Annotated in this window: 113 protein-coding genes, 1 other RNA gene, 1 pseudogene and 1 riboswitch (1 of these 116 running past the window's edge); of the genes and pseudogenes, 69 read left to right on the top strand and 46 right to left on the bottom strand. The window is 73.1% G+C overall.

Features of this window, described 5'->3' with window-relative positions; genetic code table 11:
• On the top strand, nt 1-441 hold the 3' portion of the coding sequence (locus ACFZCD_RS14650; protein ID WP_391830593.1) for a ClpP family protease. The gene continues 168 nt to the left of window position 1, outside the view; only the last 441 of its 609 coding nucleotides appear in the window; the start codon falls outside the window, past its left edge; its stop codon occupies nt 439-441.
• A 66-nt stretch (nt 442-507) separates the two neighbouring features.
• Here the strand turns inward: ACFZCD_RS14650 and ACFZCD_RS14645 are convergent, their stop codons facing one another.
• The gene (locus tag ACFZCD_RS14645; RefSeq protein WP_391830591.1) at nt 508-927 is read right to left on the bottom strand and encodes a helix-turn-helix domain-containing protein; all 420 of its coding nucleotides are present in this window, start codon (nt 925-927) and stop codon (nt 508-510) included.
• A gap of 311 nt (nt 928-1,238) precedes the next feature.
• Here ACFZCD_RS14645 and ACFZCD_RS14640 point away from each other — a divergent pair, with 311 nt between their 5' ends.
• The gene (locus ACFZCD_RS14640) at nt 1,239-1,874 is read left to right on the top strand and encodes a hypothetical protein (RefSeq protein WP_391830589.1); all 636 of its coding nucleotides are present in this window, start codon (nt 1,239-1,241) and stop codon (nt 1,872-1,874) included.
• Nucleotides 1,875-1,956: 82 nt separating this feature from the next.
• Nucleotides 1,957-3,294 carry an MFS transporter gene (locus ACFZCD_RS14635; protein WP_391830587.1) on the top strand — a complete coding sequence of 446 codons (1,338 nt, stop codon included), beginning with the start codon at nt 1,957-1,959 and terminating at the stop codon, nt 3,292-3,294.
• A 155-nt stretch (nt 3,295-3,449) separates the two neighbouring features.
• Here ACFZCD_RS14635 and ACFZCD_RS14630 read toward each other — a convergent pair whose 3' ends face one another.
• Nucleotides 3,450-3,698 carry a hypothetical protein gene (locus ACFZCD_RS14630; protein ID WP_391830585.1) on the bottom strand — a complete coding sequence of 83 codons (249 nt, stop codon included), beginning with the start codon at nt 3,696-3,698 and terminating at the stop codon, nt 3,450-3,452.
• 68 nt (nt 3,699-3,766) lie between these two features.
• Between ACFZCD_RS14630 and map the strand changes: the two genes are divergently transcribed.
• Both map and ACFZCD_RS14620 read left to right on the top strand, forming a co-directional pair.
• Entirely contained in the window at nt 3,767-4,624 is an 858-nt protein-coding gene (gene map / locus ACFZCD_RS14625; protein ID WP_391830583.1) for a type I methionyl aminopeptidase, read from the top strand.
• 148 nt (nt 4,625-4,772) lie between these two features.
• Complete coding sequence (locus ACFZCD_RS14620) at nt 4,773-5,435, top strand: heme oxygenase (biliverdin-producing) (protein ID WP_391830581.1); 663 nt, start codon at nt 4,773-4,775, stop codon at nt 5,433-5,435.
• Here the strand turns inward: ACFZCD_RS14620 and ACFZCD_RS14615 are convergent.
• The 4 genes from ACFZCD_RS14615 to ACFZCD_RS14600 form a co-directional block, all read right to left on the bottom strand.
• Nucleotides 5,432-9,946 carry a hypothetical protein gene (locus ACFZCD_RS14615; RefSeq protein WP_391830579.1) on the bottom strand — a complete coding sequence of 1,505 codons (4,515 nt, stop codon included), beginning with the start codon at nt 9,944-9,946 and terminating at the stop codon, nt 5,432-5,434. The two genes, ACFZCD_RS14620 and ACFZCD_RS14615, sit on opposite strands and share 4 nt — an antisense overlap.
• Nucleotides 9,947-9,952: 6 nt before the next feature.
• Nucleotides 9,953-10,354 (bottom strand): hypothetical protein, encoded by a 402-nt coding sequence (locus tag ACFZCD_RS14610; RefSeq protein ID WP_391830577.1) that lies wholly within the window; start codon nt 10,352-10,354, stop codon nt 9,953-9,955.
• Between the two features lie 168 nt (nt 10,355-10,522).
• Nucleotides 10,523-12,277 (bottom strand): HtaA domain-containing protein, encoded by a 1,755-nt coding sequence (locus ACFZCD_RS14605; protein WP_391830575.1) that lies wholly within the window; start codon nt 12,275-12,277, stop codon nt 10,523-10,525.
• Nucleotides 12,278-12,349: 72 nt separating this feature from the next.
• On the bottom strand, nt 12,350-13,768 hold the full coding sequence (locus ACFZCD_RS14600) for an HtaA domain-containing protein (RefSeq protein ID WP_391831303.1): 1,419 nt from the start codon (nt 13,766-13,768) through the stop codon (nt 12,350-12,352).
• Nucleotides 13,769-13,901: 133 nt separating this feature from the next.
• Here ACFZCD_RS14600 and ACFZCD_RS14595 point away from each other — a divergent pair, with 133 nt between their 5' ends.
• The 7 genes from ACFZCD_RS14595 (at nt 13,902) to ACFZCD_RS14565 (ending at nt 21,441) form a co-directional block, all read left to right on the top strand.
• Nucleotides 13,902-14,954: a hemin ABC transporter substrate-binding protein gene (locus ACFZCD_RS14595; protein WP_391830573.1), complete on the top strand. Its 1,053-nt coding sequence runs from the start codon at nt 13,902-13,904 to the stop codon at nt 14,952-14,954.
• Between the two features lies 1 nt (nt 14,955).
• Entirely contained in the window at nt 14,956-16,053 is a 1,098-nt protein-coding gene (locus tag ACFZCD_RS14590; RefSeq protein ID WP_391830571.1) for a FecCD family ABC transporter permease, read from the top strand.
• Nucleotides 16,044-16,898: a heme ABC transporter ATP-binding protein gene (locus ACFZCD_RS14585; RefSeq protein ID WP_391830569.1), complete on the top strand. Its 855-nt coding sequence runs from the start codon at nt 16,044-16,046 to the stop codon at nt 16,896-16,898. Before ACFZCD_RS14590 ends, ACFZCD_RS14585 begins: the two co-directional genes overlap by 10 nt.
• Nucleotides 16,899-17,051: 153 nt before the next feature.
• On the top strand, nt 17,052-18,185 hold the full coding sequence (gene efeO, locus ACFZCD_RS14580) for an iron uptake system protein EfeO (protein WP_391830567.1): 1,134 nt from the start codon (nt 17,052-17,054) through the stop codon (nt 18,183-18,185).
• A 49-nt stretch (nt 18,186-18,234) separates the two neighbouring features.
• Nucleotides 18,235-19,563, top strand: a complete 1,329-nt coding sequence (gene efeB / locus ACFZCD_RS14575; protein WP_391831301.1) for an iron uptake transporter deferrochelatase/peroxidase subunit — start codon at nt 18,235-18,237, stop codon at nt 19,561-19,563.
• A gap of 47 nt (nt 19,564-19,610) precedes the next feature.
• Entirely contained in the window at nt 19,611-20,579 is a 969-nt protein-coding gene (gene efeU / locus ACFZCD_RS14570) for an iron uptake transporter permease EfeU (protein WP_391830565.1), read from the top strand.
• Complete coding sequence (locus ACFZCD_RS14565; protein WP_391831299.1) at nt 20,530-21,441, top strand: hypothetical protein; 912 nt, start codon at nt 20,530-20,532, stop codon at nt 21,439-21,441. The genes efeU and ACFZCD_RS14565 overlap by 50 nt, the downstream gene beginning before the upstream one ends.
• A 108-nt stretch (nt 21,442-21,549) precedes the next feature.
• Here ACFZCD_RS14565 and ACFZCD_RS14560 read toward each other — a convergent pair whose 3' ends face one another.
• Nucleotides 21,550-22,272: a bifunctional DNA primase/polymerase gene (locus ACFZCD_RS14560; protein ID WP_391830563.1), complete on the bottom strand. Its 723-nt coding sequence runs from the start codon at nt 22,270-22,272 to the stop codon at nt 21,550-21,552.
• Nucleotides 22,273-22,443: 171 nt separating this feature from the next.
• Nucleotides 22,444-23,055 (bottom strand): TetR/AcrR family transcriptional regulator, encoded by a 612-nt coding sequence (locus ACFZCD_RS14555; RefSeq protein ID WP_391830561.1) that lies wholly within the window; start codon nt 23,053-23,055, stop codon nt 22,444-22,446.
• A 117-nt stretch (nt 23,056-23,172) separates the two neighbouring features.
• Between ACFZCD_RS14555 and ACFZCD_RS14550 the strand changes: the two genes are divergently transcribed.
• Both ACFZCD_RS14550 and ddaH read left to right on the top strand, forming a co-directional pair.
• Complete coding sequence (locus tag ACFZCD_RS14550; RefSeq protein ID WP_391830559.1) at nt 23,173-23,355, top strand: DUF6243 family protein; 183 nt, start codon at nt 23,173-23,175, stop codon at nt 23,353-23,355.
• Nucleotides 23,356-23,469: 114 nt separating this feature from the next.
• Nucleotides 23,470-24,300, top strand: coding sequence for a dimethylargininase (gene ddaH / locus ACFZCD_RS14545; RefSeq protein ID WP_391830557.1), 831 nt, complete (start codon nt 23,470-23,472; stop codon nt 24,298-24,300).
• A gap of 60 nt (nt 24,301-24,360) precedes the next feature.
• Here the strand turns inward: ddaH and ACFZCD_RS14540 are convergent, their stop codons facing one another.
• The 3 genes from ACFZCD_RS14540 to ACFZCD_RS14530 form a co-directional block, all read right to left on the bottom strand.
• Complete coding sequence (locus tag ACFZCD_RS14540; RefSeq protein WP_391830555.1) at nt 24,361-25,413, bottom strand: small ribosomal subunit Rsm22 family protein; 1,053 nt, start codon at nt 25,411-25,413, stop codon at nt 24,361-24,363.
• Between the two features lie 67 nt (nt 25,414-25,480).
• Nucleotides 25,481-26,779 (bottom strand): multidrug effflux MFS transporter, encoded by a 1,299-nt coding sequence (locus ACFZCD_RS14535; protein ID WP_391830553.1) that lies wholly within the window; start codon nt 26,777-26,779, stop codon nt 25,481-25,483.
• Between the two features lie 119 nt (nt 26,780-26,898).
• The gene (locus ACFZCD_RS14530; RefSeq protein WP_391830551.1) at nt 26,899-28,377 is read right to left on the bottom strand and encodes an alkaline phosphatase D family protein; all 1,479 of its coding nucleotides are present in this window, start codon (nt 28,375-28,377) and stop codon (nt 26,899-26,901) included.
• 170 nt (nt 28,378-28,547) lie between these two features.
• Here ACFZCD_RS14530 and ACFZCD_RS14525 point away from each other — a divergent pair, with 170 nt between their 5' ends.
• Both ACFZCD_RS14525 and ACFZCD_RS14520 read left to right on the top strand, forming a co-directional pair.
• Nucleotides 28,548-28,967: a hypothetical protein gene (locus ACFZCD_RS14525; RefSeq protein WP_391830549.1), complete on the top strand. Its 420-nt coding sequence runs from the start codon at nt 28,548-28,550 to the stop codon at nt 28,965-28,967.
• Nucleotides 28,946-29,275 (top strand): winged helix-turn-helix domain-containing protein, encoded by a 330-nt coding sequence (locus ACFZCD_RS14520; RefSeq protein WP_391830547.1) that lies wholly within the window; start codon nt 28,946-28,948, stop codon nt 29,273-29,275. Before ACFZCD_RS14525 ends, ACFZCD_RS14520 begins: the two co-directional genes overlap by 22 nt.
• Before the next feature lie 58 nt (nt 29,276-29,333).
• Here ACFZCD_RS14520 and eda read toward each other — a convergent pair whose 3' ends face one another.
• The 3 genes from eda to ACFZCD_RS14505 form a co-directional block, all read right to left on the bottom strand.
• Nucleotides 29,334-29,969, bottom strand: a complete 636-nt coding sequence (eda, locus tag ACFZCD_RS14515) for a bifunctional 4-hydroxy-2-oxoglutarate aldolase/2-dehydro-3-deoxy-phosphogluconate aldolase (protein ID WP_391830545.1) — start codon at nt 29,967-29,969, stop codon at nt 29,334-29,336.
• 75 nt (nt 29,970-30,044) lie between these two features.
• Entirely contained in the window at nt 30,045-30,851 is an 807-nt protein-coding gene (gene yaaA / locus ACFZCD_RS14510) for a peroxide stress protein YaaA (RefSeq protein WP_391831297.1), read from the bottom strand.
• Between the two features lie 83 nt (nt 30,852-30,934).
• Nucleotides 30,935-31,528, bottom strand: a complete 594-nt coding sequence (locus ACFZCD_RS14505; protein WP_391830543.1) for a hypothetical protein — start codon at nt 31,526-31,528, stop codon at nt 30,935-30,937.
• 165 nt (nt 31,529-31,693) lie between these two features.
• Between ACFZCD_RS14505 and rnpB the strand changes: the two genes are divergently transcribed.
• Nucleotides 31,694-32,096, top strand: an RNA gene (gene rnpB / locus ACFZCD_RS14500) — RNase P RNA component class A.
• A gap of 308 nt (nt 32,097-32,404) precedes the next feature.
• Nucleotides 32,405-33,763 carry a glycosyltransferase gene (locus ACFZCD_RS14495; protein WP_391830541.1) on the top strand — a complete coding sequence of 453 codons (1,359 nt, stop codon included), beginning with the start codon at nt 32,405-32,407 and terminating at the stop codon, nt 33,761-33,763.
• A 94-nt stretch (nt 33,764-33,857) separates the two neighbouring features.
• On the opposite strand, the gene ACFZCD_RS14490 is transcribed toward ACFZCD_RS14495, so the two are convergent.
• The 3 genes from ACFZCD_RS14490 to ACFZCD_RS14480 form a co-directional block, all read right to left on the bottom strand.
• A complete protein-coding gene (locus ACFZCD_RS14490) occupies nt 33,858-34,463 on the bottom strand; it encodes a hypothetical protein (RefSeq protein ID WP_391830539.1) in 606 nt (201 codons plus the stop codon).
• Between the two features lie 183 nt (nt 34,464-34,646).
• Nucleotides 34,647-35,252, bottom strand: coding sequence for a response regulator (locus ACFZCD_RS14485; RefSeq protein WP_391830537.1), 606 nt, complete (start codon nt 35,250-35,252; stop codon nt 34,647-34,649).
• A complete protein-coding gene (locus tag ACFZCD_RS14480; RefSeq protein ID WP_391830535.1) occupies nt 35,249-36,496 on the bottom strand; it encodes a sensor histidine kinase in 1,248 nt (415 codons plus the stop codon). Before ACFZCD_RS14480 ends, ACFZCD_RS14485 begins: the two co-directional genes overlap by 4 nt.
• 135 nt (nt 36,497-36,631) lie before the next feature.
• Here ACFZCD_RS14480 and ACFZCD_RS14475 point away from each other — a divergent pair, with 135 nt between their 5' ends.
• The 3 genes from ACFZCD_RS14475 to ACFZCD_RS14465 all read left to right on the top strand — a co-directional run bounded on the left by ACFZCD_RS14475 (nt 36,632) and on the right by ACFZCD_RS14465 (nt 39,645).
• On the top strand, nt 36,632-37,495 hold the full coding sequence (locus tag ACFZCD_RS14475) for a MaoC/PaaZ C-terminal domain-containing protein (RefSeq protein ID WP_391830533.1): 864 nt from the start codon (nt 36,632-36,634) through the stop codon (nt 37,493-37,495).
• Nucleotides 37,496-37,579: 84 nt separating this feature from the next.
• Nucleotides 37,580-38,674 carry a zinc-binding dehydrogenase gene (locus ACFZCD_RS14470; protein ID WP_391830531.1) on the top strand — a complete coding sequence of 365 codons (1,095 nt, stop codon included), beginning with the start codon at nt 37,580-37,582 and terminating at the stop codon, nt 38,672-38,674.
• Between the two features lie 29 nt (nt 38,675-38,703).
• Nucleotides 38,704-39,645 carry a 3-oxoacyl-ACP reductase gene (locus ACFZCD_RS14465; protein WP_391830529.1) on the top strand — a complete coding sequence of 314 codons (942 nt, stop codon included), beginning with the start codon at nt 38,704-38,706 and terminating at the stop codon, nt 39,643-39,645.
• Nucleotides 39,646-39,784: 139 nt separating this feature from the next.
• Here ACFZCD_RS14465 and ACFZCD_RS14460 read toward each other — a convergent pair whose 3' ends face one another.
• Entirely contained in the window at nt 39,785-39,943 is a 159-nt protein-coding gene (locus tag ACFZCD_RS14460; protein ID WP_391830527.1) for a hypothetical protein, read from the bottom strand.
• A gap of 297 nt (nt 39,944-40,240) precedes the next feature.
• Nucleotides 40,241-42,820: a hypothetical protein gene (locus tag ACFZCD_RS14455; RefSeq protein WP_391830525.1), complete on the bottom strand. Its 2,580-nt coding sequence runs from the start codon at nt 42,818-42,820 to the stop codon at nt 40,241-40,243.
• A 352-nt stretch (nt 42,821-43,172) separates the two neighbouring features.
• Between ACFZCD_RS14455 and ACFZCD_RS14450 the strand changes: the two genes are divergently transcribed.
• The 3 genes from ACFZCD_RS14450 to ACFZCD_RS14440 are packed head-to-tail and all read left to right on the top strand — an operon-like array spanning nt 43,173 to nt 45,956.
• Nucleotides 43,173-44,012: a Nif3-like dinuclear metal center hexameric protein gene (locus tag ACFZCD_RS14450; protein ID WP_391830523.1), complete on the top strand. Its 840-nt coding sequence runs from the start codon at nt 43,173-43,175 to the stop codon at nt 44,010-44,012.
• A gap of 13 nt (nt 44,013-44,025) precedes the next feature.
• Complete coding sequence (locus ACFZCD_RS14445) at nt 44,026-44,769, top strand: zinc ribbon domain-containing protein (RefSeq protein WP_391831296.1); 744 nt, start codon at nt 44,026-44,028, stop codon at nt 44,767-44,769.
• A gap of 5 nt (nt 44,770-44,774) precedes the next feature.
• Nucleotides 44,775-45,956 (top strand): bifunctional RNase H/acid phosphatase, encoded by a 1,182-nt coding sequence (locus ACFZCD_RS14440; RefSeq protein ID WP_391830521.1) that lies wholly within the window; start codon nt 44,775-44,777, stop codon nt 45,954-45,956.
• A 204-nt stretch (nt 45,957-46,160) separates the two neighbouring features.
• Here ACFZCD_RS14440 and ACFZCD_RS14435 read toward each other — a convergent pair whose 3' ends face one another.
• Together ACFZCD_RS14435 and ACFZCD_RS14430 are read right to left on the bottom strand one after the other, a co-directional pair.
• Nucleotides 46,161-46,604: a hypothetical protein gene (locus ACFZCD_RS14435; protein ID WP_391830519.1), complete on the bottom strand. Its 444-nt coding sequence runs from the start codon at nt 46,602-46,604 to the stop codon at nt 46,161-46,163.
• Between the two features lie 90 nt (nt 46,605-46,694).
• Nucleotides 46,695-47,255 (bottom strand): superoxide dismutase family protein, encoded by a 561-nt coding sequence (locus tag ACFZCD_RS14430; RefSeq protein WP_391830517.1) that lies wholly within the window; start codon nt 47,253-47,255, stop codon nt 46,695-46,697.
• Between the two features lie 133 nt (nt 47,256-47,388).
• Between ACFZCD_RS14430 and ACFZCD_RS14425 the strand changes: the two genes are divergently transcribed.
• The 4 genes from ACFZCD_RS14425 to ACFZCD_RS14410 all read left to right on the top strand — a co-directional run bounded on the left by ACFZCD_RS14425 (nt 47,389) and on the right by ACFZCD_RS14410 (nt 51,482).
• Nucleotides 47,389-48,027, top strand: coding sequence for a class I SAM-dependent methyltransferase (locus ACFZCD_RS14425; protein WP_391830515.1), 639 nt, complete (start codon nt 47,389-47,391; stop codon nt 48,025-48,027).
• 38 nt (nt 48,028-48,065) lie between these two features.
• Nucleotides 48,066-49,103 (top strand): N-acetylmuramoyl-L-alanine amidase, encoded by a 1,038-nt coding sequence (locus ACFZCD_RS14420; RefSeq protein WP_391830513.1) that lies wholly within the window; start codon nt 48,066-48,068, stop codon nt 49,101-49,103.
• Between the two features lie 185 nt (nt 49,104-49,288).
• Entirely contained in the window at nt 49,289-50,134 is an 846-nt protein-coding gene (locus tag ACFZCD_RS14415; protein WP_391831294.1) for a hypothetical protein, read from the top strand.
• Between the two features lie 337 nt (nt 50,135-50,471).
• On the top strand, nt 50,472-51,482 hold the full coding sequence (locus ACFZCD_RS14410) for an LLM class F420-dependent oxidoreductase (protein WP_391830511.1): 1,011 nt from the start codon (nt 50,472-50,474) through the stop codon (nt 51,480-51,482).
• Between the two features lie 79 nt (nt 51,483-51,561).
• Here ACFZCD_RS14410 and ACFZCD_RS14405 read toward each other — a convergent pair whose 3' ends face one another.
• From ACFZCD_RS14405 to ACFZCD_RS14385, 5 genes are all read right to left on the bottom strand, one after another.
• A complete protein-coding gene (locus ACFZCD_RS14405) occupies nt 51,562-52,977 on the bottom strand; it encodes a M1 family metallopeptidase (protein ID WP_391830509.1) in 1,416 nt (471 codons plus the stop codon).
• A 128-nt stretch (nt 52,978-53,105) separates the two neighbouring features.
• The gene (locus tag ACFZCD_RS14400) at nt 53,106-53,921 is read right to left on the bottom strand and encodes a maleylpyruvate isomerase family mycothiol-dependent enzyme (RefSeq protein ID WP_391830507.1); all 816 of its coding nucleotides are present in this window, start codon (nt 53,919-53,921) and stop codon (nt 53,106-53,108) included.
• A gap of 119 nt (nt 53,922-54,040) precedes the next feature.
• Nucleotides 54,041-55,123 carry a prenyltransferase gene (locus ACFZCD_RS14395; RefSeq protein ID WP_391830506.1) on the bottom strand — a complete coding sequence of 361 codons (1,083 nt, stop codon included), beginning with the start codon at nt 55,121-55,123 and terminating at the stop codon, nt 54,041-54,043.
• Nucleotides 55,120-55,857: a class I SAM-dependent methyltransferase gene (locus ACFZCD_RS14390; protein WP_391830504.1), complete on the bottom strand. Its 738-nt coding sequence runs from the start codon at nt 55,855-55,857 to the stop codon at nt 55,120-55,122. Before ACFZCD_RS14390 ends, ACFZCD_RS14395 begins: the two co-directional genes overlap by 4 nt.
• 337 nt (nt 55,858-56,194) lie before the next feature.
• Nucleotides 56,195-57,571 (bottom strand): glycosyltransferase family 4 protein, encoded by a 1,377-nt coding sequence (locus ACFZCD_RS14385; RefSeq protein WP_391830502.1) that lies wholly within the window; start codon nt 57,569-57,571, stop codon nt 56,195-56,197.
• Nucleotides 57,572-57,792: 221 nt separating this feature from the next.
• Between ACFZCD_RS14385 and ACFZCD_RS14380 the strand changes: the two genes are divergently transcribed.
• Together ACFZCD_RS14380 and ACFZCD_RS14375 are read left to right on the top strand one after the other, a co-directional pair.
• On the top strand, nt 57,793-58,431 hold the full coding sequence (locus tag ACFZCD_RS14380) for a TetR family transcriptional regulator (protein ID WP_391830500.1): 639 nt from the start codon (nt 57,793-57,795) through the stop codon (nt 58,429-58,431).
• Nucleotides 58,432-58,623: 192 nt separating this feature from the next.
• Complete coding sequence (locus ACFZCD_RS14375; RefSeq protein WP_391830498.1) at nt 58,624-59,271, top strand: LuxR C-terminal-related transcriptional regulator; 648 nt, start codon at nt 58,624-58,626, stop codon at nt 59,269-59,271.
• Nucleotides 59,272-59,559: 288 nt separating this feature from the next.
• Here ACFZCD_RS14375 and ACFZCD_RS14370 read toward each other — a convergent pair.
• From ACFZCD_RS14370 to ACFZCD_RS14345, 6 genes and pseudogenes are all read right to left on the bottom strand, one after another.
• Nucleotides 59,560-60,141, bottom strand: a pseudogene (locus ACFZCD_RS14370) (ATP-binding cassette domain-containing protein); the annotation flags it as partial.
• Nucleotides 60,142-61,163: 1,022 nt separating this feature from the next.
• Nucleotides 61,164-62,939: an ABC transporter ATP-binding protein gene (locus tag ACFZCD_RS14365; RefSeq protein ID WP_391830496.1), complete on the bottom strand. Its 1,776-nt coding sequence runs from the start codon at nt 62,937-62,939 to the stop codon at nt 61,164-61,166.
• A 116-nt stretch (nt 62,940-63,055) separates the two neighbouring features.
• On the bottom strand, nt 63,056-63,178 hold the full coding sequence (locus ACFZCD_RS14360; RefSeq protein ID WP_391830494.1) for a SapB/AmfS family lanthipeptide: 123 nt from the start codon (nt 63,176-63,178) through the stop codon (nt 63,056-63,058).
• A 61-nt stretch (nt 63,179-63,239) separates the two neighbouring features.
• The gene (gene lanKC / locus ACFZCD_RS14355; RefSeq protein ID WP_391830492.1) at nt 63,240-66,086 is read right to left on the bottom strand and encodes a class III lanthionine synthetase LanKC; all 2,847 of its coding nucleotides are present in this window, start codon (nt 66,084-66,086) and stop codon (nt 63,240-63,242) included.
• Nucleotides 66,087-66,229: 143 nt separating this feature from the next.
• Nucleotides 66,230-66,409: a ferredoxin gene (locus tag ACFZCD_RS14350; RefSeq protein ID WP_391831292.1), complete on the bottom strand. Its 180-nt coding sequence runs from the start codon at nt 66,407-66,409 to the stop codon at nt 66,230-66,232.
• A gap of 128 nt (nt 66,410-66,537) precedes the next feature.
• Nucleotides 66,538-67,947 (bottom strand): aldehyde dehydrogenase, encoded by a 1,410-nt coding sequence (locus ACFZCD_RS14345; RefSeq protein ID WP_391831290.1) that lies wholly within the window; start codon nt 67,945-67,947, stop codon nt 66,538-66,540.
• 338 nt (nt 67,948-68,285) lie between these two features.
• A riboswitch (cobalamin riboswitch) is annotated at nt 68,286-68,428 on the top strand.
• 153 nt (nt 68,429-68,581) lie between these two features.
• Here ACFZCD_RS14345 and ACFZCD_RS14340 point away from each other — a divergent pair.
• From ACFZCD_RS14340 to ACFZCD_RS14310, 7 genes are all read left to right on the top strand, one after another.
• The gene (locus ACFZCD_RS14340; RefSeq protein ID WP_391830490.1) at nt 68,582-69,883 is read left to right on the top strand and encodes a prenyltransferase/squalene oxidase repeat-containing protein; all 1,302 of its coding nucleotides are present in this window, start codon (nt 68,582-68,584) and stop codon (nt 69,881-69,883) included.
• A gap of 122 nt (nt 69,884-70,005) precedes the next feature.
• On the top strand, nt 70,006-70,644 hold the full coding sequence (locus tag ACFZCD_RS14335) for an SCO2322 family protein (protein WP_391831288.1): 639 nt from the start codon (nt 70,006-70,008) through the stop codon (nt 70,642-70,644).
• A gap of 8 nt (nt 70,645-70,652) precedes the next feature.
• Nucleotides 70,653-72,023 (top strand): energy-coupling factor transporter transmembrane protein EcfT, encoded by a 1,371-nt coding sequence (locus ACFZCD_RS14330; protein ID WP_391830488.1) that lies wholly within the window; start codon nt 70,653-70,655, stop codon nt 72,021-72,023.
• A complete protein-coding gene (locus ACFZCD_RS14325) occupies nt 72,020-73,768 on the top strand; it encodes an ABC transporter ATP-binding protein (protein ID WP_391830486.1) in 1,749 nt (582 codons plus the stop codon). The genes ACFZCD_RS14330 and ACFZCD_RS14325 overlap by 4 nt, the downstream gene beginning before the upstream one ends.
• Nucleotides 73,765-74,622 (top strand): ECF transporter S component, encoded by an 858-nt coding sequence (locus tag ACFZCD_RS14320; RefSeq protein WP_391830484.1) that lies wholly within the window; start codon nt 73,765-73,767, stop codon nt 74,620-74,622. Before ACFZCD_RS14325 ends, ACFZCD_RS14320 begins: the two co-directional genes overlap by 4 nt.
• A 92-nt stretch (nt 74,623-74,714) precedes the next feature.
• On the top strand, nt 74,715-75,083 hold the full coding sequence (locus ACFZCD_RS14315) for a YciI family protein (RefSeq protein ID WP_391830482.1): 369 nt from the start codon (nt 74,715-74,717) through the stop codon (nt 75,081-75,083).
• A 10-nt stretch (nt 75,084-75,093) separates the two neighbouring features.
• On the top strand, nt 75,094-76,275 hold the full coding sequence (locus tag ACFZCD_RS14310) for an RNA polymerase sigma factor (RefSeq protein WP_391830480.1): 1,182 nt from the start codon (nt 75,094-75,096) through the stop codon (nt 76,273-76,275).
• Nucleotides 76,276-76,302: 27 nt separating this feature from the next.
• Here ACFZCD_RS14310 and ACFZCD_RS14305 read toward each other — a convergent pair whose 3' ends face one another.
• The 3 genes from ACFZCD_RS14305 to ACFZCD_RS14295 form a co-directional block, all read right to left on the bottom strand.
• The gene (locus tag ACFZCD_RS14305) at nt 76,303-76,845 is read right to left on the bottom strand and encodes a GNAT family N-acetyltransferase (RefSeq protein ID WP_391830478.1); all 543 of its coding nucleotides are present in this window, start codon (nt 76,843-76,845) and stop codon (nt 76,303-76,305) included.
• Nucleotides 76,846-76,886: 41 nt separating this feature from the next.
• Nucleotides 76,887-77,234 carry a hypothetical protein gene (locus ACFZCD_RS14300; protein WP_391830476.1) on the bottom strand — a complete coding sequence of 116 codons (348 nt, stop codon included), beginning with the start codon at nt 77,232-77,234 and terminating at the stop codon, nt 76,887-76,889.
• A gap of 129 nt (nt 77,235-77,363) precedes the next feature.
• Complete coding sequence (locus ACFZCD_RS14295) at nt 77,364-78,143, bottom strand: GntR family transcriptional regulator (protein WP_391830474.1); 780 nt, start codon at nt 78,141-78,143, stop codon at nt 77,364-77,366.
• Between the two features lie 16 nt (nt 78,144-78,159).
• On the opposite strand from ACFZCD_RS14295, the gene ACFZCD_RS14290 reads away from it, so the two are divergent.
• Together ACFZCD_RS14290 and ACFZCD_RS14285 are read left to right on the top strand one after the other, a co-directional pair.
• Entirely contained in the window at nt 78,160-78,624 is a 465-nt protein-coding gene (locus ACFZCD_RS14290; RefSeq protein ID WP_391831286.1) for an NUDIX hydrolase, read from the top strand.
• A gap of 103 nt (nt 78,625-78,727) precedes the next feature.
• Nucleotides 78,728-79,036 (top strand): putative quinol monooxygenase, encoded by a 309-nt coding sequence (locus ACFZCD_RS14285; protein ID WP_391830472.1) that lies wholly within the window; start codon nt 78,728-78,730, stop codon nt 79,034-79,036.
• Between the two features lie 91 nt (nt 79,037-79,127).
• On the opposite strand, the gene ACFZCD_RS14280 is transcribed toward ACFZCD_RS14285, so the two are convergent.
• Nucleotides 79,128-80,297 (bottom strand): steroid 3-ketoacyl-CoA thiolase, encoded by a 1,170-nt coding sequence (locus ACFZCD_RS14280; RefSeq protein WP_391830470.1) that lies wholly within the window; start codon nt 80,295-80,297, stop codon nt 79,128-79,130.
• 251 nt (nt 80,298-80,548) lie between these two features.
• Here ACFZCD_RS14280 and ACFZCD_RS14275 point away from each other — a divergent pair, with 251 nt between their 5' ends.
• From ACFZCD_RS14275 to ACFZCD_RS14260, 4 genes are all read left to right on the top strand, one after another.
• Nucleotides 80,549-81,817: a cytochrome P450 gene (locus ACFZCD_RS14275; RefSeq protein ID WP_391830468.1), complete on the top strand. Its 1,269-nt coding sequence runs from the start codon at nt 80,549-80,551 to the stop codon at nt 81,815-81,817.
• Nucleotides 81,818-82,058: 241 nt separating this feature from the next.
• On the top strand, nt 82,059-82,679 hold the full coding sequence (locus ACFZCD_RS14270) for a DUF6230 family protein (RefSeq protein ID WP_391830466.1): 621 nt from the start codon (nt 82,059-82,061) through the stop codon (nt 82,677-82,679).
• A 1-nt stretch (nt 82,680) separates the two neighbouring features.
• Entirely contained in the window at nt 82,681-83,193 is a 513-nt protein-coding gene (locus tag ACFZCD_RS14265) for a DUF6114 domain-containing protein (RefSeq protein ID WP_391830464.1), read from the top strand.
• On the top strand, nt 83,190-83,882 hold the full coding sequence (locus ACFZCD_RS14260; protein ID WP_391830463.1) for a hypothetical protein: 693 nt from the start codon (nt 83,190-83,192) through the stop codon (nt 83,880-83,882). Before ACFZCD_RS14265 ends, ACFZCD_RS14260 begins: the two co-directional genes overlap by 4 nt.
• Here ACFZCD_RS14260 and ACFZCD_RS14255 read toward each other — a convergent pair.
• Nucleotides 83,866-85,920, bottom strand: coding sequence for a bifunctional glycosyltransferase 87/phosphatase PAP2 family protein (locus ACFZCD_RS14255; RefSeq protein WP_391830461.1), 2,055 nt, complete (start codon nt 85,918-85,920; stop codon nt 83,866-83,868). The genes ACFZCD_RS14260 and ACFZCD_RS14255 overlap by 17 nt on opposite strands.
• Nucleotides 85,921-86,110: 190 nt before the next feature.
• Complete coding sequence (locus tag ACFZCD_RS14250) at nt 86,111-88,207, bottom strand: DHA2 family efflux MFS transporter permease subunit (protein ID WP_391830459.1); 2,097 nt, start codon at nt 88,205-88,207, stop codon at nt 86,111-86,113.
• A 236-nt stretch (nt 88,208-88,443) separates the two neighbouring features.
• Here ACFZCD_RS14250 and ACFZCD_RS14245 point away from each other — a divergent pair, with 236 nt between their 5' ends.
• The gene (locus ACFZCD_RS14245; RefSeq protein ID WP_391830457.1) at nt 88,444-89,124 is read left to right on the top strand and encodes an HAD-IA family hydrolase; all 681 of its coding nucleotides are present in this window, start codon (nt 88,444-88,446) and stop codon (nt 89,122-89,124) included.
• Nucleotides 89,125-89,134: 10 nt separating this feature from the next.
• Here ACFZCD_RS14245 and ACFZCD_RS14240 read toward each other — a convergent pair whose 3' ends face one another.
• Both ACFZCD_RS14240 and ACFZCD_RS14235 read right to left on the bottom strand, forming a co-directional pair.
• Complete coding sequence (locus ACFZCD_RS14240; RefSeq protein ID WP_391830455.1) at nt 89,135-89,716, bottom strand: TMEM165/GDT1 family protein; 582 nt, start codon at nt 89,714-89,716, stop codon at nt 89,135-89,137.
• 214 nt (nt 89,717-89,930) lie between these two features.
• Nucleotides 89,931-90,752, bottom strand: a complete 822-nt coding sequence (locus ACFZCD_RS14235) for an ABC transporter permease (protein ID WP_391830453.1) — start codon at nt 90,750-90,752, stop codon at nt 89,931-89,933.
• A gap of 239 nt (nt 90,753-90,991) precedes the next feature.
• Here ACFZCD_RS14235 and ACFZCD_RS14230 point away from each other — a divergent pair, with 239 nt between their 5' ends.
• The 3 genes from ACFZCD_RS14230 (at nt 90,992) to ACFZCD_RS14220 (ending at nt 93,059) form a co-directional block, all read left to right on the top strand.
• Nucleotides 90,992-91,648 (top strand): HNH endonuclease family protein, encoded by a 657-nt coding sequence (locus ACFZCD_RS14230; protein ID WP_391831284.1) that lies wholly within the window; start codon nt 90,992-90,994, stop codon nt 91,646-91,648.
• Nucleotides 91,649-91,832: 184 nt separating this feature from the next.
• Nucleotides 91,833-92,312, top strand: coding sequence for a DoxX family protein (locus tag ACFZCD_RS14225; RefSeq protein ID WP_391830451.1), 480 nt, complete (start codon nt 91,833-91,835; stop codon nt 92,310-92,312).
• A 129-nt stretch (nt 92,313-92,441) separates the two neighbouring features.
• Nucleotides 92,442-93,059, top strand: a complete 618-nt coding sequence (locus ACFZCD_RS14220) for a DedA family protein (protein ID WP_391830449.1) — start codon at nt 92,442-92,444, stop codon at nt 93,057-93,059.
• A 163-nt stretch (nt 93,060-93,222) separates the two neighbouring features.
• Here the strand turns inward: ACFZCD_RS14220 and ACFZCD_RS14215 are convergent, their stop codons facing one another.
• Together ACFZCD_RS14215 and snpA are read right to left on the bottom strand one after the other, a co-directional pair.
• Nucleotides 93,223-93,750, bottom strand: coding sequence for a DUF1990 family protein (locus ACFZCD_RS14215; RefSeq protein ID WP_391830447.1), 528 nt, complete (start codon nt 93,748-93,750; stop codon nt 93,223-93,225).
• Nucleotides 93,751-93,853: 103 nt separating this feature from the next.
• Nucleotides 93,854-94,522, bottom strand: coding sequence for a snapalysin (gene snpA / locus ACFZCD_RS14210; protein ID WP_391830445.1), 669 nt, complete (start codon nt 94,520-94,522; stop codon nt 93,854-93,856).
• Nucleotides 94,523-94,729: 207 nt separating this feature from the next.
• Between snpA and ACFZCD_RS14205 the strand changes: the two genes are divergently transcribed.
• From ACFZCD_RS14205 to ACFZCD_RS14190, 4 genes are all read left to right on the top strand, one after another.
• The gene (locus tag ACFZCD_RS14205; protein ID WP_391830443.1) at nt 94,730-95,689 is read left to right on the top strand and encodes a LysR family transcriptional regulator; all 960 of its coding nucleotides are present in this window, start codon (nt 94,730-94,732) and stop codon (nt 95,687-95,689) included.
• 75 nt (nt 95,690-95,764) lie between these two features.
• Entirely contained in the window at nt 95,765-96,157 is a 393-nt protein-coding gene (locus ACFZCD_RS14200; RefSeq protein ID WP_391830441.1) for a carboxymuconolactone decarboxylase family protein, read from the top strand.
• Nucleotides 96,158-96,160: 3 nt separating this feature from the next.
• Complete coding sequence (locus ACFZCD_RS14195) at nt 96,161-96,382, top strand: hypothetical protein (protein ID WP_391830439.1); 222 nt, start codon at nt 96,161-96,163, stop codon at nt 96,380-96,382.
• A 201-nt stretch (nt 96,383-96,583) separates the two neighbouring features.
• Nucleotides 96,584-97,231, top strand: coding sequence for an HAD family hydrolase (locus ACFZCD_RS14190; RefSeq protein WP_391831283.1), 648 nt, complete (start codon nt 96,584-96,586; stop codon nt 97,229-97,231).
• On the opposite strand, the gene ACFZCD_RS14185 is transcribed toward ACFZCD_RS14190, so the two are convergent.
• From ACFZCD_RS14185 to ACFZCD_RS14170, 4 genes are all read right to left on the bottom strand, one after another.
• Nucleotides 97,228-98,067: a DUF1932 domain-containing protein gene (locus tag ACFZCD_RS14185; protein WP_391830437.1), complete on the bottom strand. Its 840-nt coding sequence runs from the start codon at nt 98,065-98,067 to the stop codon at nt 97,228-97,230. The two genes, ACFZCD_RS14190 and ACFZCD_RS14185, sit on opposite strands and share 4 nt — an antisense overlap.
• Nucleotides 98,064-98,648 (bottom strand): guanylate kinase, encoded by a 585-nt coding sequence (locus ACFZCD_RS14180; RefSeq protein WP_391830436.1) that lies wholly within the window; start codon nt 98,646-98,648, stop codon nt 98,064-98,066. Before ACFZCD_RS14180 ends, ACFZCD_RS14185 begins: the two co-directional genes overlap by 4 nt.
• A complete protein-coding gene (locus ACFZCD_RS14175) occupies nt 98,648-99,655 on the bottom strand; it encodes an AAA family ATPase (RefSeq protein ID WP_391830434.1) in 1,008 nt (335 codons plus the stop codon). The genes ACFZCD_RS14180 and ACFZCD_RS14175 overlap by 1 nt, the downstream gene beginning before the upstream one ends.
• A 248-nt stretch (nt 99,656-99,903) precedes the next feature.
• Nucleotides 99,904-100,263, bottom strand: coding sequence for a GntR family transcriptional regulator (locus tag ACFZCD_RS14170; protein ID WP_391830432.1), 360 nt, complete (start codon nt 100,261-100,263; stop codon nt 99,904-99,906).
• A gap of 534 nt (nt 100,264-100,797) precedes the next feature.
• Here ACFZCD_RS14170 and ACFZCD_RS14165 point away from each other — a divergent pair.
• From ACFZCD_RS14165 to ssb, 18 genes are all read left to right on the top strand, one after another.
• Nucleotides 100,798-101,067 carry a DUF6284 family protein gene (locus tag ACFZCD_RS14165; protein WP_391830430.1) on the top strand — a complete coding sequence of 90 codons (270 nt, stop codon included), beginning with the start codon at nt 100,798-100,800 and terminating at the stop codon, nt 101,065-101,067.
• Nucleotides 101,067-101,726, top strand: a complete 660-nt coding sequence (locus ACFZCD_RS14160) for a GGDEF domain-containing protein (protein WP_391830428.1) — start codon at nt 101,067-101,069, stop codon at nt 101,724-101,726. Before ACFZCD_RS14165 ends, ACFZCD_RS14160 begins: the two co-directional genes overlap by 1 nt.
• The gene (locus tag ACFZCD_RS14155) at nt 101,723-101,932 is read left to right on the top strand and encodes a hypothetical protein (RefSeq protein WP_391830427.1); all 210 of its coding nucleotides are present in this window, start codon (nt 101,723-101,725) and stop codon (nt 101,930-101,932) included. Before ACFZCD_RS14160 ends, ACFZCD_RS14155 begins: the two co-directional genes overlap by 4 nt.
• Nucleotides 101,929-102,267, top strand: coding sequence for a hypothetical protein (locus tag ACFZCD_RS14150; RefSeq protein ID WP_391830425.1), 339 nt, complete (start codon nt 101,929-101,931; stop codon nt 102,265-102,267). Before ACFZCD_RS14155 ends, ACFZCD_RS14150 begins: the two co-directional genes overlap by 4 nt.
• Nucleotides 102,264-103,274 (top strand): DUF2637 domain-containing protein, encoded by a 1,011-nt coding sequence (locus ACFZCD_RS14145; RefSeq protein WP_391830423.1) that lies wholly within the window; start codon nt 102,264-102,266, stop codon nt 103,272-103,274. The genes ACFZCD_RS14150 and ACFZCD_RS14145 overlap by 4 nt, the downstream gene beginning before the upstream one ends.
• On the top strand, nt 103,271-103,513 hold the full coding sequence (locus tag ACFZCD_RS14140) for a hypothetical protein (RefSeq protein WP_391830421.1): 243 nt from the start codon (nt 103,271-103,273) through the stop codon (nt 103,511-103,513). The genes ACFZCD_RS14145 and ACFZCD_RS14140 overlap by 4 nt, the downstream gene beginning before the upstream one ends.
• Complete coding sequence (locus ACFZCD_RS14135; protein ID WP_391830419.1) at nt 103,513-103,899, top strand: RRQRL motif-containing zinc-binding protein; 387 nt, start codon at nt 103,513-103,515, stop codon at nt 103,897-103,899. The genes ACFZCD_RS14140 and ACFZCD_RS14135 overlap by 1 nt, the downstream gene beginning before the upstream one ends.
• 25 nt (nt 103,900-103,924) lie before the next feature.
• A complete protein-coding gene (locus ACFZCD_RS14130) occupies nt 103,925-104,176 on the top strand; it encodes a hypothetical protein (protein ID WP_391830417.1) in 252 nt (83 codons plus the stop codon).
• A complete protein-coding gene (locus ACFZCD_RS14125) occupies nt 104,176-104,484 on the top strand; it encodes a hypothetical protein (RefSeq protein WP_391830416.1) in 309 nt (102 codons plus the stop codon). The genes ACFZCD_RS14130 and ACFZCD_RS14125 overlap by 1 nt, the downstream gene beginning before the upstream one ends.
• A gap of 154 nt (nt 104,485-104,638) precedes the next feature.
• A complete protein-coding gene (locus ACFZCD_RS14120) occupies nt 104,639-105,175 on the top strand; it encodes a hypothetical protein (RefSeq protein ID WP_391830415.1) in 537 nt (178 codons plus the stop codon).
• A gap of 92 nt (nt 105,176-105,267) precedes the next feature.
• A complete protein-coding gene (locus ACFZCD_RS14115) occupies nt 105,268-107,448 on the top strand; it encodes a cell division protein FtsK (RefSeq protein WP_391830414.1) in 2,181 nt (726 codons plus the stop codon).
• A gap of 141 nt (nt 107,449-107,589) precedes the next feature.
• Nucleotides 107,590-107,874, top strand: coding sequence for a hypothetical protein (locus ACFZCD_RS14110; protein WP_391830412.1), 285 nt, complete (start codon nt 107,590-107,592; stop codon nt 107,872-107,874).
• A 4-nt stretch (nt 107,875-107,878) separates the two neighbouring features.
• Nucleotides 107,879-108,067: a hypothetical protein gene (locus tag ACFZCD_RS14105; protein WP_391830410.1), complete on the top strand. Its 189-nt coding sequence runs from the start codon at nt 107,879-107,881 to the stop codon at nt 108,065-108,067.
• A 17-nt stretch (nt 108,068-108,084) separates the two neighbouring features.
• On the top strand, nt 108,085-108,309 hold the full coding sequence (locus ACFZCD_RS14100; protein WP_391830408.1) for a hypothetical protein: 225 nt from the start codon (nt 108,085-108,087) through the stop codon (nt 108,307-108,309).
• Nucleotides 108,306-108,563, top strand: coding sequence for a hypothetical protein (locus ACFZCD_RS14095; protein ID WP_391830406.1), 258 nt, complete (start codon nt 108,306-108,308; stop codon nt 108,561-108,563). The genes ACFZCD_RS14100 and ACFZCD_RS14095 overlap by 4 nt, the downstream gene beginning before the upstream one ends.
• Before the next feature lie 10 nt (nt 108,564-108,573).
• Nucleotides 108,574-108,873, top strand: coding sequence for a hypothetical protein (locus ACFZCD_RS14090; protein WP_391830404.1), 300 nt, complete (start codon nt 108,574-108,576; stop codon nt 108,871-108,873).
• Between the two features lie 25 nt (nt 108,874-108,898).
• Entirely contained in the window at nt 108,899-109,189 is a 291-nt protein-coding gene (locus ACFZCD_RS14085) for a hypothetical protein (RefSeq protein ID WP_391830402.1), read from the top strand.
• A gap of 21 nt (nt 109,190-109,210) precedes the next feature.
• Entirely contained in the window at nt 109,211-109,651 is a 441-nt protein-coding gene (gene ssb / locus ACFZCD_RS14080) for a single-stranded DNA-binding protein (RefSeq protein ID WP_391830400.1), read from the top strand.
• Nucleotides 109,652-109,745 lie beyond the last annotated feature (94 nt).

Here is a 109,745-nt window from a genome sequence, read left to right as displayed (position 1 = left end):
GCCCCGGAGAGCGAGATCGCCCTCTACATCAACTCGCCGGGCGGGTCCTTCACTTCCCTCATGGCCATCTACGACACGATGACGTTCGTCCGCGCCCCGATCTCGACGTTCTGCGTCGGGCAGGCCGCCTCGACCGCGGCCGTGCTCCTGGCCGGAGGCGACCCGGGACGGCGCTTCGTCCTCGAACACGCGCGGATCCTGCTCGGGCAGCCCGCGAGCGGCGGCCGGCAGGGCACCGTCTCGGACCTCACCCTCCAGGCCCAGGAGATGCTCCGGATCCGCTCCGAGGTCGAAGAGGTCCTCTCCCGGCACACGGGCCATGACGTCGCGTCCCTCCGCAGGGACATGGACCGCGACAAGGTCTTCACCGCCCGCGAGGCCGTCGCGTACGGCCTCGCCGACGAGGTCCTCAGCCGCAGGATGCTGACGGCTGCGGCCTGAGGGCCGGGCCCCGAGGCCTGCGACGGGGCAGGCGGCCGCGCTACGGGGGTGGGCGGCCGCTCGCCGTCAGGCCGCGAGGCGGACTTCGGCCTGCTGCCGGGGGCTGACGTGTCCGGCCGACCGCGCGGTCCGTACGGGTTGCACAGGCTGGACGGGCTGGACGGGCTGCTGTACGCGCGTACGGGCGGCCAGGCGGATGAGCTCCTCCTGTACCAGGGCGAGGAGTTCGGCCAAACCGAGACCGAGCGCCCGGGACGCTGCGGCGAGCACTTCGGACGACGCTTCCTTGCGCCCCCGCTCCACCTCGGACAGGTACGGCATCGAGATCCGCCCCGCGTCGGCCACTTCCTTGAGCGTCCGCTTCTGGGCCAGCCGCTCACGGCGCAACACGTCCCCCACGACGTCCCGCCAGAGGGGCTCCTTGGCGGGGCGCAGGGAAACAACACGGGCAGCGGCGGCGGCTGGCTTCAAGGCTCGGCTGGTCACTCCCTCAGCGTAGAAGCGCACCGCCGGAAGGACACCGGTACAGGGGAGTTGAACGTTCTGCCGCTCGCGAAATCGTGCGGGGGGGGGGAGGGCAGGGGAAGGGCGAGGTGGGCGGATAAGGGGCGTTGGGGGGCTGGTCGGTCGGCCGACCGCCCGTTTCGTGAGGGCTGAGGTCAAGACAGCCTGGCAGCCGACCCACAGATCCGCACCACAAACCCAACGCACTCCCACCACCCCCCACCCACCCATACAGGTGAGAACCCCCGTAACTCCCCCTCCCGCGCGTCCCCCTTGCGGAAGACTCCGGGCGTATGGATGCCGTACGGGTCGCCTTGTTGCGGGAAGTGCTCGCCGGGACCGAGTGGCTGCAGGACACGCGCCGGTTCGCCGGGGCGTTGCGGGCATCGGTGGCCCGGCGGCACGGCGGGCTGCTGCTGGTGGGGACCGAGAGGTACGAGCCGTGGCATCTGGCGGCGCATCTGGACGACGAGGCCGCCTGGTCGGGACTGCCGGAGCTGTCGCCCACCCTCGTCCGGCACCGGGTCCCGCCCGGGGTGCCCGCGCACTTGTCTGTAGGGCTCGGCCGGCTGGAGGCGGCGCGCCGGGGCGAGACCCTGCTCGTGGTGACCGCGGACGAGCCCGGGGACGGCCTGCTGGAGCGGGTGTACGACGCCCGGCGGGGCGGGGCGACCGTGCTGTCGCTGGACGGCGCGCCCACGGAGGCCGGTGCCGAGATGCGGGCGCTCGCCCACGACCGGCTCACCGTCCCCCCGCCCGCGCCGTGTTCGACGAGGACGGAGCTCGACCTCGACACCGTGCAGCACCTGGTCAGCGCGGCCGCCGGGGAGAACGGGGTGCCCGCGCCGCGCGGCGGGCGGCGGCGGTTCCGGGACCGGCTGGCCCGGCTCGCCGACCAGCTGGCGGCGCCACCACCGCCCCGCTGGTAGCCGCCCCCTCGCCCCCGCCGGCAGTCCGCGCCCTCGAAAAACCGTTTGCTCACAATCCGCCGGGTACGGACCATGGTCTCCCGTGACCGCGCAAGACCCTCCTCCCTCCCAGCCCTCCCAGCCCCCCGGGCCCCTCCGGCGGCTCCGCGCCCTGCTGCCCGACCTGGCGCCCTGGCGCTCCTCCCGCGACTTCCGCCGCATGTGGGTGGCCGGTCTCGTCACCGTCTTCGGTACGTTCCTGACGTTCATCGCCGTGCCGCTGCAGCTCAAGGAGCTGACCGGCTCGGCGCTCGCCGTCGGCGCGGTCGGGGCCGTCGAGCTGGTCCCGCTGGTGGTCTTCGGGCTGTACGGCGGCGCGCTCGCCGACGCGCTCGACCGGCGCAAGCTGATCCTTTGGACGGAGGCCGGCCTCGGCGTCCTCTCCGCCCTCCTGCTCCTCAACACGCTCCTGCCGCACCCCATGATCTGGCCGCTGTACGTGGTGGCCGCGCTGGTCAGCGCCCTGAGCGGGCTGCAGCGGCCGGCGCTGCAGGCGATCGTGCCGCGCGTCGTCGCGCACGACCAGCTGCCCGCGGCGATCGCGCTGAACTCCATGCGCTGGCAGATCGGCGCCATCGCCGGCCCGTCCCTCGCCGGCGTGATCATCGCCTTCGCGGGCCTGCAGTGGGCGTACGCGCTGGACGTCGCCTCGTACGCGGTCTCCGCCGCGCTGCTGCTCGGGCTGGCCCCCTCCCCCGCCTCGGAGGAGGCCGACAAGCCGTCCCTGCGCGGCATCCTGGAGGGCGCGCGGTACGCCTGGAGCCGCAAGGAGCTGCTCGGCACGTACGTGATCGACATGGCGGCGATGCTGTTCGCCTTCCCGACCGCGGTCTTCCCGTTCCTCGCCGACGATCTGGGCGCGCCCTGGGCGCTGGGCCTGATGTACGCGGCGGGTGCCGTGGGCTCCCTGGCGGTGAGCCTGACCAGCGGGTGGGTGTCGCGGGTGCACCGGCACGGCCGGATGGTGGTCTACGCGGCGCTGGGCTGGGGAGCGGCGATGGCCGTCGCGGGCTGGCTGGGCAACGTGTGGCTGGTGCTGCTGTTCCTGGCGGTGGCGGGCGGCTGCGACATGGTGAGCGGCCTGTTCCGGTCGGCGATCTGGGACCAGACGATCCCGGACGCGCTGCGGGGGCGGCTGGCCGGCATCGAGATGCTCTCGTACTCGATCGGGCCGCAGCTGGGCCAGGTCCGGGCGGGCGGCATGGCGTCCCTGACGGGCGTGCGGGCCTCCGTGTGGGCCGGCGGGCTGGCGTGCGTGGCGTCGGTGGGGCTGCTGGCCGTATCGCTGCCGAAGCTGATGTCGTACGACCAGCGGACGGACGAGCATGCGGTTCGTATGCGCCGGCTGAAGGCGGCGGAGGCAGTGGCTGAGGCGGCTTAGGCACCGCCGGGCACGCCCGTGGGGGCCAAGCGCCGTCGCGGCGGGAGTGAAAGGCGAGGCCTTGCGGCCCCACTGCGTTTCCTGCCGCAGGCAAGGAATACCCGCCGCGACGGCGATCAGCCCCCACCGGGGAGCCCGGCGGTGCCGGACCGCCCTCAGCCCGCCTTCGGGCCGCCGTCACCGTCGCCGCCGTCGGCGACGTCGTCGTTCCAGCGCGGGTCCGTCCGCCATTCCTCGTTCCGCTCGCGCGCCGTCTCCATCGCGTGCCCGGCTTCCTGGCGCGTGCCGTACGGGCCCAGCCGGTCCGCGGCGCGGCACTCGGGGCCCTCCTCGACCCTGCCGTGCTTCAGGCAGTAGTACCACTCGCCCGGTTTGCCTTCCGGGCGCTTCTTGAACAGTGCCATCGGGACCTCCCTCACATCCGTCCTCTCGCCCACATGCTCCCCGATGCGCCCTGGCTACACTCGCTGACATGTCTGGCCAGTCGCTTCTCACGCCGGGGACCCTGTCCCCCACTCGTCCCGTTCCCGCTTCCATCCCGCGGCCCGAGTACGTAGGGAAGGCGGCTCCGACCCCCTACTCCGGCCCGGAGGTCCAGGACGAGGAGACGATCGAGCGGATGCGCGTCGCGGGCCGCATCGCCGCGCGGGCGATGGAGGAGGCGGCCAAGGCGATCGCTCCGGGCGTGACCACGGACGAGCTGGACCGGATCGCGCACGAGTACATGTGCGACCACGGCGCCTACCCGTCGACGCTCGGGTACCGCGGCTTCCCGAAGTCGCTGTGCGCCTCTATTAACGAGGTCATCTGCCACGGCATCCCGGACTCGACGGTGCTGCGCGACGGCGACATCGTGAACCTGGACGTGACGGCGTACATCGGGGGCGTCCACGGCGACAACAACGCCACCTACCTCTGCGGTGACGTGGACGAGGAGTCGCGCCTGCTCGTCGAGCGGACGCGCGAGGCCCTCAACCGGGCGATCAAGGCGGTCAAGCCGGGCCGCCGGATCAACATCATCGGCCGGGTCATCGAGTCGTACGCCAAGCGCTTCGGCTACGGCGTCGTCCGTGACTTCACGGGCCACGGCATCAACTCGTCCTTCCACTCCGGTCTGATCGTCCCCCACTACGACAGCCCGCACCACGACACCCTGATCCAGCCCGGCATGACGTTCACGATCGAGCCGATGCTGACGCTCGGCACGTACGAGTACGACATGTGGGAGGACGGCTGGACGGTCGTCACCAAGGACCGGAAGCGGACGGCGCAGTTCGAGCACACGCTCGTCGTGACGGACACGGGTGCGGAGATCCTCACGCTGCCGTAGCGGGTCGTCCACAACCGCTGCGGGGCGGGTCTGCGGGCGCTAACGTTTTTACCGACGGGACGTCGGGAAGCCGTTGACTTAGGTAAGCCTAAGCAGAAGGATGGCTTCCCGACGCCACGCTCGTCCCCTCGGTCACCGGAGGTCCGCCTTGGACGTGCCCGCCAGCCCGCCGTTCTCCACGCTCATCCGCACCGCCTCGCACGAGCAGCACACGCAGGCGGAGAACTCCACGTTCATGAGCGACATGCTCGGCGGCCGCCTCGGCGTCGACGCCTACCGCCGCTACACGGAACAGCTCTGGTTCGTCTACCGCGCCCTGGAGGCGTCCTCCGCGGCCCTCGCCGGCGACCCCGTGGCCGGCCCCTTCATCCGCCCCGAGCTGGCCCGCACCGCCGAGCTGGAGCGCGACCTGGCCCACCTGGGCGGCCCGGACTGGCGCGGCGGCCTCGCTGCGCTGCCCGCGACGGCGGAGTACGCGGCCCGGATCGAGGAGTGCGCGCGCCGCTGGCCCGCGGGCTACGTCGCCCACCACTACACGCGCTATCTGGGCGACCTCTCCGGCGGCCAGATCATCCGCGGCACCGCCGAGAAGACGTGGGGCTTCGCCCGCAAGGGCGACGGCGTCCGCTTCTACGTCTTCGAGGCCATAGCCAACCCGGCCGCCTTCAAGCGCGAGTACCGCGAGCTGCTGGACGCCCTGCCGGTGGACGACCTGGAGAAGCAGCGCGTGGTGGACGAGTGCAAGCGCGCGTTCGCGCTGAACACGGCGGTGTTCCAGGATCTGGGGCGGGAGTTCCCGCTCACCGCCTAGCAGGAACGCTGGTGGGCCACGTCGGAGAAGAGGTTCTTCCAGTCCTCCCGGGGGACGCTCGACGCGTCGGTGCGGCACAGCTGCGCGTAGAGGCGGTCGGTGTCGGGGTGCAGGAGGAAGGTCAGCGCGCCCGCGCCGGGGACGGCCTTCTCGGACGTGACCGCGATGAGGGGCAGGCGGTCCGGGAAGAGCTCGACGCGGCTCGCCTCCGGCAGTGCGGCGAAGTAGGGCGTGCGCCAGTCCCCGCCGGGCCCGATGTCCCAGATCCGGTGCGAGCTCTTGCCCGTACCGCCCGTCAGGATCCGGCTGTGGTCCGGGCCCTGGTAGATCTCGGTGTTCCCCTGGTCCAGGGGCATGGTGCGGGTCTTCCGCGGATGCCGGAAGTCCTTCACGTCCCAGAACTGCAGACTGGTGTCCCGGTCGATGGCCGCCAGCACGTCGCCGCCGACCCCGTAATAGCCGCTGAAGCCGAGCGGGAGCAGACCGCCGCGCTGCGGCCGGCCGGGGTCGGACAGGTCCCACAGCGCCCACTTCCGGCCGGGCTCCTCCACCAGCATGAGGGGCCGGGTGCCGGGGGAGCCGAAGCCGAGCCTCCCGTCGGACTTGAGGCCCGTGACGATCCCCGCCTTCCGGGGGCGGCCGGGGTCGGAGACGTCCCAGAGCTGCAGGTTCCCCTTCCCCTCCCGGGTCCCGATGAGCCGGTCGGTCAGGAACCAGATGCTCGCCGTGAAGTCCCTCGTGCTGCCCTCGAACACCGACCGCCGCACCGGCGTGCGCGGCGTGCTCACGTCCCACAGCTCGATGCGGTGGTCGAACGTCCGCCCGAGGGCCAGCAGCCGGCCGCCGGGGCTGAAGCCGAGGTTCACGTCCGGGGCCTTGAGGGGGATGTCACCGCCCTGGACCGGATCTCCGGGCCCGCTCATGTCCCAGAGCCGGAAGAGATGGTCCTTGGTGTCCGGGCTGTACCGGTGGGCGAGGAGGACGGACGTACCGGGCAGGAAGTTGCGGACCTCCCAGGGCCGGGGAACGGTGAACTTCAGCCGGGGCCGTTCCCACCGCCTGACGTCCCACACCCGAAGCGTCACCTCCGGTCCCTTCCCCCGCTCCTCCGTGACCATGAGGCTCCCGTCGTGGCTGACCGGGCTGGTCCCGGTGTCGACGAAGGGCAGGGCCCCGACGGCCGCCGGGGCGGGCGGCCGCCGCGGCCACAGCCGTACCGTGCCGTTCTCCCCGCCCGCGGCGAGGTACGCACCGCCGGGATCCCAGGCGAGGGCACGGGTGGGAGTGCTCACCGGCAGACGGCTCTCTTGCGTACCGCTGTCGAGGAGTGCTGCGTCCTTGTCCCCGACGTGCCGCAGGAACAGTTCGGTCGGGTCCGTCACGGCGCTCCGTTCGCCCTCCCACACCAGAGTGGCGCCGTCCTTGCTGAAGCCCAGGACGGGAAGGTCGTCGAACTTCCAGTACGTGAAGCTGTCCTTGGCCGGTGCGAAGGACTTCAGCCGTGCGCCTCCCTCGACCGTCCACCCCGCGAGGGCGCTCTTCCGGCTCGCACCGGCAAGCACTTCCAGCCGCGGATGGAACGCGACCCGCGTCGCCGTGCCGGTCGTCACCGTGTCCTTCAGGGCGGGCCGGGCCGGATCCCGCACGTCCCACAGCCCGATCGCGCCCGTACCGCCGCTCCCGTCCTCCGCGCCCAGGGTGCCGCTGCTCACGGCCAGCAGCCGGCCGTCGTGGTGGAACGCGACGGACACCACGTCCTGTGGGGCGACCGTGCGGTCGGTGCGCAGTTCAGGGCGGGCGGGGTCGGCGAGGTCCCAGAGCAGGAGCCGGCCCTTCTCCAGGCCCGCCGCCAGCGTCCTGCCGTCGGGGCCGAACTCCAGTGAGGACGGCGCCCCGCCGGGTGCTGCACGCGCGGCGAGGCGGCGCGGGCGCTGCGGGTCGGCGGTGTCCCATACGGCGAACCCGCCGGCCGTCTGGGCGGCCAGCAGGCGCGTACGGGGGTGGAAGGCGATGGCTGCTGCGGAGCCGAGGTTCAGGGCGGCCGCCTTCTTCGGGGCGGTCGGGCGGCTCACGTCCCACAGCTGCACCCGGCCGCCGGGCTGGCTCGTCACCAGCACCTTGCCGTCCCCGCTGTACGCCACGTGGAGCACGGGTTCGCCCGTCCCCTTGAGGTCCACGGGCACCCGGGACATCTGCGCCGCGTAGAGACTGGACCGGCTCTCGGGGGTGCTCGCCAGGCGGTAGGAGGCGAGGCTGAGCCGGTAGGCCGTCAGCGGGTCGCGTTCGCGCAGCTCGCCGGCCTTGGCCGCCAGCTGCTTGGAGAGCAGCACCGACTCCCGGTCCTCGGCCCGGTGCTGCGCGCCCCGCGCCAGGACGGCGAGCGTGGACGCGAGGACCGCCAGGACGACGACGATCGCGAGCCCCGCCCGCCGGAAGCGCTTCCGGCGCCGCTCGGCGCGCCCGCTCGCCGCCAGGAAGTCCCGTTCCACCGGGCGCATCGGCAGGTGCTCGCGCCCGTCGCCGGCCGTCAGGGAGCGGGCCGCCGCCAGGTGCTTGCCCGCGTACAGGCCGCTGGCCGGGCGCCCGGCCTCGGCCCAGGCGTCGGCGGCGTCGCCCAGCCTGCGCCGCACCAGCAGCCCGTCGAGGTCCTCGTTGATCCAGTCGCGGAGCCGGGGCCATGCGTGGAGCAGCGAGTCGTGGCACAGCTGGGCTTCGCCGTCATCGTCGACGACGACCAGGCGGGCGTCGGTGAGGCGTTTCAGCAGCGCCTCGTGGTCGCCGAGTTCGCCGGTGCGGACCCGGCGCCGTACGGCCCTGCCGTCGCCGTCCACCAGCCGGACCATGCGCAGCAGCACGTCCCGCAGGGCGCGGCGGCCGTCGGCGTCGAGGGAGTCGTGGATGTGCTCGGCGGCGGTGCCGACGGAGGTGCGGATGCCGCCGGTGGCCTGGTAGCCGGCGAAGGTCAGCCGGTTGCCGGCGCGGCGGGCCCAGGTCTCCTGCAGCGCGTGGGCGAGGAACGGCAGGGCGGTGGTCCCGTGCGCGCCGGCGTCCTCGTCCTTCAGCTCGCGCAGCAGGTGGTCGGCCAGGCCGTCCTCGAGCCCCAGCCCGGCATGCGCGGCCGGCTTCTCGATGGCGTCGCGCAGTTCGTCGCCGGCCATCGGGGACACGGGGAACTGCCCGTTCCGTACGAGGCGGGCGAGCCTGGGGTCGCGCAGGCAGTGGCCGAAGTAGTCGGCGCGCAGGCCGAGGACGACGCGGGGGCCGGGGGCCGGTTCCGCGCCGGTGAGGGCGCGGATGAACAGCTCGCGCTCCTCGGCGTCCTCGCAGTGCGTGAAGATCTCTTCGAGCTGGTCGACGATCAGGACGCCGGGCGGCCTCCTGCCGTCCGCCGACCGTCCGAACCGGCCCGCACCCAGGTCCCGTTCGACGTCGCCGAAGGGCCGGCCCGTGGCGTCCGCCCAGGCCGCCGTGAGCGTACGGAAGGGCCGGGCGCCGGGCGCGGGCACGAGCAGCACGGCGCCGTGTCCCTCCCCGTCCAGCCTCGCCCCCAGGCCGGCCCGCAGCAGCGAGGACTTGCCGACTCCGGAGGGGCCCACGAGGACCACGGGGCCGGAGGGTCCGGCGGCCGTCACCCGGTCCACCAGGGCCAGGGTGAGCTTCTCGCGGCCGAAGAAGACGTCGTGCTGCTCGGGCAGGAAGGGCCGCATGCCGGGGTACGGGCACGCGCCCTCGGACGGCGGCTCCGCGCCGGGCGGGGCCGCGGGCGCGTAGCGGGGGTTGGGGGCGACGACCAGGTCGCCGATCCGGCCCTCGCTGCCGGAGTGGGGCCGGGCGGGCGCGCCCTGGAGGCGGCGGTCGAGGTGGCGGTAGAGGTCGGCGAGCGTGAACCGCTTCGGGCCGCCCGCGTCGCCCTCCCGCAGCAGGCGCAGGAGTTCGCCGCTGAACAGCGTGTGCTCTTCGCCCTCCGGGGCGAAGGCCGCGGCGTAGTGCGTCGCCGAGGCGAGGAGGAAGCTGCCGCGGGGACGGGCCGAGACGTACGGGTCGCGGCGCGGCCCCTGCCGGACGGCCTCCGCGAGCCCGGAGAAGCAGCAGTCCAGGATCACCACGGGGCGGGCGGAGGACTCGCCGAGCAGGTTCCGGATCTCGGCGTACGGGACGGCGTCGGCGGTGTCCTGCGCGGAGTCGGTGGCCGCGGTGGCGAGATAGAGCTGCTCGGCCGGGCCGAGGAGGCCGTGGCCGACGAAGCAGAAGAGGACGACACCGCCCTCCGCCCGGTCGGTGACGGCCCTCATGGCGGACAGGACGGCCGACGGCCCGGACGGGTCGGTGATCAGGGTGACGCGGTCGCCGGCCATGCCGCACTCCGAGCGGAGCGCCTCGGCGAGGGCGGTGGCGGAACGGGCGGCGCTCGGCAGACCGGTGAGCCGGGCCCCCGCGGGATGCCGGCCCGTACCCACCACGAGGGCGTGGCAGTCGGGACCCGTCAGGTCCCTTCCGGACCCCTCGTCCACGGGAGGTCAGGACCCGTCCGCCGGCGGCTGACCCTGCCGGAGGGCCTCGGCCAGGCGCTGGGCCAGCTCGCCGCTGTCCCGGGCGTTCAGATCGCGCACGTTCTCCGTGGTGACGGTGACCTGCGCGCCGTCGGGCAGCGTGATCGTGACGGTCTGGTTGCCGCGGCGGTTCTGCAGCCAGGCGACGACCGCGGCCGACAGCGCGACCGTCACCCCGCCCGGCGCGAGCACGAGCGTGAGGAGCTCGGACACCGCGCCCATGGTGCCGGGCGCGGGCTCCGGGGCGGGCTCCTGCCTGACGTGCGCCCGCAACTCCGGATGACGTTGCAGCCACCGGCGGAGATCGTTCGCCGCGCCGCCGGGGCCGGGACCGCTGCCCGGGCTGCTCACTGCCAGCGTTGCCTTCACTGGGCCCTCACTGCCCTTCACGTGCCTCACGTCACTAGCGGGACCACGAGGCTACACCGCAACGGGGTACGGCAGAACGGCAGTTCGGTCACGGTTGTTTCCGTGGGTGGCGGCGTCCCCTGCCGGGGCCGGTGAAGGCAGGGGACGCCGGTCTGCGGGGCGCGGGGGTCAGCCCTGCGTGGTGCCGCGGCCGCGGCGGCGGACGGCGAAGACGGCCCCGCTGCCCGCAAGCACGAGGGCGCCTGCGGCGCCGAGGAGGGGGGCGGTGGGGGTGTTGGCACCGGTGCTGGCGAGGGAGGTGTTGGTGGCCTCGGTCCCGGAGCCGCCGGTGGTTGCGGCGCCGGTGGTGCTGCCGGTACCGCCGGTCGTACCGGCACCACCGGTGGTGGCTCCCGTGCTGGTCTCACAGGCAACGCCGTCGCCGTCGGTGTCGAGCTGGGCGGAGTACCCGTCGTCGCCCTTGCGCAACGGGGCCTTGCCGGCAGCCGTGGCCTCCGCGCAGTTCGCGAAAACGGTCCCCGCCGGGGGCTCAGGGAGCTTGGCCCCTGCCTTCGTGGCGACGGCGACGGTCACGGGGTCGAGGGAAGACCCCTTCTTGAAGTTCGGGTACTGCTTGCCGTCACGGGCGAACGCCACCGCGCCCTTTTCGGTCAGCTTCGCCTTCACCGCCGGCAGAGTAACGATGCCGTCCTTGGCCTTGAGCGCCTCCGGAACCGTCAGCTCTGCGATCGGCTCGTTCTTGACCTGGGGACCGTTCTTGTTGGCGACATCCGCGAAGAGGGTTCCGGTGGTGCCGGAGGCTTCGACCCTGAGGTTGCTGAGCTTGATGTCCAACAGACCCTCGTGGCCCGTGAAATGCACCTGCCCCTTGAAGGCGGCGACCAGCGTGGAGGTGGTGGCGTCGAACTTCCCCTCACCCTTGGGGAAGCGGAATCCGGCGCCCGTCTTCACGGCACCTTCGGAGACGTCGATCTTCCCCTTGGCGCCTCCGGTGATGTAGTCACGGAAGTACTTCTGCAGACCCCAGTTGAGGGTGCCGTCGTTGAGGGTGCCGTCGGGCTGCTGGGTACCGGAGCCCGACGTGTCCCCGGCCGCGCCACCGGAGTTCTGCCCGGTCGTGCCAGTGGAGCCCGCCGACGCACCGGCGGAGCTGCCTCCGGACGTCGCCGTGCCGCCCGTGCTGCCGGTGCTGCCCGCCCCGCCTGCCGCACCGCCGGAGTTGCCTCCCGTTCCCTGCCCGCCAGTCGTCGGTTCCGGAGCAGCCTTCGCTGCCGTGGCCGACACGGTCACCGGCGCGATGGAATCACCCTTGTGGAAGCCCGCTGACGGCACACTGTCGCGCGCGAAGGCCTTTTCGCCCTCTGCAGTCACCTTCGCGGGTATTTCCTTGTAGTTCAGCGCGCCACCGCCGTTGCCGAGCACCGGCTTCGCTCCCAGGTCCAGGTCCGCGAGGGGAACGTCCTGCTGGGTCGTGCCGTTGATCGTCACATCGGCGACGAGGCTGCCCGTCTTGCCGTCGCTCTTGGCGTCCGACGTGACCTTCAGGTCGGAGAGCTTGATGTCGAGCAGCCACTGACCCTTCTTCTCGTGCGCGAGGAAGTGCACGCTGCCCTTGAAAGTGGTGGAAAGGACGTTCTTGGCCGCATCGTACGAGCCCGCGCCGTCGACGAACGTGAAGGGGCCGTTGTCCTTGTCCTGCTTGGCGCCTTCGGCGACCTCTATCTTCCCGTCGCCGGCGACATAGTCGCGAAAGATGTTCTCCACTCCCCAGACGAGCGTGCCGTCCTTCAGGCTGTACTTCGGCGCCCCGCCGGTGGTGGTCTGCGGAGTGTCCGCCGCGAACGCAGGGACGGCCAGCGCAGTAGCGCCCAGCACAGTCGCCGTAGCAAGCGCGGCAAGCGCCCGGCGGGAGGTGACGGTCATCGTCGGTGGTCTCCTTAGCTAGAGCAAGAGAAGAAAGAGCGCGCCGCAGTCGGCGCGGAGCCGTAAGCGGTTTCAGCCGGCGGCAGCCCGGCGGCGGCGTAGGGCGACGAGGGCGGCCGCGGCCACCACGACGCCCACGGCACCCGCGACTACCGGAAGCACCGGGAAGGACGAGTCGGATGAGGCAGCGGTTGCACTTTTTGCGGCCACCTTACGGCCGGAATCCGCCTTTTGACCCGTCGTCGGATCAGCTTCGGCAGGCGCCGACGCCTTGCCGAGGTCCGGCAGGGGCGGAAGCTTCGCTTCCGAGCTCAAGGGGACAGCGAGGGAGACCGGGTCCATCGTCTCCCCCTTGCGGTACATGCCGGCGAACGCCTCCGCGCCTTCCGCCGTGAGCTCGGCCGGGGCTTCGGCAGCCGCGGCGAGGCCGTCCTTCTCCTTCAGGGCGGAGGCGTCGAAGGTGATGAGCGGAACAGACCGGTGAGGCTCGCCGCCACCGCTCGTGACGTCCGCCGAGAGCGTGCCCCTGCCGTCCTTCGCCCTCACCTTGACCCCGCTGAGCGCCAGGTCGAGGTGGTTGCCGGTGAAGCGGACCGTGCCGGTGAACGCCGCGTCGAGGGTGTGCCCCGCCGCGTCGTACGTGCCCCTCCCTGCTGGGAAGCGGAACAGCGCGCCGCCGTCCTGGGCGCCGTCGCTCAGCTTCCATGACCCCTGGGCGACGGGCCCCGTCACGTATTCGCGGAAGGTGCGGCGCACGCCCCAGTCGACGGCGGCGCCGGTGAACTCGCCCTTGGGGGCGTCCTTTTTCTCGGGCTGTTCGGGAGCCCTCGGCCCGGGCGACGGCCCCGCCGCTGCCAGCACGTCCGCCGACAGCGCCACCGGATCCAGCGCCGTACCCGCCGCGTAGTAGCCCGCGAACGCCTCCGCGCCCTCAGCCGTGAGCGTCGCGGGGACGTCGGTCAGCGTCACGGCCGTCCCCGCGCCGCGCATGTTCACGCCCTTCAGGTCGAGCGCGGCCAGCGGCACCCGCGACGCCCGCGTGACGGCTCCCGTGCCCTTGGCCTTGCCGACCATGTCGGCGTAGAGCGTGCCGCCGGTGCCGGAGATGCGGACGGCGGGGCGGCTGAGCGTGAGGTCGAGCTCGTACGAGCCGTCGGACTTCTTGTGGCCCGTGAAGTGCACGCCGCCCGAGAAGCCGGCCTCGAAGGCTCCGCTGCCCGCGTCGTAGCTGCCCTTGGCGGAGTGGAAGCGGAACCGGCTGCCGCCGATGGTGGCGGCACCGCCCTGCAGGTCCCAGCGTCCCTGGGCGATGGGACCGGTGACGTAGCTCTGGAAGGAGGACTTCACGCCCCAGTCCAGGCGGCCGCCGGAGACCGTCCTTGCCGAGCCGGAGTCCCCGTCGGCACGGGCGACGGGCCCCGGCACCAACCCCGCCAGCACCGCCGCCAGCAGGGCGACGACAGAGGCTCGGGCAGGTCTGGGCGGCGGCAGCATCGAGAGGCCCCTTCCGGGCGGGACAGCAGACATCGCTGGACATCGCGCTATGGCAACTTAGGTAAGGCTAACCTAAGCTACGTCCCATCAGGTCGGAAACCCCCGGCCGGAGCGAAAGGCAGACAGAACCGTGCTTCAACGGCAGTCGGCGGGCACCGCGATACGTACCCCACGTCGCACCGGCATACGCGCCGCACTGCTCACTTGGCTCACTTTGCTCGCCCTGGCCCTCACCGGCTGCGGCTCCTCAGGCAGTTCGAGCAGCTCAGGCGCGTCCGCGGCAGGGGCCAAGGCCCCGGCAGCCGACCGCATCGAGCCACTCCCCGGGACGCCGAAGGCCCAACTCCCCGCCACCGTACGGTCGGCCGACGGCCGTGACGTCACCGTCCGCAGCACGGACCGGATCGTTCCGCTCACCGGTGCGCTGTCCGAGGTCGTCTTCAGCCTCGGCCTCGGCGACCGGGTCGTCGCCCGCGACGTCACGGCCACCTTCGAGCAGGCGGCGAAGCTGCCCGTCGTCACCCGCGCCCACGACGTCTCCGCCGAGAGCGTGCTCTCGCTCAAGCCCACGCTGGTGCTCGCCGAGACCACAACCGGGCCCGCCGAGGCCGTCGAGCAGATCCGCGCCGCCGGGGTGCCCCTCGTCGTCCTCGACCCGGCCCGGAAGCTCGCCGACATCGCGCCCCGCATCGGCAAGGTCGCCGCCGCCCTCGGCGTCGGCACGGCCGGGGACGAGCTCAACCGCCGCACGCAGCAGCGGCTGGAGAAGGCCGCCCGGGCCGTCCCGCACGGCAGCGGCAAGAAGCCCCGCGTCGCCTTCCTCTACCTGCGCGGCACGGCCTCCGTCTACCTCCTAGGCGGGCCCGGGTCCGGCGCGGACTCGCTCATCGAGGCCGCGGGCGGGGTGGACGCGGGCAAGGAGTCGGGACTGAAGAAGGACTTCACGCCGCTCACGAGCGAGGCCCTCGCCAAGGCCGCGCCGGACGTCATCCTCGTCATGAGCAAGGGCCTCGCCTCCGTCGGCGGCGTGGACGGACTCGTCAAGATCCCCGGCGTCGGGCAGACACCGGCCGGCCTGGACCGCCGCGTCGCCTCCGTGGACGACGGCGTCCTGCTGAACTTCGGCCCGCGCACGGACACGGTCCTCGCCTCCCTCGTCGAGCAGATCCACGGCGGGAAGTGACGTGAGCCTCCTGCGCACCAGCACCACGGACTCCTCCGCACCCGTAGCCGGTCCACCGCCGCCCGCCCGGCACCGCCGCACCACCTCCCTCCTCACCGCCTGCCTGACCGCGGCCCTGCTCCTCGCCTGCCTGTTCTCCGCCGGGCTCGGCGCGTACGACATCCCGCTCGGCGACGTCGTGAGCTCCCTGCTGCACCGGGCGGGGCTCGGCGGGGAGGAGCTGGAGCGGGTCCCCGAGAGCGTGCTGTGGGACGTACGGCTGCCCCGCGTCGCCCTGGCCCTCCTCGTGGGGGCGTCGCTCGGCTGCGCGGGCGCGCTGATGCAGGGCGTGTTCGGCAATCCGCTCGCCGAACCCGGGGTCATCGGCATCTCGATGGGCTCGGCGGTCGGGGCGGTCGCCGCGATCTCCCTGGGGCTGCGCTTCGCCGGCAACTGGACCGTGACGGCCTGCGCGTTCGCCGCCGGGCTCGTGACCGTCCTGCTGGTGTACGCGCTCTCGCGCGCGGGCGGCCGTACGGAAGTGGTCACGCTCATCCTCACCGGCATCGCGGTGAACGCGTTCGGCGGCGCGCTCGTCGGCCTCGGCATCTTCCTCGCCGACAACGCCCAGGTCACCCAGATCACGTTCTGGCAGCTCGGGTCGCTCGCGCAGGCGAGCTGGCCGAAGGTGCTCGCCGTCCTGCCGTGCGCGCTCGCGGGGCTGGCCGTCGCGCCGCTGTACGGGCGGAAGCTGGACCTCCTCGCGCTGGGCGAGCGGCCCGCGCGCCACCTGGGGGTGGACGTGGAGCGGTTGCGGCTGGTGCTGGTCCTGGTGGTCGCGCTGCTGACGGCGGCCGCGGTGGCCGTGGCGGGGGTCATCACGTTCGTGGGCCTGCTGGTGCCGCACCTGCTGCGGATGGCCGCGGGGCCCGGTCACCGCTTCCTCGTGCCGGGGAGTGCGCTCGGCGGGGCGCTGGTCCTCGTCGTGACGGACCTCGCGGCCCGCACGGCGGCCCAGCCGGCGGAGCTGCCGCTGGGCGTCCTGACGGCGCTCTTCGGCAGCCCGTTCTTCTTCTGGCTGCTGCGCAGGACCCGGCGGAAGCAGGGGGGATGGGCGTGATCAGAGCGCTGTTCGGGAACCGCAACCGCCGGCTCCCCTCCCCCTCCCCCCACGGCACCGTTCTCGCCGAGGCCCGTTCCCTCTCCGTGCGCCTCGGCGGCCGTACCGTCCTCGACGGCGTCGGCCTGGGCGTCGCCGCCGGCGAGGTGCTCGCCCTCGTCGGGCCCAACGGCGCCGGCAAGTCCACGCTCCTCGCCGCCCTCGCGCACGACCTGCCCGCCGCCTCCGGCGAGGTGCGGATCGACGGCGAGCCCGCCGCTTCCTGGTCGGCCGCCGAACTGGCCCTGCGCCGGGCCGTCCTGCCGCAGTCGGCCGGGCTGTCGTTCCCGTTCACGGTCGAGGAGGTCGTCCGGATGGGCCGCGCGCCCTGGGCCGGGACCCCCGCCGAGGACGAGGACGACGCGGCCGTGCGGGAGGCCATGGCCGCCGCCGAGGTGACCGGATTCGCGCCCCGGCCGTTCGCCGCGCTCTCGGGCGGCGAACGGGCGAGGGTCGCGCTGGCCCGCGTCCTCGCGCAGCGCACCGCCCTCCTGCTGCTCGACGAGCCGACCGCCGCGCTGGACCTGCGCCATCAGGAGCTGGTGCTGCGGATCTGCCGCGAACGGGCGGCCGCGGGGGACGCGGTGGTGGTCGTCCTGCACGACCTCGGGCTCGCGGGCGCCTACGCGGACCGGATCGCGGTCCTGCACCGGGGGCGGGTCGCGGCGGAGGGCCCGCCGGCCCGGGTGCTCGAAGCGGAGTTGCTCACTCGTGTCTATTTGCAGCCGGTCGACGTCATTGATCATCCGCGCACCGGTGAACCTTTGGTGGTTCCGAGGCGGGCGGTACGAGATTTTGCCTCGTGAGAGCAGAATCACGCACCGTTCCGGGAACAGGGTAGGCAAGCCTCAGATAAGTTAGGGCGGCCTTATTCGGACAGCCGGTTTTCGGCCATGCCGTTTATGGCCCGTACATCCCGTCCGTCCTGTCCGTCCTCTCCGAGCACGCCTGGAGCCCTTATGCGCGCCTTCCGCTCCTCCGCCATAGCCGCCGTCGCCGCGGCCGCGGCCCTGACCGCCGTGTCCGGCTGCGCCGAGAAGTCGGACAGCAAGGACTCGGACACGATCAAGGTGACCGCCTCCGACGACAAGTGCGAGGTCTCGAAGACCTCGTTCCCCGCCGGTCACGTGAAGTTCGGCATCGAGAACACGGGCTCCAAGGTCACCGAGGTGTACGTGTACGCCGCGGGCGACCGGATCGTGACGGAGCGGGAGAACATCGGCCCGAAGACCAAGGCCGAGATCACCGCGACGATCAAGAAGCCGGGCGACTACGAAATAGCCTGCAAGCCCGGGATGAAGGGCGACGGCATCCGCCAGAAGATCACGGTGACCGGCGGCGGCAAGGCGGAGAAGGCGAACCCGGAGCTGGACAAGGCGGTCGCCGAGTACCGCAAGTACGTCCAGCAGCAGGCCGACGAGACGATCCCCGCGGCGCAGAAGTTCGCCGACGCGGTCAAGAGCGGCGACGTGGACGAGGCGAAGAAGCTCTACGCCGTCTCCCGCACCGGCTGGGAGCGCACCGAGCCGGTCGCGGAGTCCTTCGGTGACATCGACCCGAAGGTCGACGTCCGCGAGGACGGCCTGGAGAAGGACCAGAAGTGGACCGGCTGGCACAAGCTGGAGAAGTCGCTCTGGGACGAGAAGAAGATCGACGAGGACGACAAGAAGCTGGCCGACCAGCTGATGACGGACCTCAAGGACTGGCAGAAGCGCGTCGGCACCGCCGAGATCACCCCGACCAGCATGGCCAACGGCGCCAAGGAGCTGCTCGACGAGGTGGCGACCGGCAAGGTCACCGGTGAGGAGGAGCGCTACAGCCACACCGACCTCCCCGACTTCCAGGCCAACGTCGAGGGCGCCGAGAAGTCCTACGAGCTGCTGAAGCCCGTCGCCGCCAAGAACGACGCCGCGCTCGTCACGGAGCTCGACAAGCAGTTCGCCGACCTGAAGAAGCTGCTCGGCGAGTACCGCGACGGTGACGCCTTCAAGGCCTACGACACCGTCGGCAAGGACGACCGCAAGAAGCTCTCCGACGGCGTGAACGCCCTCGCGGAGCCCCTGTCCAAGCTCGCCGGCGCCGTCGCGAAGTAACGGGGGACTTCCGGTGACGGACAACACGAAGGCCAGCAGCACCAGCAGCATGAGCAACACGAACAGCAGCACCGGCAGCGACGGCGCGAGCACCTCGGCCACCGCAGACTCCACGGAGGCCGGGCGGGCCGCGCAGGCATCTGCGAAGCCCTCCCGCCGCTCCGTCCTCGGCTGGGGCGGCGCGGGCCTCGCGCTCGGCGCCGTGGCCGCCGGCGGCACCGCCGCCGCGCTGCGCCTCGGCGAGGACACCGCCCCGGCCGCCTCGGCCGGCGACGCCGTGCCGTTCCTCGGCGAGCACCAGGCGGGCATCGCCACCCCCGTCCAGGACCGGCTGCACTTCGCCGCCTTCGACGTGACGACGACCGACCGCGCCGCACTGGTGAAGCTGCTGCAGGAGTGGACGGCCGCCGCCGCGCGGATGACCGCGGGCCACGAGGTCGGCGAGGGCGCCGTCCAGGACGACGACGAGCTGCCGCCGGACGACACCGGCGAGGCCCTCGGCCTCAAGCCGTCCCGGCTGACCCTCACCTTCGGCATCGGCCCCGGCCTGTTCGAGAAGGACGGCAAGGACCGCTTCGGCATCAAGGACCGCCGCCCGAAGGCCCTGATCGACCTTCCGGCCTTCCCCGGCGACAACCTCGACGCGGCCCGCAGCGGCGGCGACCTGTGCGTCCAGGCCTGCGCCGACGACCCGCAGGTCGCGGTGCACGCGATCCGCAACCTGGCCCGCATCGGCATGGGCCGGGTCGCGATCCGCTGGTCGCAGCTCGGCTTCGGCAAGACGTCCTCGACGACGCCGGACGCCCAGACCCCGCGCAACATGATGGGCTTCAAGGACGGCACCCGGAACATCGCGGGCACCGAGACCGGCCGCCTCGACCGGCACGTGTGGGTCGGCGAGAAGGACGGCCCGGACTGGATGGTCGGCGGCTCGTACCTCGTCGCCCGCCGCATCCGCATGCACATCGAGACCTGGGACCGCACCTCGCTCAAGGAGCAGGAGGACGTCTTCGGCCGCGACAAGGCCGAGGGCGCCCCGGTGGGCAGGGAGCGCGAGCGCGACGAGCCGCTGCTGAAGGCCATGAAGCCCGACGCGCACGTCCGTCTCGCCCACCCCGACAGCAACAACGGCATCACGATCCTGCGCCGCGGCTACTCCTTCACGGACGGCACCGACGGGCTGGGCCGGCTCGACGCCGGGCTGTTCTTCATCGCGTACCAGAAGGACGTCCGGGACGGCTTCGTGCCGCTGCAGACGAACCTGGCGCGCAACGACGCGCTCAACGAGTACATCCAGCACGTGGGTTCGGCGATCTTCGCCGTGCCGCCGGGCGTCCGGGACAAGGGCGACTGGTGGGGCAAGTCCCTCTTCGCGTGACCGCCCTCCCCTCCTGAACCGTCCGTCCCTCCTGAGAGGAGTGCCGCATGTTCGGCAACTACCTGATCGGCCTGCGCGAGGGCCTGGAGGCCAGCCTGGTCGTCTGCATCCTCGTCGCCTACCTGGTCAAGACCCGGCGCCGGGACGCCCTGCGCCCGGTCTGGGCCGGCATCGCCGCCGCCGTGCTGCTGAGCATGGGCTTCGGCGCGCTGCTGCAGTACGGCTCGCAGACCATGACCTTCGAGGCGCAGGAGATGCTCGGCGGCTCGCTGTCGGTCATCGCCGTGGGCCTGGTGACCTGGATGGTCTTCTGGATGCGGCGCACGGCGCGGCACCTGAAGAAGGAGCTGCACGGCAAGCTGGACGCGGCGCTCGCGATGGGCACGACCGCGCTCGTCGTCACCGCCTTCCTGGCCGTGGGCCGGGAGGGCCTGGAGACCGCGCTGTTCATCTGGACGGCCGTGCAGGCCACCGACGACGGCGTCCGGCCGCTGGTCGGCGCGGTGCTCGGGCTGCTCACGGCCGTGCTGCTGGGCTGGCTGTTCTACCGCGGCGCGCTGAAGATCAACCTGGCGAAGTTCTTCACGTGGACCGGCGGCATGCTGATCGTGGTCGCGGCGGGCGTGCTCGCCTACGGCTTCCACGACCTGCAGGAGGCCGGCGCGCTGCCGGGCCTGGGCAGCAAGGCCTTCGACATCAGCGAGCAGATCCCGGCCGACAGCTGGTACGGCACCCTGCTCAAGGGCGTCTTCAACTTCCAGCCGGACCCGACGTGGCTGCAGGTGGCGGTGTGGGCGCTGTATCTGGTACCCACCCTCCTGGTGTTCTTCGCCCCCGGTAGGGTGGCGCCGAACCGAGCAGCCACCAAGGAGTCGAAGCCCGATGAGACGACGGCGGGCCGGCAGACCGCGCACGACGCAGGCGGCCGTGACGGCGGCGCTGCTGCTGCTGACGGCGACCGGGTGCATGACGGTGCACGGCGAACGGGAGATCATCCCGTCGGTGGGCAGGGCTGAGGCCGCCAAGGTCCTCAAGACCTTCACCGACGGCTACAACGAGGGCTACCGCAAGCTCGACCCGGACGTGATCGCCCGGGTCGAGACCGGTGCCCTGGCCGAGATAGGCAAGGCCGACCTGGCGGCGCAGCGCGTCCAGACGCCCGGCGGCAACCCGAAGTACCCCTCCCTCGTCCTGGACGACGCCCGCTTCACCATCCCCGCGCAGGCCGGGTGGCCGAAGTTCTTCCTCGCCGACACCCGCAGCAACCGCGACGGCAACCGCTGGCTCGTGGTGTTCACGCGGTACGGGGTGAAGGAGCCGTGGAAGGCGGCGTACCTGTCGATCGTCAATCCGGGCAAGGTGCCGAAGTTCGCGACCGGCAAGAACGGTTACGCGGAGGCCGTCCCCGCGGCCAAGGGCAAGGACACCGGTCTGATGACGGACCCCGGCAAGGTGAGCGCCGCCTACGCCGACTTCCTGCGCACCGGCCAGGGCCGGTCCTTCGCGCCGGGGCCGCGCACGACGGAGCTGCGGGCCGAGCGCGACAAGGTGCGGCGGACGGCCACCTTCTGGACCGAGTTCATCGACACCCCCGAGGGGGCTCCCGGCTTCCCCGCCCCGGCGCTGCGCACCGAGGACGGCGGCGCGCTGGTGTTCTTCACCGCGCACCACCGGGAGAAGCGGACGATGGCCCAGGGGCTGCGGCCCGCGGTGACCGACCCGCGGACGCAGGCGCTGCTGAAGGGCGACCTCAAGCGCTCGGTGACGTACACGCGGGTCTCGGAGGCGGCGGTCGAGGTGCCGCCGCGGGGTGCGGACGGCGGGCAGATCGTCTTCCTCAACCGGATCGACACGATGACGGCCGCGCAGGGCGAATAGCGGGGCGCATGGCGGGGCCGGCAACAGGGCGATGAGCCGGGGCGACGCGTAGGACGGCGAGCAGGGCCGGCGGCCGGGCGTACAGCGGCCCTCCGCGCGGTGGGGGTCTCAGCGGCCGATGGGCCAGGCCGCCTCGTGGTCGGGGCGGCCGCCCGCGTACTGGGCGCAGGCGTCCGTGAGCGCCTCCAGGAGCGTCAGCGGGTCGGGCAGCGGGCGCTCGGGGCCCTGGAGCCAGGCGACGCCGGCGTCCTCCGGCAGCCGTGAGGGGGGCAGGAGCACATAGCTTCCGCGGCAGTGCCAGCGCAGGCCCGGATGCTCGTCCATCGTCTCCGGATGGCAGTCGAGCTCGCAGGGCCACCACTCGTCCTCGTCGTCCGGGGTGCCGCGGGTGGCGGTGAAGAAGAGCATGCGGTCCGGGGCGACGGTGGCCACGGGGCCGGTCTCGACGCCGGCCTTCCGCAGCCGCTCCAGGGCCTGCCGGCCGGCCTCCGCGGGCACGTCCAGGACGTCGTGGGCGATGCCGGTGGCGGTGACGAAATTGGCCTCGGGCTGGCCGCGCAGCCACGCCGTGACCTTCTCGGCGTCGGTGGTGGCGAGGGTCTGCCAGGCGAAGGAGACGGGGTGGCGGCCGGGGGTGGGACAGCCGATGCGCTCACAGGAACAGCCGTACCCGGACGGGTGGGCGGCCGGGGCCAGCGGGAAGCCTGCGGCCGCCGCGGCCAGGAGCAGTTCCTCTCGGGCGGCCTCCGAGGCCGCGCCCGTGCCCGTACCGCCGCCCGCTCCGCTCCTGGGGCGGCGCAGCCACTGGGAGAACCTGCTCTTGCGTTCCATCTATCCCCTCACTTCGACCGCGGTCTCCGGTCAATGCTGCCACCATCCTGCGCCTGGTGTGACCGTCGGACGTATCCAGGGGGTGTGAGACCGGCCGCTCGTGCGGGCGGGGCCGGCCGCCGGCGCGCCGCCCCGGCGGCTCCCTCGGACGGGTGACGGGCCGGGAGGGGGTCAGGGGTGCCGCGGGGCCATGCCGCGCAGGGCCAGGTCGACGACGGTGTCGGCGTACGCGTGGGTGAGCGGCAGGGTGCGGGTCTGCCAGCGGTGGAAGAGCGGGCCGACCAGCAGTTCCAGGGCGATGCGGAGGTCGGCGCCGGGGTCGACCTGGCCCGCCTCCTGGGCGGCGCGCAGCCGCCGGACGTAGGCCTGGAGCTGGGGTTCGAGGACCTTCTCGGTGAGGGCGCGGCCGAGCTCGGGGTCGTTGGCGGTCTCGGCGGTCAGCGCGCGGGTGGGGACGTCGAGGCGCTGGTCGTTGAGGTCGTCGACGGTGGCCCGCAGCACGGTCTTCAGGTCGGCGGCGATGTCACCGGTGTCGGGGAGCTCGATGGAAGCGGGGTCGACTCCCTCGGGGACACAGGCCTCGAAGAGCACGGCGGCCTTGGAGGGCCACCAGCGGTAGATGGTCTGCTTGCCGACGCCGGCGCGGGCGGCGATGGCCTCGATGGTGAGCTTCGCGAAACCGGTCTCGCCGACGAGCTCCAGGGCGGCGTCGAGGATCGCGCGGCGGGAGCGCTCGCTGCGGCGGGAGGCGTCGGGGGTCTTGGGGGCCGGGGCATCGGTCATGGCGGCATCCTAACGACGCATCCAACGAGACGTATCGTCTTGACAAGACGATACGTCTCGTTCACTATGAGGAACACAGCGAGACGGAGCGTCTCGCCCAGTGAAGGGAGAACCCCCATGAGCCGAAGCGGTGCGGGCAGCATGCTCGGAGTCGGCGGCACCCGCAGCAACCTCTCCCGCGACGCCCTGCGCGGCGGCGGCCGGGGCGGGCGCGCCGGCGGTGGTGCCGACGCGGCGGCACGTAAGCGGGAACTGCTGCGGAAGTTGCGGGAAGGACGAAGCGGAACCACCGGCGCGTGAGTGAGCCAGCGCTAAACCACCCGTACGGTTCATGCGCCAAAGCCCGTGGAGCGTGGACGATTTGGGCACGCACGACGATCCGTGCGTGTCCAACTCCACCGTGAGGAGCACTCCTTGCGTAGTACAGCCCCACGCGCGGCCACTCCGCGGCGCTATCTGATGTGCCCGCCCGCCCACTTCAGGGTCACCTACTCCATCAACCCCTGGATGGATCCGGGCAAGCCGGTCGACATCCCCCTCGCCCTGGCGCAGTGGGAGGACCTCAGGGACCGCTACCTCTCCCTCGGGCACACCGTCGAGGAACTGGAGCCCCGGCCCGGGCTGCCGGACATGGTCTTCGCCGCCAACGGCGCGACCGTCGTCGACGGCCGGGTGCTCGGCGCGCGCTTCGCCCACCCCGAGCGGGCCGCGGAGGCCGCGGTCCACGTCGCCTGGTTCCGCTCGCGGGGCTACGCCGACGTGCTCGAACCCGAACACATCAACGAGGGCGAGGGCGACTTCGCCGTCACCGCGTCCTGGCTGCTCGCCGGGCGCGGCTTCCGCAGCAGCCCCCTCTCCCACCCCGAGGCGCAGGAGTTCTTCGGCCGGCCGGTGATCGGCCTCGACCTCGTCGACCCCCGCTACTACCACCTCGACACGGCGCTGTGCGTGCTCGACGACACCACGGACGGCGAGATCATGTACTACCCCGGCGCGTTCTCGCCCGGCAGCCGGGCCGTGCTGAGACGGCTGTTCCCCGACGCCCTGATCGCGAGCGAGGAGGACGCGGCGGCGCTGGGCCTCAACGCCGTCTCGGACGGCCGGCACGTGCTGCTGCCACAGGCGGCGGTCGGTCTCTTCGAGCCGCTGCGGGCCCGGGGCTACGAGCCCATCGGAATGGACCTCGGCGAGCTCCTCAAGGGCGGCGGCAGCGTGAAGTGCTGCACGCAGGAGCTGCGGGGGTAGCGCCCCTCGGGGGCGCGGGCCGGGTGCGAGGTGCGGTTCCGCCGCACGGGCGCGCTCGGCTCACGCCCCGGCCGGAGGCCACTCGTCGCCCCAGTCCGCGTCCCGCGCCGCCTTGTAGGCGTCGCCGTGCCGCTTCGTCACCGTCTCCCGGGCCAGGCCGTCCGCGGTCGTGCACAGGTCGAGGAGGACCTGGCCCTTGCGGATCTGCGGCTTGCGCACGATGCGCGCGGGCACGGGGGCCTCGGCGGCCCCCGGCAGATCCCCCCGCACCGCCGCCACGTACGAGAACTTCTCGTCCTCGTAGGCCAGGGAGCCGCCCTTGACCTGCCGGTGCAGCGAGGAGCGGCTCACCCGGGCCGAGAAGTGGCACCAGTCGGAGCCCGGCTCTATGGGGCACGCCGCGCTGTGCGGGCACGGTGCCACGACGCGGAAGCCGGCCGCGATCAGCCGGTCCCGGGCCTCGATGATCCGCAGGTAGCCGTCGGGCGTGCCGGGCTCGACGATCACGACCGCCTGCGCGGCGCGGGCGGCCTCGGCCACGACGGCGCTGCGGGCGGCGTCGGTCAGCTCCTTCAGCACGTACGAGACGGTGACCAGACCGGCGCCGTCCGGGATGCTCAGGCCGGCGCCGATCGTCTGCCGCTGCCACCGCGCCCCGCGCAGGGCCGGGGAGGAGGCGGTACGGGCCAGCTCGGCGCCGAGCGCGAGGGCGGGGGCCGCCCAGTCCAGGACGGTCGTCTCCCGGCCCCCGGCCCCGTCGGCGCCGTCGGCGTCCTCTTCGTCCTCCCAGGCGGACGCCACCGCCCACGTGGCGGCGCCCGTGCCGCCGCCGACGTCCACGTGCGAGGCGGGGACGAACGACGGCAGCCGGTCGCGGAACGCCTCCAGGGCGGAGCGGACGGCCTCGAACGTCGCCGGCATCCGGTAGGCGGCGTACGCGGCCACGTCGGAGCGGTCGCGCAGTACAGGGGCGTCGGTGGGAGTCAGTCCCCGGTAGTTGGCGATCAGCCGCTCGACGGCCTGCGCGGCCTGGCGCGGCGGCAGACCGTCGAGGAGACCGGCGAGCGCGGTGCGGAGGTCCTCGCCGGACCGGGGGGAATGGGGGGCGTGCATTCGACGGATTCTATGCGGGCGGGCACGGGGCGGCCCTGCGTGCCGGACCGTGCCTGTCGCCGGTGGCTCAGCCGCGCCGCTGCCACGGGCGGCACAAGCCCAGGAAGCACGCCGCCGCCGCGAGCGCGCACACCAGCTGCACGGTCGCCATCGGCACGGCCGTGCCCTCCCCCGCGATGCCCACCAGCGGCGAGGCCAGCGCGCCCAGCAGGAACGTGGAGGTGCCGAGCAGGGCGGAGGCGGAGCCCGCGGCGTCGCGCGAGCGCATCAGTGCCTGGGCGTTGGTGTTGGGCATCGCCAGGCCCATCGCGGACATCAGGACGAACAGCCCGCCCGCGACCGGCGCGAGGCCCGCCTTGCCGAAGACCCCGGAGGCCATGAGCAGCAGGGCCACGGCGGCCAGCGCGATCACCGCGAGGCCGACGGAGAGGGCCTTGTCGAGGCTCACCCGGCCGACCAGCAGCTTGCCGTTGATCTGGCCGACCAGCACGAGGCCGACGGAGTTGAGGCCGAAGAGGAGGCTGAAGGTCTGCGGGGAGGCCCCGTAGATGTCCTGGACGACGAACGGCGACGCGGAGATGTAGGCGAAGAGCGCGGCGAAGGCGAAGCCGCCCGCGAGCATGTAGCCGGTGAAGACGCGGTCCGCGAGCAGGGCGCCCATGGCGCGCAGGGCCGCGCCGAGGCCGCCAGCCTGGCGCTTCTCCGGCGGCAGGGTCTCGTGCAGGAAGCGCCAGACGACGAGGGTGAGCAGCAGGCCGACGGCGGTGAGGACGACGAAGACGCCGCGCCAGTCGGTCAGGCGCAGGATCTGGCCGCCGATGAGCGGTGCGACGACGGGGGCCACGCCGGAGATCAGCATGAGCGTGGAGAAGAAGCGGGCCATGGCCACGCCGTCGTAGAGGTCGCGCACGACGGCACGGGCGATGACGATGCCGGCCGCGCCGGCGAGGCCCTGGACGAGGCGGCAGCCGATCAGCAGCCCGGCGGTGGGGGCGAGGGCGCAGGCCGCGGTGGCCAGGACGTAGACGACCATGCCGGCGAGGAGCGGGCGGCGGCGCCCCCACTTGTCGCTCATGGGGCCGACGACGAGCTGGCCGAGCGCCATGCCCATGAGGCAGGCGGTGAGGGTGAGCTGGACGGTGGCGGCGGGGCTGTGCAGGGCGCCGGTGACCTCCGGGAGGGCCGGGAGGTACATGTCCATGGAGAGCGGTGGCAGCGCGGTCAGCCCGCCGAGGACGAGGGTGACGATCAGGCCCGTGGCGCGGGCCCCGGAGGGGCCGGGGCCCGCGGGGTTCCGTCCGGCGGTCCGGGCGGGCTGCTGCTGTTGCGGCTGCTGCTCGGCCGTGTCCTGGCCGGGGTCCGTCATGCGTTGCGCTCCATGGTTTGTCGTCCGTTCAACCATGGTGTCATGACCGCGGCCCATACTTGGGGCTTACATGTTATTCAGGGGGCCGGTGTGACGGGATGCACTGCCTCCGGGGCGCGTCACGCCTGCCGGAGGCCCGGCGCGCCCGCCTCCGAGACGAAGGACGCGGCCGTCGCGACGGGCGCGCCCGGCGTCGTGACCTTGGCGACCGTACGGAAGTCGCCGCGCACCTGCTGCGGGTCGAGCGTCACCACGACGTACCCGCGCCGTCCGTCGTAGTACTTCAGGTGCGGGTTGGCGGCGAGCGTCGTCTCCCAGTCGGCGGGCCGCTCGTCGCCGTCGAAGCCGCTGGAGACGGAGGTGCCGAGGAGTTCCACGCCGAGCGTCGCGGAGTCCGGGTCGTCGAAGTCCTTCTTCACGTCGTACGCGAAGTGGACGTGGTCGTCGCCGGTGAGGATCACCAGGTTCTGGATGCCGGCCTGTTCGACGCCGTCCAGGACGCGGCCGCGGGAGGCGGAGTATCCGTCCCAGGTGTCCATGCTGACCCGGGCGTCGGCGTCCGGCGTCTCCTTGTGCTGGGAGAAGGCCACCTGCTGGGCGACGACGTTCCAGGTGGCGGTGGAGGCGCGGAAGCCGTCGAGGAGCCAGCGCTCCTGGGCGTCGCCGGTGATCGTGCGGGCCGGGTCCTGCGTCTCGGGGCCGGGGGTGTGCCAGCCGTCCCCGTAGGCCTGGTCGTTGCGGTACTGGCGGGTGTCGAGGATGTCGAACTGGGCGAGGCGCCCGTACGCGAAGCGGCGGTAGAGGCGCATGTCCGGCCCGGCGGGCCGCTGGGCTCTGCGTAACGGCATGTTCTCCCAGTAGGCGCGGTAGGCGGCGGCGCGGCGGGCGCGGAACTGGTCGACGGGGTCGTTGTCCTGCGAGATGTCGCCCGCGTAGTTGTTCGCGACCTCGTGGTCGTCCCACGTGACGTACCAGGGGTGGGCGGCGTGGGCGGCCTGGAGCGCGGGGTCGGACTTGTAGAGCGCGTAGCGCTGGCGGTAGTCCTCCAGGTTCACCGTCACGTGGTCGTAGAAGGACGGGAGCGGATCGGCGAGCCGGCGGGCGCCGCCCTGGGCGTTGATGGCGTTCTCGTAGATGTAGTCGCCGACGAAGAACACCGCGTCGAGGTCCTCGCGGGCGAGGTGGCCGAGGGCGGTGTAGTAGCCCTCGTCGAACTGCTGGCAGGAGAGCAGCCCGAAGCGGGCGGTGGCGACGGCCGCGTCGGGCCGGGGCGCGGTGCGGGTGCGGCCGACGGGGCTGATCCAGCGGTCGGCGCGGAACCGGTACCAGTACACGCGATCGGGTTCGAGGCCGCGCAGGTCCAGGTGGACGGTGTGACTGTCGGAGGCGGGCGCGGCGGCGGTGCCGCTCTGCACCACGCGGCGGAAGGTGTCGTCCTCGGAGAGCTCCCACTGGACGGCGATGCTGCCCTCGGCGGGCAGCCCGTTGCCCGGCTCATGCGGCAGGGGCGCGAGCCGGGTCCACAGCACCACGGAGTCCGGCAGCGGGTCGCCGGAGGCCACGCCGAGGGTGAACGGATTTTCGGAGAGGGGGGTCATGCGTTCAGATTGCGCGCGGGTGGGGCGGCTGTGAAGGGGTGCGACGGGGGCGGCGGTGCGCCACTTTCCGGAGCCACGGAAAGTACTTGCCATGTTGGAAAGTACTTGCCATTGTGGAAGTGCGAGCGCGCCACGAGGGCGCGCCGCACAGTGGACTGACGGAGGCTCACATGCCGGACCGTGAAGCGACGGCCGCCGCAGCGGCGCTGGCCCGGGCGCAGATCCTGGACTCCGCCGTGCGGGACCGCTCCCGCTGGTTCGCCCGCTACCAGCTGGTGTTCGGCTTCATGGCCGCGGCTGCCGTGCTCGGCAGCAGCCTGATCGACGGGCCGGGGGCCGCGATCACCTTCGGCGTGCTGTGGGCGGCGGCGGTGTCGGCCCTGGGTCTCTACGGGGCCCGCCAGCCCGTCAACCGGCGGGGGCTCACCCGCCGGCACCACACCATGATCGCCCTCTGGGGCCTGCTGCACGCGGCCGTGATCACTCCGGGCACCATCTGGTTCCGCGGCGACCCCGCGTGGTGGGTGTCCGGGGCCGTCGTCGTCGCCCTTCCGTGGCTGATCGGCGCGTGGCTGGACGGGCGGCGGTGAGCGTGACCGAGGGCCGCAGCCATCCGCGCCACGGCCTCGACGAGGTGATCCACGCACCGGTGCGGTTCTCCGTCGTGGCCACCCTGGCCGCCGCCGACAAGGCCGAGTTCGCGTTCGTGCGCGACACCGTCGAAGTGAGCGACTCGGTGCTGTCGAAGCAGGTCGCCACACTGGAGAAGGCGGGTTACGTCGCGGTCACCAAGGGGCACGTGGGCAAGCGCCCGCGCACGTGGCTCGCCCTGACCGGCGAGGGCCGCGCCGCCTTCGCCGCCCACTGCGAAGCGCTGCGGGCGATCGCGGGCGCGTAGCGAGCGGGGGCCTGCGGGTGACGGGCGGCGACGGATGGCGGGCGGATACGAGCTGAGGTCAGACCGGGCCCGGTCCGCACCGTAAACGTGCCGCCTCCCGGGCCAGTTGCGTCACCCGGGGCCAGTCGCGGCGCGCCAGGACGGGGGGCGGGAGCATCCAGGAGCCGCCGACGCAGGGGACGTTGGGCAGGGCGAAGTAGGCGGGGGCCGTGGCCGGGCCGATGCCGCCGGTGGGGCAGAAGCGGGCCTCGGGGAGGGGTGAGGCCAGGGAGGCGAGGTAGGGGGCACCGCCCGCCGCCTCCGCCGGGAAGAACTTCATCTCGCGCACCCCGCGCTCCAGCAGCGCCATGACCTCCGAGACCGTCGAGACGCCCGGCAGGAACGGCACGCCCTCCGCCCGCAGCGCCGCGAGCAGCGGCTCCGTCCAGCCCGGGCTGACCAGGAAGCGGGCCCCGGCCCGCACGGCCGCGGCCGCCCGGCCGGGGGACAGGACGGTGCCCGCGCCCACGGCCACCTCCGGCACCTCCGCGGCGACGGCCCGTATCGCATCGAGGGCCGCGTCCGTCCGCAGCGTCACCTCGATCGCCGGGAGGCCGCCGGCGGCGAGCGCGCGGGCGAGAGGGACGGCGTCGGCCGCGTCGGGGAGGACGGCGACGGGGAGGACGGGAGCGAGGCCGAGGACGGAGGCGGTCACGCCGCCATCCTCGGCCGGGGCTACGGCAAACGCAACGAACGTTGCGTCATGCGCAACGGGACGGCCTCCGCGCCCTCAGAGCTCGGTCACCACCACGTCGAGCGCCCACGACCGGCCGCCCCGGGCCGGAGCCGTGCCCTCCACCGCGTACCCGAGGTCGCGCAGGGCCTCCGCCAGCTCCGCGGGCCCGCCGGGTCGCACGCCCGCCGTCAGCAGGTCCCGGACCAGCCGGCCCTTGGTGGCCTTGTTGAAGTGGCTGACGACGGACCGCTTCTCGACCCCGTCCACGATCTTCGACTGCAGCACCCGGACCGTCGCCGTCCGCTCCGCGACCTCGCCCTTCGGCTTCCACGCGGAGGCGTACGCCGCCGACCTGAGGTCGAGGACCATCCGGCCGTCCGCCTCCTGCGGCAGGTGATCGTCCATGACACCGCGCCAGTACGTGCCGAGCGCACCCAGCCCCGGCAGCTTCACGCCCATCGAGCAGCGGTAGGAGGGGATGGGGTCACCGATCCGGACCGCGCCCCACAGCCCGGAGAAGACCAGCAGCGACCGCTCCGCCCGCTCCCGCGCCGCGGCGTCCAGCGTGGCGAGGCCCAGCGCGTCGTAGAGCACGCCCGTGTAGACCTCGCCGGCCGGGCGGGTGCCCGCCGTCCGCAGCGCCGCGTTCTTCGCGATCTCGCCCCGCAGCCCCGGGGACAGGCCGAGCACCTCCGCGGCCTTGTCCTCGTCGCCCGCGCACAGCTCCACGAGCTCCGTGAGCACGGTCTCCCGCGCCCCGGCCAGCCCCGGCAGCGACAGCGCCCCGACCTCCAGCGCGGGCCCGGCGCCGGTCCCGACGGCGGCGGCCTTCCCCTCGGACGGCGGCAACAGCACGAGCACGGTCTCTTCTCCCATCGGTACGGTCACGGGCCCGGATACGGCTCCGGGCACGCGGACCCCGAGCCTAACGCCGCCCGCACCGCCTAGTGGGCGGGCTCGGAGGCCACGAACTCCCGTATCGCTTCGGCAGCGGCATACGGCTCGTCGGCGTGGAAGCGGACCGTACGGACCTCGCGGGGCCGCCGGAAGAGCCGGGCGACGGTGACGGTTGCGGTGAGCTCGACGGTGACGGAGGTCTGGGCGGCGACCGGGACGTCGAGGGCGTCGCCGGGGATGTCGTTCCCGGGAAAGCGCAGGTCACGGCGGACCGTACCGATGAGCGCCAGCGGTATGCACAGGTCGAGCGTGGCCCCTTGGCGGATCCGCAGCCCCTCCGGGCCGACGGTGTGCGGCCGGACGACGCTGCCCGCGTGGAAGCCGAGGACGAGCAGGACCGTGTAGACGTCGAGGGCCAGGGCCACCCAGTGGAGGACCGGATACCCGGCGGTGAAGAAGGACATCCCGACCGTCTCGACGACGCACACGAAGAGCAGGGCGTACAGGGTGGAGGCCTGGGCCCGCGCGTAGGGCAGCGCCCGCACGCCGCCACCGAGCCCGTCGCGCCGCCGGACCACCCACAGCGCGAGCCCGCGCCAGACCCGCGCCTCGTGCACGGCGAACGCCCGGGCGAGATTCATGACGGCGCGTCCTCTCCTCGTGTGATCACCACGGCCCCAGTGAACACGCGGACGCCGTGGCGGGGTCAAGGGGCGGGACCTGGGTCCGGGCCGCGAGCACCGGCGGCGAAGCACCGGGCGGCGATCGTGACAGCCCCCGCCAGGTAGCATGGTCGGCACGGCGGACGAGCCGGCCGGGCGGCCGCGTGGGATCTTCGGATCCCCCGAGGAACGTCCGGGCTCCACACGGCAGGGTGGTGGGTAACGCCCACCCGGGGTGACCCGCGGGACAGTGCCACAGAAAACAGACCGCCGGGAGCCGCAAGGCTTCCGGTAAGGGTGAAACGGTGGTGTAAGAGACCACCAGCGCCTGGGGTGACTCAGGCGGCTAGGTAAACCCCACCCGGAGCAAGGTCAAGAGGGGCTGCTTTCACGGCGGCCCTGCGCGGACGTTCGAGGGCTGCCCGCCCGAGTCCGCGGGTAGACCGCACGAGCCTGCCGGCAACGGCAGGCCTAGATGGATGGCCGCCTCCCCGAGGGCCGCAAGGCCCCCGGGAGACAGAACCCGGCGTACAGGCCGACTCGTCCGCCCCTCACCCCGTCTGACCTGCGAAAACAGGATCCGGCGGGGTTTCTTTTCGGGCCCTGGGGTTCTCGGCCAACCGCGGGCGGCCGCGCAGCGGGCCGCCGCCCGCGCCTCCGTGCGGTGGCGCACATCGCGCGCCGGGGCGCGTCCGAATGCGTCGGCGGCGCCGACGATCTCCCTGAAACGGGACGCACAGGAGTGCATCCGGCATCTCACCTGGGTAGCCCAAAATCCGGGCGAGAGCGACGAAAGCGGTGCCGCCCGCGAGGTCGCGCTCCGGGGTTCGGGCGGCGCCCGCAAGGAGGCTCCCCGTGGCCGCACTGGACAGGATCATCCAGGACATCGCCATTGCCATCGCCGTGTTCACGGGCGTCTACAACATCTCGCTCCTCGCCCTGGGCATCGCCCTCCTCCGCCGCACCGACGGGTCGCTGCGCGCACAGCTGCGACCGGCGCACGAGCGGCCCGTCGCCCTTCCGGCCGGCTGGAGCGTCTTCGTCCTCGTTCCCTGCCTGAACGAGGAGCGCGTCATCGCCAATACGCTGCGCTGCCTGCTCGACGGACAGCCGGGCGTGCGCGTCGTCGTGGTCGACGACGGCAGCAGCGACGGCACCGCCCGCATCGTGCGTGCCGTCGGCGGCGACCGGGTCGCCCTGGTGCGCAGGACGCCGCCCGCCGCCCGGCAGGGCAAGGGCGCCGCCCTCAACGCGGGGCTGCGCACCGTGCGCGAGCGCGCCGGGAAGGAACGCCTGGACACGGGCAGGGTGCTCGTGTGCGTGCTGGACGCCGACGGCCGGATGACGCCGGGCGCCGCGAGCCGGGTGACGGAGCTGTTCGCGGACCCGGCGGTGGGCGGGGCCCAGCTGGCGGTGCGCATCCGCGGCAGGCATCGCCGGGCGCTGCGGTTGCAGGATCTCGAGTTCTGGTGCCTGAGCGCCCTGACCCAGTACGGCCGGACCGCGACCGGCACGGTGAGCATGGGCGGCAACGGCCAGTTCAGCCGGCTCTCCGCCCTCGACAGCGTCGGGCCGCGCCCCTGGTCGGACTCCCTGACCGAGGACCTCGACCTGGGCATCAGCCTCGCGGCCAGGGGCTGGACGGTCACCTCCACCACCACGGCATTCGTCTCCCAGCAGGGACTGACCAGCCCACGCCGCCTGCTGCGGCAGCGCACCCGCTGGTACCACGGCCACATGCGCGCCATCGGACGCCTGCCGGAACTCTGGGCGCGGCCTGCCGTTGGTCTGCGGGGCCGCGTCGAACTCACCGGCTACCTGCTCAGCCCGTACCTCGTCACCCTGCCCGCCTCGGTCGTCCAGCACTACGCGCTCCTCCGCGCGTTGTGCGGGGACGGCGCCGGAATGCCCCGCCTCGTGTCCGGACCGGCGTGGCTGAACCTGCTGGCCCTGCAGTCACTGCCCGTTGCCGCCTGTCTGGCTTCGGCGTTGCTCTACTGGCGCCGCACCGACGACCTGCCGGTCTGGAAGGCGGTCTGCTGGTCTCCCGCCGTCATGGTGTGCATGTACCTCGGTTTCGCGGCCGGCTGGCGGGCCTTGTGGCAGATCACCACCCGGCGCGGACACTGGACCAAGACCGAACGCGCGGTGGAGGCGCCCGTCACGAACGAGACACCCGGGCCCGTCCGGAGGGGCCGTGCCGGCACGGCCTGAGCACGCTGCGACGAGCGGCTGCGCACACGGTGGCCCGGGAACGCCCCCGCCCGGCTCGGTCCGCCTCAGCCCGCTCCGGCCCGGGGAATCAGGCTCACGAGCCGTAGAGCTCGGTCATCTCCGTGATCGTGTTGTCGGAGCCCACGGCCACGTCGTAGAAGTTCTTGCCGTAGCAGTACTCCGTGTGGTTCACGGGTGCCATGTTGCCTCCTCGGCGCTCCGGGTCCGCGCACAGCTTGACGTGGCCGATTCCGGACAGCTGGTCGCCGGCGGGCTGCTCCGCGCGCTCTTCCGGGCCGTTCTTGCCCAGGACGGTCACCTTGGAGCCGGGCTTCCAGTGGTAGGTCTTGTAGTCGCCCACGGCGTGGTAGGCGGCTCCGTTGTCCGGCTTGGCGGAGCAGGTCATCGTGGCGTCCTTGGCGGTGACGTCGTTCATCGCGCCCGTGACGCTGTAGACCTGAACGTACTTGTGGCCCTTGGCGAGCGTCGGGCACGAGCCCTTGCCCCCGCCGTTGCCCTTGCCGCCCTTGTCACCCTTGTCCTCGGCCGGCCGCTGCGACGGGGCCGCGCTGACCGCGCCCTTGCCGTCGTTCTTGCCACCGCTGCTCTTTCCGCCGTCGTCGTCGGTGGGCCCGCAGGCGGTCAGGGCGAGTGCGCCGGAGACGACCAGCGCGGCCGCGATGACGTGCCGAATGGACATTGGGATCCCCCATGGTGCCGCCTGGCGCCGGCGCCAGGTCGATCTACGTGAACGACCGGAAGCGTATGGGCATGGGCATGACCGGAATTCGGCCATTTGCATGATCATGATCGAACCGCGACCGAACCAGGACGGATCCGTGGCCGTCCTGTGGCCCGGCGGGCCCGGGGGCGCCGCCCGGCGTCACAGCCAGCCGTTCTGCCGCGCCGCCCGGACCGCCTCCATGCGGTTGCGGGTCTGGGTCTTGCCGATGGCTGCGGAGAGGTAGTTGCGGACGGTGGCCGGGGACAGGTGGACCTTGGCCGCGATGTCCGCGACCGTCGCGCCGTCGACCGCCGCCGCGAGGACGTCGCGTTCGCGCTGGGTGAGGGGGTTGGGGCCGGCGCTCAGGGCGGCGGCGGCGAGGGCCGGGTCGATGACGCGTTCGCCGGCCAGGACGCGGCGGATCGCGGCGGCCAGGTCCTCGACCGGGCCGTCCTTGACGAGGAAGCCGGCCGCGCCGGCCTCCATCGCGCGGCGCAGGTAGCCGGGGCGCCCGAAGGTGGTGAGTATGAGGACCTGGCAGCCGGGCATGCGGGCGCGCAGGTCCGCGGCCGCGTCCAGGCCGCTGCGGCCGGGCAGTTCGATGTCGAGGAGCGCGACGTCCGGCTGCGTCTCGAGAGCCTTGGGGACGATCGCGTCGCCGTCGCCGACCTGGGCGACGATCTCGATGTCCTCCTCCAGCCCGAGCAGCAGCGCGAGCGCGCCGCGCATCATTCCCTGGTCCTCGGCGAGGAGCAGTTTGATCATGAGCGGTGGTCCTCCTCGGACTCCGAGTCCACGGGCAGTTCGGCCACGAGCCGGAAGCCCTTGCGCCCGTCCGGGCCGGCGGTCAGGTGGCCGCCCGCGGCGGCCAGTCGCTCGGTCAGGCCCTTGAGGCCGTTCCCCGGCGAGCCGGCGGGAGCCGCGTCCGAGCCTACGCCGCCGCCGTTGTCGGTGATCTCCAGGCGTACCTGGTCGGTCTCGCCGCGCACCTCGACCGTGCAGCGGCCGGCACCGCTGTGCCGGACGACGTTCGTGACGCCCTCCCGCACGACCCAGCCCAGCAGCGCCGCGCTCTGCGGCGGCAGCGGGGGGCCGGACTGGCGGATGTCCGGGGTGATGCCGGAGGCCTCCAGGAGGGAACGGGCGCGGTCGAGCTCCGTGTTGAGGGTGGACTCGCGGTAGCCGGTGACGGCCTCGCGGATCTCCGTGAGGGCCTGCCGGCCCACGGCCTCGATGTCGGCGGCCTGCCCTATCGCGGCGTCCAGGTCGCGCGGGGCGAGCCGGCGCACCGCCTCCGCCTTGACGACGATGACGGACATGGTGTGCCCGAGCAGGTCGTGCAGGTCGCGCGAGAACCGCAGCCGTTCGCGCTCGACGGCGCTGCGGGCCAGCTCCTCGCGCGTTTCGCGCAGCTCGGCCACGGTCTCGAAGAGGCTGAGGATCGCGGCGGTGACGAAGCCGGAGAGCAGGGTCCCGTAGGCGACGGTCAGGGTCTCCGACGGTCCTCCCCGTATGCCGGCGATCACCCCGGCGGAGCCGGCGAAGGTGAGGATCACGACGGACAGCAGGCGCCCGCTCTCGGTCATCCCGCGCCGCAGCACGATGCCGGCGGCCAGCGAGAGGAGGGGGAAGCACAGCAGCCAGTCGCCGCCGTAACCGAGGGTCAGCGCGTACGTGACGGTGGCCATCCCGCCGAGCGCGTAGAACGGGACGCGGGTCGCCCGCTTCCGCTTGTCGAGGCCGGTGAACACCGCGAGGGCGTACAGCCCCGCGAAGGCCAGCACGCCCAGCCCGCCGAGCCAGGGCAGCGGCACCTCGCCCCGGAACAGGTCCTCGACGTCCCCGGTGAGCATGAAGAGCCAGGGCAGGAAGGCGAACTTCCCCGGGGGTTTGTGCCGCTCGGCCCGGAGCTTACGGTTTGCCTCGCGTTCGGCCCTCCGTGCGGTCCTGCGCTCGGACTTGCTCTCGGACCGGTTGCCGGGCTTGCTGTCGGACGTGCTGTCGGTCATGGCTCAGAACTCTAGGGAACACCCCGCTGAGCTGGGCAGATGCAAGTGTGGGCAGCCACCCGTGACATTTGTCCCGGGCCCGGCTATACATGGGGTCCATCGGATCGGCTAGAACGCGTTCTAGGAAGGTTCCCGATGCCCATCGACGCACGCCAGGCCGTCGCCGCCGCACCCCGCCGCACGTCACTGACCTGGGATCACAAGGACGTCCTGCTCTACCACCTCGGCATCGGCGCCGGCATCCCGGCCACGGACCCCGCCGAGCTCCGCTACACCCTCGAGAGCCGGCTGCACGTCCTCCCGAGCTTCACCACCGTCGCCGGTGGCGGCACCGCCCAGTCCGGCGGCCTCACCGCGCCGGGCGTCGACGTCGACCTCGCCGCCGTGCTGCACGGCGGGCAGTCCATCGAGGTCCACCGGCCCATCCCCGCCCACGGCACCGCCACCCGCACCTCCCGCATCACCGCCGTCCACGACAAGGGCAAGGCGGCCGTCATCGTGCTGCGCGCGGAGGCCGCGGACGCCGAAGGGCCGCTGTGGAGCAGCGAGAGCGAGATCTTCGTCAAGGGCGAAGGCGGCTTCGGCGGCGAACGCGGCAGCTCCACGCGCCTGAAGCAGCCCGTACGCACCCCCGACCACACGGTGGAGCGCCCCGTCCGCGAGGACCAGGCGCTGCTCTACCGCCTCAACGGCGACTGGAACCCCCTGCACGCCGACCCCGGGTTCGCCGAGCGCGCCGGCTACGACCGGCCGATCCTGCACGGCCTCTGCTCGTACGGCATGGCCCTCAAGGCCGTCGCCGACACCGCGCTCGGCGGGGACGTCGCCCGCATCCGCGCGTACCGCGCCCGCTTCGCCGGCGTCGTCTATCCCGGCGAGACGCTGCGCGTGCGGATGTGGCGCGAGACGCCGGCGCCCGGCCGGATCCAGCTGTCCGTGACCGCCGTCGAGCGCGAGGACGCGCCCGTCCTCGCGGACACCGTCGTCACCCACACGTAGACGCGCAGAAAGCAGAGAGCAGAGAGAGGAGAGCGCCGCACGAGCGCACAGGCCCCTTCGTCACCCGCGTCACAGGAGTCCGTCATGCGCGCAGCCGTACAGCACGAGACAGGACGATCCGAGCTCGACGTCCGCGACGACGTCGAAGCGGTGGGGTTCGGCCCCGGCAAGGTCCGGCTGCGCATGCGGGCCACCGGGCTCTGCCACTCCGACCTGTCCGCCATGAACGGGGTGCTGCCCCAGCTCGTCCCCTTCGTCCCAGGCCACGAGGGCGCCGGCGAGGTCGTCGACGTCGGTGACGGCGTCACCGGGCTGCGGCCCGGCGACCGCGTCCTGGTCTGCTGGCTGCCGTCCTGCGGCGGCTGTCCCGCCTGCAAGCGCGGCCAGACGCAGCTGTGCCTGGCCGGGCTCATGGAGGCCGGGACGCCCAACTTCCGCATGGGCGTGCCGGGATCCGGCTCCGGCTCCGACGTTTTCGGTTTCGCCGGCACCGGCACCTTCGCCGAGGAGGCCGTCGTCGGCGCGGGCTGCGCCGTGCCCATCCCCGACGACCTGCCCTACGACATCGCCGCGCTCATCGGCTGCGGCGTCACCACCGGCCTCGGCGCCGCCCTCACCACCGCCGACGTGGCCGCCGGCTCCTCCGTCGCCGTCATCGGCTGCGGCGGCGTCGGCATCTGCGCGATCCAGGGCGCGCGGGCCGCGGGCGCCGCGCAGATCGTCGCCGTCGACCCGGTCGCCTCCCGGCGCGAGGCCGCGCTGCGCTTCGGCGCGACCGAAGCCGTACCGCCCGACGCGCTCGCCGACGCCCGCGCCCGCGTCACGGGCGGCGAGGGCTTCGACTACGCCTTCGAGGTCGTCGGCACCTCCGCCACCGCCCGCGCCGCGTACGACGCCACGCGGCGGGGCGGCACGCTCTGCGTCGTCGGGGCGGGCGCCGTGGACGACCTCTTCCAGGTCAACATGTTCGAGCTGTTCTTCGACGAGAAGAAGATCCTGCCCTCCCTGTACGGCGGCGGCGACGTCCGGCGCGCGTACGAACGGGCCATCAGCCTGTGGCGGGCCGGCCGCATCGACCTCGCGGGCCTGATCACCCACCGGGTCCCGCTGTCCGGCGTCAACGAGGCGCTCGCGCAGATGCGGTCGGGCGAGGCGCTGCGCACGTGCATCGAGATCTGACGCCCCGTAGACCAGGCGAGGAGCCGTCCATGGTGTCCCTGCACGGCAAGACCGCGATCGTCACCGGCGCGGGCCGCGGCCTCGGCCGCAGCGAGGCGCTCGAACTGGCCCGGCTCGGCGCCCACGTCGTCGTCAACGACTACGGGCAGCCCGGCGCGGACGGCTCCGGCGAGTCCTCCGCCGCGCCCGCCGAGGCCGTCGCCGCCGAGATCCGGGCGGCGGGCGGCCGGGCCACCGCGCACGTCGGCGACGTCGCCGACTTCGGCCGGGCCCGCGACCTCGTACGGCTCGCCGTCGAGGCCGGCGGCGGCTCGCTCGACATCCTGGTCAACAACGCGGGCATCCTGCGCGACCGGATGGTCTTCTCCATGGCCGAGGAGGAGTGGGACGCCGTGATCCGCGTCCACCTCAAGGGCCACTTCAACACCCTGCGCTTCGCGGCCGCGCACTGGCGGGAGCGGGCGAAGGCGTCCGGGCGGCCGGTGTACGGGCGGGTCGTCAACACCTCCTCCGAGGCGTTCCTCATCGGCTCCCCCGGTCAGCCCAACTACGCGGCCGCCAAGGGCGGCATCGTCGGCCTCACCACCTCGACGGCGGAGGCCCTGCGCAAGTACGGGGTCACGGTGAACGCCATCTGCCCGCGGGCCCGCACCCGGATGACGGAGCAGATCTTCGCCGGCGTCGGCGCGCCGGAGGGCGGCGGGCCCGATCCGCTCGCCCCGGAGCACGTCGCGCCGCTGGTCGGCTATCTCGCCGCGCCGGACGCGGCGGGGGTGACGGGGCAGGTGTTCCTCGTGCACGGGGGGATGGTCGCCGTGATGGAGCGTCCGAAGGTCGCGGCGCGGTTCACCACGGGCGGCGGCGTCTTCACCGCCGGGGAGCTGGACGGCCTGCTCACCCCGTACTTCGCGGGGCGCCCGCCGGGAGAGACCTTCGCCGCGCCGGAGGTGTGGCAGCTGGGGCCCGGCTGAGGCGGCCCGGCATGCGGCCTGGTGTGCGGCCTGGTGCGTGGGCGGCGCGCGGGGCGGGAAACGCCTCGGGCGCCGGGGGCCGCCGCTGAGCGGGGCCGCCCGGCGCCCGAGGGCTCACCGGAGTCGTCGGCGACGCCGGTCAGTGTCCTTGCGGCGTGCGGCGGTGCTTGCCGTGGGAGGGGGTGCTGTTGTCGTCGGGGGAAGCCGGACCACGGTGCCTGCCGGAGCCGGCGGCTGCGGCCTGGGCGGACGCCTCGAAGGGGCGCGCCTCGGTCGTGTCGGTTCGGGCGTCGGGCATGGGGAAAGTCACTCCGTCGGATGGGGATGCGTGCTTGGCGCGTGGGGGGCTGCCACGGCAGTGGCGCACGGGGCCGGCGGACGCCGACACGCCCTCCGTACGCGGCCGTTCGGCTCACGACGGTGTCCGTCCGGTACAGCTGCGCAACCCCCGCCCGAATTCTAACGGGACCTTGATCGCGGAGGCCACCCGGCCGGGCGGCGAGTCGGCTGCCGTCCGGGGGCCTTCCGGGTGGTGCCCGAGTGCGTTCCCGCTTGCCGCTCGGGCCGGTGCTCGGGGCCGGTGTTCAGCCCGTGTTCAGGGCCGGTGCTCCCTGCCCAGCGGGGCCTGCTGCAGGGGCACGGGCCTGGACGGGCCGGCCCCGCGCGCCGCGGACGCCGCCACGGACCAGGCTCCCGGCATCCCGGCGCCGGGGAGACCGGTGGGGGGCACGGCGGTCCAGACCGAGGTCGGCGACTCCGCACGGTCGGCCTGCGGCGGCCCGGCCGACACCCCCTCATGAGGCGGCTCCAGCAACGGCCGCCCCGCCTGCGGCGAAAGCTGCGGTTCGGGCACGTCCCGAAGCAGCGATGCCGACGACTGTGGCTGTGCGGCGGAGACTTCGGCCTCGGGCGCGGGCGCGGGCCGCGGGACGCCCTGCGGCGGCGTCTGCGGCGCGACGGAGACTGCCGGCTCCGGCGCGACAGGGAACAACGGCTCCGGATCCGGCCGGGACATCTGCAGCGAGGGCGACTGCGGCGCGGCGGACGGCGCCGGCTCCGGTACGGGCCGGGCTGCCGGCGTCGAAGACACCGTTCGCGGAAGGTCCTGCAGCAACGAGGCTTGCGGCATCTGCGGCGCGGCGGAGGCTGCCGGCTCCGGCGCGGGCCGGACTGCCTGCGGCGCGGCGGGGAACAGCAGCTCCGGGTCCGGCCTGGACGTCTGCAGCAACGGCGGCTGCGGCGTGGCAGAGACGGACGGCTCGGCTTCCGCCCGGACCGTCCGGGCCGGCGGCACCGGCAGCGGGAGGTCGTGCAGCAACGGCATCTGCGACGGATGCGATACGGAGACGGATGATGCCGGCTCCGGCAAGGGCCGGGACACCTGCGGTGACTGCGGCGATGACACCGTCCTCGGCCCGTCCTGCAGCAGCAGGGGCTGCGGCGCGGCGGAGGCCGTCGATTCCGGCGCGGCGGGGAACAGCGGCTCCGGGCCCTCCCCCGAGGCCTGGGCCTGCAGCGTCTGCGGCACCGCAGAAGAAGAAGAAGCCGGCACCGGCCTGGCCGCCTGCAACAACGGCCCCTGCGACTCGCCAAAGGACGGCTGCTCCGGACCCCGCCCAGGTCCCTGCGTCAGCGGCACCTGCGGCCCGGCAGGAGACGGGTGTTCAGGGGCCGGTCGGGCCACCTGCAGCAGAGGCGGCTGCACCCCCGCAGAAGACAGCTGCTCGGAGCCCGGCCGAGACCCCTGCAGCAACGGCACCTGCGGCCCCCCGGAAGGCGGCTGCTCCGGACCCGGCCTGGCCGCCTGCAACAACGGCTCCCGCGCCTCGCCGAAAGACGGCCGCTCCGGACCCCGCCCAGGCCCCTGCGTCAGCGGCACCTGCGGCCCCGCAGAAGACAGCCGCTCGGAGCCCGGCCGAGACCCCTGCAGCAACGGCACCTCCGGCCCCGCCGAAGACGGCCGCTCCGGATCCGGGCGGGCCGCCTGCAGCAGCGGCCCCCGCGGCCCGCCCGCGAGCGGCTGTTCCGGGCTCGGCCGTGTCGCCGTCGCCGTCGCCTGCAGCAGCGGGGGCTGTTCCGGAGGCAGTGGCCTCGGAACCCCCTGCAGCAGGGGGGCCTGCGGGGCCGCGGTGCGCGGCGGCCCGGACGGGGCGCCGTCCCGTGCCGCGCCGCGCCCGCCGGTATCCCGTGTCCCGTCCCGTTCGGGTTCCGGCAGCCGGAGCCGGGCCAGGCCGCACCGGACGTAGGGCGTGACGAAGGGCAGCCGCAGTTCGCCGCCGCTGGTCCACAGGCCCGCGCCGACCAGCCAGCCCGCCGGCGCCGGGAACTGCTGGAGCTGCTTCCCCGCCGGGCGCCACACTCCGACCCAGCTGCCCGTCGCGCCCTCGACCCGGAAGGCCACCGCGCACCCCTCGGGGGTCAGCTCCTGGCCGGGCTGGGCGGCGAACGGGGTGAGCACGGCGCCCGCGGGGCGGAGGCACTCGGGGAAGCGGACGGGCCGGGCGGAGCCGAGCACGCCCCAGCCGAGCCGGTCCTGCCCGGGGGCGTCGGAGCGGACGAGCAGGAGGCCGCTGTACGGGTCGGCGAGGAGCAGCCGGTCGTTGCTCTCCTCGGTGATCTGGAGGAGCGGGCTGGTCTCGCCGCCCCGCTCCAGGTCCAGCACGACGGTCTTGGTGCGGCCGTCCAGCTCGCGGTCGAGGGCGAGCAGCCGGCCGGTGCGGTCGAGCCAGGCGCCGCCCGCGCAGTGCCCGGCCACCTCGACGATCCGCTCGGGGCCGAAGGAGCCGCCCTGCAGCCGCCACAGCACGGTGGAGCGTTCGGCGTGCTCGAGCCCGTAGACGGAGGAGCCGCCCGGGGCGGGCGGCAGGAGGGACAGCCGGGCGCATTCGACGGCGCCGACCGGCAGCTCCCCGGTGCCGGGGCCGGTGGGGTAGAGCAGCGAGAGGGTGTGCCGCTCGGCGACCCGGCGGCGGATGAGCACCCGCCCGTCGGCGAGCGGCTGCACCTCGCTGTCCGGCTCCTCGGGCTGGCTGCCGGGCAGCGGCACGGCGTACGGCTCGGGGCCGTCGAGCGTCCAGCGCTCGGGGAACCAGCCACCGGTGGCGCCGTCGAGGGCCAGCCGGGCGGCGTACGAGCCGTTCTCCGTGACCGTGAACGCCGCGCGTCTCATGTCCATCGAGCCACTCCGCGGGGTGCCCTGGGAGCTCGGCGGAGTGTTCTGGGGAGCACAGACCGTCATGAGAAACGTCACCTCCGGCACTGAACGTAGTTATCGCACTTCCTGCCGAACAATGAGAGACGGCCCGCTTCACGCGTAAGGGTGGCCCTTGTCCGATTCGCCTGAGGGTTACGGGGTGGATGTGCTTTCACGTCTTTCCACCCGTCACGTAAGGCAAGGCGAGCCTAAGTAGTCACGAGAGGTGGCTGAAAGTCTTCCTCGGGACGTGACGCCCGGAACCGGCTCGCGAGGTGACGCCCGGGATCGGGCGGAGCCCGCGCGGGCACGGCGGACAGGTAGCCTTTCCTCCGTGCCCGCACTGTCTGAAGTCATCGCCGCCCTCGACGCCCTCTGGCCCCCGGAGCAGGCCGAGCAGTGGGACGCCGTCGGCACGGTCTGCGGCGACCCCGAGGCCCCGGTCGACCGGGTGCTGTTCGCGGTCGACCCCGTCCAGGAGGTCGTCGACGAGGCCGTGGAGCTCGGCGCCGGCCTGCTGGTCACCCACCACCCGCTCTACCTGCGCGGGACCACGACCGTCGCGGCCTCGACCTTCAAGGGCCGCGTCGTGCACACCCTGATCAAGCACGACATCGCCCTGCACGTCGCGCACACCAACGCCGACCGCGCCGACCCCGGCGTCTCCGACGCCCTCGCCGGCGCGCTCGACCTGCGCGTCACCGGCCCCCTCGTGCCCGACCCGGCCGACCCGGCGGGCCGCCGCGGCCTCGGCCGCGTCTGCGAGGTCGACCCGCCCGTGACCCTGGCCGCGTTCGCCGAGCGCGCCGCCAAGCGGCTGCCCGCCACGGCCCAGGGCATCCGGGTCGCCGGCGACCCCGACCGCACCATCCGCACCGTCGCCGTGTGCGGCGGCTCCGGCGACTCCCTCTTCGACGAGGTGCGGGCCGCCGGCGTCGACGCCTACGTCACCGCCGACCTGCGCCACCACCCCGCGTCCGAGGCCCAGCAGCACAGCCCGCTGGCGCTCGTCGACGCGGCCCACTGGGCCACCGAGTGGCCCTGGGCAGAGCAGGCGGCCGCCCAGCTGGACGAGATCTCCGACCGCCACGGGTGGGGCCTCCGCACCCACGTCTCGAAGACCGTCACCGACCCCTGGACCGCCCACGCGGCGTCCTCCAGTCACCACCACTAACAGGAGCCCCCAACTGAACGCCGCGCCCGCCGACCAGATCCGCCTCCTCGACCTCCAGGCGCTGGACACCCGCCTCGGTCAGCTCGCCCACAAGCGCCGGAGCCTGCCCGAGCACGCCGAGATCGCCTCCCTCGAGGCCGACCTCACCCAGCACCGCGACCTCCTCGTCGCCGCGCAGACCGAGGAGAGCGACACCGCCCGCGAGCAGACCAAGGCCGAGCAGGACGTCGACCAGGTCCGCCAGCGTGCCGCCCGTGACCAGCAGCGCCTGGACACCGGCGTCGGCATGTCCGCCAAGGACCTGGAGAACCTGCAGCGCGAGGTCGTTTCGCTCGCCAAGCGCCAGGGCGACCTGGAGGACGTCGTCCTGGAGGTCATGGAGCGCCGCGAGTCCGCGCAGGAGCGCGTCGCCGAGCTGACCGGCCGCGTCGAGTCCGTCCAGGCCAAGGTCAACGACGCCGTCGCGCGCCGCGACGCCGCCGTCGCCGAGATCGACGCCGAGACCGCCTCGGTCACCAAGGAGCGCGAGATCGTCGCCGCCTCCGTCCCGGCCGACCTCCTCAAGCTCTACGACAAGCTGCGCGTCAAGGAGGGCGGCGTCGGTGCGGCGCGGCTCTACCAGCGCCGCTGCGAGGGCTGCCGCGTGGAGCTCGACATCACCGCCTTCAACGAGGTCCGGGCCGCCGCCCCCGACGAGGTCGTCCGCTGCGAGAACTGCACCCGCATCCTCGTCCGCACCTCCGAGTCGGGCCTGTAAGCCCGATGGCTCCTCGCTTCATCGTCGAGGCGGACGGCGGTTCCCGGGGCAACCCGGGCCCCGCCGGCTACGGCGCCGTCGTCCTGGACGCGACGACCGGCGAGGCGCTGGCCGAAGCCGCCGAGTACATCGGCACGGCCACGAACAACGTCGCCGAGTACCGGGGCCTCATCGCCGGCCTGGAGGCCGCGAAGGCCCTGGACCCCGGCGCCGGCGTCCGGGTCCGGATGGACTCCAAGCTCGTCGTGGAGCAGATGTCGGGCCGCTGGAAGATCAAGCACCCGGACATGCGGCCGCTGGCCGCCCGCGCGCGGACCGTCTTCCCCCCGGGGCAGGTCACGTACGAGTGGATCCCGCGCGAGCAGAACAAGCACGCGGACCGGCTCGCGAACGAGGCCATGGACGCCGGCAAGGCCGGCCGGCAGTGGGAGGCCGGCGCGTCCGCGGCGGCGCTCGGCGAGCGGAGTGCCCTGCCGGCGGCCGGGCCGGTGGTGGAGCCGCCGGAGGAGCCGTCGGCCGAGCCCAAGGCCGCTCCCGTCGGCTGGGCCGCCCCCGCCGATCTCGGGGCGCCGACCACGTTCGTCCTGATGCGGCACGGTGAGACGGCCCTCACTCCGCAGAAGCGATTCTCCGGTAGTGGTGGCAGCGATCCGGAGCTCTCGCCGGTGGGCCGCCGCCAGGCCGAGCACGCGGCTGCCGCGCTCGCCGCCCGCGGCACCATCCAGGCCGTCGTCTCCTCGCCGATGCGGCGCTGCCGCGAGACGGCCGCGGCCGTGGCCGCCCGTCTGGGTCTGGAGGTCCGCATCGAAGAGGGCCTGCGCGAGGCCGACTTCGGCGCCTGGGAGGGCCTGACGTTCGCGGAGGTCCGCGAGCGCCACCCCGCCGACCTCGACGCCTGGCTCGCCTCCTCCAAGGCCGCCCCCACCGGCGGCGGCGAGAGCTTCGCCGCGGTCGCCCGCCGGATGTCCGTCACGCGCGACAAGCTCCTCGCCCGGTACGCGGGCCGTACGGTCCTGCTCGTCACGCACGTGACGCCGGTCAAGACCCTGGTGCGGCTGGCCCTCGGCGCCCCGCCGGAGTCCCTGTTCCGCATGGAATTGTCGGCGGCCTCGGTGTCGGCCGTGGCCTACTACGCGGACGGCAATGCGTCACTGCGCCTGCTGAACGACACGTCGCACCTGCGGTGAACGGGTCGGGGTCCGCCCCGGCCCGAGCGCGGTTCGGAACCGCCGAAAAGGCACGCGGTGGTTTCGCACCGCTGCGGCGGAAAAGATGCGCGCGCCACGCAAGCGCTGAAGCCGACCGTGGCACGCGCCCCGGAAGGGGCGCGGGGAACTGCGCGATCAGCCACCGGCGGCCCGCAGCCGAACGACCTCGCATCAGCGAGGCACTCAGTCGGCCGCCGCCCGCAGGGCCATCGCCTCCTCCAGCGCGGCAACGGCCGCAAGCCGCTGCCGCTCCCGCTCCTCGATGTCCTGCGCGCTCTCGCCCGTGGCCGCGACCCGAGGGCACCGCGGGCACTGCCAGCGGTCCGGGGCGCCGGGGGGCGGCGGGGCCATGGGCACCTTGCAGTGGGGGCAGTTCACGGTCACTCCTTCGACATGGCCGCACGACGCGCAGACCCACACGGGCCCTTCCGCGTCCTGCTGCCGCCACGCGGTCCTCAGGCACTGCGCGCATCCCGTCGTGACGATCCCGGCCCGGCTCATGACGGGCGGCTCCGGGGTGGTGTCCGCGTACTCGATGATCCGTGCCCTGACCCGGTCATCGGTGGTGTTGGCCATCCGGAGCAGGTGTGCGACGCGCGAGCGTGCTTCGTCAACGAAATCGTTCATGGCGGCAGCAGGCTACGGCGCGGGGAACCGCGTACGGGGCCGGCAGCGCACACGATCACCCTTGCGAGTGGCTCGCCCTGTTGTTCGAGCTCATTCGAAGGGCACGTTGACGCACGCGAGCCGCGCGCCGGCCGTGCCCGCCCGGCCCGGGGCCGTCTCGGTGGCGTGCTCGTGGAGGACGACGGAGCGGGCCTCGCCGGGGCGGAAGTGCCAGGCGACCGACGAGGACGCGGCGCCGTCTCCCCGCCGGTCGGTGGTGAAGTCGAGCCAGACCTCGTTGCGCGGGTTGGCGTACGCGGGGTCGGTGGAGGGCTGCTCGGGGTCGCGGACGTGCTGGTAGTGCGCGCCGGAGTCCTCGGGGCGGGTGCCGCACGGCTGCGTGTGGACGTGGGCGCCGAACGTACGGCCCGGCTGGAGGCCGTGGAGGCTCAGGTGGATGCGGGTGCCGTGGTGGCCGGTGCGTTCGACGACGGCGACGCGGGCGCCCGGCGGGACCGCGTCCGCGGCGAACGTCACGGCGCGCAGCACGTCCCCCGTGGGGTCCGCGAAGACGGCGTTCACATCGGCTGCGCCGGCCTGCCCGCCGTGGGTGCCGCCGAGACAGGTCACCGCGGCCGTCGAAGCGGCGAGCAGCGACAGGGCGAAGGACATCTTCCGCACCTTTCAGCAGCGGTCGTCGGTGTCCCCCGCCCGTGCCGTCCACGGTAACGGCCCCTCGCGCACCGCGCGCGGAGGCCCGTGAGGACAATGAGCCGACCACCGCGTACCCCAGGAGGACGACACCATGCCCCCCAAGCCCGAGATCATCGCCGCCTTCGAGGCGGCCAAGGGGTTCATGCCGCTCGACGAGGGCCTCGCCCTCCACGCGGCCGCCGAGGAGGCGGCGGGGCTGGGGCTGCCGCTGCTCGAAGTCGGCACGTACTGCGGCCGGTCGACGATCCTGCTCGCCGCCGCGGCGCGGGAGGCGGGGACGACGGCCGTGACCGTGGACCACCACCGGGGCAGCGAGGAGCAGCAGCCGGGCTGGGAGTACCACGACGCGTCGCTCGTGGACGAGGCCGTGGGGCGGATGGACACGCTGCCCGTGTTCCGGCGCACGCTGCATCAGGCGGGGCTGGAGGAGCACGTGGTGGCGCTGGTGGGGCGGTCGCCGCTGGTGGCCTCGCTCTGGGGGAAGCCGCTGGGGCTGGTGTTCATCGACGGCGGGCACACCGACGAGCACGCCACGGCCGACTACGAGGGCTGGGTCCCGCACCTCGCGCCGGGCGGGCTGCTGGTCATCCACGACGTCTTCCCGGACCCGGCGGACGGCGGTCAGGCGCCGTACCGCGTGTATCTCCGGGCGCTGGAGTCCGGGGAGTTCACCGAAGTGTCGGTGACGCGTTCGCTGCGGGTGCTGCGGCGCGGACCGGTTGCGGCGTAGGCCCCCTGCGGGGCGGGGCGGCGGCGTAGCATCGCCGGGTGTCCAAAGGCAGCTTTCCCCGGCCCCGTCACCGCACCGGCCGTCCGACCCGCCCGGCCCTCCGCGCGGGCGGCTTCCGTACGCCCGTCGTCGTCGCCGTGGCGGCCCTCGTCCCGGCGGGGGTCGCGGGCTGGCTGATGTGGGACGCGGGGACGGACGGCGGGGGCAGGGCTCCGGTGGCGGCCGCGTCGTCGGCGGTGCCCGGCGGGCCGGCCTCGCCGCAGGACCGGGCGGCGGCCGGGCGGCCGTCGCCGTCCGGGAAGGCGTCCTCGCCGGCGCCCGGCCCGTCCGCGGCGGAGAGCGCACCGGCCGGCGCTCCGGGGAGCGCGTCGCCCGCCGCGGACGACGCCCCGGCGTCCGGCGGCCCCCTCAAGGGCAAGGTGGTCGTGATCGACCCCGGTCACAACCTCCGCAACAGCGAGCACACCGCCGAGATCGACCGCTCCGTGGACATCGGCACGGGCCGCAAGGAGTGCGACACCACCGGCACGTCCACGGACGACGGTTACGCGGAGGCCTCGTTCAGCCTCGACGTCGCCCACCGGCTGCGGACGATCCTGCGGGCGCAGGGCGCCAAGGTGGTGCTGACGCACGACGGCGAGCGCCCGTACGGCCCGTGCGTGGACGAGCGGGCGGCGATCGGCAACGAGGCGCACGCCGATGCCGCCGTCTCGGTGCACGCCGACGGTTCGGCCGTCGGCAACCGCGGGTTCCATGTGATCCTGCCCGCTTCCGTCAAGGGCGGCCGCGCGGACACCGCGCCGATCGCCGGGCCGTCGAAGGATCTCGGCGTGCGGATCGCGGGCCACTTCGTGCGCACCACCGGCAGCGCCCCGTCCAACTACATCGGCGGCGGCACGGGGCTCGACACCCGCGGCGACCTCGGCGGCCTCAACCTCTCCACCGTTCCCAAGGTGTTCATCGAGTGCGGCAACATGCGCGATCCGCAGGACGCCGCCCTGCTGAAGGACGGGACATGGCGGGAGAAGGCGGCGCAAGGGATCGCCGACGGCATCAAGGACTTCCTGGACGGGTAGGCCGGAAGCCGTCGTTATGGCCGTCCTCGCAGACCACGGGCTTGTCACGAGGCAGATACGAAGAGGACGCCCCGACGGTGCAGGCGATAGGTTCACCCGTACGATGGGGGGCCACCCCCGCGCCCCCGCACACTCGCGTGCCGGCGACAGCGACGTTAATGATCACACTGACAAAGGACATGAGAGTGAACATCCGCTCCCTCACTCGAGGCGACGGCGTGGTGATCGGAGCAGCGGTGTTGCTGTTCATCGCCTCGTTCCTCAGCTTCTACTCGTACGACTGCACGTCGGCGATCTGCGCCCCGGAGCCGAACGGCTGGAAGGCCGGCCTCTTCCCCGTCCTGCCGTCGATCTTCCTCGCCGGGATCATCGCCGCCGCGCTCGTCGTCGCCGCGCGCTTCCAGCCCGAGGGCCGCAAGCTCGTGGGCCTGGAGCTCGGCCAGTGGGGCACCGCGTTCGCCGTGTTCGCCGCGTGGTCCTCGCTGTGGACGATCATCGGCGGCGCCCAGGGCGTGTCGCCGGGCGTCGGCCAGATCCTGGGCCTCATCGCCAACGCGGCCCTGGCCGGCGCGGCGCTGATGACCCCGCGCACCCCGGCCCTGAAGGCCCCGCTGGTGAGCGCCCCGGGCCCGCAGGCCCCGTCCCCGTACGGCGCCGGCCCCAACCCCGGCTACGGCTACCCGGGCCCGGGCGCCCAGGCCGGTGCCGCCGGTCCGTACGGCGGCGGCCAGCAGTCCTACGGCGGGCAGCCGGGCCAGGCGGACGCGAGCCTCGGCGGTGCCGCCGCGGCCGCGCCGCAGCCGGCCGCCGGCCAGCCCGCGGCCCCGGCCGGGGACTTCGCCCCGTTCTGGTTCGCGGTGCCCGTGCCGCGCCCGCTGTACGGCGAGGACGGTTCGCCGACGCAGATCGCCGAGCTCGCCCCCGGTACGTGGTACCTGGCGGTGGAGCAGCGCGGCCAGGCACTCGTCGCGCAGACGCAGGACGGCCGCCGCGGCGTGCTGCAGGACACGACGGGCATTCAGCGCGGCTGACGCGCACACCGCACGTCCGACGGCCCGCCGGGGATTCCCCGGCGGGCCGTCGCCTTGTCCGGGCACCGGCTGCGGGCGGCACCGTTCCCACCGCCGAACGCGCTGTCCGCGGGCCGCTGCTCCAGGGGTGCCGCCACGGCAGCCCTCCGCCGCAGCGGCGAGCAACCACCGTGGCGCGGAACGGCGGTGCCGGACCCGGCCCTGCCACCGCCCGTCGCCGCGGCCACGCGCGCCGGGCGGCCCCGCGAGAGCCGTCTTGTCCGAGCGCGGACCGGTCCGTACAGTCGGTCCCGCACCTGACGGCACGTCAGTTACGGACCCTGCCGGGAGGCACCCCGTGCGGCTCGGACTCGCGCTCGGCTACTGGGGACGCGGCCCCGGCACCCACCACCTCGACCTCGCCCGGGAGGCGGAGCGGCTCGGCTACCACTCCGTGTGGACGGCCGAGGCCTGGGGCTCCGACGCCTTCACCCCGCTCACCTGGATCGCCGCCCACACCACCCGCATCCGGCTCGGCACGGCGGTCGCCCAGATGGCCGCCCGCAGCCCCACGGCCACCGCCATGCACGCCCTCACCCTCGACCACCTCTCCGGCGGCCGGCTGCTGCTCGGCCTGGGGCTGTCGGGCCCTCAGGTCGTCGAGGGCTGGTACGGGCGGCCGTTCCCGGACAGCCCGCTGACCGCGACGCGCGAGTACGTGGACGTGGTCCGCCAGGTGCTGCGCCGCGAGGCCCCGGTGACCCTGGAGGGCCGCCACCACGCGCTCCCCTACCGCGGCCCCGGCGCGACCGGCCTCGGCAGGCCGCTCCGGTCCGTCACCCATCCGCTGCGTGCGGACCTGCCCGTCCTGCTCGGCGCCGAGGGGCCCCGCAACGTCGCCCAGACCGCGCGCATCGCGGACGGCTGGCTGCCCCTGTACTGGTCCCCGCTGCGGACCGGCCTGCACGCCGCGGCCCTCGCCACCGCGCCCCCCGGCTTCCTGGTGGCGCCGCTAGTCCAGGCGCGGGTGTGCGCCGACGTCGCCGAGGGGCTGCGCCCGGTGAAGGCGATGCTCGGCTTCTACATCGGCGGCATGGGGCACGCGCGGCGCAACTTCCACGCCGACCTCATGGCGCGCATGGGGTACGCGGAGGAGGCCGGGCGGGTGCGGGACCTGTTCCTGGCCGGGCGGCGGGAGGAGGCCGTCGCGGCCGTGCCGGACGCCTTCGCCGACGAGATCTCCCTCGTGGGGCCGCGCGAGCGGATCGCGGAACGGCTGGAGCTGTGGCGGGCGGGGCCGGTGACGGACCTGCTGGTGACGGCGCCGGACCCGGTGACGCTGCGGGTGCTGGCCGGACTGGTGGGGTGACCGGAGACGCCCGGCGCCCCCGGATGCGACCCGAGCGCCGATGCGGCCGGATGTGCCCGGCGCCTCCCGTCCCGGCGGGTCACGGCCGGTCCGGCCGCCCCTGCCCGTGGAGCCACGGGCCGAACACGCCACCGAGGTTCCTGCCGGTGCGCTCCTGCCAGAACCGCTCGAACCCGGCGGTGTCCGCGTTGCCGTACCGGTGCTCGCTCACCCAGGCCCGGACCGTGCTGAAGAAGGTCTCGTCGCCCACGGCCCGCCGCAGCTTGTGCAGCACCATGGCGCCGCGGCCGTACACCGGCGGGTCGGAGACCGTGGCCGGGGCGGGGTCGGCGGGCGGGAAGGCCCAGATGCCGTCGCTCAGCGGATCCTTGCCGGTGTAGTAGTCGTCGAAGATGCGCTGGACGGAGCGGCCGCCGTGCTTCTCCTCCCACATCCACTCCGCGTACGCGGCGAAGCTCTCGTTGAGCCACATGTCGCGCCAGGTGCGCGGGCTGACGGAGTTGCCGAACCACTGGTGGACGACTTCGTGCACGACGGTCACGTCGTCCGGGGCGGACTCGAAGTACGGCTTGGTCTGGGTCTCCAGGGCGTAGTCGACGTACGGGTTGTGGTCGACGACCGCGCCGGCGGAGGAGAACGGGTAGGGGCCGAAGAGGTCGCTCGCCCAGGCGATGGCCTCGGGCAGGAGCTTCTCCAGGCGCGCTCCGGCCGCGGCCTCCTTGGGGTGGGTGGCGATGTACAGGGGCAGCTTGCCCGCGCGGGAGGTGGTGACCTTGAACGGGGAGACGGCGACGCTCGCGAGATAGCTCGCCATGGGCTCGGCGCTGTGCCAGGTGAAGACCTTCCGGTTGCCCTTCGTCTCCTCGCGCTGCAGTTCGCCGTTGGCGACGGCGGTGTAGCCCTTGGGGACGGACACCGTGATGTCGTAGGCGGCCTTGTCGGAGGGGTGGTGGTTGCCGGGGAACCAGGTCATCGAGCCGGTGGGCTGGCCGAGGCCGACCGCGCCGTCGTCGGTCTCGACCCAGCCCTCCACGACCTCGCCGCCCTCGTCCTTGATCTCCTTCGGCGTGCCGTCGTAGACGACGACCGTCTCGAAGTCGCGCCCCTTGCCCAAGGTCTCACGGGGCGTCACCGTCAGCTCGCTGCCCTTCCGGGCCGTGCGGGCCGGGCGGCCGTCGACGCGGGCACTGCGGACCGTCAGGCCTTTGAGGTCGAGGTTGAAGGCGCCGAGGTCCTGCGTCGCGCGGGCGGTGATGACGGCCGTGGCCTTGAGGTGGTTGCCCTCCGGGTCGTAGTCGAGGGTCAGGCCGTAGTGCCGGACGTCGTAACCGCCGTTGCCCAGGCGCGGGAAGAGCGGGTCTCCCGCGCCGGGGGCGCCGGCCTTGGGCGTCGCGGCGTCACCGGATCCGCAGGCCGCCACGAGCACGAGGGCGGCGGGCAGCACGGTGACGCGGGCGAGCCGGTGGAGCAGGGAGGATCTGGGCACAACGGTCATACGATGATGCTCTCATCCGCCCGGCGGCCGGTCCGGGAGGACGTGTCTCCCGGACGGCCGAGGGCAGTGAGGGCAGCGGGGGCAGCGAGGACGGCCTCCGGAGAGCCGGGGCCCTTGCTGTCGCGGCCTCAGAAGACGGCCCGCTCCAGCCAGAAGTCGAACAGCTCGCGGTCGCCCAGGATCTCCACCCGGTCGGTGTCGGCGGGCAGGCGGCTGAAGAGGACGCTCAGCACGTCGGTCAGCGGCCCGCGGACGGCCACGGCGGCCTTCTCGTGGGCCCGCCGCCAGGCCACCCCCTCGCCGGTGAGGTCGATGAACCACTCCGCGTCGAGCTCCGCCGGGGTGTCGGTGGCGTGCAGGTGGAGGGTGCGGCCGGGGCCCGGCAGCTCCGCGAGCCGCGGCTTGAAGGCGACGGCGGCCGGGAGGGCGAGTATCGACAGCCACTCGTCGATGCAGTCCGCCGCGAGGGCGGGCTCGGCCGTGAAGGGGAGGCCGAGGGTGCCCAGGACGTCGGCGCGGTGCATCAGGGTCTCGTGCGCCATCCGGCGGGCCCAGAAGCCGGACCGCTGGTGCTCGGAGAACGTCCACACGGGGCTGTCGGGACCGGCCTTGCGCAGGACCTCCACCAGCTCCCCGGCGCCCTCGGCCAGCCATGCGGTGAGACCGGGCAGGTCGTCCGTGGAGGGCTCGCCCGGGGCCGGCGCGGGGTCGGTCCGGGCGGCGGCGGCCGGGGGTACGAACTCCATGATCTGCTCGCGCACCAGCATGGTGGCCATCCGGTGGGCCTGCCCCACGTGCAGGAGGAGGTGGCCGAGGGTCCACTCGGGGCAGGTGGGCACGGTGACCGACACGTCGGCGCCGCCCTCGCTCAGGGCGGCACGGAGCCGGTCGGTCTCGCCGAGGATCTCGGAACAGTAGCGCTCGTGACTCAGCATCGTCGTCATGCGCTCACTGTAGGACCACCCACTGACAACGCCCCCGGCAGGCACGGACGTTCAGGTTCCGGTTCTCGGTTCCGGCCGGCCCTTCCGGCGGCCCCGGGCGGCGGGGCCACCGCCGGGGCCTACGGGCAGCAGTCCGGCTCCAGGCCCGCGGGGAGCCGTTCCCCGCCGAACACCGCGGTCGTCGCCTCGTCGCCCCCGAGCGCGGCCGCCGCGAGGAGCAGCGAGCCCGCCGTCCACGTGGTGCGCTCCTCGGGCCAGACGGCGTCGTCGTCGTACACGTAGCCCGTCCAGTACATGCCGTCCTCGGCGCGCAGGTGCTGGATCCACTGCAGGATCTGCACGGCGCGGTCGGACTCCCCCATGACCCACAGCGCGAGGGCGAGCTCGCAGCTCTCGCCGCCGGTCACCCACGGGTTGGGCAGCACGCAGCGCACGCCCAGGCCCGGGACGACGAAGCGGTCCCAGCCCTCCTCTATGCGCTCCTTGGCGGCGACGCCGGTGACCGCGCCGCCGAGGACGGGGTAGTACCAGTCCATCGAGTAACGGCTCTTGTCGAGGAACCGCTCGGGGTGCCGGCGTATCGCGTGCGCGAGCAGGCCCGTGGCCAGCTCCCAGTCGGGCTGCGGCTCCTCGCGGTGCTCGGCGATGGCCAGGGCGCAGCGCAGCGCCTGGTGGATGGACGAGGAGCCGGTCAGCAGCGCGTCCGTGACGGGGGTGCCGTCGTCCTCGCGCTTCCAGCCGATCTGCCCGCCGGGCTGCTGGAGCGCCAGGACGAACTCGACGGCGGCGTAGACGGTGGGCCACATGCTGTCGAGGAAGGCGTCGTCGCCGGTGGAGAGGTAGTGGTGCCAGACGCCGGCGGCCACGTAGGCGACGAAGTTGGTCTCGCGGCCGCGGTCGGTGGGCTCGTCGGCGGCGCCGTCGGCGTAGGCGGCGTACCAGGAGCCGTCGGGGTTCTGGTGGCGGGCGAGCCAGCGGTAGGCGGCCTCGGCGCGGCCGTGCTCGCCGGCGGCGTCGAGGGCCATGGCGGCCTCGACGTGGTCCCAGGGGTCGAGGTGGTGGCCGCGGAACCAGGGTATGGCGCCGTCCTCGCGCTGGACGGCGGCGATGCCGGCGACGGTGCGGGTGACCTGGCCGGCGGTCAGGACGCCGGGCAGGACGAGGCGTTCGGTGCGGCCGGAGCCGCGGCTGAAGGTGGTCACGCGTCCACCCCGCCGCCGGGCAGGTGGGGCTTGGTCGCGTAGGCCACGAAGCTCTTGCCGATGACCGGGTTGAGGGCCTGCTCGGCGAGGCGGGTGGCCAGGGGCTTCTTCATGATGTCCCAGACCAGGAGCTTGTGGTAGGCGCGGACGGGCAGCGCCTTGTCGTTGTCGACGCCGAAGGCGCACTTGAGCCACCAGTAGGGGCTGTGCAGGCCGTGGGCGTGGTGCGTGCCGTACGGTTCGAGGCCGGCCTCGCGCATCTTGCCGAGGAGTTCGTCGCCGCGGTAGATGCGGATGTGGCCGCCTTCGACCTCGTGGTAGGCGTCCGAGAGGGCCCAGCAGATCTTCTCGGGGCCGTAGCGGGGGACGGTGACGGCTATCCGGCCGCCGGGCTTGAGGACGCGCACCATCTCGGCGAGCACGCCCTTGTCGTCCGGGATGTGCTCCATGACCTCGGAGATGATGACGACGTCGAAGCTGTCGTCGGGGAAGGGCAGCGCGAGGGCGTCGCCCTCCATGGCGGTGGCGGTGGCCCCCGTGGGGGCCTCACCCGCCTCCTTCATGGCGGCGAACCACTTGGCGACCTCGCGTATCTCCTCGGCGTTGCGGTCCAGCGCGACGACGCGCGCGCCGCGCCGGTAGCACTCGAAGGCGTGCCGGCCCGCCCCGCATCCCAGATCGAGAACACGGTCGCCTGGGGCGAGGGGGAAGCGCGAGAAATCGACGGTCAGCACGGGTGTTTGCTTTCGGCCGGCGGGACGGGGTGATGGTCTTCGGGTACGTACAGGTCACGGCAGGCCGGGCACCGCCGGGCCGCGCCGCGGGGGTTGCTCGCCGGGGCGGCGGCCGTTTCGCGCGGGAGCGCAGCGTCTGCGGGTCCATGGGTGCCGCGGCCGCGTCTCTCCGCCGCGGCGGGACGTTCGTGCCGGGAGCACGGTCCGCCGGGTCCGCGGCTGCCGTGGCGACAACCCTCCGCCGCGACGTCGGGCAAGCCGCACGGCGGAGTCCGGCGGTGCCGGAAGGGCGCCGTCGTGGCGGGCAAGCGCTGCGGCGGCACCGTGCCGGACCGCACTAGCCTCGCCGTCCCGCGGGCCGGCGGGCCGCATTGCTGCCCGCGAGGGCTATCGCCTCGCGGTAGTGGCGGGCCGTGCCGAGCGCGGCCTCGCGCCAGGTGAAGCGGGAGAGGACGCGTTCGCGGCCCGCGGCGCCGAGGCGGCGGCGGAGGTCGGGGTCTCCGAGGAGCCGGCCCAGGGCGGAGGCGAGCGCTCCGGGGTCGCCGGGCGGGACGGCCAGGCAGGTCTCGCCGTCGGGGCCGGCGACCTCGGGGATGGCGCCCCCGGTCGTGGCGGCGAGCGGCGTCCCCGTGGCCATGGCCTCGGCGGCCGGCAGGGAGAAGCCCTCGTACAGCGACGGCACGCAGGCGACCTGCGCCGACCGTACGAGGTCGACGAGTTCGGCGTCGCTGATGCCCTTGACGAACTCGACGGCGCCGTCCAGCCCGCAGCGCCGGATGGCGGTGGCGACGGGCCCGTCCTCGGCGCGCTTGCCGACGACGACGAGGTGCGCGTCCGGGTGGCGGCGGCGGACGACCGCCAGCGCCTCGATCAGGTGCACCAGGCCCTTGAGGGGCACGTCCGCGCTGGAGGTCGTGACGATCCGCCCCGGCACCTCGGGCACGGAGGGATCCGGCGAGAACAGGTCCGTGTCGGCCCCGATCGGCACGACGTGCACGCGCTCGGCCCGGACGCCGAGGTGGTCGACGATCTCCTGGCGCGAGGAGCCGGAGACGGTCAGCACGGACGGCAGCCGCCGGGCGACACGTTTCTGCATGCGCGTGAAGCCGTACCAGCGCCGTACGGACGCCCGCCGCTTCCAGTCGGCGGCGGCGTCGAGGTCGAGCTGCCGGTCGACGGTGATGGGGTGGTGGATCGTGGTGACCAGCGGGGCGCCCAGCGCGGCGGGGCCGCCGAGGAGCCCGTAGCCGAGCGTCTGGTTGTCGTGGACGACGTCGAACCGCCCGCGCTGCGCGGCGAGATGGCGGCGGGCGCGCAGGCTGAACGTGAGCGGCTCGGGGAAGCCGCCCGTCCACATGGTGGAGACCTCCAGCGCGTCGATCCAGTCGCGGTACTCGTCGCGCGCGGGCGTGCGGAAGGGATCCGGCTGGCGGTAGAGGTCGAGGCTCGGGAGCTCGGTGAGGGTCACGCCCTCGTCGAGGACGGGGTACGGCTGGGAGCCGATGACCTCGACGCTGTGCCCGAGGCGGGCGAGCTCGCGGGAGAGGTGACGGACGTACACGCCCTGGCCCCCGCAGAAGGGGTTGCCCTTGTAGGTGAGGAGTGCGATGCGCAGGGGGCGGTCGCCCGCCCCGGGGCCCGCCTCGTCGAGGGCGTCCCGGCGCACGTCCCGTCCGTGTGCTGCGAGAGCTGCCTCAGTGGCCTCAGCGGTCACTCCCCCGGCCTCCTTCTGGCTGCTGTTCCGGCCGGAGCGTAACCGGTCGCGCTAATCTAGAACAAGTTTCAGACTGGGTCGTCCAGAAGCCTCGAATCTACCGGCCGTAAGGGCGGTCGCCAGGTCCGGATCGGGTGATTCGCGCCACGGCCCGGCCCCTGCCATGCTGTGCCGTCCGGGCCGTACAGACACCCTGGATGGATTGTCACGGAATGGGACATATGACGACGGAACCCAAGTCGCCGACCGCGCGGGCCCTGCCCGCCGGGCCCAGCCTCCCCCTGACCGAGCGTCAGGCGGCGCGCCGCCGCCGGATCCTGCAGGCCACCGCGGAGCTCGCGGGCCGCGGCGGCTTCGACGCGGTGCAGATGCGCGAGGTCGCCGAGGCGGCGGGCGTCGCGCTCGGCACCCTCTACCGCTACTTCCCCTCCAAGGTCCATCTCCTCGTCGCCACCATGCAGGACCAGCTGCAGGCGCTGCACGGCACGCTGCGCAAGCGCCCGCCGACGGCCACCGACCCGGCCGCCCGCGTGGCCCAGACCCTGATGCGGGCCTTCCGCGCGATGCAGCGCGACCCGCACCTGGCCGACGCGATGGTGCGCGCCCTCACCTTCGCCGACCGCTCCGTGAGCGCCGAGGTCGACACCGTCTCCCGGCTCACCACGGCCCTGATCCTGGACGCCATGGGGCCGGGCGGCCCGCCCACCCCCGAGCAGCTCTCCGCCGTCCGCGTCATCGAGCACACCTGGCACTCGGCGCTCATCACCTGGCTCTCGGGGCGCGCCTCGATCGCTCAGGTGCGGATCGACATCGAGACCGTCTGCCGCCTCATCCGGCTCACTACCCCACAACAAGCCTGACGCGCTACCCCCGGCACCCGATTCATGGGAGGCGCTTTCGAGTGAACTTGGGGCGCACGTGGCGTGATTCATGCGCCCTTGCGCCCCCTGCATGTCCGGTATACGCGCCCGTCGCGGTGGCACACGCCGGTATGAATGAGCGTCGTGTCCGGCGCAGTGTTCGCTGCGCGGGGGATCGGGAAGGCGGGGACCGTGATCCGGGTACTTCTGGTACATGACACCTATCTGCTGCGTACAGCGCTGGCGTTCCTGATCGGCAGGGAACCGGATCTGGACGTCGCCTCGGCGTCGTGGCAGCGCGCGGCGGCCATGTCGCGCTCGCTGCGGCCGCACGTGTGCGTAGTGGACATGGACAGCCCGGACGCGGGCGGGCCGCGGGGCCTGCGGGAGCTCTCCGCCTACGGGTGCGCGGGGGACGCGAGCGACGCGTGCGGCGGGAAGGACGGGCGTGACGAGAAGGCGGCCCTGCTCGCCCTGGCCAGCCCCGGGCGGCCGGGGCCACTGCGCCGGGCGTACGAGGAGAAGGCCTTGGGGTTCCTGAGCAAAAACGCTTCGCCGGACCGGTTGGTCGAGGGGATACGGCATGTGGCGAAGGGCGAGCGGTACATCGACGAGGCGCTCGGCTTCGGCTTCCTGGAGGCCGCGGAGATCCCGCTGACGAGACGAGAGCTGAGCGTGCTGTCACTCGCGGCGGAGGGAGCCTCCGTCGGGGAGATCGCCAGCAGTCTGCACCTGTCGAACGGGACGGTGCGCAACTACATGGCCGCCATCACCCGGAAGACCGGGGCGCGGAACCGGGTCGACGCGATTCGTATCTCGCGGGGGGCGGGGTGGGTGTGAGGGCGGCCCGTCCCCGTCCCCCGTGCCTCCCATGAGGTCGCGGTAGAGCGGCGAGCGGGCGAGCAGCTCGTGGTGAGTGCCGCAGGCCGTGTCCGCCCCGTCCATCACGAGGATGCGGGGCGCCCGGCGGGCGGAGGCGGTGCGGTGCGCGATGACGACGAGGGTGCCGCCGGGGCGGCGCGCGAAGGCCCGTTCGGCGCGGGCCTCCGCGGCGGGGTCGAGGTGGCAGGTCGCCTCGTCCAGGACGGCGAGGGGGGCGGGCGACAGGTAGGCGCGGGCCAGCGCGATCTGCTGCCGCTCGCCCGCGGAGAGCTCTGCCGGGGCGACGGTCGCCGTGAATCCGCCCAGGCGGCGGACGAGTTCCGTCATGCCGAGCGCCTCGGCCGCGGCCTGCAGCTCCTCCTCCGGGACGGGGGTGGCGCGCAGATAGCCGAGGTTGCCGGCGAGCGTCCCCGAGAACACGTACGCCTCCTGCGGGATCAGCACCCGCCGGGCGGCCGCCGCCTCGCTGTCCGCCCGGTCCCCGCCCAGCGTGACCTCCCCGCCGCCGGGTTGCAGGAGGCCCGCGATCAGCCCGGCCAGTGTCGACTTTCCGACGCCGCTGGGTCCGACGACGGCGAGGTGCGCGCCGTGGGGCAGGGTCAGGTCGAGGTCCTGGATGACGGGGTCGGCGTGGTCGCCGTAGGCGAAGGTGAGACGGCGGAGCCGGAGGGCGGGGGCGGGGGTGGCGCGGGGTGCCGCCGGGGAGGCGGCGGGCCGGGCTGGTGTCGGCTGGGCCGGGGCGGCCGGCGCCGTGAGCCTGCGCACCACCACGGCGAGGCGGGAGCCGCTCGTGCCGAGGCCGTGGACGAGGTTCTGCAGGGCGGGCATCAGCGACTGCGTGAGGTAGGCCAGCGCGCCGACGAGGGCGCCCGCCGTGACGCCCCGGTCCAGCAGCCAGGGCGTCCCCGCCAGCAGGAGCACGACCGGCAACTGGCCGGCCACCGCCAGGGCCACGACCCGGACGACCGACCAGCGGGCGAGGGAGCGGGAGGCCCGCAGCGCGGCGTCGGCGAGGGCCCCGCCCTCCGCGCGCACCCGCGGCTCGGCTCCGGCCGCGGTGACGTCGCGCAGGCCGGCGAAGACGTCGCCCAGCCCGGCGGCGAGGGCCTCGTCCGCGGCCAGGTACGCCTCCTGGCGGCGGGCGAGCGGGCGCAGCGCCGCCAGGAACAGGGCGAGGCCCAGCACGAGGGGCGGTACGACGACCGCCAGGAGGGGCGGCGCCAGCAGGAAGAGGCCCGTCAGGGCGCCGGCCGCGGTGAACACGAACGAGCGCGACACCATGAGGAGGCCCGCGAAGGCGTCACGGGCGATCTCGGTCTGGTGGGTGAGGCGGGACACGGCCGCCCTGTCGCCGTGGCGCAGGGCGCGGGCGACGACCCCGGTGACGAGGCGGTCGCGGAACGGCTCGACGAGACCGGCGACACCACCGTACGTGCGGCCCGTGCCGTACGCCCCGGCGACCACGGCCGCCGCGGCCGCCCCGAGCCAGGCGAGCCCGGTCCGGAGATCCCCCGCGAGGAACCCGGCGTCCAGCGCCTTGGCCGGCGCGTACCCCATGGCGAACGTGTGCCCGGCCTCCACGAGCGACCAGAAGACGAGCCACGCGACGGTCCGGCGCCGCCCGACGAGATAGCGAACCCCCCGCCGTGCGAGCCCACTCTCAACGACTGTCACGGAGACCTCCTGGCGTTACCCCCGACGGGTTCCGAGCCCGGCCCGGCACCGCCGGAATGCGGCGTTGGACGACTCGCCGTTGCGGCGGAGGGAGGGTGGCCGGGCTCGTTGCCCGGTCGGGGTGGCTCCTGGTGGGTCCGGGGGCGGCGTGGGGCTAGCGGGGGCATTGTTTTGGGTCAGGCATGGAACACCGCTCGGTACTGGGGGTCGTGCCAGAGGTCGGCGTGGCGGGAGACTGCCTTGGGCCGGCCTTCTTCGATCCAGAGGACGTGGTCCGCCGTTGCTGCTGTTGCGGGGCGGTGGGCCACGATGACGCGGGTCGGGGACGACGGTCCGGGGGCGTGCAGGGCTGCTGATACGCGGCGTTCCGTCGCCGTGTCCAGGCTCGACGTCGCGTCGTCGAGGATGAGGACGCGCCCCGCGTGGGCGAAGGCGCGGGCCAGGCCGAGCCGTTGGGTCTCGCCGCCCGAGAGGGGCGCGTCCGTGCAGGGCGTGTCGTAGCCCTGCGGGAGGCGCCGGAGGAAGTCGTGCGCGCACGCCGCGCGGGCCGCGTCCTCGCACGCCTCGCGCCCCGGGGTGAACGCCCCGAACGCGATCGTCCCCCCGACCGTGCCGCCCAGCAGCGCGGGCCGGGCGAAGGCGTAGCCGACGGCGCGGCGGAGGTCGTGGCGGCGGAGGCCGGGGAGCGGGGCTCCGTCGAGGAGGACGGTGCCCGTGTCCGGGTCGGCCAGGCGGCCCGCGACTTCCGCGAGGACCGACTTGCCGCTGCCGGACCGCCCGACGACGGCCAGAGAGGTCCCGCCGGGCACCGTCACGGTGACGTCGTGCAGGACCGTCCGCCCGCCCCGGACGACGCTCACCCCGCGCAGTTCCAGCGTGCCGGGCCCGGCCGGCAGCCGCTGTTCGCCGTAGGGGAGTTGCGGCACGCCGAGCACCTCGGCGACGCGCCCTGCCGCAGCGCGGGCCCGTACCGCCGCGTTGAGGTGTCCGACGAGCATGCCGACGCCGGTGGCGAGGACGGCGTAGCGGGAGGCGGCGAGCAGGTCGCCGACGCTGAGGAGGCCCTGGGAAAGCCGGAGCCCGGCGACGGCGAGGACGGCGATCTGCAGCAGGGGCACGAGCGTGCCCGCCTGGGCGGTGGAGCGGCCCTGGACGTGCCACATGCGGTGACCCTGCCGGGAGAGTTCGGGCAGGGGCCCGAGGATGCGGGCGTGCTCCCGGGCGGTGGTCCCGGCGGCGGCGATCGTGCGCGCCCCGCCGAGCGCTTCGACGAGGCGCCCGGCGATGTCGCCCTGGAGCTGCTGGTAGCGGGCGACGCAGTCCGTGGAGGCGCGGGTGAAGGCGCGCAGGAGGGCGGCGAGGAGGGGCGCTCCGGCGAGGAAGGCGACGGCGAGCCAGGGGTCGATGAGGCCGAGGGCCACGATGCCGCCGAGGGGGCCCACGACGGAGGCCGCGGCGTGGGCGAGCGTGGCGGGCGCGGTGCCGGTGTCGGCCGCGTTGCCGACGGCGCGGGTGACGAGGTCGCCGGGCGGGAAGCGGCCCGCGGCCCGCGGCCCGGCGGCCAGGACGTGGCCGAGGATCCGGTGGCGCAGCCGGGCGGTGGCGCGGGCGGCCGTCGTTCCGGTGAGGAGTTCGGTGGCCGCGTCGAGCAGGGCGGGGCCGGCGACGAGGAGTGCGCACAGGCCGACCCAGCGGCCGGCGTCGGGGCCGCGGCGGGCGAGGAGCAGGTCGACGGTGTGGCCGAGGGCGAGGGGCAGCAGCAGGGCCGCTCCGGTGGAGGCGACGGCCAGGAGGCAGAGCGCGGCGGCGCGGGCGGCGCTGTGCCGGGCGGTGTCCAGCAGGAGCCGGTCCCCGGCGGTGGCGGAGCGGCGGGAGGAAGCGGAGGGGGCGGATGAGGCGGCGGAGGAGGGGGCGGCCGTGGCGGATGCGGGCTCCGTACGCGTGTGTGCCATGGATCGGTGGCCCTCGTCTCCGTACCATCCGTGAGTGCAGGACCCGGGCGGGCCCCTCGTCGCAGGAGGGGCCCGCCCGGTGCCGGATCAGATCCGGTCCGGTCTGACCGAAGGGGTCAGAGACAGATCAGCACGCTGGCCGTGCTGACGCAGGAGAGCAGGCTGACGGTGCTGCCGCCACCGCCGCCGTGGCCGGTGTTCGCCTCGGACTCCATGTTCTGCAGGTCGAGAAGCGCCATGGTCGTGTTCCTTTCCGTGGGTTGTCCCGTGGGGACGGGTTGGGTTGGTGCGGTGTTTCCGTTACGGCTCCACAACGGCATGGAGCCGGCTTGGGGGCCCCTGGAGGGGCGTGCCCTGGAGGGGCGGGAGGAACGGCAGCTGCGCGGGCCCCGCGGCCCGGTCGGCGGGGTCGCCGAGGGCGGCGGTGAGGGCGAGCAGGCAGCCGGCGGTTCCGGTGGCGAGGTCCATGGACAGCCGCATCATCTGGCTGCCGGGGTAGGCGAGTTCGCCCTGGTAGGACATGGCGTACCAGGACATGCCGCGGACCTGGGAGGCGAGGTGCTCCGCGGTGGCGCCGGGCGCGGTGGTGCGGGCGAGGTGCAGGACCATCCCCGCCCGGCCCTGGAACAGCCCGGGCTGCGCGTAGAAGCGCGAGCGGGCGGCGGTGAGGATGCCGTCGCGGGCCTCGGTGAAGTACGGGTCGGCGCCGGGGCGGTGGGCCAGGAAGTCGTCGAGGACGGCGCCGATGCCCGCGCTGCCGTCGCCGAGGTACGGCATGGTGCGCCAGCCCTCGTCGACTTCGAGGGTGCCGTTGTCCGTGCGGGTGCAGCGGGCGAGGTCGGCGCGGAGGGCCTGTTCGGCGAGGTCGAGGAGGGCGGGGGCGCCGGTGCGCTCGTACAGCCGGAGGAAGAGCAGGGCGGGGCCGGTGGCGCCGCGCATGAGGCCGGCGCGGCGGCGGGACGCGCCCTCGTCCTCGCCGGAGGATGCGGCGGCGAGCCGGTCCGCGAGGAGCTGGGCGGCCTCGACGGCCTGGTCGTGGAGCTGCTGTTCGCCGGTGGTGCGGGCGAGGTGGTCGAGGGCGAGGCCGACGCCGGCCAGGCCGCCGCGCAGGTCGGAGGTGAGGCGCTGCCACTGCTCCCCGAGCACGACCCCGGACAGGTCGAGGGCGCGCTGCCGGTGGCCGAGGCGGTCGAGGGTGCAGGCGACGCCGGCGAGGCCGTCGTAGAGGCCGAGGGGGGTGCCGGAGGGCACGGGATCGGTGTGCCGCAGCAGCCACTGCTCGCCCTCCTCGTAGCGCTCGGCACCGGCCTCGGCGAGGGCGTGCAGCACGCCGGCGGCGCCGTGTGCGAGGCCGAGGCCGCCGCCGTCGGAGAACGTGGCGATGTCGCCGGGGAAGAGGCGGTCGTCGCGCGCGGGCGTGGCGGAGGCGAGGATGGCGCGGATCATCGAGGCGCGGGCGCCGGGCCAGTCCTCGGCGGGGTCGGGGAGGGCCTGTGGCGTGCCGGCGCGGCCGGCGCCGGGGCCTATGGTGCGGTGCCGTGAGGGCTCGTCGGTGCGGGGCCGTGACGGCTCGTCCGCGGAGGAGCCCGCGCCGCCCCGGGCAGTGCCGCTTGCCGGGGCCTCGGCCCCGTCCCGCGTGATCTCGGCGACCGCTTCGTCCAGGAGCTCCCGCGGCACCGGGAACTGGCGGGCGATGACGTCGGCCAGGTGGGCGGCCTTGGCGCGGTCGATCACGAACAGCGTGGTGATCGGCAGGAACAGGGCGAGCCGCAGGCAGGCCAGGGCGTACCGGTCGACGTCCGTGCCGCGGCGGTCCGGCGGGGCGAAGAAGCCGGGGTGGGCGACGACCTGCCGGCCGTGCTCGGAGACGGGCGCCGCGGCCTCGAAGTCGATGAGGGTGACGGAGCGTTCGTCGGGGGCGACCATGATGTTGAACATGTGGAGGTCGTTGAAGACGACGCCCCGTGAGTGGACCTTCTCGACGGCTTCCTCGACGGCGCGGAGGATGCGCAGCGCCCAGGCGGTGTAGTCGGCCGTGGCCGTGGGGGACGGGTCCGCGGCGAGCAGCGGGTGGCGGTGGGCGAAGAAGGAGTTGAGGGGCTTGCCCTCGACGAAGTCCATGACGAGGAAGCGGTGGTCGCCGACGGTGAGCCAGTCACGCGGCTCGGGGGCGACGCCGAGGCCGGAGAGCCGCTCCAGGGCCTCCTTCTCGCGCTCCAGGCGGGCCACGGCGTCGGCCCCGTCGGCGGCGAGCCCGGCGTGCGGGCGGCCTTCCTTGAGGACGACCTTGCTGCCGTCGCGCGTGTCGGTGCCGGCGTAGACGCCGCCGCCGTTGGAGAAGTGCAGGGCCTTCTCGATGCGGTAGGGCAGGTCGGCGACGGTGGTGGCGTTGCGCGCGGCGAGGTGCGGTGCGAGGAAGGCGGGCAGCGTCACCCACGCCGGCACCTGGAAGGCCGGATTCCGGAGGTCGGGGACGAGCCGGCCCTCCCCGTCCTCCACGGCGGGCACGAGGCTGCCGCGCTCGTCGATGCAGAAGCGCCGGGCGAAGGCGCCGTAGCGGACGTAGAGCGGGCCTTCGTGCCAGCGCAGGTCGGTGAGGATGTACGGGCCGGGCCGGCCGCCGAGGATCCCGTGCAGGCCGGTCAGGGTGGCGTGCAGCTGCTCCTCGCCGTCGGGGTAGACGGTGACGAACTTGCCGCTGTGGCCGCGCTCCGCGTACTTGTTGTTGCGCAGGTGCAGCAGGTGCGGGCCGGGCACGAACTTGAAGGGGATGCCGCGGGCGACGCAGTAGTCCCAGACGTCGGCGGCGGTCTTCTCCGCGGTGTCGGCGGTCGCGGAGACGTGGATCTTCCAGCCCTGGAGGGGCTGCCCGGGGCGCGGGCCGCCGTCCTCCCCGGCGGGGAAGACGTGGAACCAGTCGCCGTGGCGGGCGGTGCCCCACCCGGTGGGAACGGGGCGGCGGGCGGTCTCGTACAGGCTCCCCCCTGAAGACCCATGAGCTCCTTGAGCCTCTTGAGCCCGTTGAGCTCCTTGAGTCCCCGGATCCCCTTGAGCGCCCTCGCCGCCCGCCCCCGGGACGGACAGGCGGTCCGGGGTCTCGTAGAAATGCCTGTCCGCCAGGCAGTAGACCTCGTACCGCGCGTCCATCGCTTCCCCCCTCGGCTGCGTTGCCTTGAGATTTCCACGCGGTGGGAGGACCGGCCAGTCACATGTGTCACCAAGGATGCGTGCGGAACGCATGAGTAACAACGCGTGTACGTGCGAACGGCGTTGCTGCGCACGCCCCCGCCTCACTCCTCCGGGGGAAACACGGCCTCCCCCGTGCCCAGGACGGTGATCGTGATCGCCTCCACGGGGCAGTTCTCCGCGGCCGCGAGCACGGGCGCGGACGCGTCCGTCTCCTCCGCGACCGGCCGCGAGCGCCGCCCCGCGCCGAGCGCGAAGGCTTCGGGGACGCTGCCGGCGCACATCCCCGAGCCCACGCACAGCCCCTGGTCGACTGCTACGCGCCAGCGTTCGTCAGCGGACACCGGTCACCCCTCTCGCCCCTCTCGCCCCTCTCGCCCCTCTCGCCCCTTTCACTCCTCATCACCCCTCATCACCCCTCCCCCGCCGGCAGGTGGATCGTCTTGTGCTCCAGGTACTCGGCGAAGCCCTCGGGGCCGAACTCCCGCCCCAGGCCGGAGTTCTTGTAGCCGCCGAAGGGGCCGAGCATGTCGAGGCCGAAGGTGTTGACGGAGTACGTGCCGGTGCGGACGCGGCGGGCGATGCCGATGCCGCGCTCCGCGTCGCGGGTCCACACGCTGCCGGAAAGCCCGTAGTCGGAGTCGTCGGCGATGCGCACGGCCTCCTCCTCGGTGTCGTAGGGCAGCAGGCAGATGACGGGGCCGAAGATCTCCTCCCGGGCGATGCGCATGTCGTTGGAGACGTCGCCGAAGAGGGTGGGCTCCACGTACCAGCCCTTGTCGCGGCCCGCCGGCCGGCCGCCGCCCGCCAGCACCTCGGCGCCCTCGCGCTGCCCGAGCGCGATGTACTCCAGCGAGCGGCGCCGCTGCCGCTCGGCGACCAGCGGGCCGACCTGGGTGGCGGGGTCGAGCGGGTCGCCGACGACGAGGGCGGAGGCGGCGGCCGCGAGGCGCTCGGCGAGTTCGGCGTAGTGGGAGCGGGGGGCGAGGATGCGCGTCTGGGCGACGCACGCCTGGCCGTTGTTCATCCAGGCCGTGGGGACGATGCCGGCGACGGCCGCCTCCAGGTCGGCGTCCGGCAGGACGATGGCCGCGGACTTGCCGCCGAGCTCCAGGGTGACGCGGGTGAGGTGGCGTGCCGCGACCTCCATGACGCGCTTGCCCGCCGCGACCGAGCCGGTGAAGGCCACCTTGTCGACGCCCGGGTGCCCGACCAGGTACTCGCTGACCTCCCGTTCCGCGGGCAGGATCGACAGCACTCCCTCCGGCAGGCCCGCCTCCGTGACGATCTCCGCCAGGAGGTACGCGTCCAGGGGCGTCTCCGGCGAGGGCTTGAGCACCACCGAGCAGCCGGTGAGCAGCGCGGGCGCGAGCTTGGCCGCGGTCACGAGCTGCGGGACGTTCCAGGGGACGACGGCCGCGACGACGCCGACGGGCTCGCGCCGCACCAGCAGCGGGCCGAGGGCGCCGGCCCGCCGCTCCTCGTAGGGCAGGTCGCGGGCGACGGCGATCGCGCAGTCCCAGACCATCATCGCGCCGAGGGCCTGCGCGAGGACGCTCCAGGAGTAGGGCGAGCCGTTCTGGGCGGAGACGACCCGGGCGATCTCCTCGTGCCGGGCGGCGATGCCGTCCTTGATGCGAGTGACGACTTCGATGCGCTCGGCCAGCGGCCGGTCGGCCCAGACGCCGGAGTCGAAGGCCGTACGGGCCGCGGCGACGGCCCGGTCGACGTCCTCGCGCGAGGCGTGCGGGACGCGGCCGATGACCTCCTCGGTGTGCGGGGAGACGACGTCGATGACGGCGCGGCCGGCCGGGTCGGCCATGACGCCGCCGATGAAGAGCTGCCCGTGCTCGATCAGCCCGTGACCGAGCGGCCCGTGCGCTTGCCCGGGCGTGGCCCCGCGCACGCCCTGGGGGGTGCCTCGGTTCACGTCCTGAGGAGTGGCCCGGGCCGGGTCCGGGTCCATGTGCTGAGCGGTGGCCTGGGGCGGGTCCTGGTTCAAGTCCTGGCTCATGTCCGGATGCCTCCCGCGCGTCCGCGGCGCCCTGCGCGCCGTATCTGACGCAGCATCAGACACTTAGCAGCTCGCGCGACGGCGGGCAACGGCCCGCAGGCACCGTAGGGCGGGGCCGCCGGACGGTTGATCTTCAGGCCGTCCGGCTAAAGTGTCCGTGACAACTTCATCCCGCCTCGGAACGGGGGAAGCCGGTGCAAATCCGGCGCTGACCCGCAACCGTGAGCACGGCCCGCCGCCCGGCGCCGCCGTACGAGCCGGACCACCCGGGCCAGGCGGCAGGCTTTCCGGAGCCGGTCGTGCCGCGTGGCGGTGCCGCCCGGTCCGCCGGCACCGCCGAGGTATGCGGAGCCGAGCCCGGTGCCACCGCGCGGAGCCCGCGGGGAGGCGGCCGTGCGCGGCCGGACGTCCCGTCCGCACACCCCGTCCGCCGGTCCCCGCAGTGACACCCACCGAGAGGCACGACGACCCCATGGCCCCCTCCCTCGCCGTCCACGCGCGCCGCGGCGCCGCGGTCCTGGCCGCTGCCGCCGTCCTGGGCGCGGCCGCGGCCCCCGCCGCCCTCGCCGACGGCTCCCCGTCCCCGGCACAGGGGCTCTACGGCACGGCGGACCCCAAGTTCGACGGCGTCTTCCGGCAGTCCCTGGCCCTCATGGCGCAGAGCGCCACGGGCGTCCTCCCGAACCGGCAGGCGGTCGACTGGCTCACGGGCCAGCAGTGCGCCGACGGCGGCTTCCCCGGCTACCGGGCGGACACGGGCAAGGCGTGCGACCCGAAGAAGGACGAGTTCACGGACGCGACCGCCGCGGCCGTGCAGGGCCTGGCCGCCGCCGGCGGGCGCGCGGACGCGGTCAGGAAGGGCCTGGACTGGCTCAAGGCGCACCGGAACGACAACGGCGGCTGGGGCTACCAGGCCGGCATCCCCAGCGACGCCAACTCCACCTCCATCGCCCTCGGCGCGTTCACCGCGGCCGGCCAGGACCCGGCCAAGGAGGCGGCCAAGGACGGCAAGAACCCCGTCGAGACGCTGCTGACCTTCCAGCTCGGCTGCGACGCGAAGGAGGGTGAGCGCGGCGCGTTCGCGTACCTGAAGGACGACAAGGGGCTGCGCGCCGACAACCTCGCCAGCGCCGCCGCCGCGCTCGCCACGCGCGGCAAGGGCTTCGTCGTCGAGCCCCTGAAGGAGGGCGCCGACCGGCCCGTCAAGGCGCTGGAGTGCTCCGGCGAGGACGACAAGTCCCGGCCGAAGGACGCCGCCGCGGCCGCCGAGGCCGTGGACGGCTACCTCGTGGCCGCCCTGGACAAGAACGGCGGCTATCTGCTGCCGTCCATGCCGGGCGCCCCCGCCAAGCCCGACCAGGGCAACACGGCCGACGCCGCTCTCGCGCTCGCCGCGGGCGGCCACCGCGCGGCCGCGGAGAAGCCCCTGAAGTGGCTGCAGTCCAAGGAGAGCGGCACCGCCGAGTGGGCCAAGGGCCAGCCCGGCCGGCTCGCCAAGCTGATCCTGGCCACGCGCGCCGCGGGCGGCAACCCGCACGACTTCGCGGGCACGGACCTCGTGGAGCAGCTGAACGCCACGGGCCCGGCGCCCCAGCAGCGGCCCACGGGCGGCATGGGCAAGGAGGACGAGAAGAAGGACGACGGCGTCACCGTCAACGTGTGGTGGATCGTCGGCGTCGGCCTGGCCTTCGGCGCCGGCATCGGCTTCCTGATCAGCGGCCGCAAGAAGAAGCAGCAGCTGTGACGCGCACGGCCGGGACGGGTGGCGCGGCGGCCATACGCGGGGCCGTCGCCGCGGCGGCCGGGCGCGGTGCCGCGGGCGTACGCGGTGCGCTCGCCCCCGCCGCTGCCCTCGCCGTCGCCCTTGTGGCCGCCCTCCTCGTCGCGCTGCTCGGCACCGCCCCGGCGTACGCCGCCGGCTACCGGTATTGGTCGTTCTGGCAGGGCTCCGGCGGGCAGTGGGCGTACGCGACGCAGGGGCCGGGCACCGCGCGGCCCGGCGACGGGGACGCGATCGGGTTCCGGTTCGCGGTCAGCGGGGACTCCTCCGACGCCGCGAAGCCGCGTGCCGCCGCCGGCTTCGGGGCGGTCTGCGACGGTACGCCCGCCAAGGACGGCACGAAGCGCGTCGCCGTCGTCCTCGACTTCGGCACGCCCGCGGACGCGCCCGCCGGCGAGACGCCGCCCGCGGCCCGCTCGGCCTGCGCCCAGCTGGGCGAGGACGCGACGGCGGGCGAGGCGCTGGCCGCGGTCGCGAAGCCGCTGCGGTACGACGCGGCGGCGCTGCTGTGCGCCATCGCCGGGTATCCGCGGACGGGCTGCGGCGAGCAGGTGGACGGAGCGAAGCAGGGCACGGGGAGCGCCGCGCCGAGCGGTCGGCCGAGCGCGGCCGGGGACAAGGGTTCCGGCGACGGCGGTCCGTCGGCCGGCCTGATCGGCGGCGTCGCCGCCGTGGTCGTCCTGGGCGCCGCGGCCTTCTGGCAGGCCCGCCGACGCCGCGGATGAGTGACGGGATGACGCCGCGGCGGCCCCGGCTCCGCGGCGGTGACGCACGCGGCGCCGCCCCTGCCGACGAGGCCTTCGGGGCCCCCGCCGCGCCCCTCACCGCGCGGGCCTCCGCCCTGCACGCGGGCGCCTGGTGGGTGTGGGCGCTCGGCCTGGCCACGGCCGCCTCCCGCACCACGAACATCCTGCTGCTCGGGCTGCTGGTCGCCGTCGCGGGGTACGTCGTGGCCGCGCGGCGCACGGACGCGCCGTGGGCCCGCTCGTACGGGGCGTTCCTCAAGCTCGGGCTCGCCGTGCTCGGCATCCGGCTGCTCTTCGCCGTCGTGCTGGGCTCCCCCGTCCCCGGCACGCACACGCTCGTCACCCTCCCGGAGATACCCCTGCCGGACTGGGCGCGGGGCGTGCGGATCGGCGGCCGGGTGACGGCCGAGGGGCTGCTCTTCGCCCTGGCCGACGGCATGAAACTGGCCACGCTGCTGGTGTGCGTGGGCGCGGCGAACGCGCTCGCCAACCCGGCGCGGCTGCTCAAGTCCCTGCCGGGCGCGCTGTACGAGGCGGGGGTCGCGGTCGTCGTCGCGATGACGTTCGCGCCGAACCTCGTCGCCGACGTGCAGCGGCTGCGCGCCGCCCGCCGCCTGCGCGGCCGCCCCGACCGCGGTCTCACCGCCCTGCTCCAGGTGGGACTGCCGGTGCTGGAGGGCGCCCTGGAGCGGTCCGTTGCCCTGGCGGCCTCGATGGACGCGCGCGGCTACGGCCGGACGGCCCGGGTGCCGCGCGCGGTCCGCCGCACGACGAGCGCCCTGACGCTGGGCGGCCTCATGGGCGTCTGCGCCGGCACGTACGGGCTGCTCGCCGACCAGGGCGCGGGCTACGGGCTGCCGGTGCTGCTCGCCGGCCTGGCCGCGGCCCTGGCAGGCCTGTGGCTGGGCGGCCGCCGCTCGGTCCGTACGCGTTACCGGCCGGACCGGTGGGACGTGCGGGCGTGGCTGGTGTCGGCCTCGGGCGTGGCCGTCGCCGCCCTGATGATCCGGGCCAGCTCCTACGCCCCGGCCGCCCTGCATCCCCCGGCAGTGCCGCTGACGGCACCGGACTTCCCGCTGTGGCCGGCGGCGTCGCTGCTGCTGGGCCTGCTGCCGGCGTTCGTGGCCCCGGCGGACACGGACCGCACCGCCCGCGCCGCCCGCCACGCCGAGCCCGAGGCGACGGGACCCCGCCGGACTGCCACCACCCCACCCCTGGCGGCCCACGACGCCGCCCCGGGAAACCGTGACCGGCCGGAACCAGGGCGTCTTCCTCCGCCGCGGCGGAGCGCGAGCCCCACCGGACTGCCCGGCGGTGCCGGACCCAGCGAGACCCCCACCCACCAGGAGCCCCAGTGATCCGCTTCGAGAACGTGTCCGTCACCTACGACGACACCGAAGCCCCCTCGCTCCGAGGCGTGGACCTCACCGTCCCCGAGGGCGAACTCTGCCTCCTCGTAGGCCCGTCCGGCGTGGGCAAGTCCACCCTCCTCGGCACCGTCAGCGGCCTCGTCCCGCACTTCACCGGCGGCACCCTGCACGGCCGCGTCACCGTGGCCGGCCGCGACACCCGCACCCACAAGCCGCGGGAGCTCGCCGACGTCGTCGGCACCGTGGGCCAGGACCCGCTCGCCCACTTCGTCACCGACACCGTCGAGGACGAGCTCGCGTACGGCATGGAGTCCCTCGGCATCGCCCCGCACGCGATGCGGCGCCGCGTCGAGGAGACCCTCGACCTGCTGGGCCTGGCGGCCCTCCGCGACCGCCCGATCGCCACCCTCTCCGGCGGGCAGCAGCAGCGCGTGGCGATCGGCTCCGTACTGACCACGCACCCGCAGGTGCTGGTCCTCGACGAACCGACGTCCGCCCTGGACCCGGGCGCGGCCGAAGAGGTGCTCGCCGTGCTGCAGCGCCTGGTCCACGACCTGGGCACGACGGTCCTGATGGCCGAGCACCGGCTGGAGCGGGTCGTGCAGTACGCCGACCGCGTCATCCTGCTGCCCGGCCCCGGCGCGGCCCCCGTCATGGGCGGGCCGGCCGAGGTCATGGCGGTGTCGCCGGTCCGGCCGCCCGTGGTGGACCTCGGCCGGCTGGCCGGCTGGTCGCCGGTCCCGCTGTCCGTACGGGACGCGCGCCGCCGGGCGGCACCGCTGCGGGAACGGCTGGCTCCGCTCGCCCCGCACGACGAGCCCGGCACCGGTTCCGCGGCGGGGACCCGCCCGCCGCTCCGTGCCGCGCTCCGTGCCCCCGGCTTCCTGCGCAGGGCCCGCCGCGCGGCGGACGGCGGCCCGGCCCCCGTGGCGCCCGCGGCCGTCACGGGCCTCGCCGTACGGCACGGCCGCCTGACCGCCCTGCGCAACGTGGACCTCTCCGTCCGAGCGGGAGAAATCATCGCCCTGATGGGCCGCAACGGCGCGGGCAAGTCGACCCTCCTGCGGACGCTCGTCGGCATGCACAAGCCGGCCACGGGCTCCGTCCGCGTGGGCGGCGCCACGCCGCACAGCACGTCCCCCGCGGAGCTGCTCCGGCACGTCGGCCTCGTACCGCAGGAGCCCCGCGACCTGCTCTACGCGGACACGGTCGCGGCCGAGTGCACGGCCGCCGACGGCGACGCGGACGCCGCGCCGGGCACCTGCCGCGCGCTGGTCTCCGGGCTCCTCCCGGACGTGCCCGGCACGACGCACCCGCGCGATCTGTCGGAGGGGCAGCGGCTCGCGCTCGCCCTCGCCGTGGTGCTGACGGCGCGCCCGCCGCTGATCCTCCTCGACGAGCCGACCCGCGGTCTCGACTACGCGGCCAAGCACCGCCTGGTGGAGGTCCTGCGCGGCCTGGCCGCCGAGGGGCACGCGATCGTCCTCGCGACGCACGACGTGGAGCTCGCGGCGGAGCTCGCGCACCGGGTCGTCGTCATCGCCGACGGCGAGGTCGTCGCGGACGGCCCGACGGCGGAGGTCGTCGTCTCGTCCCCGGCCTTCGCGCCGCAGGTGGCGAAGGTGCTGGCGCCGCAGCCGTGGCTGACGGTGGGGCAGGTGCGGGAGGCCATGGAAACCCTGGAAGCACCGGAAGCAGCAGGGGCCCCGGAAGCACCGGGGGCGGGATCGTGACGGGCGCTCGGGACCGCCAAGCGCGAGCGATCCGCCTCGGCCGCCGCTCGGTAGCGGCCCTGCTCCTCGTCTCCGCCGTCGGCGTGATGGCCTTCGGCTGGCCCCTGCTCGCCGGCTCCGCGTCCGGCCTCGCGCACTCCCAGGACGCGCCATGGCTGTTCGCGGCGCTGCTGCCCCTGCTCCTGGCGGTCGTGATCGCGGCCATCGCCGACGCGGGCCTGGACGCGAAGGCCATCGCGATGCTCGGCGTCCTGGCGGCGGCGGGCGCGGCCCTGCGGCCGCTGGGCGCGGGGACGGCCGGCATCGAGCCGATGTTCTTCCTGATGGTGCTGTCGGGCCGGGTCCTCGGGCCGGGCTTCGGTTTCGTGCTCGGCTCGGTGTCGATGTTCGCGTCGGCGCTGCTGACGGGCGGCGTCGGTCCCTGGATGCCGTTCCAGATGCTGGCGATGGGGTGGGTGTCCATGGGGGCGGGCCTGCTGCCCGGCGCGGACCGGCTGCGGGGCGCCCGCGAGGTGCTGATGCTCGCGGGCTACGGGGCGGTCGCGTCCCTCCTCTACGGGACGGTGATGAACCTCCAGGGCTGGCCCTACATCGGCTCGCTCGCCACGGGCGTCTCCTTCGTCCCGGGCGACCCGCTGTCCGAGAACCTGGGCCGCTTCGTCGCGTACTGCCTGGCGACGTCGCTGGGCTGGGACCTCCCGCGCGCGATCGTGACGGTCACCGGGACGCTCGCCCTCGGCCCCACGGTCCTGAAGGCACTGCGGCGCGCGACGCGGAGGGCGGCGTTCGACGCGCCGGTGACGTTCGGCGACCCTCCGGCGGGGCGGGCCGACCGGCCCGGCTCGGACGGATAAATTCGCCGGCCGGAGGATGTCGGAAGGCGCCGAACGGCTACGACTCCTTGGCAAGCCGCCCCGGGGCGGAGCCCGGCACAAGGAGCAAGGACATGAAGTACCTCTTGATCATGCAGGTCAACCAGGAGGTCCTGGAGGCCCTCTCGGACGACGAGCGGAAGCTCGTCATGGACGGCCACGGCGCGTTCATGAAGGCCGTCCAGGACTCGGGGGAGTTCATCCTCACCCAGGCGCTCGCCGACCCGGCGAACTCGGTCGTCGTCACCGGCACCGGCGGCGCGCCCGCCGTCACCGACGGGCCGTTCCTGGAGGCGAAGGAGTTCATGGGCGGCTTCTACCTGATCGACTGCGAGAGCAAGGAGCGCGCGGTCGAGATCGCCAAGCTGATCCCGGACACCCGGATCAAGGGCCTGTCGGTGGAGATCCGCCCGGTGATGTTCTCGGCCGGTGCCGACCTGTGAGCGGTCGTCCGTGAACGCCGGGATCGAGGACCTGCTGCGCGCTCTGGCGCCGCAGGTCCTCGGCACGCTCGTCCGCAGGCACGGGCAGTTCGAGGCCTGCGAGGACGCCGTCCAGGAGGCGCTGCTCGCGGCGTCCGTGCAGTGGCCGGAGCAGGGTGTGCCGGAGAGGCCCGCGGGCTGGCTGATCACGGTCGCCGGCCGCAGGCTGACCGACCAGTGGCGCAGCGAGGCGGCCCGCCGGGAGCGCGAACTGGCCGCCGGCAGGGAGCCGCCGCCGGGCGACGCCCCGTCCCGGGACGCCGACGACACGCTGCGCCTGCTGTACCTGTGCTGCCACCCGAAGCTGTCGGCGCCCTCGCAGGTGGCGCTGACGCTCCGGGCGGTCGGCGGCCTCACCACGGCCCAGATCGCGCACGCGTTCCTGGTGCCGGAGGCCACGATGGGCCGGCGGATCACCCGGGCGAAGCAGACGATCAAGGGCGCCGGTTTCCCGGACGGCCCGGAACGGCTGCCGGCGGTGCTGCAGGTGCTGTACCTGATCTTCAACGAGGGGTACGCCGCCACGTCCGGGCCCGACCTGCAACGGGTCGAGCTGACCGCGGAGGCCATCCGGCTCGCCCGTGAGGTGCACCGGCTGCTGCCGGACGACGGCGAGGCCGCCGGGCTGCTCGCGCTGATGCTGCTCACCGACGCCCGGCGGGGGACGCGCAGCGCGGACGGCGTGCTGGTGCCGCTCGCCGAGCAGGACCGCGGCCTCTGGGACCGCGCGCGGATCGAGGAGGGCGTCGCGCTGGTCACGGCCACCCTGCCGAAGGGGCCGGCCGGGCCGTACCTGTTGCAGGCCGCGATCGCCGCGATCCACGACGAGGCGCCGTCCACGGAGGAGACGGACTGGGCCGAGGTGCTGATCCTCTACAAGATCCTGGACCGGATCGCGCCGAACCCGGTGGTCACCCTCAACCGCGCGGTCGCGACCGCGATGGTGCACGGCCCGGCCGAGGGGCTGGCCCTGCTCGCCACGCTCGACGGCGACAAGCGGATCGCCGGGCACTACCGGCTGGACGCGGTCCGCGGGCACCTGCTCGACCTGGCCGGCGAGCCGGAGCGGGCCCGCGAGCACTACCGGCGGGCCGCGAAGCTGACGCCGAGCCTGCCGGAGCGGGAGTACTTGCTGCGCAAAGCCTCGCGGTGACGGCGTCGTCCGGGGCGCGGCCGCCGTCTAGTGCGCCGCGTCCCGGAGGTCCTTGCGCATCCACACCTCGGCGTACGGGTTCTCTTCCGGGGTGTTGTAGCGGGGTATGTGAGCGAACCCGTGCCGCGTGTACAGCGCGATGGCCTCCACGAGGTCCTTCCGGGTGTCCAGCACGATCCGCTCGGCGCCCCAGTCCCGGGCGGTGCGCTCGGCCGCGGCCAGCAGCGCGGGTGCGAGACCGGTCCCGCGCGCGGCGGGCCGCACGTACATCCGCTTCAGCTCGGCCGTACGGCGCCCCCGGTCGAACCACCGCACCCCCACGCACCCGGCCGCCTCGCCGCCCTGCCGGGCGACCAGCAGCACGCCCTCGGGCGGGTCGAGCGAGTCGCTCGGGTCCTCGGCGAGGTGCCCGGCGATCTCCTCCGGCGTGGTCGTACGGCCGTGGTTGAGCAGGTACCAGCGGTCGGCGACGTCGATCAGATACTCGCGCAACAGCTCCGCGGACTCGGCGGCGCCGACGGGCTGCGGGGCGATGGTCCATGCGGCGGGAAGCGGGGCGGTGCCGGTCATGGCGGCATGGTCGCACGGGGGGCTGCGCGGGCGCGTGGGAATTACCGGCCCTCCGGGAGGGGGTGGTCCAGCCGCCAGTGGTTGCGGAACCGGCTCAGGGCGTCGATCGCCGCGCCCGTCCGCTCCCCGGCCGCACACGCGGCCCGCCAGGCCGCCTCCAGCTCGCCACACCGGGCACAGCCCGCCCCGTGCGCGCCGTCACTGTTGGCCAGCACCCGGAACGCGGCCCGCTCGTCACTCATAGCCAGCCGCAGCGCCCCGACGGGCACCTCCCATTCACCCCCACCCCCAGGCGTACGCACCCGCACGCACGCCCCGCGATGCCCGATCACTTGGGCCACCCTGTCCTCCCGCGTGTCCACCACGTACGCGCCCACTCGATACGTCATCGTCCCCACCCCTAACTCATGCACTCATGTATATGAGTTATCCCATGGAGTAGCCCACCACCGGGCGCCGCAGTCAATTAGCTCACTCTTCAGGGTGACTGATCCGACATCAGCGGACGTACGGACGTGTCAGTCGCGAGCAGGGATCCGGTAGTCGAGCACGAACCGGTCCGCAGCCATGACCGTGTCGCAGACTTCCACCACGTTGCCCTCGCCGGTCACCGCGGAGCGGACGAGGTGGATCACCGGGGCGCCGGGGCTGAGCCGCAGCGCGGCCGTCTCCTGCTTGGTGGCCAACCGGGCCCGAACCGTCTCGACGTACTCGGCGAGGTGATGCCCGTGTTCCTCCAGCCGGGCGTAGATGCCGCCTCCGCCAGGGTTGTCTCTCAGCAGTTCGGGAACGGCCTCGGCTATCGACCAGGGCAGATACGACGTGGCTTCCTCGGTGGGCACTCCGTCGACGAAGTACCGGCGACGGCGCGCCAGAACCTTGCTCCCCTCGGCGACGCCCAGTCGTTCCGCAATGTCCTCCGGAGCATCCGTGGGCCCGACATAGAGCATGTGAACGCCGGGGGTATGCCCTGCCGCCTCGGTTTCGGCCAGGTAGGCAGCCTTGCCCGCCCTGCGGTGGGAGCGGCGGAAACGATCGGAGGATTTCCTTCTCACCGGGGGCAGGCTCCTCGTGTAGGAACCTCGTCCGTGGTGGGTCTCCACCAGCCCCGCCGTCCGCAGTTCGGCGATGGCCTTGCGTACCGTGCCCTGCGAGACGCCGTAGCGTCCCATCACCTCGGACTCACTGGGGAGCTTGACACCGGGAGCCAGTATGCCCGTGCGGATCTGATCGGCGAGATCGTCTGCGATTTGCAGATACCGCGGCTTGCCCGAGTGCCGAAGGGCCTCGCTACCCATGGCTCTCTGCCCTTCTATCCTCGTCCACATGAGTACGGCAGCCCAGTCTTGCAGGTCGGCACCGCTCCACTCCGTCTCGGTGGCGGGAGCCGTCGTGCGCGAGGACGGGCGCGTTCTCGCCATCCGGCGGGCCGACAACGGGCACTGGGAGCTGCCCGGCGGCGTCCTGGAGATCGCGGAGTCCCCGGAGGCCGGTGCACGCCGGGAGGTGCTGGAGGAAACGGGCATCGAGGTCGAGGTGCAGCGACTGACCGGCGTCTACAAGAACATGGCACGCGGCATCGTCGCGCTCGTCTTCCGCTGCGCTCCCGTCGGCGGCTGCGAACGCACCTCCGGCGAGTCCGTCGACGTCTCCTGGATGGCGCCGGAGGAGGTGACCGCGACGATGACGGAAGCGTACGCAGTACGGTTGCTGGACGCCCTCAGCGACGACACTCCGCACGTGCGGATCCACGACGGCCGGCGGCTGATACCGGCGTAGCCGGTCGTCCCGCGCCCCGGCCCTCCCACCGCACCACGACCGTAAAGCGCCCCGCTCTCCGTGCAGCCCGCACCGAAAACCCCACACTCAGGAGGAGGCGGCCATGACCTCAGGGTTCGGCCTGGTCGTTCGTTTCACGTTGCGGAGTCCCGATGCCGCCGAGGGCTTCGACGCACTGGTGTCCCGGACGCTGGAGGGAATCCGGCAGCACGAGCAGGGCACGGTCGTGTACGTGAACCACCGCGTCCCGGGCGAGCCGGACGTACGGCTCTTCTACGAGCTGTACGAGGACCGCGCCGCGTTCGACGCCCACGAACGGCAGCCGCACACCAGGCACTTCCTGGCGGAGCGCGAGAAGTTCGTGGCGAAGACCGAGGTGACCTTCCTGGACCGCCTCGACGGCACGGCGTAAATGCAGCCGGCCCGGCCGAGCGCGGCCCCGGAACGCTCCCGAGCCGCGCACCGGGGGCACCACCGGTCAGCCACCCCGCACCCGGCCCCCGTCACAGCCGCTGGATGATCGTCCCCGTTGCCTGCGCCCCGCCCGCGCACATCGTGATCAGGGCGAACTCCTTGTCCGAGCGTTCCAGTTCGTGGAGGGCGGTCGTGATGAGGCGGGCGCCCGTGGCGCCGACCGGGTGGCCGAGGGCTATCGCGCCGCCGTTGACGTTGATCTTCTGGAGGTCCTGGTCGAAGACCTGGGCCCAGGAGAGGACGACCGAGGCGAAGGCCTCGTTGATCTCCACCAGGTCGATGTCGCGCAGCGACATGCCCGCCTTGCCGAGGACGGCGCGCGTCGCGTCGATCGTGCCGTCGAGGTGGAAGTGCGGGTCGGCGCCGACGAGGGCCTGGGCGACGATGCGGGCCCGGGGGCGCAGTTTGAGCGCGCGGGCCATCCGCTTGGACGCCCACATCAGGGCGCACGCGCCGTCGGAGATCTGGGAGGAGTTGCCGGCGGTGTGGACGGCGCTCGGCATCACGGGCTTGAGCCCGCCGAGCGCTTCGGCGCTCGTGTCGCGTAACCCCTCGTCGCGGTCGACGAGCCGCCACATGCCCTGCCCGGCGTACTGCTCGTCCTCCGTGGTGGGCACCTGGACGGCGAAGGTCTCCCGCTTGAAGCGCTCCTCGGACCAGGCGCGGGCGGCCCGCTGCTGCGAGAGGAGGCCGAGTTCGTCCACGCGCTCGCGGGTCAGGCCGCGCTTGCGGGCGATGCGCTCGGCGGCCTCGAACTGGTTGGGCAGGTCGACGCTCCACTCGTCGGGGAACGGCTTGCCCGGCCCGTGCTTGGAGGCGCTGCCGAGCGGCACCCGGGACATCGCCTCCACCCCGCACGCGATGCCGACGTCGACGACACCGCCCGCGATCATGTTGGCGACGAGGTGGTTGGCCTGCTGCGAGGAGCCGCACTGGCAGTCGACGGTCGTGGCCGCGGTCTCGTAGGGCAGGCCCATGGCCAGCCAGGCGGTGCGCGCGGGGTTCATCGACTGCTCGCCGGCGTGGGTGACGGTGCCGCTGACGATCTGCTCGACGCAGTCCGGCTGGATTCCGGTGCGGGCGAGCACCTCCCGGTACGTCTCGCCCAGCAGGTAGGCGGGATGGAGGTTGGCGAGCGTGCCTCCCCGCTTGCCGATGGGGGTCCGTACGGCTTCGACGATGACGGGTTCCGCGGCCATGGGCTCGTCCTCTCGTGGCATCCGCTGGGCGTCCCGGCGCCCCCGGCAAAGAAGAACACGTTCTGGTTCCGCTCGTACCGCTCGCAGTCTTATGAGCGCTACCCGCGGTACGCAAGGGTCGCGCACGTGCTCGGCGCGCGACAGATGGCCTCGCGCCCTCCCTTGCCGCCCTCCGTGCGCCGTCACTACCTTCGAGGGCATCCCCTGAGCTGATGGCCCATCAGAAATGGAAGGGCCGGAACGGAGGGCCGATGCCCTGCCCCGCCCTGCCCGACGGCACCCCCATACCCGACGGCACCCCCTTACCCGACGGCTTCGACCTCACCGACCCCGACGTCTACCACCACCGAGTCCCCCTCCCCGAGTTCGCCGCCCTGCGCCGGACCGCGCCCGTGTGGTGGAACGCCCAGCCCCACGGCATCGCGGGCTTCGGCGACGACGGCTACTGGGCCGTGACCCGGCACGCGGACGTGAAGGAGGTCTCCACGCGGCCCGACCTCTACTCCGCCTCCCGCAACACCTCGATCATCCGCTTCAACGAGCACATCTCCCGCGACCAGATCGACGCCCAGCGGCTCATCATGCTCAACATGGACCCGCCCGAGCACACCCGCGTCCGCGCCATCGTGCAGCGCGGCTTCACCCCGCGCGCGATACGTTCCCTGGAGGCGGCCCTGCGCGAGCGCGCCGCCGCGATCGTCGCGGCCGCCCGGGAGCACGGCAGCGGCGACTTCGTCACCGACATCGCCTGCGAGCTGCCCCTCCAGGCGATCGCCGAGCTCATCGGCGTGCCGCAGGAGGACCGGGCCAGGATCTTCGACTGGTCCAACAAGATGATCGCCTACGACGACCCCGAGCTGGCCATCACGGAAGAGGTCGGCGCGCACTCCGCGGGCGAGCTCATCTCGTACGCGATGAACCTCGCCGCCGCGCGCAAGGAGTGCCCGGCGCGGGACATCGTCAGCCGGCTGGTCGCCGCCGAGGACGAGGGCAGCCTCGCCTCCGACGAGTTCGGCTTCTTCGTGCTGCTGCTGGCCGTCGCCGGCAACGAGACCACGCGCAACGCCATCAGCCACGGCATGCACGCCTTCCTCACCCACCCCGGTCAGTGGGAGCTCTACAAGCGCGAGCGCCCCGCGACCGCGGCGGAGGAGATCGTCCGCTGGGCGACGCCCGTGGTCTCCTTCCAGCGCACGGCCACCCGTGACACCGAACTCGGCGGCGCCCGCATCCGCGCAGGTCAGCGCGTAGGTCTCTTCTACGCCTCGGCCAACCACGACCCGGAGGTCTTCGCCGCCCCCGAGGTCTTCGACATCACCCGCGACCCCAATCCGCACCTCGGTTTCGGCGGCGGAGGACCGCACTTCTGCCTCGGCCGCTCGCTCGCCGCGCTGGAGATCGACCTCATCTTCAACGCCGTGGCCGACACCCTCCCGGACATCCGGCTCGTGGGCGAGCCGCGGCGGCTGAGGTCGGCGTGGCTGAACGGCATCAAGGAGATGAGGGTGCGGTACGCGTAGCCGCCGCCGGAAGCAGCCCCCGGGCGCGTTGACAGTTTCTGACTGAGCGTCAATTTCCTTTGTCCGTACGGGAATAGTCCGTACCGGGACCTTGTCCGCCGGCAGTCACGGACTTACTCTCGGGTACACCTTCCGGGCAGGCCCGTCACGCCGTACGCCCGTGACATCACCGGCCCCGTGCCCGCACGGAGGCCGCCCGTCCGGCAGCGCTCATCCGAGGCTCTCCGAGGGGACGATCAGCATGAAGGACGCTCAGGGCAGACCGGTCACGGGACGGGTCAGGTGGCGCAGGTTCGCCGTCCTGGCGGTGCCCGGGTTCGCGGCGACGGCGGCGCTGGCCGTGGCGCTCGCGCAAGGGGCCCTCGCGGCCTCGTTCGCCGTGTCGGGGCAGGAGTTCAAGGTCTCGGCCGACAGCCTGGAGGGCGACGGCTTCGCGCAGTACGGCAGTGTGGACACCAATGCGCGCGGTGACCTGCTGCCCGTGGCGGTCACCGCGATCAAGGAGGCCGAGCTGACGAAGCTCTGCCAGTCCGTGGTCACCCACCTGCCCGTCATCGGGGACATCTCGCTCAACCTGACGGCGGGCGGCAGCGGCACGCCGGTCCGCGCCAGCAACCTCTTCATCGACGCCACCCAGCTCGGCGGCGACGCCGAGTTCAAGAACGTCGAGATCGGCCGCGACGCCTCCACGCTCGACAAGGGGCCCGCGAACGCCCAGGGCCTGCAGGACCTCTTCGCCCAGCAGGCCGACCACATCAGCATGAAGAAGGTCCGGCAGGTCGCCTGGGCGACCAACGCGGGAACGTTCAAGCTGGCCGGGCTGCGGATGAACATCTCCAAGGGCAAGCAGGAGTGCTTCTGACGTGGCGGACGGCACCGGCCCGGCCGCCGGGCCCGCCGCCGCCCGTCCCCGCCCCCGGCGTCACCCGTGGACCGCGTGGCGCCGGTGGCGCAAGGCACGGCCCTTCTGGGGCGGCCTCGCCACCGTGCTCGCCGGGGCGGAGATCTCCGTCATCCCCCTCGCACCGCTGAAGATCATGGTCCACCAGGGGATCGCGGGCATCCCCTCGGTCCTGATGGGCCTGGTCATGGTGCTGATGGGGCTGAGCGCGTGGTTCGCACCGCAGTACCGGACCCTCGCCGGAGTGGTGACCGTCATGGTCGCGGCCGCGGCGCTGGTGATGTCCAACCTCGGCGGGTTCCTGTTCGGCACGATCCTCGGCGTGATCGGCGGGGGCATGGTCTTCGCCTGGCAGCCCCAAGAGCCGCGCGACGTTCCCCCCGCGCGACATGACGTAACCCCCCACGGGCCTCACCCCGCTCCCCCCGCGCACCCTCCGCACCCCCCGCACCTCCCACCCAAGGAGACCCGATGACCTTTCGCAGACTCCGCGCCCGCGCCGTCCTCGCCTGCGGCGCCGGGCTGGCCGCCACCGCCGCCCTCACCCTGACCGGCACGGCGGGCGCCCAGGCGGGCCCGGCGGCCGCGGCGGGCTCGACGACCGTCACCCCAGCCGGTCACTCCTTCGCGGCCACGCTCAACGGGAAGGCCACCTTCAAGGCCGGTTCGGTGACCGCCACGTGCACGGCCTCCAGCTCGCAGCCCTCGGACGACCCCGCCGCCAACCGCATACCGGAGGCGCCCGGCAACCAGAACCCCGCGGGCCCGGTCGTCAGCGGCATCAACGCGCCCACCTACTCGGGCTGCACCGCCAGCCTCCCGGGGGTGACCACCACCGTCACCACGTCCGGCGCGTGGCAGGTGTCCATGCAGAACGGGTCGCCCATCACCGCGACCCTCACCATCCCGCCCGGCGGCTTCGTCCTGAAGTCCGCCGGCCTGGCCAACTGCACCATCACCGCCGCACCGGCCGCGCCCGCGGACATCGTCGCGACCTACACCAACGGCTCCCCGTCCAAGCTCACCGTCACCGACGCCGCCGTCCCGGTCAAGGTCGAGGGCGGCTTCGGCTGCCCGACGAGCGCGACGTCGTCCGTGTTCAACGCCGTCTACGACGTCACGGACACGACCGACCCCGCCTCCCGGATCACGGTGAGCGAGTGAGCGAGCCGCTTCCGGCCGCCTGATCGCTCCCGGCCAGCGGATCGCTCTCGCCGCGCGCCGCCGGCACCTTCCCGAACGCCGGCCGCCCGGGACCGCTCAGCACGTACTGGATCGCGAAACCGGCCAGGACGACGAGGGCACCGCCGACCGCGTCGAGCACGTAGTGGTTGGCGGTGCCGACGATCACCGAGAACGTCAGCAGCGGATAGAGCATGCCGAGGCACTTCAGCCACCTCCGGGGCGCGACGACGGCGATCACGAACCCGCACCACAGCGACCAGCCGATGTGCAGCGACGGCATGGCCGCGTACTGGTTGGACAGCTCGGTGAGCGCCCCGAAGTCGGGGTTGGCGAGGTCCTGCGGGCCGTTGACGGTGTCGATGAAGCCGAGGCCGGGCATCAGCCGCGGCGGCGCCAGCGGGTAGGCCCAGAACCCGGCGAGCGCGATCAGCGTGGCCAGGGACAGCGCCGTGCGGGCCCAGCGGTAGAGGCCCGGGCGGCGCACGTAGAGGTAGACCAGCAGGGAGACCGGCACCAGGAAGTGGAAGGTGCCGTAGTAGTAGTTCATGCTGCCGGTGAGCCAGCCGATGCCCGCCACGAAGTGGTTGAAGGCGTGCTCGGCGTCGAGGTGCAGGAACCGCTCGGCGCCGAGGATCTGCCGGCCGTGGGCCTCGGCGAGGGACCGCTCGTCCGGGGCCTGGGCGCGGATGAACGAGTAGAACCAGTAGCCGACCCGTATCAGCATCAGCTCCAGCAGGACGTTCGGCCGGGTCAGCGGCCGCCGCCAGAAGCGGAAGAGCGGCACCCAGGAGAACCGGCCCGCCTGCGGCTCGGCCACCGGCGTCGGCTCGGGCCGCTCCCAGCCCTCCGCGGTACGGGGAAGGAACGGCACCACGCAGGCCGCGAGGAGCGCGGCGAGCAGCGGGGCGTTGTCGCCGAGGGGCCGCAGGACCGGGTTGTCCGGCATCAGCACGGTGCTGGTGAGGGTCATGACGAGCACGACGAGCACGGGCCACACCAGGCGGTCGGCGCGGCGCTTGCCGACGCGGCCGGCGACCGCGAGGAGGATCCACAGCTGCTGGTGCTGCCAGGCGGTCGGCGAGACGGCCACGGCGGTGCAGCCCGCGACGGCGGTCGCGAGCAGCGTCTGTCCGCCGCGGGCGTAGCGGGCGGCCCGGCGCAGGCCGAGCACGGTGACGGCGGCGGCCAGCAGGCCGTACAGCGTCAGCTCGGCCGGGCCGTGCAGGCCCGTGCGGAGGAGCAGGCCGTGCAGGGACTGGTTGGCGAGCCCGTCGGGGGCGTGGCCGAGGCCGGCGCCGGCGATGTGGTGCACCCAGTAGGTCCACGAGTCGCCCGGCATGACGAGCCAGGTCAGCGCCGAGCAGGCCGCGAAGGTGGAGCCCGTGGCGGCGGCCGCGCGGCGGCGGCCCGTCAGCCACTGCAGGACGGCGAAGAGCAGGACGGCGGGCTGCAGGGCGGCGGCGAGGCCGGTGAGGAGTCCGCTCGCCCGGCCGGAGCCCCGCGCGAGGCGGGGCGGGCAGTTGCCGAGGAGCACGAGGAGGACGGGGATGATGCTGGTCTGCCCGAGGGTGAACGCGTTCCGCACGGGCAGGGACAGCACCGTGAGGATCACGGCCACGGGGGCGGCGAGCAGCGCCGTGCGGCGCGGGACGGGTGCGGGGAGGGAGCGGGCGGCGACGAGTGCGAGGGCGACGGCCAGCAGGAGCGTGCCGAACGTCCAGACGATGCCGAGGCTGTGCTCGGCGGCCTTCGTCAGCGGTTTGAGCACGAGGCCCGCGAAGGGCGTGCCGGTGAACCCGTCCGTGTCGTAGAGCGAACCCCGCACGTGCAGGACACCGCCGGCACCGATCCAGTGCCCGAGGTCGGTGAACCGCCGTTCGGGCGGGAGGCGCAGCACCGCGGCGGCCTGACGGGCGGCCAGGAGCCCGGCGAGGAGCCACAGTATGCCCAGGGTGAGACCGGTCTTCGGCTCCTGCCGCGGCGGACTCCCCAGGCCGCCCCTCTGTGCGTTCGCCACGCCTCGCCGCACCTCCAGTTGCCCGGCTCGGTCACCCTCGTAGGCTCTTTGAGACCTTACTGAGTCCCGGAGAACAGACGCAGGTCACTCACCAGTCGCCTGGCCGCGTCGCAGGACTGTCCGAAAGACGACGGCGGGACGGCGGTGCGGCGAGGTGCCTCACTGAGGGAACGTCACAGGAGGCGATCCGTCACGGTCCCTGGCGCCGGTCGCGCCGGACTTCGTGGTCGCGCCGCGGCAGCTCGTCCCCGTCGTGCGGCTGTTCGGCGTCCGAGCCGCACAGCTCGGTGTTGAGCTCGTGGACGAGGGCGTCGAGGTCCGTGGGCCGGTCGGGGGTCCACCAGTCGCCGAGGAGTTCGGCGAGCGACTCCTCGCGGGCGCGGAAGAGGAGCTCCGCGAGGCGGCGGCCCTCGTCGGTGGGGACGAGGGGCAGGCCCTCGCGGCGGGCCAGGCCGCGGACCTCCAGCTGGATGGCGGCCTCGGTGACGGCGCGCAGGGGGACGTCGGCGCGCTCGGCGAGGAGGGACGGCTCGACGGAGCCGTAGCGGTTCATGCGCAGCAGCATCCAGCCGGCCGCGGGCCGCAGGTCGAGCCCCGCCCGCTCGATGATCACCTCGTAGATCCGCTTGCGGCCCTCGCGGCTGCCGAGGAGGGACAGGGCGCGGGCGACCTCGTCGTGCGAGGAGCGTTCGACGGGGTTGCTGGAGATGACCTCGCTCGTGTCGGGGGCGGTGACGCTGCCCCGCAGGGGCTCCTCCTTGAGCAGCCAGGCCAGGGCGAAGGCGACGAGTGCGGCGGGCACCGCGTAGAGGAAGACGTCGGTGATCGAATCGGAGTAGGCGGCGAGGACGCGCGCCCGCTCCCCCGGCGGCAGGGCGGTGACGGCGCGCGGGTCGGCCTGAAGGCGGCCCGCGCTGACGCCGGGCGGGAGCTTCGCGCCGGCGAGGGCGTCGGCGATGCGCGGCCCGAGCATGTTGGCGAAGATCGTGCCGAAGATGGAGACGCCGAAGGAGGCGCCGATGGAGCGGAAGAAGGTGGCTCCGGAGGTGGCGACGCCGAGGTCGCGGTAGGCGACGGCGTTCTGCACGATCAGCACGAGGACCTGCATGACGAGGCCGAGCCCGAAGCCGAAGACGAAGAAGTACGCGCTCATCTCGCCGGTGCTGCTGGCCGGGCCGAGCCGGTGCAGCAGGAGCAGGCCGACGGTCATGACGGCGGTGCCGGTGATGGGGAAGACCTTGTAGCGGCCGGTGCGGCTGACGATCTGGCCGGAGCCGGTCGAGGCGATGAGCAGGCCCGCCACCATCGGCAGCATGTGCACGCCGGACATCGTCGGCGAGACGCCGTGCACGACCTGCAGGAACGTCGGCAGGTACGTCATCGACCCGAACATCGCGAAGCCGACGACGAAGCCGATCACGGAGCAGAGGGTGAAGGTGCGGATGCGGAAGAGGCCGAGCGGCAGGACGGGCTCCGCGGCGCGCCGCTCCACCGTCACGAAGGGGACGAGCAGCACGACGCCCAGCACCCCGAGTCCGATGATCTTCCAGGACGCCCAGGGGTAGGTGACGCCGCCGAGCGAGGTCATCAGCACCAGGCAGACGGCGACGGCGGCGATCAGGGCGGTGCCGAGGTAGTCGATGCGGTGCGGGGTGCGGCGGGCCGGGATGTGCAGGACGGCGGCGATGGTGAAGAGGGCGACGACGCCGATGGGCAGGTTGATGTAGAAGACCCAGCGCCAGCTGAGGTGGTCCACGAACAGGCCGCCGAGGAGCGGGCCGAGCACGCTCGTCCCGCCGAAGACCGCGCCGAAGAGGCCCTGGTAGCGGCCGCGGTCCCGGGGCGGGACGATGTCGCCGACGATCGCCATCGACAGCACCATCAGGCCGCCGCCGCCGAGGCCCTGGACGGCGCGGAAGGCGATGAGCTCGCCCATGTTCTGGGCGATGCCGCACAGCACGGAGCCGAGCAGGAAGATGGCGATGGCCGTCTGGAAGAGCTTCTTGCGCCCGTACTGGTCGCCCAGCTTGCCCCACAGGGGGGTCGCGGCGGTGGAGGCGAGCATGTACGCGGTGACGACCCAGGAGAGGTGTTCCAGGCCGCCGAGGTCGCTGACGATCGTGGGCAGCGCCGTCGAGACGATCGTCTGGTCCAGGGCGGCGAGCAGCATGCCGAGGAGCAGCGCCCCGATCGCGACGAGGACGGTGCGCCGGGGCTGCCCCTCGCCGGGTACCGCCGGGGGGCCGGGCTCCGCGGCCACGGAGGGGCCCGGGGTGTCGTCCGCCATGGGCGCTCCTGGGTCTCCTGGGAGGCTCTTCGCTTCGTTCCTCAATCGTGGTCCCGATCGGCCCGTCCGGCCCGCCGGGGTAGGCCATTGGGCAGCCCCCGGGGCACCGCGGGCCCCCGCGTTGGCGTTCGGGGCCGCACTTTTTGTATCGTGAGGAAACAAAGTGGCTCCGCCCGTATTCCCTGACCGGCGGGCGGGGCCGCTTGTCTCTCTCCCGCGCGCCCTGGAGTCCGCCGATGCAGGCCAACGCCCCCGCCGCCACGACCACGCTGAGCGCCCGCGCCCTGCTGCTGGACATGGACGGCACCATCGTCAACTCCGACGCCGTCGTGGAGCGCTGCTGGCGCGGCTGGGCCGCCGAGCAGGGGCTCGACGGCGACGCGGTGATGAAGGTCGTCCACGGCCGCCAGGGCTACGCCACGATGGCCGTGCTGCTCCCGGACCGCCCGATGGAGCAGAACCACGCCGACAACCGCCGCATGCTCGCGGCCGAGACCGCCGACGTCGACGGCGTGGTGCCGGTCGCCGGCGCCCCCGCCTTCATGGCGGCCCTCGCCGCCCTCCCGCACGCCCTGGTCACCTCCGCGGACCGCGCCCTGTCCGAGGCCCGCATGGGCGCGGCGGGCCTGCCCATGCCGGAGGTCCGCGTGACCGCGGAGTCCGTCGGCGCGAGCAAGCCGGACCCGGAGGGCTTCCTCAAGGGCGCCGCCGCCCTGGGCTTCGGCCCCGCCGACTGCATCGTCTTCGAGGACTCCGAGGCGGGCATCGCCGCCGGCAGGGCGGCCGGCATGCGCGTCGTCGGCGTCGGCCCCCGCGCGGCCGCCCACGGCCCGGACGTGGCGGTGCCGGACCTGACGGCGGTACGCGTGGAGGCCTCGCCCTCCGGCGGGATCACGCTGCACATAGCCGGCCGGTAGGGCCGGGCGGCTAGCCCGCCACCGCCTCGTACAGGCTGAAGCCCGCCAGCCCCAGCATCACCACCGCCGCCACCTTCGTGATCAGCGCCAGCGGCACGTACCTCATCAGGGTGCGGCCGCCCACGATGCCCAGGGCCGCGACCGACCACAGGGCCAGGACCGCGCCCAGGCCCACCGAGAGCGGGTCGTCGTAGCGGGCGGCGAGGTTGGCCGTCATGATCTGGGTGAGGTCGCCGAACTCGGCGACGAGGATCAGCATGAAGCCCGCCCCGGAGACCTTCCAGAAGGACTGGTCCGCGGGCTTCCGCAGCTCCTCGTCGTCCTCGTCCTTCTTGAAGAGGAGCATGGCCGCGCCCGCGAGGAAGAGCAGGCCGACCACGCACTGCACGAGGCGGTGCGGCAGCAGCGTCAGGACGCTCCCGGCGGCGATGGCGAGCCCGACGTGCACGGCGAAGGCCGCGGCGACGCCGGCGAAGACGTAGCTCGCGCGGTAGCGGGTGCCGAGCATGAGGCCGGCCAGGGCGGTCTTGTCGGGCAGCTCGGCAAGGAAGACGACGCCGAAGACCAGGGCGGCGACGGTGATGCTGAACACGTGGTCAATTCCCTCAGTAGGTCGGGTGCTGCCGCACCGAGGGGACCTGGACGTTCCGCACGTTCTCAGGGGTCGCTTCGGCACGGCAGCGTCATGGACACTGCGGCCGAAGGTCTCGCTGGCCGGCCCGTACGGGACGGGCGGCCTCCGGGCGCCGGCCGAGGCGAGCTCGGCAGTATGTCGACGGTCCGGCGAAGAGCTACTCCCCTTCTGCTCACCCCAGGGTACGTGAACCCCGGCGCTTCCTCTCGTTCCTCCCGCCGCCCGCGCCCCGCCGGTGCAGCCGCCCCCGCGCCACCAGCTCCAGCACCACCGCGACCGCCACCACCTGCACCGCCAGCAGCGCGACCAGCACGAACAGCTGCACCGCCCCCGCCAGCAGCGGCGACGCCCCGCCCAGCAGCATGCCCACGAAGGCCCCGGGCAGCGTGACGAGGCCCACGGTGCGCGTCTGGTCCAGCCCCGGCAGCAGCGCGTCGGACGCGGCCGGGCGGGCGATCTCCAGCCGGGCGTCGCGGTCGAGCAGGCCGAGCGCCAGGCCCGCCTCCACCTCGCCGTGGCGCGTGTGCAGCTCGTCCAGGGCGCGCCGGCCGGCCAGGACCGTCGCAGTCAGCCCGCCGCCGATGAGGATGCCCGCGACGGGGACGAGGGCGACGCCCTTGAGCGGCACGAGCCCGGTGAGCACCAGCACGCCGAGGACCGGCAGCACGCCCGCGCCGATGGGCAGGGCCGCCCACCGCCAGGTGCTGTTGCCGGTGATGCGGCGCCCCGCGGTCCGTACGGCCACGGCGTACATCAGGGCGACGAAGCACAGCAGCAGCGGCAGCGCCCGCACCACCCAGCCGATCAGCGCCGAGACGGCGGCGAGTTGGACGGCGGCGCGCACCCCCGCGAGCGCGACGGCGCGCGCATAGCCGTGGCCCTGCCCGTCGGCGAGGCGGGCGAGGGAGGCGATCGTCACGGCGGCGGCGAGCAGGAGGGCGAGCACCACGGCGAGGGTGGTGTTGACGGGCAGCAGCGCTGCGGCGGCGAGCACGCGGCCCACCCTAGGCGGGCCGAACGCCCGGTTACCGGGGGTCGCATGGCGACGCGTCAGAAACATGCGGGGTCACTGCGCCGATCGGGGCCAACGTCACGTGAATTGACTCTTGCCTTGTCATGGCCGCGTCGTCACCCTGTTACCTGGCGACCACCCCCCGGATACCGGACGCCGCCATCCTGGCCGTTCTCCACGGCCGAAGACCCCCCACTCCACAGGGAGTTCCCATGCTCGGAATGCGCACCTCCGCCGCGCGCGGTCTCTACGCGCGTCGCACCGCCGTGGCGAGCGGCATCGCCGCCCTCGCCGGCTCGCTCGTCCTGGGCGGCGGCACGGCGCACGCCGCCCCGCCCACCCCGCCGGACGCCGCGACGGTCCGCGGCTACCTCGCGGAGCTGCAGGTCAGCCCCGAGGGCTCGATGGACGGCTACAGCCGCGCGAAGTTCCCGCACTGGGCCACCCAGTCCGGGGAGTGCAACACCCGCGAGGTCGTCCTCAAGCGCGACGGCGAGAACGTGCAGCAGGACGCCAAGTGCGCCGCCGTCTCCGGCACCTGGGTCTCCCCCTACGACGGCGCCACCTGGCACGACGCCCAGGACATCGACATCGACCACATAGTGCCGCTCGCCCAGGCGTGGCGCTCGGGCGCCAACACCTGGACGACCGAGCAGCGGAAAGCTTTCGCCAACGACCTCACGCGGCCGCAGCTGATCGCCGTGACGGACCGCGTCAACCAGGCGAAGGGCGACAAGGACCCGGCGCAGTGGATGCCGCCGCTGAAGTCCTACGCGTGCACGTACACGGAGATGTGGGTCACGGTGAAGCACTACTACAAGCTGACCGTCGACTCCGCGGAGAAGAACAAGCTGGAGGCGGTCCTGAAGGGCTGCTGACGCGGAAGCGGGACAGAACGCGCGGGGCGGGCCGGACGCACATCCGGCCCGCCCCGCCGCATTCCCGGATTGCGGGCGTGTGACAAAAGCCGGTCATCCGGTCCTTGAACTTGCAAGTATCGATAAGGGGTACCTAACCTGAGGGCCTCATCGTTCCTGTCCCCGATACGAGGAGCCCCCTGCCATGCCCCCCGCGCCCACCGCCTCCCCCTCGGCCCCCGCGAGAACCGGCGGCGGCACCGCGGCCCCGGCCCTCACCGAGCGTCTGGACGCGGCCCGCCCGTACGTGCTCTCCGCCTTCCGGGTCGTGATCGGCCTGCTCTTCACCTGCCACGGCGCCGCCTCCCTCTTCGGCGTCCTCGGCGGCGCGGCCGGCACCCACGGCGGCACCATCCCGGCCGGCACCTGGCCGGGCTGGTACGCGGCCGCCATCCAGCTCGTCGCCGGCGTGCTCGTGCTGCTCGGCGCCGGCACCCGCAGCGCGGCCCTGATCGCGTCCGGCTCCATGGCGTACGCGTACTTCGACGTGCACCAGAGCATGGCGCTGTGGCCGATCCAGAACGGCGGCGAGGCGTCCGCGATGTTCTGCTGGGGCTTCCTGCTGCTCGTTTTCACCGGCCCGGGCGCCCTGTCCCTGGACCGGCTCTTCTCCCGCCGCGGGTGATCTGCGCCATTTACCCCACCCCCGCTCACGCGTCACACGCGCCCCAGGCGTACGCTGTGCGGTTGTGAAGGCCGCCCCTGCCGCTCCCCTGCGACGTCGCGGCGGGGGACCGTACCGGGAGATCAGGACGTGCTGGAGCAGTTGGGGGCGTTGGCCGACACCCCATGGATCTACGTGATCGTCAGCATTTCCGTACTCCTCGACGTCTTCCTCCCCGTCCTCCCCAGCGGGGTCCTGGTGATCACCGCCGCGACCACCGCCGCGGGCACCGCGGCCGACGCGGTCGGCGACGCCGCCCGCGGCCACGCCGGCTTCCCGCAGATGCTCGCGCTGGTCATGTGCGCCGCGACCGCGTCCGTGCTCGGCGACATGGTCGCCTACCGGCTCGCCTGGCGCGGCGGCGACCGCTTCGACCGGGCCATCGCCCGGTCCCGGCGGCTGACCGCCGCCCAGGCGAAGCTCGGCACGGCACTGCTGCGCGGCGGCGGCCCCCTCGTGGTCGTCGCCCGCTTCGCGCCCGCCGGGCGGTCGGTGGTCAGCCTCGGCGCCGGTGTGATGCACCGCCGGGCGGCCGAGTTCCTGCCCTGGTCCGCCCTGGCCGGCCTGACCTGGGCCGCGTACAGCGTGAGCCTCGGCTACTTCGGCGGCCAGTGGCTCGGCGCCGGCTGGACCGGCACGGCCGTCTCCTTCTTCGCCCTCTTCGCGGCGGGCATGGCCGCGGCGTACGTCGTGAAGCGGCCGCGGTAGCGGGCTGCCGGGAACCCGGCGGGATCCGCCGCCGGCGCACCACCACGAACCGCACGTCCCCGTAGGACCCCCTACTGCAACGACCGTACGTCCGGTCGGTGGCCGGCGGACCCTCTCGTGCCGCACCCGCACCGGTCTTGGTACGGACCAATATGCCGACCGGCTACACCGCCGCGCGAGCGGCCTCCGCGCGCAGCACCCGGGCGCAGTGCCGCGCGTACCTCCGCTGGAACGCCGGCACCAAGGGCCCCGCGGCGCGGGTGAACCAGCGCGCCGGCCGGCTGAAGGCCGTCACGGCCAGGCGGACGTCCCCCGCCCCGTCGAGGGTGACGACGAAGGACTCCTCGCCGCACTCGGGATGCCCCGGCAGCGTGCCGTAGGCGAAGCCCGCGCGCCGCTCCTCCCGTACGGTCCAGACGACCGCGCACGTCCCGGAGGCGCGCAGCGGGCCGAGGCCGAGGGAGACGTCCACGGTGACCCCCGGGGCGGCCGGGAGCGTGCCGGCGGGGACGCGGACGCCGGCGGCGCGGTGCATGCGCCAGGAGAGGACCGCGTCGGCCGCGGCCTCGAAGACGGGCCGGCCACGGCCGACGTAGCCGGCCTCGTGGAGGTGGTGGTAGCCGGCGGGCAGCGGGCGGCGCTCGGTGGCGCCGGCCTCGGGATAGGTGAGGCCAGGGGGCACGTGAGTCATCGGTTCCAGTATGCGTGCGGCGCCGGGAGCACCGCGGAGGGGCCGGAGACGGGCGGCGGCCCGGCTCCGCGAGGGAACCGGGCCGCCGGGGGAACGAGCCGGCTCAGCGAGCCGTGGCGAACGCCCCCTTGTCGTCCTTGGCGAAGGCGGAGAGGCCGTTGGCCCAGAGCTGGTTGACCCGGCTGCGCTCGGCGGAGTTCGGGTACGTGTTCTGGCAGGACGGGCCGGGGCCGCCGCCGGACATCAGCTCGCTGCACGGACCCGAGTAGTGGTCCGGCAGGCCGAGGACGTGCCCGGTCTCGTGCGCGGTGACGCGGGTGGAGTTGTACTGCTGGTTCTGCTGGTAGTCGAGGAAGATGTAGCCGCGCCCGTGGCCGTCGGTGCTGGCGTAGGAGCCGCGGGAGTCGTTGCCCTCGTAGTAGCTGAAGTCGGCGTTGCTGCCCGCACGCAGCTGGACGTTGCGCACGGAGCTGTTCCAGATCTGTGCGCTGGCGGCTATCTGGGAGGCGAAGCTGGGCGCTCTGCTGGCGTCGTAGGTGACCGTCACGGACCGGAGGCCGGGCGACTTCGCGGTCTTGGCCTGCGCCGACTTCATCACGGCGTCGAAGAACGCCTTGTTGTTGGCCTGCTCGGCCGCCGAGCCGGCGTACGACGCCTGCGTCACCGGCTGCGGACCGGTGACCGCCGGGGCGGCGGACGCGGGGACCGCCGTCATGGCCGCCGCGAGCCCGAGGCCGATCGCCGCCGACAGCACCATCGTGGAGCGTTTCATGTGGGGGACTCCATTCGTGCCGAGGACCTCCGGGCGGGTGGTGGGTACACCGGCCGGGTGTCCATCGGGTGAACTGCTGGTCCCGCAGAGTGTGTGACGAGTTATCAGCGATACGGATGATGCCAACTGGCCATAACACCAGGCAATCACCTACCCTGCCCCGCCCTGTGCCTGGTGTGACGTGCGGGGCGCAGTTATGCTCCCCCCGTGGAGCTCGAGGTCAGGCACCTCCGCGCGCTTTGCGCCATTGCGGATGCGGGAAGCGTGCGGAAGGCCGCGCTCCAGCTCGGCATGACCCAGCCCTCGCTCACCACCCAGCTCCGCCGCATCGAAGGCGCCGTCGGGGGCCTGCTGTTCACCCGCGGGCAGACCGGCAGCCGCCCCACGCCGCTGGGCCACTCGGTGCTCTCCCGGGCGCGGCCCATCATCGCCGAGATGAGCGCGCTGATGGCGGCGGCCCGCGACGCGGCAGCCGGCGCGGGCGGGGCCCGGCTGCGGGTCGGCAGCCTCGGGGGCCGCGTGGTCACGGGCTGGCTGCGGCGCCTCCGCGCCCGGCTGCCCGAGACGGAGATCACCATCCATGTCGAGGTCTCCGCAGGGACGTTGCTGCAGCTGCTGGCGACCAACCAGCTCGACGCCGCCTTCGTCCACGAGACCGACGGCTTCCCATTGCCCATGCCCCCAGGCGTCGAACAGCGGGTCCTGATGAGCCGGGAGCCGCGGTTCGTCGCCCTGTCCGCCGCGCATCCGGCGGCCGCCCACCCCGTGGTGGGCCTCGCCGAACTCGCCGACGACGCCTGGATCGTGGACCCGGCCGCCGACCACGAGTGGTCCGCCCTGCAGCGGGCCTTCACCACGGCCGGCATCGACCCGCGCCTGGTGCACGTGCGCGACACCGCCACGGCCGCGGACCTCGTCGCCTCGGGCGAGGCGGTCCGCGCCTGCCAGCCCACCGCGGAGGCGGCCCCCGGAACGGTGCACCGCCCCCTCTACGGCGACCCCCTGACCGCCGAACTCTCCCTGGCCACCCGCCCGGGAGCGCTCTCCGCTCCGGAACTCGACGCCCTCTTCGGCGACTTGGCGGACGCCTACCGCACCCTGGCCCGGGCCAACCCGGCGTACCGGTCGTGGCTGCACAGGAACGGCGGACTGCCCGCCTTGCCGTAACCGGACCTTCCGGGCCTATCGTGGAATACAGGAGAAAGGCAGACAGCCGCTCATCGCCCGAAGGGGGTGGCTGCCGTGGCAGGACGCAGCCGCGCAGAGGTCGAGTCGGAGATCAAGGAGACGCTGGGCCTCGTCCCGCACTTCTTCGCCGGCATCCCCGACGACCTGCTCGACTACGAATGGGAGATCTTCAAGAAGCTGGAACTCGGCGAAACGCTCATACCGAACAAGTACAAGGAGCTCATGGGCATCGCCCTGCACTCCGAGACCAAGTGCCGCTACTGCACGCTCTTCCACACCGAGGCCGCCCGGCTCTTCGGCGCCACGGAGGAGGAGATCCAGGAAGCGGTCCACTACGCCAAGCACAGCCTCGGCTGGAGCGCCTACCTCAACGGCATGCAGGAGGACTACGACGCCTTCGCCCAGGAACTCGGCCGGATCAAGGAATACCTCGCCGCGAAGGACTGACCGGTGCAGCTCGAATGGGCCCGGCCGGGCGTCCTGCGGATGACGGCGCACGCCTACGAACTCGCGGCCTTGATCGCTGCGGCCCGGTACGTGGCCGAAGCGGCTCCCCGGGAGCTCCCCGAGGAGGCGCTGGAACAGCTGAAAGCCGTCCTGGACGGCTACGACGCCCAGGCGTCGCGCCTGCACGGAGACGCCGGGGGTGAGAGTGGGCACAGACGGATTTGAACCGCCGACATCTGCTTTGTAAGTTCGCCCCAGGCCCTTACGGAGCGGGGGTTCCTCACACCACGCTCATGTGCGTAGTGCGTGGGAATCGCTCGGCGGTCACCGTCGTGCACAACCGTTGCCGTCATGAAGTGCCGTCACCCGTACACCCTCCGTACGCTCGCCGCGCCTCTGCGCAACTAAGATCTCTCCGTGCAGGAGATGGCGCTCTTCGACTTGGACAACACCCTGATCAGCCGACAGGACGCCCTTGCGGGCTGGCTGCGCCAGTTCCGGGATCGGCACGGGCTGGATGATGCTTCTGAGCTGAAACTGCACGAGGCTCTGAGTGCGCGCGCGTACCCGGAGGACTTTGAGTGGATCCGTCAGCAGCTGGGGCTGACCGAGCCAGCGGCCCAGCTGTGGCAGGCGTACGTTGCAGGTATCGCGGAACGGGTGAGTCCTGAGCATGGCGTCATGGAGGGCCTTGCCCAGATGCGCGCCGCAGACTGGGCACTCGTGGTGGTCACCAACGGAGCGGCGGACATTCAGCGCGCCAAGCTGGAGCAGACTGGGCTGCTCGGGGCCTTTGACGCCCTCTGCATCTCCGGTGAAGTCGGAGTGCGGAAGCCATCCAGGGAGATATTCGAGGAAGCTAGCCGACGATGCGGTCTACCCCTGGCCGGCTGGATGGTGGGCGACAACCCCACCACCGATATCGGTGGTGGGAGGGCTGCTGGGCTACGAACGGTATGGGTATCCGGCGGTCGGCAATGGCCGACGGGGGCTCGCAGCCCAGACAGGGTCGCCGAGGACGCATCCGAGGCCATCGCGCATCTGCTGGCCTCGGATGCCGAGTGCGGGACCTAGTCCAGGACGCGGTGAAGACGAGTTAGGGTCTCAGAGAGGCCCATGGGCAGGTCTTTGACATCCTCCCAGCGTTCCATGACGGCTGCTGCGGCTTCGACCAATTCCGTCGGCAGACACGTCTCACCGAGGGCGCTTTCCGCTTCACGCATCTCCGGTGCCCAGCGCCAAGCACGCGCGGCCACCTTGGGGAAGTAGTCAATCTCCGCGAGGTAGCTGGCCGTCCTCCCCCGAGCGATGTCCAGTAGGTCTTCCTCCACGCCCCAATCGTGGGCTAGGGCATAAGAAACGGCAGCGAGTACGCGGCTCGTCTTCTGGAACGTGCTGTACGACAGTTTGAGCGCGGATGCCTTGCCGATATCGCCCGCCAGTACATAGGCGTGTACGGCGGTTCCTTCGAAGAGCTGGGCCACCGCCTGGACTGCAGCATCAGCACCGGACAGATAGAAGCGTGTGGTCTTGGCAGTCGACGGTGGGGAGCCGACGATGGAGCCGTCAACCAGCTGTGCGTTGGTCCGCCTCAAAATGGCGCTGATCATTGCCATGGTTGCAGGGGAGACCGCATTGGCGTCCACGTAGATGCCTGAGAACGCCTCTGCAGCCACCGAGGCGGCCACTTCCTCAGCGTTGGCCGGCGGGCATAGCGACAGGATGACGTCGGAGCGTTGCACGAGCTCGCTCAGGCTGGAGGCTGGGGTGAAACCTGCGTTGGCGGCCCTAGCTTTGGTCGCGGCACTCCGTCCTGCGGGAGACCACAGAACCTCCGCTCCCCCGGCTTTGGCCTGAGCGGCTACCGCGACCCCCATGCTGCCGGGATGCAGGATGCCCAGGGTTGTCACGTGACCAGCCTCCGAATGTCGCGTGCGGTTTCCTCTGTCTTACCGGCAACAGCCTTATCGATGACACCAGCCGCCTGGTCCGGGCTGAGTCGGTGGGTCTCGATCACCACCGACCACGGGTCGTCGGGGTAGTCCAAGAGATCTTGCTGCGTCTCGTGCCAAACCTGCAGACGGGTATCTACATCCTTGTCCCCGCGGTCGCGGCAGCGAGCCAGCGTGGTTTCGACTGGGCACCAGAGGAGTACCTTCACCCAGTGAAGCGGGTAGGCCGCTACCGCCCGCGCTCCGGTCATTTGCCCCATGTGTAGGACTGGCGTCCGGCCAGCGTCCACGAGGGCAGAGAGGCCGCCTCGGTCGATGGCGTACTCAGCCTGGTAGCGGGTGTTGCGGTAGAGGATCTCCCCTGCCCGGTCCATCTCTTCGATGTGGTCGATGGACGTGAGCCGGTAGCCGGCCGTACGGCCCGGCCCTGCTTTCAGGCGCTCGAAGAGCGCATATTCGGGGCGATGGTGGCTCAGCTGGGCGGTGACCGTGTCCTTCCCCGCTCCGGGAGGCCCGTACAGAATGACACCTGCAGGCATCACAGCCCACCCCCGCTTAGCACGTCACGGGCTTGATCGGCCATGGCGATGGCTGCACCCAAGCGGTTATCCACTACAAAGTGGGGGCCCTGAGGGCGCATCTCCAGGTCAATCGTGGCCAGGTACTCCTCCCACGCCTCGATCTTCCAACTGTCGCGAGCTGCGCCCCGGAATTCGATGTACTCCCGCATGGAATCCGGGTCGCATTCCACCCATATGCTTGCGACGGAAACCCTCTTCGCCTTGCAGCGGTTGTAGAACCGTTGCATCCAGGAGGATTGCGAGAATTCGAGAGTAAAGGGCGCGTCCAGAATCGTGGAGATTCCGCAATCCACGTTATCCCATGCGGCCTCCATGAGGCAACGATATTCCAGCGGCCGGATTTGCTCCCTGTAGAGTTCCGAGCTTCTATCGTTTGCTTCGCCTCCAAGGGCAACCAAGAGCCGGTCGACCAGCGGTCGCGTAAGCGAGTCTTTGTCTAGGATCGGCCAACCCGTGAGACTGCCAAGGAATTTCGCGAATTCCGACTTCCCGGATCCGGCGTAGCCTCCCACAAGCACGACTGCAGGGGTTTGATCGGTGCTCCACTCGGAGTGCGAGCGCCACGCCCCGAGGAGGCGACTGCGTAGGTCGTCGCCGCTGACATCGTCTGTACCCTCGCGGATGCTGCCCAACGCCGCGCGAACCGCTTCCGATTGATCGGGGTGTCGCTGGTCGGGCAGGGCGGGAGCTGCTTTCACCTCAGAGTCCTCACTGGGGAGGGCTCGACGGAAGCCGAGTTCGGCCTCATTTCGCCCGTAGAGGAGGCAATAAGCCCTACGGTAGTGAGGGCCGGGGTAGATGCTGTTCTCGTGCCCCCATACCGTTTGGAAGTTGGCCGCAATATTGAAGCCGTGCCGCTCGGCGATTTCGCGCAGCTTCTCCCCGGTCTCCTCTAGTGTGAGGCCATGCTTTTCTCGCTGCTCGCGTAATAGAGCAGGATTCCAATCGGCGCGCTGTCGAGCCATCCTTCCCCTCCTAGATGCCTGGTCCGGTCGGGAGTGTAGCGATCGTACGACGTGCATGAAAAGCAGTGATAGAGGATGTGTAAGCGGACGTATAAAAACGTCCAGAGCATGTCAGGTAAGAGGGCGTGATACCCGTTTCTGGGGCCCTGCGGTGAACTTGCTGTACGTCCGATCACGGAGGTGCTCAATGCGACACAGCAGGATCCGGCTGGCCGCCGACGCAGGGTGCTCGGTCCGGCCGCCGGGCGTCATCTACCCAACTCCGTCACTTGCGCCCGCAGCTCTGCGACTTCGCGCCGGAGTTCAGAAACCTCATGCCGCAGCTCGTCAACTGCGGCTTGGGGGTCGGTCTTCCGGGCGCGGTCCGCAGCACCTGCACTCAGGAAAGCGCCCTTGCCCTGGTGGCTAACCACGAGCCCCTCGGCCTTCAGGACGCCGATGGCGCCTCGCGCCACGGTGATCGTGATCTCAAACTCGGCCTGCAACTCCGCGAGGGATGGCAGCTGACCCCCGCCGCTGTCGAACTCGCCGGCAGCGATGCGACGTCGCAGCGCATCGGCTACCTGCTGATACGCGGGCGTACCGGTCCATTCGACCATCAGCTCCATGCCTCCATCTCGATCTCTGTCTCATAGTGCCTAAGCGGCAGAGGGAGAACCACCCCACGTTGCGCCTTGTTCCACCAAGGGGTTGACGCACTCTGCCTCACAGTGCACTCTGAGGCAGAGCCAGTGAAGCGGTCGCTCACAAAGGTCCGTCGAACAGCTTGTGCTCACAGCGCCCGGAAGCACGGCCCGGACACAGCGCTGCCAAGAACTCAACAGAGTGCCGACCCAGCCACATGCACACGTGTGGTCGATGGGTGCGGGTCACCACCCCGACCGCCCATGTCGGGCCGGGTGACCTGCCCGGATCCGCCCATTGGGCGGTGACTGGCATGAGTGATCGCAATGCCTCGGAACCGTCGCGGGCCCTGACGCCCGTGCTGAGCACCAGTGCTCACGATCCCCGACACCCCCGCTGTGGTGTCGGGAGGTCGTGGCCGCTCGTGCTGACGAGTAGCCACTCAAACAACGGCGCGGTCCCGGTGTGACAGCACCGGGACCGCCGAGGGCCGTTCCTGCTGAAGGGAGCACGACCCCGTGAACCCCATCTTTCCGGATCCCGCCCGTGTGGCGGGAGCCTTACCGCCGTCGGATCGGGAGCCGACCGACGCCGACCTGCAGGCCATCGAACGGGAGATGCCGCTGATCGAGGCGGAAATCGCCCTGCTCGACGTCGAGATTGCCCTGCTCGACCGTCCCCTGTCGGGCGTGGACGTGAAGCGTCTACGCCGGGCCGAGCGGCGGGTGCTGGACGAGATCCTCCGGTGGCTGACGAGCCGCGCTGCCGCGGGATCGGAGGCGGCCTGATGGATGCCTTCGACGTGCTGGCGGCTGGTGTGACGGCGGGCCCGCTGGTGGCTGGGTGGTCGGTGCACACGCTGTGGATGCGCCGGCGTCTGGCCCGGGCGCGGATGGACGCGCTGACCGGCTTGCCGGCCCGTGAGCTGTTCACGCACTTCGCCCGCCGTGACCTGCGCCGCCTGGAGCGCGTGGCCATGCTGGTGGTGGACCTGGACGGCTTCAAAGCTGTCAATGACCGCCACGGCCACGCGGCCGGGGACGCGGTGCTGGTCGCGGTCGCGGGGCGGCTGCGACGGTGGGCTGCAGACTTGGACGGCACCGCCGCCCGGTTGGGCGGGGACGAATTCGCCGCCACCGCCTTCACCGAGTCGGCCGCGTACCTGCCGCGCCACCTGCGCGCCCTGGAAGCCTCCTTGAGTCAACCGGTGCCCTTCCGGGAGACGACGCTTCCCGTGGGGGCGTCGATCGGCGCGTACACCCACACCTGCTTGCCGCGGATCGATCTCAGTACCGCTCTGCGCAGGGCGGATGAGGCGATGTACGCGGCCAAGCGGGAGGGCGGCGGGTGGCGGATCGCCGACGGGCCGATCCCGGAGATGACGACCACCAACGGCCGGCGCACCGGCCGCCCCGGCACGACTCCTCTTCCCGGAGGTGCGCGATGACCGCCCTGCGGCACCGGCTCTACCGCCGACTTCACCCGCTCCGCTACCGGGCGGGGCTGCTGGCGGAGCAGCGGCACCAGTTCCTTGAGCTCGACCCGCACCTGATCCGCGACGACTTCACCCGCCCGGCCGTCGTGGACGACGCCGCGCTCGCCGCCGTTGAGGCCCTGGCCGGTCCCCTTGCCATGGGGAAGGGGGAGTCATGAGCACGCTGTCTTTGGGCGACCTCCGGGCGCCGCTGGTCGTTCTGCGGCTGTTCGGTGCGGACTTCGCCCACCTGCCGGCACCGTGTGTGTCGGTGTCCACGATCTACCCGGACCTGCTGGAGCTGTCCTTCCACGATGACCTCGCCGGGTTCGAGGCGTGGCGCGAAGCCCTCGGAATGGCTGCCGAGACGGTGAGCTACCACGAGCAGTCCGCTGGCTCCACGCGCGTCCTGCGGGTGGAGAGCGACTACGCGGGCGCCCGGGTAGAGCTGGTCGGCTACGCCGAGATCGCCGCCCCCGCCACGGCGTGTTCACGGCAGGGGGTGGCGCCGTGAACGGTGTTCAGGTGCGTTCAGCGGAGCGTGCGCTGTCGGTGGGCATGTGGTTGATCGTCGGTGGGTCCATGCTCTACTCGGTCCTGACCGTGACGCCGCTGATGGCCGCGCATACCCCCAGGGCGTGGGTGTGGACGGCGCCGATCCTGCCGCTGGTGGTGGATGCCGCGGTGGTGATTGTGGTCCGTCTGGACTCGGTCCTAGCGCGGCTTGGTGGGCGCGGTGGCGGCTGGCCGGTCGCGCTGCGGTGGATGACGGGCGCCATGACGCTTGCTCTGAACGTCGGCGACTCTGCCTTGCACCATGACGCGGTCGGTGTGGCTGTTCACGGGGTGGCGCCGCTCCTGCTCATCGTGACCGCGGAGACCGGTCTGGCCTACCGGCGTGCCATTGCTGCTGCTGTGGCGGCTCTGAAGGCCGAGGAACGTGCCGAGCGTGAGGCGCGTGAGCAGGCGGCCGTCGATTGGGAGGAGGATGCTGCGCGCCGGGCGCGGGAGGCGCGTGAACATGAGGCCCGTCTTGCTCGTGAACAGCGTGAACATGAGGCCCGGCTTGCCCGGGAGGAAGCTGAACGGCAGGAGCGGGTACGGCGCGAGGACCAAGAGCGCGCTGAGGCCCGGGAGCGGCTGGAGCGGGCCGAGGCTGAACGCCGTGAACGCGAGCGTGAACAGCAGCAGCGGGAGCGTGAACAGCGTGAACGCCAGGCCGTCGAGGCCCGCGAACGCGACGCCCGTCGGCTTGCTGAGCAAGAACGCCGTGAACGCCAGGAACGCGCCGAGCGCGCCGAGCGTGAACGGGCCGCCCTACTCGCCGCAGGCCCGGCCACCAAGAAGCTCCCGGAGGACCGCGCTCGCGCGACTGTCCGTGCGGCGTTCGACGCCGGCCTGTCCGTACGGGCCGCGGCTGAGCTGACCGGCTGGTCGACGGGCTGGGTCACCTCCCGCTACCAGGACCTGCGCGATGCCCCCACCCCGACGCCCAAGGTTCTCCAAGGAGCCGTCTCGTGAAGCTCTCGCCCCACACGATGCCGGTGGAGCCGGCCGATCTGCTCATCCGCCTGCACAACCTCGTCGGGGCCGCGGTCGACGTCACCGGCGGCCGCGGTTATGGCGAGCCCACGCGCTGGATCTGCCACGGCTGCGGCGTCGTCTCCGACATGCCGAAGGAGGACCTCCTCCTCTTCACCCGCAGGAAGGCCAACGGCCACGCTAGCGAGTGCCGGGCCGCCTACCACCGCCTCGGCTGATGTCCGCCGCCTTCGGCGACTGCTACGACCCGACCGGGGCCAGGCACGGGATACCCACGTACCCCTGGCGTCTGGCCCCGGACGGGCTGGCCACTCGCCGACAGCTCCGTGCCCGCGGCCTGCGTCCGGGCGGGCAGCCCATCGCCGCACAGGTGATGTTCAGCTCCCGTCACCGCAAGAGCGGGGCGCAGATCGCCTACCTCTACCGCATCGACCTTGCCCGGCCCGTACGCCCGATGACCCCGGGCCGGGCCGCAGCACTGGCAGCGGCGATGCTCGCCCGCCGCACCTGCCCCACCTGCTGTCAGGACGCTGGCTACTGCATCCCCGCCTCGCTCGGGGAGTGCGTGACCTGCGCCTATCCCGAAGAACAGCGCGCCGCCTGAACGCCACTTCTCTGAAGGAGAGACCGTGTCCAGCTCGACCGCACCCATGCTCACCGGTACGCAGGCTACGACCGCGTACCACTTCATCGTCACCATTCAGACCCCCCGCGGGCTGATGAACACCCGTAGCGGTGTCATCCACGTTCAGAGCGGCGCGACCCGCGCCGAGTGCCTGGACCACATCATGAAGCCGCTGTTCGCCGAGTTCGGCGAACCGATCGTGATCCTCTTCTTCGCTCTGGAGCCCAACACCCTCGCCACGGAGATGGGCCAGTGATGGCCCGGCGCATACGCGTGGCCATCGCCCTGGGGATGGGCGCAGCTGCGGCTGCGGTGATCTGGGAGCGGATCCGCCCGTACGGGCTGCCCTGGGACCTGACGGCCGTCTGCGTCCTGCCGGTGGCCGGGACCATCGCGTCCACCATGCTGCACCTCGCTGAGGTCTTGAGCGTCACCACGCACCGGTGCACGGCGCCGGGCTGCACCTTCCGGATTCGCACGACCGGGGTGGATGCGGCGGAGCAACGGCGCTGGCAGGAGGCCGCGGCCGCGCACCCCGAACACCGGCTCCCGCGGTCCCTGTGATCGCTCTTCGCACCACCTCGGAACCGCCGCCGGAGCCTGTTCCGGTGTGCAGCACACGCCGGGTGGGGTCTCGGTGCTGCATCCGCACATCGCTGGGAGCGGGCGTGACCTGCGCCTGCTCCGTCCCGGCTACCGCGTGAGCTGGAGGACATCCATGAGGATCACCACAGACCGGATCGGCTGGTCCGGTCGCCGCACCGTCAGGCACGTCGAGACCGTCGCCGAGCAGGCCAAGCGCCTAGTTGAGCGCGAGATGCGCGCCTGTGTCCGTGAGCCGCTGACCGTCGCCGTCACCGACACCCACGGCGTATGGGCCCTGGCCGAGCGTGCTGAGCGCGAGAGCGTGGGCCTGCCCAGCACCCTGGGGCGGGTGCTGGCCGGTTACCTGCACAGGCCGGCCAAGCCGCTGTTCGGCCGCCTGTCAGTGAGCCGCGATGGGCTGCTGTTGCTGGTCAACGCCGAAGCGCACAGGGGCGGTCTGGGGGAGGTGAACGTGACGTTGGTGCACGAGCTGGTGCACGCCGTTCAGCTCTCCGCCCCCGGCTCCCGCGCCGCGCGGCTTGCGCAGATCCGCAGCAACTACGGCGTCGAGCGGTTCAGCCGACGCGAGGCCAGGGCCGCCAACCGCGCGATTGCGCGCGATGAGGAACAGGCCCGCGCCCTCGAACGTCTCGCCGCCCGCCTCGCCTGACCTGCACAGCCTTCGCTCAGCCGGGCCCGGACGGTCGGCCGTCCAAAGCGCCGTCCGGGCCCCTGACTCCCACTTCAAGGAGCAGTTCCATCGTGACGGAGATAGACGTCTCCGGCCCTCCTGTTGAGGCGCCGGAGGAGAAGACGGCGGAAGTCGTCGACATCACCACCAAGCGTCTCGCCCCGCCCACACCTGCGCCGGCCGAGGAGCCGGCGCCTGCCGGGCCGGTCGAGCCGGACGACGAGAGCGAGGAGGAGACGCGGCGGCCGCGGCCGGTGGACCCGCCGGACCTGCCCTCACCGGGGATCACCACGTTCAAGCGCAAGCCGATCCTGCCGGGCTGGCTGCTGTCCAAGCGGGACTTCGCCTCCACCCTTCAGCGGGCCTCAGGCAACGCGCTGTACGCAACCGCCTTCCACGGCATCCGCACCCCCTGGTACGTGCTGCAATTCGGCATCCACGCCCCCCGCGGCGCGGCCCGCATGGTGCGGGAGACGAACCGCTGGGTCTGGGATGCCGAGGCCGCCCCGCTGCGCGCCTACGAGGTCTTCCACGAGAACACCGGCGAGTACCTGAAACTCACCCGTCAACGCGACCGGCGAGTACGGCTACGGGTCCTGGTGACCATCGTCGGCATCGTCTTCGGTGCCGCGTTCGCCTTGACCCTGTACGTCTTGGCCCCGGCCTGGCTGGCCGTGTTCGCCTCGGCCGCGGTGCTGGTGTGCGGCTTCCGGGGGACTCCGGCGGATCAACCGGTGATCGGGCCTGCGGTGGTGAAGAGTGAACTGCAGAAGCTCACGGGTCCGATCGTGCTGCGCGCGTTGGACAACATCGGTAACGCCAAGCTGTCGGCCGCCATCAAGAAGGGCGGCGACATGAACGGGCTGTCCTTCACTTCCGAGATCACCCGCGACGGGCCCGGCTACCGCGCCGATCTGGATCTGCCCTGGGGTGTGACCCCGGAGGACATCATGGAGTCCCGCAAGGCCCTGGCCTCCGGGCTGCGGCGCAAGGTCGGCTGCGTGTGGCCGGCCCCCGACCCGGAAGAGCACGAAGGGCGCCTGATCCTGTGGGTGGGCGACCGGCCCATGAACGAGACGAAGAAGCCGGCGTGGCCGCTGCTGAAGTCCGGGCAGGTGGACCTGTTCAAGCCGGTCGTCTTCGGCAACGACCAGCGCATGCGGGACGTGGCCGTGACGCTGATGTTCGCCTCCGTGGTCGTCGGCTCCATCCCGCGCATGGGCAAGACGTTCCTGATGCGTCTGTTCCTGCTCATCGCCGCCCTCGACCCGCGCGCCGAGCTGTATGCGTTCGACTTCAAGGGAACCGGCGACTTCGGCGCCCTGGAGCCGGTTTGCCACCGCTACCGTGCAGGTGATGAGGATGAGGATGTCCTCTACGTCCTGGAGTCCCTGCGGGAGCTGCGCAAGGAGCTGCGCCGCCGGGCGAAGGTCATCAAGTCCCTGCCCCGCTCGCGCTGCCCGGAGTCGAAGGTCACTCCTGAGTTGGCGAACGACAAGTCGCTGCGGCTGCACCCGATCGTTGCTGGGTTCGATGAATGTCAGGTCCCCTTCGAGCACGAGAAGTACGGCGCGGAGCTGGAGGAGATCTGTGTCGACATCACCAAGCGCGGTCCCGCACTGGGCATCGTGGGCATGTTCGGTACCCAGCGCCCGGACGCCAAGTCGCTGCCGTCCGGCATCTCCGCCAACGCGGTGCTGCGCTTCTGCCTGAAGGTCATGGGCCATCAGGCCAATGACATGGTGCTGGGCACCGGCATGCACAAGGCCGGGTACCGGGCGACGATGTTCTCCCGCACCGACCGCGGGATCTGCTGGATGGCCGGCGAAGGCGACGACCCGCGCATCGTCGCTTCCGCGTTCGTGGATGCCGTCGGCGCGGAGACGGTCGTGGCCCGGGCGCGGAAGATGCGCGAGGAGTACGGCAACGTCACCGGCCACGCCATCGGCCAGCAACCCGCCGGCGCCGAGGCTGCCTTCGACCTCCTCGCGGACATCCTCCAGGTCGTCGCAGCCGACGAAGACAAGATCTGGAACGAGAAGATCGCCGCCCGCCTCGCCACCCTCCGCCCCGAGATCTACGGCGGCTGGAAAGCCGAGACCGTCACCACCAACCTGCGCCCCCACGGGATCAGCGCCCAGGACGTCTGGGGCACCACCGAGCAGGGCAAGGGCACCACCCGCCGCGGTATCGCCCGCGCAGACATCAGCAACGCAATCACTAAGCGTGACGGAAAGCGGTCCCGGGGCTGACCCCGCAGCGGTGCTAGGTCTAGCGGCCACCGCTACTAGACCTAGCACCCCCGCTAGCATCCCAAAGTCGTTCTGATCAGCAACCTCGCACCTAGCATCCCACCTGCGAGAACGGCGGAATCCCCGCCCGGAAGGCACTCCATGACTCTCATCCTCCTCGCTAGTGCCTGCCTGACCATCGTCACTCTCGGTTATGTATCCCTGTGTGCGGGCAGCCCGTTCGGCAACTGCCGCAAGTGCCGTGGCTTCGGCTACCAGCTCACCACCGATCGCAAGGGCAGGCCCAAACGCGGCAAGCACTGCCGCCGCTGCGACGGACACGGCAAACGCATCCGTCTGGGCCGCCGCCTGTGGAACGTGTGGTCCCGCATCTACCGCCAAGGCTCCGACACCCCCACCGCCCGCCGCACCCTCCCGAAGGGATGACCCGATGGCCGTGACCGTCTCGCTCGTGTTCTTGACCGGCCTGGTCCTGTTCTTCCTGCTCCGCTCGAAGTCCCTCGGCTACGGCTCCGCGTTCGTGGCCGCCATGTTCGGCTTCTACCTCGCTTCCACCGGCGCCGCCGGGCCCGTCAACCAGCTGACCGCCGCCGTCGTCAACGCCCTGGGCAACCTCTGACCCGAGGAGAGGTCTCCATGCCCGCATCCAACGCCACTCCGCCGCCCGGCGCCATCAGCCTCATGGCCGCAGGCAACCTCCGCGACGCCCTGGCCGCCCACGCCTGCGGCGACGTGCCCACGGCCATCAGCGCGCTGATGAGCATCGACGCCGAATCCTGGCAGGCCATCGAGAACCGCCTCGCCCACCTCGGCGCAACCGCCGCCGATCTCCTCCACACCATGAGGGAGCTACGCCCGTGAACCCCGACCTCCTGGCCGCTGGCGTCCTCCTCGGCCCCGGCCTGATCCTCGGCCCGATCTGCCTGTTCGGACACCGCCAGTCCCGCCGCCACGACGAAGCCGCCGCGGCCGCCATCGCCGCCTTCCGCCCCACTCCGCCCACGCCCGCCCCGGTCCCTCCGTCCCCGGGCGAACCCCACCCCCATCCGCATCAGGAGCTCGCCCCGGTCATCCAGCTCCACACCCACCGGCCCGACCGAGGCCGCGCCGCCTGAAGGGAGACCGATGCCCCGACTTCGCATCCGCCGCACCACCTGGCCCCACCCGGCGCTGATCCTCACTGAGACCCCCAACCCCCACTGCCCCGGCTGCGACGGGGACGGCGGTTTCGCCCGCGACTACGGCGACCCCGAGACCGGCGAGTACGCGGGCACCGACTGGGAGCCCTGCGACTGCTGGGTCGAGAACCGCTCGTGGACCGTGCTGCCCCTGCCGCGCCTGCACCGGCCCCGCTTCCTCTCGCGCCGCCACGCCGTCCGCGACCCGTGGGGCCCCGCCGGCTACAGCGACGAACCGCCGTTCTGACCGCACCTGATCACGAGGAGTCCGCATGTCCCCCATCGCGCGGTGCCTGATCTGTCGCACGCTGATCTGCTGGATCGACTGCCCCTATGGCGGATGGTGGAGGCACGATCAGCACCCGGATGACGGGCACGACGCCCTGCCCATCCCCACCTCGGACACCCCGCTGGGGAGGGTCACGGCCAGGGTTGATGCCCTGCTGTCGGCCGAGACCGACCACGAGCGCGCGAGCTACCTCTACACGGTGCTGCTGTCCCTGGCGGCCGTGGAGTTCGAGCTCACCGACGGCGCCGTCCTGGCGCCCCGGACCACCGACTGACCCCACCCTGAGGAGATCAGCATGTCGTTCGGAGAAACCCCGATCACCATCATCGGCAACCTCACCGCTGACCCGGAACTGAAGTTCACCGACGCCGGCGCCCCGCTCGCGAAGTTCACCGTCGCCTCCACCCCGCGCACCTTCGACCGCGAAACGAACCAGTGGAAGGACGGCAAGTCCACCTTCTTCCGCTGCGCCGCCTGGCGCTCCCTGGCCGAACACGTCGCTGAGTCCCTGACCAAGGGCTCACGGGTGGTGCTGTCCGGCCGGATCCGCCAGCACGACTGGCAGACCCCCGAGGGCGAGAACCGCTCGATGCTCGCCGTCGAAGTCGACGACATCGGCGCGTCCCTGCGCTTCACCACCGTCGCCATCAACAGCAAGACCGCCACCAAACCGGCCGTGCCCTCGGACGACCCGTGGTCGACGGATCCGCAGGCCGGTGAGAAGCCCCCGTTCTAACTGATCGTTTCAGAATGCCGCCCGGAGCCGTCGGAGGCAGATGATGCTGCAGGCGAGTTCGAGCAGGCCCTGATGGAGGTCAGCGCGTCGCTCG

It is taken from the genome of Streptomyces sp. NPDC008001, from assembly GCF_042958085.1.
Lineage (GTDB): Bacteria > Actinomycetota > Actinomycetes > Streptomycetales > Streptomycetaceae > Streptomyces.
The sequence above is the reverse complement of the archived record's forward strand: the minus strand, read 5'-3'. Positions and strand labels throughout refer to the sequence as shown.

What these genes read in the sequence shown, in the direction of transcription:
- ACFZCD_RS14110 (WP_391830412.1), top strand. Translation starts at nt 107,590, where the DNA reads ATGACTCTCATCCTCCTCGCTAGTGCCTGCCTGACCATCGTCACTCTC.
- ACFZCD_RS14465 (WP_391830529.1), top strand. Translation starts at nt 38,704, where the DNA reads ATGGTGTCCCTGCACGGCAAGACCGCGATCGTCACCGGCGCGGGCCGC.
- ACFZCD_RS14135 (WP_391830419.1), top strand. Translation starts at nt 103,513, where the DNA reads ATGTCCGCCGCCTTCGGCGACTGCTACGACCCGACCGGGGCCAGGCAC.
- ACFZCD_RS14430 (WP_391830517.1), bottom strand. Translation starts at nt 47,255, where the DNA reads ATGTCCTTCGCCCTGTCGCTGCTCGCCGCTTCGACGGCCGCGGTGACC.
- ACFZCD_RS14560 (WP_391830563.1), bottom strand. Translation starts at nt 22,272, where the DNA reads ATGGAACGCAAGAGCAGGTTCTCCCAGTGGCTGCGCCGCCCCAGGAGC.
- ACFZCD_RS14440 (WP_391830521.1), top strand. Translation starts at nt 44,775, where the DNA reads ATGGCTCCTCGCTTCATCGTCGAGGCGGACGGCGGTTCCCGGGGCAAC.
- ACFZCD_RS14555 (WP_391830561.1), bottom strand. Translation starts at nt 23,055, where the DNA reads ATGACCGATGCCCCGGCCCCCAAGACCCCCGACGCCTCCCGCCGCAGC.
- ACFZCD_RS14640 (WP_391830589.1), top strand. Translation starts at nt 1,239, where the DNA reads ATGGATGCCGTACGGGTCGCCTTGTTGCGGGAAGTGCTCGCCGGGACC.
- ACFZCD_RS14100 (WP_391830408.1), top strand. Translation starts at nt 108,085, where the DNA reads ATGCCCGCATCCAACGCCACTCCGCCGCCCGGCGCCATCAGCCTCATG.
- ACFZCD_RS14150 (WP_391830425.1), top strand. Translation starts at nt 101,929, where the DNA reads ATGAGCACGCTGTCTTTGGGCGACCTCCGGGCGCCGCTGGTCGTTCTG.
- ACFZCD_RS14315 (WP_391830482.1), top strand. Translation starts at nt 74,715, where the DNA reads ATGAAGTACCTCTTGATCATGCAGGTCAACCAGGAGGTCCTGGAGGCC.
- ACFZCD_RS14490 (WP_391830539.1), bottom strand. Translation starts at nt 34,463, where the DNA reads ATGTCCATTCGGCACGTCATCGCGGCCGCGCTGGTCGTCTCCGGCGCA.
- ACFZCD_RS14190 (WP_391831283.1), top strand. Translation starts at nt 96,584, where the DNA reads ATGGCGCTCTTCGACTTGGACAACACCCTGATCAGCCGACAGGACGCC.
- efeB (WP_391831301.1), top strand. Translation starts at nt 18,235, where the DNA reads ATGAGCAACACGAACAGCAGCACCGGCAGCGACGGCGCGAGCACCTCG.
- ACFZCD_RS14245 (WP_391830457.1), top strand. Translation starts at nt 88,444, where the DNA reads ATGCAGGCCAACGCCCCCGCCGCCACGACCACGCTGAGCGCCCGCGCC.
- ACFZCD_RS14260 (WP_391830463.1), top strand. Translation starts at nt 83,190, where the DNA reads ATGACCTTTCGCAGACTCCGCGCCCGCGCCGTCCTCGCCTGCGGCGCC.
- ACFZCD_RS14275 (WP_391830468.1), top strand. Translation starts at nt 80,549, where the DNA reads ATGCCCTGCCCCGCCCTGCCCGACGGCACCCCCATACCCGACGGCACC.
- ACFZCD_RS14105 (WP_391830410.1), top strand. Translation starts at nt 107,879, where the DNA reads ATGGCCGTGACCGTCTCGCTCGTGTTCTTGACCGGCCTGGTCCTGTTC.
- ACFZCD_RS14470 (WP_391830531.1), top strand. Translation starts at nt 37,580, where the DNA reads ATGCGCGCAGCCGTACAGCACGAGACAGGACGATCCGAGCTCGACGTC.
- ACFZCD_RS14425 (WP_391830515.1), top strand. Translation starts at nt 47,389, where the DNA reads ATGCCCCCCAAGCCCGAGATCATCGCCGCCTTCGAGGCGGCCAAGGGG.
- ACFZCD_RS14295 (WP_391830474.1), bottom strand. Translation starts at nt 78,143, where the DNA reads ATGGGTAGCGAGGCCCTTCGGCACTCGGGCAAGCCGCGGTATCTGCAA.
- ACFZCD_RS14565 (WP_391831299.1), top strand. Translation starts at nt 20,530, where the DNA reads ATGACGGTGCACGGCGAACGGGAGATCATCCCGTCGGTGGGCAGGGCT.
- ACFZCD_RS14505 (WP_391830543.1), bottom strand. Translation starts at nt 31,528, where the DNA reads ATGAATCTCGCCCGGGCGTTCGCCGTGCACGAGGCGCGGGTCTGGCGC.
- ACFZCD_RS14350 (WP_391831292.1), bottom strand. Translation starts at nt 66,409, where the DNA reads ATGTGCGCCGGCAGCGTCCCCGAAGCCTTCGCGCTCGGCGCGGGGCGG.
- ACFZCD_RS14270 (WP_391830466.1), top strand. Translation starts at nt 82,059, where the DNA reads ATGAAGGACGCTCAGGGCAGACCGGTCACGGGACGGGTCAGGTGGCGC.
- ACFZCD_RS14160 (WP_391830428.1), top strand. Translation starts at nt 101,067, where the DNA reads ATGGATGCCTTCGACGTGCTGGCGGCTGGTGTGACGGCGGGCCCGCTG.
- snpA (WP_391830445.1), bottom strand. Translation starts at nt 94,522, where the DNA reads ATGAAACGCTCCACGATGGTGCTGTCGGCGGCGATCGGCCTCGGGCTC.
- ACFZCD_RS14460 (WP_391830527.1), bottom strand. Translation starts at nt 39,943, where the DNA reads ATGCCCGACGCCCGAACCGACACGACCGAGGCGCGCCCCTTCGAGGCG.
- ACFZCD_RS14215 (WP_391830447.1), bottom strand. Translation starts at nt 93,750, where the DNA reads ATGACTCACGTGCCCCCTGGCCTCACCTATCCCGAGGCCGGCGCCACC.
- ACFZCD_RS14085 (WP_391830402.1), top strand. Translation starts at nt 108,899, where the DNA reads ATGTCCCCCATCGCGCGGTGCCTGATCTGTCGCACGCTGATCTGCTGG.
- ACFZCD_RS14485 (WP_391830537.1), bottom strand. Translation starts at nt 35,252, where the DNA reads ATGATCAAACTGCTCCTCGCCGAGGACCAGGGAATGATGCGCGGCGCG.
- ACFZCD_RS14155 (WP_391830427.1), top strand. Translation starts at nt 101,723, where the DNA reads ATGACCGCCCTGCGGCACCGGCTCTACCGCCGACTTCACCCGCTCCGC.
- ACFZCD_RS14380 (WP_391830500.1), top strand. Translation starts at nt 57,793, where the DNA reads ATGACGACGGAACCCAAGTCGCCGACCGCGCGGGCCCTGCCCGCCGGG.
- ACFZCD_RS14285 (WP_391830472.1), top strand. Translation starts at nt 78,728, where the DNA reads ATGACCTCAGGGTTCGGCCTGGTCGTTCGTTTCACGTTGCGGAGTCCC.
- ACFZCD_RS14300 (WP_391830476.1), bottom strand. Translation starts at nt 77,234, where the DNA reads ATGACGTATCGAGTGGGCGCGTACGTGGTGGACACGCGGGAGGACAGG.
- ACFZCD_RS14175 (WP_391830434.1), bottom strand. Translation starts at nt 99,655, where the DNA reads ATGGCTCGACAGCGCGCCGATTGGAATCCTGCTCTATTACGCGAGCAG.
- ssb (WP_391830400.1), top strand. Translation starts at nt 109,211, where the DNA reads ATGTCGTTCGGAGAAACCCCGATCACCATCATCGGCAACCTCACCGCT.
- ACFZCD_RS14605 (WP_391830575.1), bottom strand. Translation starts at nt 12,277, where the DNA reads ATGACCGTCACCTCCCGCCGGGCGCTTGCCGCGCTTGCTACGGCGACT.
- ACFZCD_RS14585 (WP_391830569.1), top strand. Translation starts at nt 16,044, where the DNA reads ATGGGCGTGATCAGAGCGCTGTTCGGGAACCGCAACCGCCGGCTCCCC.
- efeU (WP_391830565.1), top strand. Translation starts at nt 19,611, where the DNA reads ATGTTCGGCAACTACCTGATCGGCCTGCGCGAGGGCCTGGAGGCCAGC.
- ACFZCD_RS14400 (WP_391830507.1), bottom strand. Translation starts at nt 53,921, where the DNA reads ATGACGACGATGCTGAGTCACGAGCGCTACTGTTCCGAGATCCTCGGC.
- ACFZCD_RS14435 (WP_391830519.1), bottom strand. Translation starts at nt 46,604, where the DNA reads ATGAACGATTTCGTTGACGAAGCACGCTCGCGCGTCGCACACCTGCTC.
- ACFZCD_RS14230 (WP_391831284.1), top strand. Translation starts at nt 90,992, where the DNA reads ATGCGCACCTCCGCCGCGCGCGGTCTCTACGCGCGTCGCACCGCCGTG.
- ACFZCD_RS14475 (WP_391830533.1), top strand. Translation starts at nt 36,632, where the DNA reads ATGCCCATCGACGCACGCCAGGCCGTCGCCGCCGCACCCCGCCGCACG.
- ACFZCD_RS14305 (WP_391830478.1), bottom strand. Translation starts at nt 76,845, where the DNA reads ATGACCGGCACCGCCCCGCTTCCCGCCGCATGGACCATCGCCCCGCAG.
- ACFZCD_RS14170 (WP_391830432.1), bottom strand. Translation starts at nt 100,263, where the DNA reads ATGGAGCTGATGGTCGAATGGACCGGTACGCCCGCGTATCAGCAGGTA.
- ACFZCD_RS14405 (WP_391830509.1), bottom strand. Translation starts at nt 52,977, where the DNA reads ATGACCGTTGTGCCCAGATCCTCCCTGCTCCACCGGCTCGCCCGCGTC.
- ACFZCD_RS14455 (WP_391830525.1), bottom strand. Translation starts at nt 42,820, where the DNA reads ATGGACATGAGACGCGCGGCGTTCACGGTCACGGAGAACGGCTCGTAC.
- ACFZCD_RS14480 (WP_391830535.1), bottom strand. Translation starts at nt 36,496, where the DNA reads ATGACCGACAGCACGTCCGACAGCAAGCCCGGCAACCGGTCCGAGAGC.
- ACFZCD_RS14345 (WP_391831290.1), bottom strand. Translation starts at nt 67,947, where the DNA reads ATGGCCGACCCGGCCGGCCGCGCCGTCATCGACGTCGTCTCCCCGCAC.
- map (WP_391830583.1), top strand. Translation starts at nt 3,767, where the DNA reads ATGTCTGGCCAGTCGCTTCTCACGCCGGGGACCCTGTCCCCCACTCGT.
- ACFZCD_RS14250 (WP_391830459.1), bottom strand. Translation starts at nt 88,207, where the DNA reads ATGGCGGACGACACCCCGGGCCCCTCCGTGGCCGCGGAGCCCGGCCCC.
- ACFZCD_RS14330 (WP_391830488.1), top strand. Translation starts at nt 70,653, where the DNA reads ATGACGCCGCGGCGGCCCCGGCTCCGCGGCGGTGACGCACGCGGCGCC.
- ACFZCD_RS14280 (WP_391830470.1), bottom strand. Translation starts at nt 80,297, where the DNA reads ATGGCCGCGGAACCCGTCATCGTCGAAGCCGTACGGACCCCCATCGGC.
- ACFZCD_RS14090 (WP_391830404.1), top strand. Translation starts at nt 108,574, where the DNA reads ATGCCCCGACTTCGCATCCGCCGCACCACCTGGCCCCACCCGGCGCTG.
- lanKC (WP_391830492.1), bottom strand. Translation starts at nt 66,086, where the DNA reads ATGGACGCGCGGTACGAGGTCTACTGCCTGGCGGACAGGCATTTCTAC.
- ACFZCD_RS14535 (WP_391830553.1), bottom strand. Translation starts at nt 26,779, where the DNA reads ATGACGGACCCCGGCCAGGACACGGCCGAGCAGCAGCCGCAACAGCAG.
- ACFZCD_RS14540 (WP_391830555.1), bottom strand. Translation starts at nt 25,413, where the DNA reads ATGCACGCCCCCCATTCCCCCCGGTCCGGCGAGGACCTCCGCACCGCG.
- ACFZCD_RS14525 (WP_391830549.1), top strand. Translation starts at nt 28,548, where the DNA reads ATGCCGGACCGTGAAGCGACGGCCGCCGCAGCGGCGCTGGCCCGGGCG.
- ACFZCD_RS14630 (WP_391830585.1), bottom strand. Translation starts at nt 3,698, where the DNA reads ATGGCACTGTTCAAGAAGCGCCCGGAAGGCAAACCGGGCGAGTGGTAC.
- ACFZCD_RS14125 (WP_391830416.1), top strand. Translation starts at nt 104,176, where the DNA reads ATGGCCCGGCGCATACGCGTGGCCATCGCCCTGGGGATGGGCGCAGCT.
- ACFZCD_RS14180 (WP_391830436.1), bottom strand. Translation starts at nt 98,648, where the DNA reads ATGCCTGCAGGTGTCATTCTGTACGGGCCTCCCGGAGCGGGGAAGGAC.
- ACFZCD_RS14365 (WP_391830496.1), bottom strand. Translation starts at nt 62,939, where the DNA reads ATGGCACACACGCGTACGGAGCCCGCATCCGCCACGGCCGCCCCCTCC.
- ACFZCD_RS14225 (WP_391830451.1), top strand. Translation starts at nt 91,833, where the DNA reads ATGCCCCCCGCGCCCACCGCCTCCCCCTCGGCCCCCGCGAGAACCGGC.
- ACFZCD_RS14120 (WP_391830415.1), top strand. Translation starts at nt 104,639, where the DNA reads ATGAGGATCACCACAGACCGGATCGGCTGGTCCGGTCGCCGCACCGTC.
- ACFZCD_RS14530 (WP_391830551.1), bottom strand. Translation starts at nt 28,377, where the DNA reads ATGACCCCCCTCTCCGAAAATCCGTTCACCCTCGGCGTGGCCTCCGGC.
- ACFZCD_RS14360 (WP_391830494.1), bottom strand. Translation starts at nt 63,178, where the DNA reads ATGGCGCTTCTCGACCTGCAGAACATGGAGTCCGAGGCGAACACCGGC.
- ACFZCD_RS14550 (WP_391830559.1), top strand. Translation starts at nt 23,173, where the DNA reads ATGAGCCGAAGCGGTGCGGGCAGCATGCTCGGAGTCGGCGGCACCCGC.
- efeO (WP_391830567.1), top strand. Translation starts at nt 17,052, where the DNA reads ATGCGCGCCTTCCGCTCCTCCGCCATAGCCGCCGTCGCCGCGGCCGCG.